Source organism: Novosphingobium sp., from assembly GCF_027489515.1.
Classification (GTDB): domain Bacteria; phylum Pseudomonadota; class Alphaproteobacteria; order Sphingomonadales; family Sphingomonadaceae; genus Novosphingobium.
This window is the reverse complement of record NZ_JAIXZS010000101.1, coordinates 1-106,245: the sequence shown is the minus strand read 5'-3', so window position 1 is coordinate 106,245 and position 106,245 is coordinate 1. Positions and strand designations below refer to the sequence as shown.

At 64.9% G+C, this 106,245-nt stretch carries 100 protein-coding genes and 1 riboswitch; of the genes, 56 read left to right on the top strand and 44 right to left on the bottom strand.

The annotated features are described in order from the left end of the window. Positions 1-24 precede the first annotated feature (24 nt). The 5 genes from sdhC to Q0082_RS18045 all read left to right on the top strand — a co-directional run bounded on the left by sdhC (position 25) and on the right by Q0082_RS18045 (position 3,653). Positions 25-450 (top strand): succinate dehydrogenase, cytochrome b556 subunit, encoded by a 426-nt coding sequence (sdhC, locus tag Q0082_RS18065; RefSeq protein WP_298195002.1) that lies wholly within the window; start codon positions 25-27, stop codon positions 448-450. A 46-nt stretch (positions 451-496) separates the two neighbouring features. After that, positions 497-880: a succinate dehydrogenase, hydrophobic membrane anchor protein gene (gene sdhD / locus Q0082_RS18060; protein WP_298195001.1), complete on the top strand. Its 384-nt coding sequence runs from the start codon at positions 497-499 to the stop codon at positions 878-880. Positions 881-883: 3 nt separating this feature from the next. Beyond that, entirely contained in the window at positions 884-2,710 is a 1,827-nt protein-coding gene (gene sdhA / locus Q0082_RS18055; RefSeq protein ID WP_298195000.1) for a succinate dehydrogenase flavoprotein subunit, read from the top strand. 32 nt (positions 2,711-2,742) lie between these two features. After that, the gene (locus tag Q0082_RS18050) at positions 2,743-3,111 is read left to right on the top strand and encodes a cupin domain-containing protein (protein ID WP_298194999.1); all 369 of its coding nucleotides are present in this window, start codon (positions 2,743-2,745) and stop codon (positions 3,109-3,111) included. Positions 3,112-3,233: 122 nt separating this feature from the next. Continuing rightward, the gene (locus Q0082_RS18045; protein WP_298194998.1) at positions 3,234-3,653 is read left to right on the top strand and encodes a hypothetical protein; all 420 of its coding nucleotides are present in this window, start codon (positions 3,234-3,236) and stop codon (positions 3,651-3,653) included. 4 nt (positions 3,654-3,657) lie between these two features. Here Q0082_RS18045 and Q0082_RS18040 read toward each other — a convergent pair whose 3' ends face one another. Continuing rightward, positions 3,658-4,281 (bottom strand): hypothetical protein, encoded by a 624-nt coding sequence (locus Q0082_RS18040; RefSeq protein ID WP_298194997.1) that lies wholly within the window; start codon positions 4,279-4,281, stop codon positions 3,658-3,660. A gap of 37 nt (positions 4,282-4,318) precedes the next feature. After that, positions 4,319-5,197 carry a neutral zinc metallopeptidase gene (locus Q0082_RS18035; protein ID WP_298194996.1) on the bottom strand — a complete coding sequence of 293 codons (879 nt, stop codon included), beginning with the start codon at positions 5,195-5,197 and terminating at the stop codon, positions 4,319-4,321. A 179-nt stretch (positions 5,198-5,376) separates the two neighbouring features. On the opposite strand from Q0082_RS18035, the gene Q0082_RS18030 reads away from it, so the two are divergent. From Q0082_RS18030 to Q0082_RS18015, 4 genes are all read left to right on the top strand, one after another. After that, positions 5,377-6,957: a M28 family peptidase gene (locus Q0082_RS18030; protein ID WP_298194995.1), complete on the top strand. Its 1,581-nt coding sequence runs from the start codon at positions 5,377-5,379 to the stop codon at positions 6,955-6,957. Between the two features lie 79 nt (positions 6,958-7,036). Continuing rightward, on the top strand, positions 7,037-8,494 hold the full coding sequence (guaB, locus tag Q0082_RS18025; RefSeq protein WP_298194994.1) for an IMP dehydrogenase: 1,458 nt from the start codon (positions 7,037-7,039) through the stop codon (positions 8,492-8,494). Between the two features lie 9 nt (positions 8,495-8,503). After that, positions 8,504-9,685, top strand: coding sequence for an RsmB/NOP family class I SAM-dependent RNA methyltransferase (locus tag Q0082_RS18020; protein WP_298194993.1), 1,182 nt, complete (start codon positions 8,504-8,506; stop codon positions 9,683-9,685). Positions 9,686-9,789: 104 nt separating this feature from the next. After that, the gene (locus tag Q0082_RS18015; protein WP_366522580.1) at positions 9,790-10,257 is read left to right on the top strand and encodes a tetratricopeptide repeat protein; all 468 of its coding nucleotides are present in this window, start codon (positions 9,790-9,792) and stop codon (positions 10,255-10,257) included. A gap of 71 nt (positions 10,258-10,328) precedes the next feature. Here Q0082_RS18015 and Q0082_RS18010 read toward each other — a convergent pair whose 3' ends face one another. Further along, positions 10,329-10,814, bottom strand: coding sequence for an RNA pyrophosphohydrolase (locus tag Q0082_RS18010; RefSeq protein WP_298194991.1), 486 nt, complete (start codon positions 10,812-10,814; stop codon positions 10,329-10,331). Then, positions 10,814-11,767 carry an alpha/beta hydrolase gene (locus Q0082_RS18005; RefSeq protein WP_298194990.1) on the bottom strand — a complete coding sequence of 318 codons (954 nt, stop codon included), beginning with the start codon at positions 11,765-11,767 and terminating at the stop codon, positions 10,814-10,816. The genes Q0082_RS18010 and Q0082_RS18005 overlap by 1 nt, the downstream gene beginning before the upstream one ends. A 247-nt stretch (positions 11,768-12,014) precedes the next feature. Here Q0082_RS18005 and Q0082_RS18000 point away from each other — a divergent pair, with 247 nt between their 5' ends. The 4 genes from Q0082_RS18000 (at position 12,015) to Q0082_RS17985 (ending at position 17,693) form a co-directional block, all read left to right on the top strand. Then, the gene (locus Q0082_RS18000) at positions 12,015-13,904 is read left to right on the top strand and encodes a 2-oxoacid:acceptor oxidoreductase subunit alpha (protein WP_298194989.1); all 1,890 of its coding nucleotides are present in this window, start codon (positions 12,015-12,017) and stop codon (positions 13,902-13,904) included. Positions 13,905-13,917: 13 nt separating this feature from the next. Then, the gene (locus tag Q0082_RS17995) at positions 13,918-14,937 is read left to right on the top strand and encodes a 2-oxoacid:ferredoxin oxidoreductase subunit beta (RefSeq protein WP_298194988.1); all 1,020 of its coding nucleotides are present in this window, start codon (positions 13,918-13,920) and stop codon (positions 14,935-14,937) included. A 56-nt stretch (positions 14,938-14,993) separates the two neighbouring features. Further along, entirely contained in the window at positions 14,994-16,361 is a 1,368-nt protein-coding gene (locus tag Q0082_RS17990; protein ID WP_298194987.1) for a deoxyribodipyrimidine photo-lyase, read from the top strand. Positions 16,362-16,493: 132 nt separating this feature from the next. Continuing rightward, positions 16,494-17,693: a cyclopropane-fatty-acyl-phospholipid synthase family protein gene (locus tag Q0082_RS17985; protein WP_366522579.1), complete on the top strand. Its 1,200-nt coding sequence runs from the start codon at positions 16,494-16,496 to the stop codon at positions 17,691-17,693. A 52-nt stretch (positions 17,694-17,745) separates the two neighbouring features. Here Q0082_RS17985 and Q0082_RS17980 read toward each other — a convergent pair whose 3' ends face one another. The 3 genes from Q0082_RS17980 to purF form a co-directional block, all read right to left on the bottom strand. After that, positions 17,746-18,108 carry a PilZ domain-containing protein gene (locus Q0082_RS17980; RefSeq protein WP_298194985.1) on the bottom strand — a complete coding sequence of 121 codons (363 nt, stop codon included), beginning with the start codon at positions 18,106-18,108 and terminating at the stop codon, positions 17,746-17,748. Between the two features lie 68 nt (positions 18,109-18,176). Further along, on the bottom strand, positions 18,177-18,923 hold the full coding sequence (locus tag Q0082_RS17975; protein ID WP_298194984.1) for an SDR family NAD(P)-dependent oxidoreductase: 747 nt from the start codon (positions 18,921-18,923) through the stop codon (positions 18,177-18,179). Further along, the gene (gene purF / locus Q0082_RS17970; protein WP_298194983.1) at positions 18,920-20,410 is read right to left on the bottom strand and encodes an amidophosphoribosyltransferase; all 1,491 of its coding nucleotides are present in this window, start codon (positions 20,408-20,410) and stop codon (positions 18,920-18,922) included. The genes Q0082_RS17975 and purF overlap by 4 nt, the downstream gene beginning before the upstream one ends. Before the next feature lie 174 nt (positions 20,411-20,584). Between purF and Q0082_RS17965 the strand changes: the two genes are divergently transcribed. The 9 genes from Q0082_RS17965 (at position 20,585) to Q0082_RS17925 (ending at position 30,007) form a co-directional block, all read left to right on the top strand. Further along, on the top strand, positions 20,585-21,826 hold the full coding sequence (locus Q0082_RS17965; protein WP_298195005.1) for a lipoprotein-releasing ABC transporter permease subunit: 1,242 nt from the start codon (positions 20,585-20,587) through the stop codon (positions 21,824-21,826). Further along, positions 21,819-22,493: an ABC transporter ATP-binding protein gene (locus tag Q0082_RS17960; RefSeq protein WP_298194982.1), complete on the top strand. Its 675-nt coding sequence runs from the start codon at positions 21,819-21,821 to the stop codon at positions 22,491-22,493. Before Q0082_RS17965 ends, Q0082_RS17960 begins: the two co-directional genes overlap by 8 nt. Positions 22,494-22,563: 70 nt before the next feature. Further along, complete coding sequence (locus tag Q0082_RS17955; protein ID WP_298194981.1) at positions 22,564-23,052, top strand: glutathione peroxidase; 489 nt, start codon at positions 22,564-22,566, stop codon at positions 23,050-23,052. An 83-nt stretch (positions 23,053-23,135) separates the two neighbouring features. Continuing rightward, on the top strand, positions 23,136-23,582 hold the full coding sequence (locus tag Q0082_RS17950; RefSeq protein WP_298194980.1) for a hypothetical protein: 447 nt from the start codon (positions 23,136-23,138) through the stop codon (positions 23,580-23,582). Between the two features lie 137 nt (positions 23,583-23,719). Then, on the top strand, positions 23,720-27,313 hold the full coding sequence (gene dnaE, locus Q0082_RS17945) for a DNA polymerase III subunit alpha (RefSeq protein WP_298194979.1): 3,594 nt from the start codon (positions 23,720-23,722) through the stop codon (positions 27,311-27,313). A gap of 23 nt (positions 27,314-27,336) precedes the next feature. Beyond that, complete coding sequence (locus Q0082_RS17940; RefSeq protein WP_298194978.1) at positions 27,337-28,941, top strand: long-chain fatty acid--CoA ligase; 1,605 nt, start codon at positions 27,337-27,339, stop codon at positions 28,939-28,941. Between the two features lies 1 nt (position 28,942). Next, positions 28,943-29,368, top strand: a complete 426-nt coding sequence (locus Q0082_RS17935) for a DUF1330 domain-containing protein (RefSeq protein ID WP_298194977.1) — start codon at positions 28,943-28,945, stop codon at positions 29,366-29,368. Continuing rightward, complete coding sequence (locus Q0082_RS17930; protein WP_298194976.1) at positions 29,368-29,691, top strand: YbjQ family protein; 324 nt, start codon at positions 29,368-29,370, stop codon at positions 29,689-29,691. Before Q0082_RS17935 ends, Q0082_RS17930 begins: the two co-directional genes overlap by 1 nt. A gap of 4 nt (positions 29,692-29,695) precedes the next feature. Continuing rightward, positions 29,696-30,007, top strand: a complete 312-nt coding sequence (locus Q0082_RS17925) for a hypothetical protein (RefSeq protein WP_298194975.1) — start codon at positions 29,696-29,698, stop codon at positions 30,005-30,007. On the opposite strand, the gene Q0082_RS17920 is transcribed toward Q0082_RS17925, so the two are convergent. From Q0082_RS17920 to Q0082_RS17900, 5 genes are all read right to left on the bottom strand, one after another. Beyond that, complete coding sequence (locus tag Q0082_RS17920; RefSeq protein ID WP_298194974.1) at positions 30,004-31,086, bottom strand: PA0069 family radical SAM protein; 1,083 nt, start codon at positions 31,084-31,086, stop codon at positions 30,004-30,006. The two genes, Q0082_RS17925 and Q0082_RS17920, sit on opposite strands and share 4 nt — an antisense overlap. 94 nt (positions 31,087-31,180) lie before the next feature. Beyond that, positions 31,181-33,523, bottom strand: coding sequence for a hypothetical protein (locus Q0082_RS17915; RefSeq protein ID WP_298194973.1), 2,343 nt, complete (start codon positions 33,521-33,523; stop codon positions 31,181-31,183). Positions 33,524-33,626: 103 nt separating this feature from the next. Further along, a complete protein-coding gene (gene moaB, locus Q0082_RS17910; protein WP_298194972.1) occupies positions 33,627-34,154 on the bottom strand; it encodes a molybdenum cofactor biosynthesis protein B in 528 nt (175 codons plus the stop codon). Next, positions 34,144-35,883 carry a lytic transglycosylase domain-containing protein gene (locus Q0082_RS17905; RefSeq protein ID WP_298194971.1) on the bottom strand — a complete coding sequence of 580 codons (1,740 nt, stop codon included), beginning with the start codon at positions 35,881-35,883 and terminating at the stop codon, positions 34,144-34,146. The genes moaB and Q0082_RS17905 overlap by 11 nt, the downstream gene beginning before the upstream one ends. A gap of 98 nt (positions 35,884-35,981) precedes the next feature. Then, positions 35,982-36,611, bottom strand: coding sequence for a hypothetical protein (locus Q0082_RS17900; RefSeq protein WP_298194970.1), 630 nt, complete (start codon positions 36,609-36,611; stop codon positions 35,982-35,984). 267 nt (positions 36,612-36,878) lie between these two features. Here Q0082_RS17900 and Q0082_RS17895 point away from each other — a divergent pair, with 267 nt between their 5' ends. From Q0082_RS17895 to Q0082_RS17870, 6 genes are all read left to right on the top strand, one after another. Then, entirely contained in the window at positions 36,879-38,525 is a 1,647-nt protein-coding gene (locus tag Q0082_RS17895) for an electron transfer flavoprotein-ubiquinone oxidoreductase (RefSeq protein WP_298194969.1), read from the top strand. Next, a complete protein-coding gene (locus Q0082_RS17890; protein ID WP_298194968.1) occupies positions 38,525-39,358 on the top strand; it encodes a 4-(cytidine 5'-diphospho)-2-C-methyl-D-erythritol kinase in 834 nt (277 codons plus the stop codon). The genes Q0082_RS17895 and Q0082_RS17890 overlap by 1 nt, the downstream gene beginning before the upstream one ends. Next, positions 39,355-40,083: an N-formylglutamate amidohydrolase gene (locus Q0082_RS17885; protein ID WP_298194967.1), complete on the top strand. Its 729-nt coding sequence runs from the start codon at positions 39,355-39,357 to the stop codon at positions 40,081-40,083. The genes Q0082_RS17890 and Q0082_RS17885 overlap by 4 nt, the downstream gene beginning before the upstream one ends. A gap of 115 nt (positions 40,084-40,198) precedes the next feature. Further along, positions 40,199-42,067, top strand: a complete 1,869-nt coding sequence (ilvD, locus tag Q0082_RS17880) for a dihydroxy-acid dehydratase (RefSeq protein ID WP_298194966.1) — start codon at positions 40,199-40,201, stop codon at positions 42,065-42,067. Next, on the top strand, positions 42,057-43,454 hold the full coding sequence (locus Q0082_RS17875) for an NAD(P)H-hydrate dehydratase (protein WP_298194965.1): 1,398 nt from the start codon (positions 42,057-42,059) through the stop codon (positions 43,452-43,454). Before ilvD ends, Q0082_RS17875 begins: the two co-directional genes overlap by 11 nt. Next, positions 43,451-44,656 carry a class I SAM-dependent RNA methyltransferase gene (locus Q0082_RS17870; RefSeq protein ID WP_298194964.1) on the top strand — a complete coding sequence of 402 codons (1,206 nt, stop codon included), beginning with the start codon at positions 43,451-43,453 and terminating at the stop codon, positions 44,654-44,656. The genes Q0082_RS17875 and Q0082_RS17870 overlap by 4 nt, the downstream gene beginning before the upstream one ends. Here Q0082_RS17870 and Q0082_RS17865 read toward each other — a convergent pair. Then, positions 44,646-45,086 (bottom strand): MAPEG family protein, encoded by a 441-nt coding sequence (locus Q0082_RS17865; protein ID WP_298194963.1) that lies wholly within the window; start codon positions 45,084-45,086, stop codon positions 44,646-44,648. The two genes, Q0082_RS17870 and Q0082_RS17865, sit on opposite strands and share 11 nt — an antisense overlap. Before the next feature lie 68 nt (positions 45,087-45,154). Then, positions 45,155-46,153 carry a threonine/serine dehydratase gene (locus Q0082_RS17860; protein ID WP_298194962.1) on the bottom strand — a complete coding sequence of 333 codons (999 nt, stop codon included), beginning with the start codon at positions 46,151-46,153 and terminating at the stop codon, positions 45,155-45,157. A 73-nt stretch (positions 46,154-46,226) separates the two neighbouring features. Between Q0082_RS17860 and Q0082_RS17855 the strand changes: the two genes are divergently transcribed. From Q0082_RS17855 to Q0082_RS17830, 6 genes are all read left to right on the top strand, one after another. Further along, positions 46,227-47,432 (top strand): saccharopine dehydrogenase family protein, encoded by a 1,206-nt coding sequence (locus tag Q0082_RS17855; RefSeq protein ID WP_298194961.1) that lies wholly within the window; start codon positions 46,227-46,229, stop codon positions 47,430-47,432. Then, positions 47,410-47,787 (top strand): DMT family protein, encoded by a 378-nt coding sequence (locus tag Q0082_RS17850; protein ID WP_298194960.1) that lies wholly within the window; start codon positions 47,410-47,412, stop codon positions 47,785-47,787. The genes Q0082_RS17855 and Q0082_RS17850 overlap by 23 nt, the downstream gene beginning before the upstream one ends. A 13-nt stretch (positions 47,788-47,800) precedes the next feature. Continuing rightward, positions 47,801-48,997 (top strand): carboxynorspermidine decarboxylase, encoded by a 1,197-nt coding sequence (locus tag Q0082_RS17845; protein ID WP_298194959.1) that lies wholly within the window; start codon positions 47,801-47,803, stop codon positions 48,995-48,997. 41 nt (positions 48,998-49,038) lie between these two features. Continuing rightward, positions 49,039-50,265: a serine hydrolase gene (locus Q0082_RS17840; RefSeq protein WP_298194958.1), complete on the top strand. Its 1,227-nt coding sequence runs from the start codon at positions 49,039-49,041 to the stop codon at positions 50,263-50,265. Positions 50,266-50,448: 183 nt separating this feature from the next. After that, positions 50,449-51,672, top strand: coding sequence for a type III PLP-dependent enzyme (locus tag Q0082_RS17835; RefSeq protein WP_298194957.1), 1,224 nt, complete (start codon positions 50,449-50,451; stop codon positions 51,670-51,672). A 234-nt stretch (positions 51,673-51,906) separates the two neighbouring features. Further along, on the top strand, positions 51,907-54,969 hold the full coding sequence (locus Q0082_RS17830) for a TonB-dependent receptor (RefSeq protein WP_298194956.1): 3,063 nt from the start codon (positions 51,907-51,909) through the stop codon (positions 54,967-54,969). Positions 54,970-55,036: 67 nt separating this feature from the next. Here Q0082_RS17830 and hemA read toward each other — a convergent pair whose 3' ends face one another. From hemA to murI, 3 genes are all read right to left on the bottom strand, one after another. Further along, positions 55,037-56,257 (bottom strand): 5-aminolevulinate synthase, encoded by a 1,221-nt coding sequence (hemA, locus tag Q0082_RS17825; protein ID WP_298194955.1) that lies wholly within the window; start codon positions 56,255-56,257, stop codon positions 55,037-55,039. Positions 56,258-56,436: 179 nt separating this feature from the next. Next, on the bottom strand, positions 56,437-57,378 hold the full coding sequence (locus Q0082_RS17820; RefSeq protein ID WP_298194954.1) for a hypothetical protein: 942 nt from the start codon (positions 57,376-57,378) through the stop codon (positions 56,437-56,439). Between the two features lie 26 nt (positions 57,379-57,404). Then, positions 57,405-58,223, bottom strand: coding sequence for a glutamate racemase (gene murI, locus Q0082_RS17815; protein WP_298194953.1), 819 nt, complete (start codon positions 58,221-58,223; stop codon positions 57,405-57,407). Between the two features lie 83 nt (positions 58,224-58,306). On the opposite strand from murI, the gene plsY reads away from it, so the two are divergent. The 4 genes from plsY (at position 58,307) to topA (ending at position 63,858) form a co-directional block, all read left to right on the top strand. Continuing rightward, complete coding sequence (gene plsY / locus Q0082_RS17810; RefSeq protein WP_298194952.1) at positions 58,307-58,903, top strand: glycerol-3-phosphate 1-O-acyltransferase PlsY; 597 nt, start codon at positions 58,307-58,309, stop codon at positions 58,901-58,903. A gap of 2 nt (positions 58,904-58,905) precedes the next feature. Continuing rightward, positions 58,906-60,039 (top strand): DNA-processing protein DprA, encoded by a 1,134-nt coding sequence (gene dprA, locus Q0082_RS17805; RefSeq protein ID WP_298194951.1) that lies wholly within the window; start codon positions 58,906-58,908, stop codon positions 60,037-60,039. Positions 60,040-60,155: 116 nt separating this feature from the next. Continuing rightward, positions 60,156-61,157: a hypothetical protein gene (locus Q0082_RS17800; RefSeq protein WP_298194950.1), complete on the top strand. Its 1,002-nt coding sequence runs from the start codon at positions 60,156-60,158 to the stop codon at positions 61,155-61,157. Positions 61,158-61,278: 121 nt separating this feature from the next. Further along, complete coding sequence (topA, locus tag Q0082_RS17795) at positions 61,279-63,858, top strand: type I DNA topoisomerase (RefSeq protein WP_298194949.1); 2,580 nt, start codon at positions 61,279-61,281, stop codon at positions 63,856-63,858. 76 nt (positions 63,859-63,934) lie between these two features. Here the strand turns inward: topA and Q0082_RS17790 are convergent, their stop codons facing one another. Genes Q0082_RS17790 through lepB form a run of 5 tightly spaced genes read right to left on the bottom strand, consistent with a single transcriptional unit; the run spans position 63,935 to position 67,861 of the window. Continuing rightward, complete coding sequence (locus tag Q0082_RS17790) at positions 63,935-64,606, bottom strand: spermidine synthase (RefSeq protein ID WP_298194948.1); 672 nt, start codon at positions 64,604-64,606, stop codon at positions 63,935-63,937. 22 nt (positions 64,607-64,628) lie between these two features. Continuing rightward, positions 64,629-65,387, bottom strand: a complete 759-nt coding sequence (locus Q0082_RS17785) for a hypothetical protein (protein ID WP_298194947.1) — start codon at positions 65,385-65,387, stop codon at positions 64,629-64,631. An 11-nt stretch (positions 65,388-65,398) separates the two neighbouring features. Then, positions 65,399-66,307 (bottom strand): GTPase Era, encoded by a 909-nt coding sequence (gene era / locus Q0082_RS17780; protein WP_298194946.1) that lies wholly within the window; start codon positions 66,305-66,307, stop codon positions 65,399-65,401. Positions 66,308-66,314: 7 nt separating this feature from the next. Further along, entirely contained in the window at positions 66,315-67,034 is a 720-nt protein-coding gene (rnc, locus tag Q0082_RS17775; RefSeq protein ID WP_298194945.1) for a ribonuclease III, read from the bottom strand. Further along, on the bottom strand, positions 66,989-67,861 hold the full coding sequence (gene lepB, locus Q0082_RS17770) for a signal peptidase I (protein WP_298194944.1): 873 nt from the start codon (positions 67,859-67,861) through the stop codon (positions 66,989-66,991). The genes rnc and lepB overlap by 46 nt, the downstream gene beginning before the upstream one ends. 166 nt (positions 67,862-68,027) lie before the next feature. On the opposite strand from lepB, the gene pgi reads away from it, so the two are divergent. Beyond that, positions 68,028-69,551 (top strand): glucose-6-phosphate isomerase, encoded by a 1,524-nt coding sequence (gene pgi, locus Q0082_RS17765; protein ID WP_298194943.1) that lies wholly within the window; start codon positions 68,028-68,030, stop codon positions 69,549-69,551. Next, on the top strand, positions 69,548-70,375 hold the full coding sequence (locus Q0082_RS17760; protein WP_298194942.1) for a retropepsin-like aspartic protease: 828 nt from the start codon (positions 69,548-69,550) through the stop codon (positions 70,373-70,375). The genes pgi and Q0082_RS17760 overlap by 4 nt, the downstream gene beginning before the upstream one ends. Positions 70,376-70,383: 8 nt before the next feature. Here Q0082_RS17760 and Q0082_RS17755 read toward each other — a convergent pair whose 3' ends face one another. Then, a complete protein-coding gene (locus tag Q0082_RS17755; protein WP_298194941.1) occupies positions 70,384-70,578 on the bottom strand; it encodes a hypothetical protein in 195 nt (64 codons plus the stop codon). A gap of 165 nt (positions 70,579-70,743) precedes the next feature. Here Q0082_RS17755 and gorA point away from each other — a divergent pair, with 165 nt between their 5' ends. The 3 genes from gorA to Q0082_RS17740 are packed head-to-tail and all read left to right on the top strand — an operon-like array spanning position 70,744 to position 73,908. Continuing rightward, positions 70,744-72,099 carry a glutathione-disulfide reductase gene (gene gorA, locus Q0082_RS17750; protein ID WP_298194940.1) on the top strand — a complete coding sequence of 452 codons (1,356 nt, stop codon included), beginning with the start codon at positions 70,744-70,746 and terminating at the stop codon, positions 72,097-72,099. A gap of 58 nt (positions 72,100-72,157) precedes the next feature. After that, positions 72,158-72,880, top strand: a complete 723-nt coding sequence (locus Q0082_RS17745; protein WP_298194939.1) for an SDR family NAD(P)-dependent oxidoreductase — start codon at positions 72,158-72,160, stop codon at positions 72,878-72,880. An 11-nt stretch (positions 72,881-72,891) separates the two neighbouring features. After that, positions 72,892-73,908, top strand: a complete 1,017-nt coding sequence (locus Q0082_RS17740; protein ID WP_298194938.1) for an aldehyde reductase — start codon at positions 72,892-72,894, stop codon at positions 73,906-73,908. A 21-nt stretch (positions 73,909-73,929) separates the two neighbouring features. Here the strand turns inward: Q0082_RS17740 and Q0082_RS17735 are convergent, their stop codons facing one another. The 4 genes from Q0082_RS17735 to Q0082_RS17720 all read right to left on the bottom strand — a co-directional run bounded on the left by Q0082_RS17735 (position 73,930) and on the right by Q0082_RS17720 (position 78,235). Continuing rightward, entirely contained in the window at positions 73,930-74,727 is a 798-nt protein-coding gene (locus Q0082_RS17735) for a molybdopterin-binding protein (RefSeq protein ID WP_298194937.1), read from the bottom strand. Further along, complete coding sequence (locus Q0082_RS17730) at positions 74,724-75,587, bottom strand: cytochrome b/b6 domain-containing protein (RefSeq protein ID WP_298194936.1); 864 nt, start codon at positions 75,585-75,587, stop codon at positions 74,724-74,726. The genes Q0082_RS17735 and Q0082_RS17730 overlap by 4 nt, the downstream gene beginning before the upstream one ends. A 124-nt stretch (positions 75,588-75,711) precedes the next feature. Next, complete coding sequence (locus Q0082_RS17725) at positions 75,712-76,842, bottom strand: ATP-grasp domain-containing protein (protein ID WP_298194935.1); 1,131 nt, start codon at positions 76,840-76,842, stop codon at positions 75,712-75,714. 4 nt (positions 76,843-76,846) lie between these two features. After that, positions 76,847-78,235: a cytochrome P450 gene (locus Q0082_RS17720; RefSeq protein ID WP_298194934.1), complete on the bottom strand. Its 1,389-nt coding sequence runs from the start codon at positions 78,233-78,235 to the stop codon at positions 76,847-76,849. Between the two features lie 91 nt (positions 78,236-78,326). Between Q0082_RS17720 and Q0082_RS17715 the strand changes: the two genes are divergently transcribed. Both Q0082_RS17715 and crtD read left to right on the top strand, forming a co-directional pair. Next, complete coding sequence (locus tag Q0082_RS17715) at positions 78,327-79,085, top strand: hypothetical protein (protein WP_298194933.1); 759 nt, start codon at positions 78,327-78,329, stop codon at positions 79,083-79,085. 1 nt (position 79,086) lies between these two features. Next, the gene (gene crtD / locus Q0082_RS17710; protein WP_298194932.1) at positions 79,087-80,601 is read left to right on the top strand and encodes a 1-hydroxycarotenoid 3,4-desaturase CrtD; all 1,515 of its coding nucleotides are present in this window, start codon (positions 79,087-79,089) and stop codon (positions 80,599-80,601) included. On the opposite strand, the gene Q0082_RS17705 is transcribed toward crtD, so the two are convergent. The 4 genes from Q0082_RS17705 to crtY are packed head-to-tail and all read right to left on the bottom strand — an operon-like array spanning position 80,567 to position 84,848. Beyond that, positions 80,567-81,565, bottom strand: coding sequence for a phytoene/squalene synthase family protein (locus tag Q0082_RS17705; RefSeq protein WP_298194931.1), 999 nt, complete (start codon positions 81,563-81,565; stop codon positions 80,567-80,569). The two genes, crtD and Q0082_RS17705, sit on opposite strands and share 35 nt — an antisense overlap. A gap of 6 nt (positions 81,566-81,571) precedes the next feature. Then, entirely contained in the window at positions 81,572-82,153 is a 582-nt protein-coding gene (locus Q0082_RS17700) for a TIGR00730 family Rossman fold protein (RefSeq protein ID WP_298194930.1), read from the bottom strand. Positions 82,154-82,160: 7 nt separating this feature from the next. Continuing rightward, a complete protein-coding gene (locus Q0082_RS17695; RefSeq protein ID WP_298194929.1) occupies positions 82,161-83,645 on the bottom strand; it encodes a phytoene desaturase in 1,485 nt (494 codons plus the stop codon). 9 nt (positions 83,646-83,654) lie between these two features. Further along, the gene (gene crtY / locus Q0082_RS17690) at positions 83,655-84,848 is read right to left on the bottom strand and encodes a lycopene beta-cyclase CrtY (protein WP_366522578.1); all 1,194 of its coding nucleotides are present in this window, start codon (positions 84,846-84,848) and stop codon (positions 83,655-83,657) included. 482 nt (positions 84,849-85,330) lie between these two features. On the opposite strand from crtY, the gene Q0082_RS17685 reads away from it, so the two are divergent. After that, positions 85,331-86,842 (top strand): NAD(P)/FAD-dependent oxidoreductase, encoded by a 1,512-nt coding sequence (locus Q0082_RS17685; RefSeq protein WP_298194928.1) that lies wholly within the window; start codon positions 85,331-85,333, stop codon positions 86,840-86,842. A 61-nt stretch (positions 86,843-86,903) separates the two neighbouring features. Here Q0082_RS17685 and Q0082_RS17680 read toward each other — a convergent pair whose 3' ends face one another. Next, entirely contained in the window at positions 86,904-88,229 is a 1,326-nt protein-coding gene (locus Q0082_RS17680) for an NAD(P)-binding domain-containing protein (RefSeq protein WP_298194927.1), read from the bottom strand. Further along, a complete protein-coding gene (locus tag Q0082_RS17675; RefSeq protein WP_298194926.1) occupies positions 88,230-89,465 on the bottom strand; it encodes a cytochrome P450 in 1,236 nt (411 codons plus the stop codon). A gap of 122 nt (positions 89,466-89,587) precedes the next feature. After that, positions 89,588-89,729, top strand: a riboswitch (TPP riboswitch). A 36-nt stretch (positions 89,730-89,765) separates the two neighbouring features. Between Q0082_RS17675 and thiC the strand changes: the two genes are divergently transcribed. Together thiC and Q0082_RS17665 are read left to right on the top strand one after the other, a co-directional pair. After that, positions 89,766-91,655, top strand: coding sequence for a phosphomethylpyrimidine synthase ThiC (thiC, locus tag Q0082_RS17670; RefSeq protein ID WP_298194925.1), 1,890 nt, complete (start codon positions 89,766-89,768; stop codon positions 91,653-91,655). 148 nt (positions 91,656-91,803) lie between these two features. Beyond that, positions 91,804-92,058: a DUF5654 family protein gene (locus Q0082_RS17665; RefSeq protein WP_298194924.1), complete on the top strand. Its 255-nt coding sequence runs from the start codon at positions 91,804-91,806 to the stop codon at positions 92,056-92,058. A gap of 10 nt (positions 92,059-92,068) precedes the next feature. Here the strand turns inward: Q0082_RS17665 and Q0082_RS17660 are convergent, their stop codons facing one another. The 3 genes from Q0082_RS17660 to Q0082_RS17650 all read right to left on the bottom strand — a co-directional run bounded on the left by Q0082_RS17660 (position 92,069) and on the right by Q0082_RS17650 (position 93,188). Continuing rightward, positions 92,069-92,536: a YaiI/YqxD family protein gene (locus Q0082_RS17660; protein ID WP_298194923.1), complete on the bottom strand. Its 468-nt coding sequence runs from the start codon at positions 92,534-92,536 to the stop codon at positions 92,069-92,071. 47 nt (positions 92,537-92,583) lie between these two features. Next, positions 92,584-92,721 carry a hypothetical protein gene (locus Q0082_RS17655; RefSeq protein WP_298194922.1) on the bottom strand — a complete coding sequence of 46 codons (138 nt, stop codon included), beginning with the start codon at positions 92,719-92,721 and terminating at the stop codon, positions 92,584-92,586. A 176-nt stretch (positions 92,722-92,897) separates the two neighbouring features. After that, positions 92,898-93,188 (bottom strand): hypothetical protein, encoded by a 291-nt coding sequence (locus Q0082_RS17650; protein WP_298194921.1) that lies wholly within the window; start codon positions 93,186-93,188, stop codon positions 92,898-92,900. A 190-nt stretch (positions 93,189-93,378) separates the two neighbouring features. Here Q0082_RS17650 and Q0082_RS17645 point away from each other — a divergent pair, with 190 nt between their 5' ends. Next, on the top strand, positions 93,379-93,642 hold the full coding sequence (locus Q0082_RS17645) for a hypothetical protein (protein WP_298194920.1): 264 nt from the start codon (positions 93,379-93,381) through the stop codon (positions 93,640-93,642). Between the two features lie 3 nt (positions 93,643-93,645). Here the strand turns inward: Q0082_RS17645 and Q0082_RS17640 are convergent, their stop codons facing one another. From Q0082_RS17640 to Q0082_RS17620, 5 genes are read right to left on the bottom strand one after another with little or no spacing between them, the layout of a single operon-like run. Then, positions 93,646-93,948, bottom strand: coding sequence for an alkylphosphonate utilization protein (locus Q0082_RS17640; RefSeq protein WP_298194919.1), 303 nt, complete (start codon positions 93,946-93,948; stop codon positions 93,646-93,648). Further along, positions 93,945-94,346, bottom strand: coding sequence for a DoxX family protein (locus tag Q0082_RS17635; protein WP_298195003.1), 402 nt, complete (start codon positions 94,344-94,346; stop codon positions 93,945-93,947). Before Q0082_RS17635 ends, Q0082_RS17640 begins: the two co-directional genes overlap by 4 nt. A gap of 2 nt (positions 94,347-94,348) precedes the next feature. Beyond that, positions 94,349-95,185 carry a 2,3,4,5-tetrahydropyridine-2,6-dicarboxylate N-succinyltransferase gene (gene dapD / locus Q0082_RS17630; protein ID WP_298194918.1) on the bottom strand — a complete coding sequence of 279 codons (837 nt, stop codon included), beginning with the start codon at positions 95,183-95,185 and terminating at the stop codon, positions 94,349-94,351. 31 nt (positions 95,186-95,216) lie between these two features. Next, on the bottom strand, positions 95,217-95,906 hold the full coding sequence (locus tag Q0082_RS17625) for a pyrimidine 5'-nucleotidase (protein ID WP_298194917.1): 690 nt from the start codon (positions 95,904-95,906) through the stop codon (positions 95,217-95,219). 1 nt (position 95,907) lies between these two features. Beyond that, entirely contained in the window at positions 95,908-97,071 is a 1,164-nt protein-coding gene (locus Q0082_RS17620; protein ID WP_298194916.1) for a PQQ-dependent sugar dehydrogenase, read from the bottom strand. Here Q0082_RS17620 and Q0082_RS17615 point away from each other — a divergent pair. The 3 genes from Q0082_RS17615 (at position 97,070) to folP (ending at position 100,346) form a co-directional block, all read left to right on the top strand. Then, positions 97,070-97,762: a ribonuclease HII gene (locus Q0082_RS17615; RefSeq protein WP_298194915.1), complete on the top strand. Its 693-nt coding sequence runs from the start codon at positions 97,070-97,072 to the stop codon at positions 97,760-97,762. The two genes, Q0082_RS17620 and Q0082_RS17615, sit on opposite strands and share 2 nt — an antisense overlap. A 186-nt stretch (positions 97,763-97,948) precedes the next feature. Continuing rightward, positions 97,949-99,103 carry a site-specific DNA-methyltransferase gene (locus Q0082_RS17610; RefSeq protein ID WP_298194914.1) on the top strand — a complete coding sequence of 385 codons (1,155 nt, stop codon included), beginning with the start codon at positions 97,949-97,951 and terminating at the stop codon, positions 99,101-99,103. Between the two features lie 130 nt (positions 99,104-99,233). Then, the gene (gene folP, locus Q0082_RS17605) at positions 99,234-100,346 is read left to right on the top strand and encodes a dihydropteroate synthase (RefSeq protein ID WP_298194913.1); all 1,113 of its coding nucleotides are present in this window, start codon (positions 99,234-99,236) and stop codon (positions 100,344-100,346) included. Here folP and Q0082_RS17600 read toward each other — a convergent pair. Genes Q0082_RS17600 through Q0082_RS17590 form a run of 3 tightly spaced genes read right to left on the bottom strand, consistent with a single transcriptional unit; the run spans position 100,327 to position 103,787 of the window. Beyond that, positions 100,327-101,493: a CoA transferase gene (locus Q0082_RS17600; protein ID WP_298194912.1), complete on the bottom strand. Its 1,167-nt coding sequence runs from the start codon at positions 101,491-101,493 to the stop codon at positions 100,327-100,329. The two genes, folP and Q0082_RS17600, sit on opposite strands and share 20 nt — an antisense overlap. A 60-nt stretch (positions 101,494-101,553) precedes the next feature. Then, the gene (locus Q0082_RS17595; RefSeq protein WP_298194911.1) at positions 101,554-102,336 is read right to left on the bottom strand and encodes an SDR family oxidoreductase; all 783 of its coding nucleotides are present in this window, start codon (positions 102,334-102,336) and stop codon (positions 101,554-101,556) included. A gap of 32 nt (positions 102,337-102,368) precedes the next feature. After that, positions 102,369-103,787, bottom strand: a complete 1,419-nt coding sequence (locus Q0082_RS17590) for a sigma-54 dependent transcriptional regulator (RefSeq protein WP_298194910.1) — start codon at positions 103,785-103,787, stop codon at positions 102,369-102,371. A gap of 157 nt (positions 103,788-103,944) precedes the next feature. Here Q0082_RS17590 and Q0082_RS17585 point away from each other — a divergent pair, with 157 nt between their 5' ends. From Q0082_RS17585 to Q0082_RS17570, 4 genes are all read left to right on the top strand, one after another. Continuing rightward, positions 103,945-104,079 carry an aa3-type cytochrome c oxidase subunit IV gene (locus Q0082_RS17585; RefSeq protein ID WP_298194909.1) on the top strand — a complete coding sequence of 45 codons (135 nt, stop codon included), beginning with the start codon at positions 103,945-103,947 and terminating at the stop codon, positions 104,077-104,079. A gap of 7 nt (positions 104,080-104,086) precedes the next feature. Beyond that, positions 104,087-105,217 (top strand): NAD(P) transhydrogenase subunit alpha, encoded by a 1,131-nt coding sequence (locus tag Q0082_RS17580; protein WP_298194908.1) that lies wholly within the window; start codon positions 104,087-104,089, stop codon positions 105,215-105,217. Positions 105,218-105,231: 14 nt separating this feature from the next. Next, positions 105,232-105,516: an NAD(P) transhydrogenase subunit alpha gene (locus Q0082_RS17575; protein ID WP_292941976.1), complete on the top strand. Its 285-nt coding sequence runs from the start codon at positions 105,232-105,234 to the stop codon at positions 105,514-105,516. Continuing rightward, the coding region (locus tag Q0082_RS17570; protein ID WP_298194907.1) for an NAD(P)(+) transhydrogenase (Re/Si-specific) subunit beta at positions 105,516-106,245 on the top strand (730 nt) is incomplete at its 3' end. The genes Q0082_RS17575 and Q0082_RS17570, both read left to right, overlap by 1 nt.

The following is a 106,245-nucleotide window of genomic DNA, read 5'->3' as shown; positions in this document are numbered from 1 at the left end:
TGACCAATTATTTTAGGGGGTTCTATGGCGCAGGCGCCCGGCAAGAGGCCACTATCGCCGCATCTCGAAATCTGGCGCTGGGGTCCGGCCATGCTGGTCTCGATCCTGCACCGCATCACCGGCAATGGCCTTGCTTTCGCCGGCCTCGGCCTGCTGCTGTGGTGGGTCGGCGCGCTGGCTGGCGGCCCGGAGAGCTATCAGACGTTCCTCGACTGGGTCTGGCTTGCTCCGGCGGGCGGTTTCCAGAGTGCGACGGCGCTGCTCGGCAAGGTCTTGCTGGTTGGCCTCACCTGGGCGTTCTTCCAGCACATGGCTACCGGCATCCGCCACTTTGTGCTCGATATCGGCGCGGGCTATGAACTCGAAGCGAATGCGCGCTGGTCTTCGCTGACCATCCTGTTTTCGGTTGCCGCCACCAGCGTCTTCTGGGCCTTCGTGCTGCTGCACTGATCCTTCCCACCCGATCCTGCGATCCATACCCTTTCAAGGACATCTCATGGGTAACGGTACATCCATCGGCCGCGTGCGCGGCCTCGGCTCCAGCCACCACGGCACGCACCACTTCCTGTCGTCGCGGCTGACGGCGGTCGGCAATCTGGTGCTGATCCCGTTCCTGATGGTCAGCCTCGCTCTCATGCCCTCGCATGACTACGCGACTGTCCATGCCTGGGCGGCCAAGCCGCTGCCAGCGACTGCGCTGATCCTGATCATGATCAACACCTTCCAGCACGCGCGCCTCGGCGTGCAGGTCATGCTGGAAGACTACATCCACGAAGAGGGCGGCAAGATCGCGGCCTGGCTTCTCGTCAACATCGTGCCGTTCGCGGGCGCTGCCTTCGGTATCGTCTCGGTCGTCCGCATCGCTCTCGGGGGCGCTTGAGCCATGGCTTCCAATCCTGCCTACAAAATCATCGACCACACCTACGACACTGTCGTCGTCGGTGCCGGCGGTTCGGGCCTGCGCGCCACGATGGGTTCGGCCCAGGCCGGTCTGCGCACCGCCTGCATCACCAAGGTCTTCCCGACGCGCTCGCACACCGTAGCGGCGCAGGGCGGCATTGCCGCGAGCCTCGGCAACAATAGCCCGGACCACTGGACCTGGCACATGTACGATACCGTCAAGGGATCTGACTGGCTCGGCGATCAGGACGCAATCGAGTACATGGTTCGTGAGGCGCCGGCTGCGGTCTACGAACTGGAGCACGCTGGCGTGCCGTTCAGCCGCAATGCCGAAGGCACGATCTACCAGCGCCCATTCGGCGGCCACATGCAGAACATGGGCGAAGGCCCGCCCGTCCAGCGCACTTGCGCGGCGGCAGACCGCACCGGTCATGCCATGCTCCACGCGCTCTATCAGCAGAGCCTGAAGTACGATGCGGACTTCTTCATCGAATACTTCGCGATCGACCTCATCATGGAGCCCGGCGCAAACGGCGTGCCCGAATGCCGCGGCGTCATCGCCATGTGCATGGACGATGGCTCGATCCACCGCTTCCGCAGCCATGCCGTGGTGCTGGCTACGGGCGGCTACGGTCGCTGCTATTTCACAGCGACTTCGGCGCACACCTGCACCGGTGACGGCGGCGGCATGGTGCTGCGCGCAGGGCTCCCGCTGCAGGACATGGAGTTCGTCCAGTTCCACCCGACCGGCATCTACGGCGCGGGCGTGCTCATCACTGAGGGCGCGCGCGGCGAGGGCGGTTACCTCACGAACTCCGAAGGCGAGCGCTTCATGGAGCGCTATGCACCGTCCGCCAAGGACCTTGCCAGCCGCGACGTTGTCAGCCGATCGATGGCGCTGGAGATCCGCGAAGGCCGCGGCGTCGGCCCGCACAAGGACCACATCTACCTTCACCTCGATCACATTGATGCAAAGGTGCTGGCCGAACGCCTGCCTGGCATCACCGAGAGCGGCAAGATCTTCGCGGGCGTTGATCTCACCCGCCAGCCGCTCCCGGTTGTGCCGACGGTGCACTACAACATGGGCGGCATCCCCTGTAACTACCACGGCGAAGTCGTGACGATCGGACCGGACGGCAATCCGGAAACCGTCGTCCCCGGTCTCTTCGCGGTGGGTGAGGCGGCCTGCGTTTCGGTCCACGGTGCGAACCGCCTTGGCTCGAACTCACTGATCGACCTTGTCGTGTTCGGCCGCGCCACTGGTCTCCGCCTCAAGCAAATCATCAAGCCCGGCTCGGCGCACAAGGCCCTGCCGAAGGACAGCGCCGACATGGCGCTCACCCGCATCGACACGTTCCGCCACGCCAATGGCGGCTCGCCCACGGCACAGGTGCGCATCGAGATGCAGCGCACGATGTCGGCGCATGCCGCGGTGTTCCGCACCGACGAGCTGATGTCCGAAGGCAAGACCAAGCTCGCCGCGACGTACGAGCGCATGGCGGACGTCAAGGTTTCGGACCGCTCGCTGATCTGGAACTCCGATCTCATCGAGACGCTCGAGCTCGACAACCTGATCGCGCAGGCTTCGGTGACCATGCATTCGGCCTCGAACCGCAAGGAAAGCCGCGGCGCCCATGCGCACGAGGACTTCCCCGATCGCAACGATGGTGAATGGATGAAGCACACCGTCAGCTGGTTCGATGGCTGGGGTGGCAAGGGCGGCGGCGTGAAGCTCGATTACCGCCCGGTGCACGAATATACGCTCACCGACGACGTCGAGTACATCAAGCCGAAGAAGCGCGTGTACTGAGCGTGCCCGCTTTTCGCGGACTGGGGCTTTTGATGGCCGGGTTTGCCTTCATGGCAGGCCCGGCCATTGCCATTCCGCCGCCACAGGCCACCGCCTATCCCGATCCCTTGCAAGCGGGCTGGAAGGGCAGGAAGGTCTGCGCGGTGCTCAAGGACAATGAGCGCATGCGCGTCTTGCGCTGCACATTTCCGCCGGGATGGGGGCATGAGCGCCACCGCCATGCGCCGCATTGGGGATATATCCTCAGGGGCTCGACGATGCGTATCACCACCGCCAGCGGCACTGTCGTGCGCAAGCTCAAGGCGGGTGACAGCTGGTGGAGCGACGGGTTCGATTGGCACGAGGGGCTGAATATTGGCAAGACCACCGGAGTCTATCTGATCGTCGAGCCCAAACCCTGACGGGATGAAACCCGCTGTTCGTCAGGTTCCTGTCAGTCGTTTGACGAAGCGCAGCGGACGCGGATGCATGGGCAGGGCAGAGCTGGGGTAGTGATCAAAAAAATCCCGGAAGGATCTGCCCGATGCCTTTTCGCAAATGGACCGCGCTGACAGCAGGCGCTGCGCTGCTGATGATAGGCGGCATGGCCGCCGCACAAGCCTCGGCAGAGAGCAACGTCAGCCCGCCGCAACCGCCTGCGCCCCCCGCGCCTCCTGCTCCCCCTGCGCCTCCCGCTCCCCCCGCAGCACCGACGCCGCCGGACGCTCCCTTTGTGGACCGCGCTGAGATCGACCGCGAGGTTGCCGAAGGTATGGCGGAAGCGCGTGCGGGCATGGCCGAGGCCCGCGAAAGCATCGCGGAGGCGCGCATGGAAATCGCTGAAGCGCGCAAAGAGATCCTGCGCGAGAGGAACATGCCTCCCGCTGCCCGTGCGCAGGCGCTCGCCGCGCTGGACAAGGCAGAGCGGGACGTGGCCAACGCGTTGCCGCGCGAGCGCGACTGACAGCTTAGCGGTGCCGGCGCGCCTTGGTGCGCTTGCGTGGGCTTGCCTTCGTCTCTGGCGGGGGAGGTGCACTGCTGCTTGCCCCGGCCGCCTCGATTGCAGCCGCCTGAATCGCAGCTGCCTGCGCCGCGGTCGCCGCGCGGGCCGGATAACGGCATCCCCGTGCCTGACCATAGCCCTTGAGGAAGGCGCGCCGGCTTGCACCGGCGTAGAGCGCCACCTGCCATTGCCGCTCCCGGCCAGCCGCGCCTGTCACTTCGCGGATCACGCCGCCAAAGGGGATGAACGAGCCGATCACCGATTTGGCCACCTGGCCCATGGTATTGCCGCGCTTCTCGTCGCGCGTCTTGTCGATCGCGACATCGATATCGGGCCCGAGGACCTGATCGAGCTGGACCACCTCGGCGCCGATCGCTCGGCAGGTGCGCAGCCCGGCAAGATTGTAGGTATCCTCGCGCGCGGCGATCAGGATCGGCGGAATATCCTCCTTGCGGAGGTTGAGATTGTCTAGCGGCGTCGCCACGACGTCGCCGGCCGTCACATTCTGAGGCGCGACGACGGTTTGCGCCGCGGCCGGCGTTGCAGCCGCCCCGCACAGGAGAGCGATGGCAAGTTGGCAATGCTTCATGGATTTTCCCCGGTTCGCCATGATAATGGCTGAGCCGCTATTGGGTTCCCGGCGATGTCCCTGTGCTGAACGTGTCGCAGGCGTCCTCGTTGCCAGTTTCCAGGCCCTTGCGCAGCCACGCCATGCGCTGAGCGCTGCTGCCGTGGGTGAAGGCGGCTTCTACTGGCGTTCGTCCGGCCGAAGCCATGAGCGCATCATCGCCGATCTGGTGCGCGGCGGTGAGCCCTTCCTCGATATCGCCCGGCTCGATCTTGTCCTTGTTGCGCGCGGCCCAGACGCCTGCATAGCAATCGGCCTGCAGCTCGAGCTTGACCGAGAGCCGGTTGGCCATCGGCGGATTGCGACGCTGCGCTTCGTTGACCTGATCCGAGGTACCGACAAGGTTCTGCACGTGGTGGCCATATTCGTGCGCCATCACGTAAGCCCGCGCAAAATCGCCGCCGGCCTGCATCTGCCGCTCCATCTCGTTGTAGAAATCGGTGTCGATGTAGATGCCCTGGTCCGCCGGACAGTAGAACGGGCCCATCGCGCTCTGCGCCGCACCGCAGCCCGATTGCCCATCGCGCGAATAGAACACCAGCTTGGGCGCGGTGAAGGCGATGCCGGCCTTCTGGAACAGCGGCTCCCACGTCTTGTTGAGTGAGGCAAGTGCATTGCAGCTCTCGCGGCTGAAGGCGTTGACTGTGCAACTTTCTGCAAGGCTGCCCGGCTTTCCGGGCAGGGCCTGAGGGGGTGCCGAGCCTTGCATGTTCTGCAGTGCGCCCAGCGTTTGCAACGGATTGATCCCGAACACCAGCGCGCCGACAAGCGCGATGATCAGGCTGCCGCAGCCGATCTTGCCGCCCGGCCCGCGGAACCCGCCGCCGCCGCGCTGGTCCTCGACATTGATCGAACTGTCGAAATCATCGAGCCGCATCGCCTAGTCTCCTGTTCCTCACACCCGATTGCCCGCAAGGTGGGCTGATCCGCAAGCGGGAAACCGCAGCAGGGCCGGTTGCAGAGGAAACTTGCGCAGGTCCCGCGGTTTTGCCAGCAAGAGCGTGACGTTAGGCCGTTCGGGGATAGCGATGAGTCGTTGTGGGTGAGCCGATTGCCATGATCAACTCTACCCATGTCCACATCCGGCATTGGCGGCTCAGGCGATTGGCCGCGCTAGGCCTCGCGGCGCTTGCGCTCTGGCCGCTTTCCACCCACGCTGCCGCCCCCACCAAGCGCCAGCTGCAGCAGATCGAGGCGCAGCTGCGCCAGCACGTGACCACGCTTGCGAGCGAGGAGTATGGTGGCCGCGAGCCCGGTACGCCGGGCGAGACGCTCACCTTGCGCTATCTCGCGCGGCAGTGGTTCGATATCGGGCTGGAATCAGGAACCAATGATCCCGGCAATTCGTGGTTTGCGCCCGTCGAGCTGGTCGAGCGCGAGCCGCAGGGATCGCGCGCGCAGTTCTTTCATGGCAAGCGCCGAGTGCCGGTGGCGGAGGGCGGCGCGTTCGTCGTCACCTCAGGCCTGCGCAGCCTGATCGAGAATGCGCCGCTCGTCTATGTCGGCGGGAACCTTGGCGGGGAAGGCGCCCGCATCGAATTGGCGGGGCGCGTTGCAGTGATCCTCGACAGCGAAGCCCCGCCGCCCGAGCCGGCGAAGCCGGGCGTGATCGGCGCTGCTCCGCGTCCGGTCGACCGCGCTGGCAAACTCCTCGAAAGCGGCGCTGCTGCTGTGCTGACGGTGCTTGATGGCGAACGCTCGCTTGAAGACGTCATGGCTCGCCGCCGCCGTGCAGGATATGCGCTTTCGGGCGAACGCCTTGGCGGCGATATCGAGGTGTTCCTCTCGGCCGAAACCGCGCGGCAGGTGCTGGCTGCCTCGGGAGCGCCTGATCTGGCCAGCCTTCATGCGGCGGGTGCCGCGCCCGGCTTCAGCGCAAAGGCACTCGGCATTGCGGGATCGTTCGAAGCGACCAACCGCGAGACGCGGATCAAGACGCACAACCTGATCGGCAAGCTCGAAGGGCGCAGGCCGGGCACAGGCGCGGTCGTACTGATGGCGCACTGGGACCACTTCGGCAAATGCGCGGCGCCGCCCGCCGAGAAGCAGATCTGCCCCGGCGCGGTGGATAATGCCTCAGGTCTTGCCGTGATCACCGAAGTCGCGCGGCAGCTTTCCGCCGGCAAGCCGCTGGACCGCGATGTCTATCTCGTTGCGACCACGGGCGAGGAACTCGGCCTGCTGGGCGCGCAGGCCTTCGCCGAGAACCCGCCGCTGCCGCTGGGGAGTGTGGTCGCAGCGTTCAACGTGGACAGCACCGGGCTTGTCCCGGCCGGTCTGCCGGTCAGCGTGGTGGGGCAGGGGATGACGCCGCTCGATGCCGGGATCGCCAAGGTGCTCAAGACGATGAAGCGCAAGCTCGCGTCCGGCGATGGCGCCAATGCCTTTGCGAGGCGGCAGGACAGTTGGGCGCTGATACAGCACGATGTCCCCTCGGTCATGGTCAGCACCAGCTATTCGGACCCAGTGCGGCTCGAGGCCTTCATGGACAATGTCTATCACCGCCCAGCCGACGAAGCGGCGCGTGTGGTCTATGGCGGGATGGTCGACGACGTGCTCATCCAGGCTGAACTGGTGCGCTTTTTCGCCGATACCAAGGCTTGGCCGGGCGGCGGGTCGGCCGCCGGTGCAAAGTAGGGTGCAGGGCTAGCCTAAACCGCCCGGCTTGATTACATGGGCCGCCACGAATCTCCCCTAACGGCAAGTGGCGCACCCCATGGATATCCCTCTCGGCCTTACCTTCGACGACGTCCTTTTGCGCCCCGGTGCATCGGACATGGTGCCGACGCAGGCCGATACCCGCACGCGCCTCACTAGCTCGATCACGCTCAACATCCCGGTGATTTCCGCCGCGATGGATACCGTGACCGAAGCGGACATGGCGATTGTTATGGCGCAGCTCGGCGGGATCGGCGTGCTTCACCGCAACCTCACGGTCGAGCAGCAGGCTGCCGCCGTCCGCGCGGTCAAGCGCTTCGAAAGCGGCATGGTGGTGAACCCTATCACGGTCACCCCGGATGCGACGCTGGGCGATGCGCAGGCGATCATGCGCGCCAACAAGATCAGCGGCATTCCGGTGGTCGAAGCGAGCGGCAAGCTCGTCGGCATTCTGACCAACCGCGATGTGCGCTTTGCTGACAATCCTGCGCAGCCGGTGCACGAACTGATGACGCACGAGAATCTCGCCACGGTGAAGCTCGGCACCACCGGCGACGAGGCGCGCCGCCTGCTGCACCAGCGCCGGATCGAGAAGCTGCTGGTTGTCGACGATGCCTTCCGCTGCATCGGTCTCATAACCGTCAAGGATATCGAAAAGGCCGTCACCTATCCCGACGCCACCAAGGACGCTGCCGGGCGCCTGCGCGTCGCCGCTGCCACCACGGTCGGCGAAAAGGGCCTCGAGCGCACCCGCGCCCTGGTCGAGGCCGAATGCGATGTCATCATCATCGATACCGCGCACGGCCACAATCGCGATGTGGCCCGTGCGGTCGAAGCGGTGAAGGCAATGTCGAACACGGTGCAGGTCATTGCCGGCAACGTGGCGACAGCAGAGGCGACCCGCGCGCTGATCGATGCGGGTGCGGACGGCGTGAAGATCGGCATCGGGCCGGGCTCGATCTGCACCACGCGCATTGTCGCTGGTGTCGGCGTGCCGCAGCTTACGGCCGTGATGGAATGCGCTGCCGAGGCGGCCAAGTCTGGCGTGCCGGTGATTGCCGATGGCGGCCTGCGCACCTCGGGCGATGCGGCCAAGGCGCTGGCGGCGGGCGCGAGCACGATCATGGTCGGCTCGATGCTGGCGGGCACGGAAGAGGCTCCCGGCGAGACGTTTCTCTATCAGGGCCGTGCCTACAAGTCGTATCGCGGCATGGGCTCGGTCGGCGCGATGGCGCGCGGTTCGGCCGACCGCTATTTCCAGCAGGATATCAAGGATTCGATGAAGCTGGTGCCCGAAGGCATCGAAGGCCAGGTGCCCTACAAGGGCCCGGCCAAGGACGTCGTTCACCAGCTCGTCGGCGGCATCAAGGCGGCGATGGGCTATACCGGCAGCCCGACGCTCGATGCGCTGCGCGAGAACGCGAGGTTCGTGCGCATCACCAATGCGGGCCTGCGTGAAAGCCATGTCCACGACGTGGCGATCACCCGCGAGGCGCCGAATTATCCCTCGCGCTGAGGTCAAGCCATGACCCCCGCAGCGCGGGTGCAATCGGCGATCGAAGTGCTCGACGCGGTGATCGCTGCCGTGCGGCGCGAAGGTGCTTCGGCTGAGCGTGTAGCGTCGGAATGGCTGAGAGCGCGGCGCTTCATCGGCTCCAAGGACCGCCGCGCGATCCGCGATCTGGCGTGGAATGCGATCCGCCGGTGCGGTGAAGTGCCAGAGACCGGCCGCGCCGCCATGCTCGCGCTGGCGAAGGACGATCCGGTGCTTACCGCGCTGTTTGATGGCTCTCATTATGGCCCCGCCGCAATCCGTGCGGACGAGCCGGTTGCGGCAGCGGGGCTCGCCCCCGCATGGCTCGAAGAGCGGCTCGCCGCGTCCGGCGTCACGTGTGAACAAGGTGCAGCCCTGCTGGACCGCGCCCCGCTCGATCTGCGCGCCAACCGGCTCAAGACGACACGCGACCGGTTGATGGCCGGACTTCCCGTGCCCGCAACCACGACACAGGCACCCGACGCGCTTCGCCTGCCCGGTGGCACCCCGGTGGAGACCTGGCCGGCCTTCGCCGAGGGGCTGTTCGAGGTGCAGGATACCGGCAGCCAACTGACCTGCAGCGCGCTTGACGTTTCTCCGGGCGAGGCTGTTGTCGATCTCTGCGCCGGAGCCGGGGGCAAAACGCTCGCGCTGGCCGCCGCGCTGCAAGGGGAAGGTCATCTCCTCGCCTGCGACATCGACCGCACCCGTCTTTCGCGCCTTGGCCCGCGCGCTCACCGGGCGGGCGCCGAGGTGGAGACGCGGCTGCTCGATCCCGGTCGGGAGGCGGTGGCACTTGCTGACTGGCAGGGCCGTGCTGACGCCGTCATGGTCGATGCGCCGTGCTCGGGCACCGGCACCTGGCGTCGCGGCCCAGAGGCGCGCTGGCGGCTTACTCCGCAGAGCCTTGTCCGCTACGCCCGGATGCAGGCCGAAGTGCTGCGGATCGGGGCGGAACTGGTGCGCCCCGGCGGGCGGCTGACTTACGTTGTCTGCTCGCTGCTCGATGAAGAGGGGCCGGATGTGGTGACAGCGTTCCTCGGACGCAACGCCGGATGGCAGGCGGCCGAACAGCAGGTCGGTGCCGGAACTCCGCGCGGGGCGGGCCTGAGGCTTACCCCTTGGGACGATTCGACGGACGGGTTTTTCTTCGCAACACTTCACCGGCTATGATAGGCAATGAGATCATGGACGCCGGGGGACCACGCGCGCCGCATGGCCGGCTCTGGGAGTTGTTGATGCGTTACATGCCTTTGGGGCTTGCCTTGTCTCTTCTCGTGGCTGTCACGGGAAGCGCCGGAACTGCCGGTGTCTCGCTGCCTTCAGACCCCCGCGCGAAGGCACTTATCGAAACCGGACGCGAACTTCTGGGCCGCGGCGAGGTTGAAGCCGCGACGGACAGCTTTGAAGCCGCGCTTGCGGTCGATCCGGGCAATCCGGCGACATTCCTCGCCCTCGGCGATGCGGCCCGCGCCGCCGGCATGCAGGGCAAGGCGATCCACTATTATCGCGAGGCGCTTGAGCGCGATCCCAACAACCTCGCCGCGCTTTCGGGCGAAGGCGGGGCGATGGCCGAGAAGGGTGCGCTCGAAAAAGCCAAGGGCAACCTCGCGCGGCTGGAAGGCTTGTGCGGGCGCAACTGCCCCGAAGCGCAGAGCCTTGCCTCTGTCATTGCAAAGGGTCCGATCGCGCGGGTTGTATCCGCCGATGCGGTGAAACCCGACCCGCAGGTTGAGGACAACTGAGGCGGAGAGCCTGACGTTCGCCTGCGCGGGACTGACAAGAGATATTTGCGATCCGCGCAGCGCTCTCCGGATCAGATCAGCGCGCGGAATTCCTCGACGACCTGCCGATAAACCCGTTTCTTGAAGGGGACGATGAGGTCCGGCAGATGCTCGGGCTCGACCCAGCGCCAGGCGAGGAATTCGGGGTGCGAATGCGCATCGAGCCGAATCTGCTCGTCCTCGCCATTGAAGCGCACCAGCAGCCAGCGTTGCCGCTGGCCCCGGTAGCGCCCGCCCCACAGCTTGCCGATCAGGTTGTCCGGCAGGTCGTAGAGATACTCTTCCCGGCTTTCGGCCAGGATCGTGACGAGGTCTCCCGTCACCCCCGTCTCTTCCTCCAGTTCGCGAAGTGCGGCAGGGTGAAAATCCTCGCCATCGTCGATCCCGCCTTGCGGCATCTGCCAGGCATCCCCTTCCTTGCTGTCGATACGCTGGCCGACAAAGACCCGGCCTTCCGCATTGACGAGCATGACCCCCACGCAGGGGCGGTAGGGGAGCCCGGCAGGATCCTTGCTCATCAGGCGCGGCCCAGCAGCAGACGGACCGCGGCAAAGATGCGCTGCATGTCTCCGTTGGCGCTTGGGAAGGCCTTGCGCAGCTGCGCGAAGGCGTGGGTCGTGCCCTTCATCTCCAGGAAGACAACTTCGGCGCCCGCACGGATCAGCTCGGCGCCGTAGACCCGCCCGCTGTCGCGGATCGGATCGAGGCTGGCGGTCACAAGCACGGTCGGCGGCGTATCGGCATGGTTGCCATAGATCGGATAGGCGCGCGGGTGGCCCAGTTCGGCCTTATAGGCCTCGGAGAACCAGGCCATAGTCTCGGCGGTCAGCACGAAACCGTCGGCAAACTGCTGGAAGGAGGCGTGATCGGGCTTGTCGTCGCTCAGCGGATAGATCGGCACTTGCAGGACGATCGGCACAGCGGCGGGCTCTGCCGCCAGCGCCTGCGTGACCACGATGGTCAAGTTGCCGCCGGCGGAGTCGCCCATCGGGATGAGGCCGGTGATCGAACGGCCCAGCGCCTCGGGGCTCGTCGCCACCCAGCGCGAAGCGGCCTCGCAATCATCGGGCGCGGCGGGGAAGGGGTGTTCGGGCGCAAGGCGGTAGTGCACAGCGATCACCGGCAGATCGAGTTCGGCCGCGATTTCGGTGCACAGCGAATGGTGGCTGTCGAGATCGCCGATCACGAAGCCGCCACCGTGGAAGAACATGACAGCCGGCCCAGGCTCGCGCGATTCGCGTGCATCATAGAAGCGCAGCGGAATCTCGCCCGCAGGCCCCGGGCACGAGAGGTCCTTGATCACCGCCAGCTCGCGCGGCTCGGCCTCGGCCAGCACACCCATCTGCACATAGCTCGCCCGTGCACCTTCCGGGCCCATTTCCGCCATCGTGGGGCCGGGGACCGATGCCATGAAATCGAGGAAGGCCCGGACATCGGGCCGGACGTAAGGCGAAATGGCGGTATCTGACATAGGTTTCCTCTTCCTCGCGCGGCGCTGGCTTGCCGGAGTCGGTGGGCCGCGTTGTTGACAGTACTGTTATTTGCGAGCTTGACGGCCATGGGCAACCGGATTCATGAGCGAGTGCAAGATTTGCGGTGCATCAGTTTTTCTTCTTTGCGCACCGCTAGATGAGAGCATAGGCGCCGCAGGACGAAGCAAGGCGCGCAAGAGGACGTGAGGGCCAGATCTGGGCCCATTGCGGATAGCAGAGGATCATATGGCGACAGTTCTTGAGAGCGAACCCGAAGGCCACACCGGCGGGAGCGATCTTGCTCCTGCGCCCGAAGCGGTCGTGGTGCGTTTCGCGGGCGACTCGGGCGATGGCATGCAGCTCACCGGCGGCCAGTTCACGCTCTCGACCGCACTGGCAGGCAACGACCTCGCCACGTTCCCCGACTTCCCTGCCGAAATCCGCGCGCCGCAGGGCACGTTGTTCGGCGTCTCGGCATTCCAGATCAACTTCGGCTCGACCGAGATCGACACCGCGGGCGATGCGCCCGATGTGCTGGTGGCGATGAACCCGGCAGCGCTCAAGACCAATGTCGGCGCCCTGAAGCCGGGTGGCTTGATCATCGCCGACACCGGCGAGTTCAACAAGCGCAACCTCGAGAAGGCGAAGTACGATGTCAGCCCGCTCGAGGATGGCAGCCTCGAGAAGTGGCAGGTGCTCGCCTTCGACATCTCGGCGCTGACGCTGGAAGCGGTGAAGCCGTTTGGCCTCGGCAACAAGGAGGCGCTGCGCTGCAAGAACATGTGGACGCTGGGCCTTGCGTTGTGGATGTTCGACCGGGACCGACAGCCGCTCATCGATTGGCTCAAGGGCAAGTTCGCGAAGGCGCCTGTGCTGGCCGATGCCAACATCGCCGCGCTCAACGCTGGCCACGCTTACGGTGAGACGGCGGAGCTTTCCGGCCCGCTCAAGCAGTACCACCTGGCTCCTGCCGCCAGCGAGCCGGGCCTCTATCGCACGGTGACGGGCGCCGAGGCAGTCTCCTATGGTCTGGTTGCGGGTGCGCAGCTGGCGGGTCTCGACCTGTTCTTCGGCGGCTATCCGATTACCCCGGCCTCCGCGATCCTCCACAATCTCGCCCGCCTAAAAGAATTCGGCGTCACCACGTTCCAGGCTGAGGACGAGATCGCCGCGATCGCCGCCGCGATCGGCGCCTCGTTCGGCGGTCAGCTCGGCGTGACGTCGTCCTCCGGCCCCGGCATCGCGCTGAAGGGCGAGGCGATGGGCCTTGCGATCATGACCGAGCTGCCGCTCGTCATCGTCAACTCGCAGCGCGGCGGGCCTTCGACGGGTTTGCCGACCAAGACCGAGCAGTCCGACCTCTATCAGGCGGTCTATGGCCGCAATGGTGACGCGCCGATGCCGGTCGTTGCCGCGCGCAGCCCTTCGGATGCCTTTGAGTGCGCCATCGAGGCTTGCCGCCTTGCGGTGCAGTACATGACCCCGGTGATGCTGCTGACCGATGGCTATATCGCCAATGCCGCCGAGCCGTGGAAAGTGCCGGATCCCGCCAGCTTCGCGCCGTTCCCGGTGACGTTCCTAGAAGAGCCCAATGGCCCCGATGGCAAGGTGCTGCCCTATGCGCGCGATGCCAAGGGCGCGCGGCCCTGGATCAAGCCCGGCACGCCCGGCTTGATGCACCGCATCGGCGGGATCGAGAAGAACCCAGGCACGGGCAATATCGACTATGCGCCCGCCAGCCATCAGGCGATGACCAACGCGCGCAAGGACAAGATCGACGGCATCGCCGCAGGCATCCCGGTGCAGGACGTCACATTGGGCGAAGCGGGCGGCAAGCTCGCGCTCGTCGGCTGGGGCTCGACCTATGGTCCGATCCATCAGGCCGTGCGCCGTGCGCGCCGCAAGGGTCTTGATGTCAGCCACATCCACGTGCGCCACGTCTGGCCGCTGCCGGAGAACCTCGGCGAGCTGCTCAAGAGCTATGAGAAGGTACTGGTGCCGGAGATGAACACCGGCCAGTTCAAGACGGTGCTGCGCGACCAGTATCTGGTCGATGCCAAGCCGCTCAACAAGACGAGCGGGCAGCCGTTCACCATTGCCGAAATCGAAGCGGCGATTGCCGCGGCGCTGGCCTGAGGGAAGCGGAACCATGAACGAGATGACCAAGATCGCTGTCCAGACCAGCCTCAAGGACTGGGAAACCGATCAGGAAGTCCGCTGGTGCCCGGGCTGCGGAGACTATGCAATCCTGAAAGCGGTGCAGCGCACACTGCCGGAGATCGGCGCCGATCCGGCCAAGACCGTGTTCGTCTCGGGCATTGGCTGCTCGAGCCGGTTCCCCTATTACGTCGAAAGCTACGGCTTTCACACGATCCACGGCCGCGCCCCGGCCTTTGTGACCGGCCTCAAGCTCGCCAATCCCGAGCTCGACGTCTGGCTGGTGACGGGTGACGGGGACGGCATGTCGATCGGCGGCAACCATACGATGCACGTGCTGCGCCGCAATCTGAACACGCAGATCCTGTTGTTCAACAACGAGATCTACGGCCTTACCAAGGGCCAGTATTCGCCCACCAGCCGCCTCGGCACCGTCTCGCCCACCACGCCGCTTGGTTCGGTGGATCGTCCGGCAAGCCCTTGCGCCTTTGCGCTCGGCGCAGGTGGGCGCTTCATTGCGCGGGCCTATGATGTGTCCAAGGAACTGCCTTCGGTGCTCAAGGCGGCTCACGCGCATCAGGGTGCGGCCTTCGTCGAGATCTTTCAGAACTGCATCGTCTACAACAAGGACGTTTTTGCCGACTTTACCGAGAAGGCGAACGCCGCGACGGGCCAGCTCTGGCTGACCGACGGCGAGCCGATGCTGTTCAACAAGGGCACCCAGGGCATCGCGCTCGATGTCGAGACGCTCAGCCTCAAGGTCGTCGCTGTTGTGGATGGCGATTGGCAGGCCGCCGGCGTGCGCGTCCACGACGTGAAGAACCGCGCCATGGCGCACCTCCTCGTCGAGATGCCCTTCGGCCCGTTCCCGATGGCGCTGGGCGTTATCTACGATGATCCCCGCCCGACGTTCGAGGCCGCCGTCATCGAGGAGCGCACCCGCGCCGCGGCCGGCAAGACCGCGAACCTCGCCAAGCTGCTGAGCAAGGGGCAGACCTGGACCGTGGAGTGAACGCTGCCCTTCGGGGGCAGTGGCAATCAGGCGGCGCGGTGCGTTAGGGGGGTGGGATGACTGCTGCTCCCTCCATTGTCTGGCTGCGCCGCGACCTTCGCCTAACCGATCAGGCCGCCTTTGCTGCCGCTGGTGCGGCGGGGCCGGTTATACCGGTTTACGTGCTCGATGACGAGACGCCGAAGCATCGCCGCATGGGCGCTGCTTCGCGCTGGTGGCTGCATCACAGCCTTGCCAGCCTTGACGCTGATTTGCGGTTGAGAGGCTCGCGGCTGATCCTGCGGCGCGGACGCTGTGACCTGGTGTTGGCCGACATCGCGCGCGAGACAGGGGCGAGCACCGTTCACTGCCTGCGCCATTACGAGCCGTGGTGGCGCAATGCCGAGCGGGCGGTGGGCGAGGTGCTCACGCTCCAGCGCCATGACGGCAACTATCTCGCGCCGCCGGGCTCGGTGACAACGGGGAGCGGCCAGCCCTACAAGATCTACACGCCGTTTTGGCGGGCGCTCGAGGCCCGGATGCCGCCCGCATCGCCGCAAGCGGCGCCGAGCCGCATTCCGGCGCCGGACGTCTGGCCAAGCTCGGATACGCTCGCCGACATGAACCTGCTGCCCACCAAGCCCGACTGGGCAGGCGGCATGCGCGCCGAGTGGACTCCGGGCGAGGCAGGGGCGACCGCACGGCTCGAAGCGTTCCAGCCGCGCGCCCGCGCCTATGCCGAGCGGCGCAACTTGCCGTCCGTCCCGGGTACCTCGCGCCTGTCTCCGCATCTCCATTTCGGCGAGATCTCGCCGGCAACGGTATGGCATGCGGCCATGGATCGCGGCGGCTCGGTCGGCACGTTCCTTGGCGAACTGGGCTGGCGCGATTATGCGCAGAACGTCATCTTCCAGTTGCCCGACTACGCCGGGAAGCCCGCGCGTGAGCCGTTCGGGAGCTTCCCCTGGCGCGAGGACCCGGAAGGCCTCAAGGCCTGGCAGCAGGGTCGCACCGGCTATCCCATCGTCGATGCCGGCATGCGCGAGCTCTGGGCGACGGGATGGATGCATAACCGCGTGCGGATGATCGCGGCGAGCTTCCTGATCAAGCACCTCCTCATCGACTGGCGCGAGGGTGAGCGCTGGTTCTGGGATACCCTCGTCGATGCGGACTACGGCTCGAACGCGGTGAACTGGCAATGGAGCGCGGGCACGGGCGTGGATTCCAACATGTTCGTGCGGATCATGGCCCCGCTCACCCAGAGCCCCAAGTTCGATGCGGCGAATTATATCCGCCAGTGGGTGCCCGAACTTGCGCATCTGGATGACACCCGTATCCACGATCCTGATGTCCGCCCGCGGGCCTATCCGCCGCGCATTGTCGGCCATGCCGAAGCGCGGGCGCGGGCGCTGGCGGCCTATGCCGAGTGGAACGACCGCAGCTGAATTGGGACAAGTGACGTCATCCCGTTGCCCTTGGGCGCGGTTGGCTTCATACCGCCCCACATGAATGCGCATATGCCCGGACGGGGCGGGCATCTTCTTGAGGGCGGCAAGCCCCTTGCCGGGGGCGGAGGCATGCTCACGCGCCTCTTTGCGGGGCCGATCGATCGCATCCTGGAAAGGATCGATGCAGGCCTTCGTGAAGGCTCGCTTCTCGCGCATTTCCCTGGCGGGATGACCCGGCTGCTTGGCGGGCGGTGTGAGGGGCCAGCCGCCGAAGTCACCGTTTACGATTGGCGCGCGGTGCTACGGCTCGTCACCGGCGGTTCGGTCGGCTGCTATCAGGGCTATGAGGCGCAGGAGTGGGATAGCCCCGATCCGGTGCAGCTCTTCACACTTTTCGTGCGCAACGCCGCCGCGCTCGGCGATACGGCGCGCGCCAAGGGCCTGTGGCGGCTCGCCGCACGCCTGCTCCATGCTTTGCGCCGAAACAGCCGCAGCCGCGCCGCGAGCAACATCGCCGCACACTATGATCTCGGCAACGATTTCTATGCGCTGTGGCTCGATCCGACGATGAACTACTCATCGGCGCTGTGGGATGGCATTTCCTCTGCCGCCAGCCTCGAGGAAGCGCAGCGCAACAAGATCGATCGCATGGCTGATCGTCTGGAGCTGCCGCCGGGCGGCCATGTGCTCGAGATCGGTTGTGGCTGGGGCTTTGCCGCCCGCCGCATCGCCGAGCGCCATGGCGCAAAGGTCACGGCAATCAGCTTGTCCGAACCGCAATTGGCCTGGGCCCGCGCGCAGGTGGCGACCGATCCGCTGCCCGGCCTCGAGTACCGCCGGCAGGACTACCGCGACGTCACTGGTGAATTCGATGCGGTGATCAGCACCGAAATGGTTGAGGCGGTCGGCCGCGAATGGTGGCCTGTCTATCTCGATCGCATCGCGCAGGTGCTGAAGCCGGGCGGCCGGGCGGCGCTTCAGTGCATCGCCATTCACGACGACTTGTTCCCCGCCTATGCTCGCAGTGCGGACTTCATCCAGACCTACATCTTCCCCGGCGGCATGCTGCTCAGCGTCAGCGAGTTTCGGCGTCTCGCCGAGGGGCGCGGTCTCGTCTGGAAAGATCAAGTGGACTTCGGCTTAGACTACGCGCGCACCCTGAGCATATGGCGCGAGGCGTTCGATGCGGCGGTGGAAACTGGGCGCCTTCCGGCCGGCTTTGATGCCCGTTTCGTGCGGCTGTGGCGCTTCTATCTGATGTATTGCGAGGCGGGATTTGCCGGGGGTGGCATCACGGTCAGTCAGGTCACTCTCCTCAAGCAAGCTTGAGGTTTGTTGAAAAACTTTAAGAAAAATTTTACCATTTGACGACGTCAGGACGTCAGGCAACCGGGCGGTAGACGCCGTCGCCGCGATAGCGCAGCAGGATGTTGTCGTAGACAATTGGGCTCAGAAGATTGGCGAAGGCGCAGCCAACCTGGCCGCGCAGCCACCAGACGACCTCGGCCTGCTGCGATTCCAGACCTGGCAGCGTGAGCCAGCAGATCGTGCCGACATGCATGCGGTTGAGCGCGGTGGCGGAGAAGCCGCCGAGCGACAGATCATGCACCACTGTGTGGAAACTTTTTGATCCCGAAGCGCGCAAGCTGGCCGGAATGTTGACCTTGCTGCGCGGCGCGCAACGGTCTTCCTGGGTCGCCTGAAAATAGGCCTCGTTCGCATAAGGATCCCAGTCCTTGTCCATGGCGATTGTCCTGAGCCGAGTCGCGCTTCCCCGCTGGGAAGTCATGAGCGGACTATCGCCAGACGCGCTTAACCGTTTGTTAGGACCTGTGGTTCCCGGGGCTGGTTAACCGAAACGCGGCTGGGGCTGGCAAACGATTCACCAACAAGGCGCACGATGAAATCACCCACGACTTCGGGCGCCTTCACGCTGGCCGGATCTTCACCTGGATAGGCCTTGGCGCGCATCGCGGTGCGGGTCGCGCCTGGATCGAGGATTGCAACTCGGATCGCCGAGAGCTTGCGCACTTCTTGCGCATAGGCATCAAGCAGGTTCTCGAACGCCGCCTTGGTCGCGCCATAGGCGCCCCAGTAAGCGCGCGGTGCGGAGCCGACGCTGGAGGTCACGCCGATCACGCGGGCATCGTGGCTCTTCTTGAGCATCGGATCGAAGCCCGCGATCAGCGACTGTGTGGCAAGCACGTTGAGCGTCATCGCGCGGCTGAGATCCTTGGGCTCGATCTGCCAGACCGGGGTAAGCGTCGGTAGCACCGCCGCGTTGATCACCAGAATGTCGAGCGCTTCCCAGCGCCGGCCGATCGCGGCGGCAAGGCGGGCAATGCCATCTGGTTCTGCCAGATCGACCGGTGCAATGGTCGCACTGCCGCCGGTTTCGTAGATCGCCTGCTCGACGGCTTCGAGGTCTTTGCCGGCCCGGGCAGTGAGGATGACATGCGCGCCAGCGGCGGCAAGCGCCTTGGCCGTCGCGGCACCAATCCCACGGCTTGCGCCTGTGACGAGCGCGAGCTGCCCCGAAAGCGGTCCCTCGATGCTCATGCCACCTTCCCCACGGGAAGCGGCAACTGATCTGCTCCATCACGCCCGACAAGGTCGGTCAGCCGCGTCGGATACTCGCCGCTGAAGCAGGCATCGCAATACTGCGGGCAGGCCTTGTTGCGCGAAGCTTCGCCGACGGCGCGGTAGAGCCCGTCGATCGAGACGAAGGCGAGGCTGTCGGCGTGGATGAACTTCGCCATGGCTTCAACGTCCATGCGCGCGGCCAGCAACTTCGAGCGTTCGGGCGTATCGACGCCGTAGAAGCACGAATGCTCGGTCGGCGGGCTCGCCACGCGGAAATGCACTTCGCTGGCGCCGGCATCGCGCATCATCTGCACGATCTTCATCGAGGTGGTTCCGCGCACGATCGAATCGTCGATCAGCACGATGCGCTTGCCCGCCACCAGCGCGCGGTTGGCGTTGTGCTTGCGCTTCACATCGGCATGGCGCGCGCCATCCGAAGGCTGGATGAAGGTGCGGCCGACATAGTGAGAGCGGATGATGCCGAGCTCGAAAGGAATGCCGGACTGGTTCGCAAAACCGAGCGCGGCAGGAACGCCGCTATCCGGAACCGGAATCACGAGATCGGCATCGACCGCCGATTCCCGCGCTAGCTCCGCGCCGATGGCCTTGCGCACTTCATAGACCGAGCGGCCGCCCATCAGCGAATCCGGGCGGCTGAAATAGACGTGTTCGAAAATGCAGGGGCGGGGGCTCGGATGACCGAAGGGACGATGGCAGCGCACCGCGCCATCGTGGTCAACCTGGATCATCTCGCCCGGCTCGACTTCGCGCACGAAGTCCGCGCCGATCACGTCAAGCGCCACGGTCTCGCTCGCGAAGACCACCGCATCGCCCAGCTTGCCCATGACCAGCGGGCGGATGCCGAGCGGATCACGGCAGGCGATCATGCCTTCGTTGGTGAGGCAGATCAGCGAATAGGCGCCCTCGACCAACCGCAGCGCATCGATGAACCGGTCAAGCAGCGTGGGATAGCGGCTCGTTGCGACGAGGTGAATGATCACCTCGGTGTCCGAGGTCGACTGGAAGATCGCGCCCTTGGCGACGAGGTCGCGCTTTAGCGTCATCGCGTTGGAGATGTTGCCATTGTGAGCGATCGCGAAGCCGCCGGTGGCGAGATCGGCAAAGAGCGGTTGCACATTGCGCAGTCCCGAGCCGCCGGTCGTCGAATAGCGCACATGGCCCGCCGCCATCGTGCCGGGCAGTTCAGCAATCGCCTGACCGCTGGAAAAGTTCTGCGCGACGTGGCCAAGCCCGCGGCGCGAGTAGAACTCCTGCCCGTCGAAGCTGGTGATGCCGACAGCTTCCTGTCCGCGGTGCTGCAAGGCATGGAGACCAAGCGCGGCAATGGCTGCCGCGTCACGCGCACCCAACACGCCGAAAATGCCGCATTCCTCGCGGAGTTTGTCGCCGTTCTCGTCGAAAAAAGGATGGGCCGCGCCGCAAAGGGGATCGGTGTGGTTCATGGGCGTTCCGGATTCTGCGCTGCGGCGCCCGTACCGACGCCTTCCGCGGGCCATGTGGCGAGCTTTGGGGCGTAACGCAAGTGTCTCCAAACCGCTATTGCGCCCTGTGCACACGGTTGCCACGCCGTGCGCTTGCGCCTAGATGGCCGCACTCATGCTGAAGCGAGCCCGCACTTGATCCTCTCGCCCTTTGAATGGACGATCGCCAAGCGCTACATGCTGCCGGGCCGGGGCGAAGCGTTCATTGCCATGGTGGCTGGCATCAGCCTCGTTGCGGTTATGCTCGGCGTCGCCGCGCTGGTCATCGTCATGAGCGTGATGAACGGCTTCCGCGCCGAGCTTCTCGACAAGATTGTCGGCCTCAACGGTCATGCGATCATCCAGGCCTATGGCGGGCGGCTCGATGACTGGCAGGATATCCTGAAGCGCGTGGAAGCAACGCCGGGCGTCACGCGCGCGAGCCCACTGATCGAGCAGCCGCTGCTTGCCACGTTCAACGGCCGGGTTGAGGCGATCCTCGTGCGCGGCAATACCGGGGCCGATCTCAAGCGCCTCTCTGCCAAGCGCCTCGTCGGCAATTTTGCCGATTTGCGCCCCGGCTCGACCAATGTCGCAATCGGCTCGCGCCTTGCCGAAAGCCTGGGTGCACAGCTTGGCGACACGATCACGATCATCAATCCGCAAGGCCGCTCCACCCCCTTCGGCACCGTGCCGCGCCAGATCGGCTACCGCGTCGCCGCGATCTTCGAGATCGGGGTTTACGATTACGACAACGCCTACGTTGTCATGCCGATCGCGGATGCGCAGACGCTGCTGCTGACGGGCAACACCATCGGCATGATCGAGGTGACCACCACCAACGCCGATACCGCCGCGCAGACCCTCGCGCCGATCAAGCAGGCGCTCCTCGGCCGCGCGCAAGTGACCGACTGGAAGACGATCAACGCCAGCCTGTTCGAGGCGCTGGCGGTCGAGCGGGTCGCGATGTTCGTCGTGCTCTCGATCATCGTGTTGGTGGCGGTGTTCAATATTCTCTCTTCACTGATCATGCTGGTGCGCGCCAAGACGCGCGATATCGCGATCCTGAGGACAATGGGCGCGACGCGGCAAAGCCTGCTGAAGGTGTTCGTGACGATCGGCTTCATTATCGGCGCGCTGGGGACGGCGGTGGGCCTCGGGCTTGGCCTCGTGTTCCTCTACTTCCGCCAGAGCGTGGTGAACGGCGTCCAGTACCTGACTGGCCAGCCGCTCTGGGACCCGCAGATCCGCTTCCTCACCGAACTGCCCAGCCGCAGCGATCCGGTCGAGATCGCTGTCATCTGTGTCATGGCGCTTGTGCTCAGCTTCCTTGCGACGCTCTATCCGGCGCTGACAGCAGCGAGCACTGATCCTGTGCAGGTGCTGCGGTATGAGTGAGCCCTTCGTGCGCCTTGCCAATCTGCGCCGCAGCTTCAGCCAGGGCGACGAGACAATCGAGGTCCTGCGCGGTATCGATCTCGCCATCCGGCCCGGTGAGATCGTCGCGCTGCTCGGCCCATCAGGTTCGGGCAAATCGACCATGTTGCAGGCTGTCGGCCTCCTTGAGGGTGGCTTTACCGGAAAGATCGAGATCGCCGGCATCGAAGCCAGCGCGCTTTCGGCCGATGCGCGGACCGCGCTGCGCCGCGATCACTTGGGCTTCGTCTACCAGTTCCACCATCTGCTGCCCGATTTCAACGCGACCGAGAACGTCGTCCTGCCCCAGCTGATCGCGGGCAAGGGCGCTGGCGAGGCGAAGATCCGGGCCGAGGAGCTGCTCACCGCGCTCGGCCTCGGCCACCGCCTTACGCACCGGCCGAGCCAGCTTTCGGGCGGCGAGCAACAGCGCGTCGCCGTGGCCCGCGCGCTCGCCAATCGCCCCGGCCTCGTGCTGGCGGACGAGCCCACCGGCAACCTCGACGAGGCGACCGCCGACAAGGTGCTTGCGGAATTCCTCAAGCTGGTACGCGGGGAGGGCAGCTCCGCGCTCGTCGCCACGCACAACGAGCGGCTTGCGCTGCGCATGGACCGCGTGGTCCGCCTGCACGAAGGGCTGCTGGCCTAACGCTCCCCGCTTGATCCGCGCGCGGCCCCGTGCCAGCCTGCGGCCAAAGCACATGAGGGGAGCCCATCGCATGACCAGCCCGCAGACCATTGCCGATTTCACCGTGAAGATGCCCGGCGGCAAGGATCTCAGCCTCGCCGACAAGGCCGGCAAGGTCCTCCTCGTCGTCAACACGGCGTCCAAGTGCGGCTTCACACCGCAATACGACGGCCTTGAAGCGCTGTGGAAGAAGTATGGCGAGCGCGGTTTCGAAGTGCTGGCGTTTCCCTGCAACCAGTTCGGCGGGCAGGAACCGGGCACGGCGGACGAAATCGAGAGCTTCTGCAAGGTCAACTTCGGGGTGAGCTTTCCGCTCATGGCTAAGATCGAAGTCAACGGCGACGGCGCCGATCCGCTCTACTCCTGGCTCAAGGCCGAAGCGCCGGGCGTGCTGGGCACCAAGGGCATCAAGTGGAACTTCACCAAGTTCCTGATCGGCCGGGATGGCAAGGTGGTGCGCCGCTATGCGCCCACGGACAAGCCGGAGAAGCTGGCGGCGGATATTGAAGCCTTGCTTTGATGGAGCGAGGGCTGATTTGCCTGCCAGGTAGCCTTGGGCTTCGGCGCCCGGTTTCTCTCACACTTGCTCGGTTAGCTTCAGGGATGGCGGCGATCCTATCGCTGTCTCTGTCGTATCCGGCTTTTGCTTGCGCTGTGTATATCCCGCTTGACGGTCAGGCTGCTAAAAGCGTTGACGTCATTGCGCTCGCTCGTGTCGAAAGGTTTCGACTTGTCCGCGGGGAATACAGTGCGCGCCTCGACCTGAAGGTCGAGAGGCTGATGAAGGGGCAAGTCCCCGAGAAGTTGTCGGTGAAATGGTTTCCCTCTCTGTCCGGGCTACCCGCGCGCGTGCCTTCAGGACGTTATCTGATAGGTCTTCAGCGGGCCAGCACCATGCCTCCCCCACGCCGCGGCCCCAACGGCACTGTCCTGCTGGTGCTGGGTGTTGCTTACCTTAACGTCCTCCAGCACCCTTGTTCGAATGCGTTTCTGTTCAAGGAGGACAGTGCGGATTTCAGGTATATGTGGAAATTACTGGGCTTCAAATAGGGCGGGCGTTTGCGCGGAAAGCAATTCCAGAGACCGCGCGGGCAAAAGATCGGAGAATTGTGGTGCAGGCCAATCCCAGGTGGATAATGCCCTCCCGAACTCTCGCAGAATCGCCCCCCACACCCTAGCTTCCCCCCATGCCCCATGCCCCCTTCATCCCGCTGCGCATCTTCTCCTCCTACACGATGCTCGACGGCGCGATCGATCCCAAGGCGATTGCCAAGACGGCCGCCGAACGCGGCTTTCCGGCGGCGGCGATCACCGATCGCAACGGGCTTTACGGCAGCGTCGCCTTTGCCAAGGCCTGCCTCGACATGGGCGTGCAGCCGGTCATCGGCACCATGCTCGCGGTCGCCCGTCCCGCGCGGGAGGGGGCGGCGAACACCGGGTTCGGCGCCAGCGCACCAACCATCGACTGGCTCGCGCTCTATGCGCAGGATGCGAAGGGGTATGACAATCTCTGCCACCTCGTCAGCCAGGCGCACCTCGCGCGCCCGCTGGAACTCGCGCCGCATGTACCGCTGGCCGAACTCGCGGGTCATACTGACGGCTTGCTGTGCCTGACGGCGGCGGGGGAGGGGGCGCTCACTCGCCTTCTTGCTGATGGCCAGCACACAGCCGCCGAGGCTTACCTCACTGAGATCGAAGCGCTCTTCCCGCAGCGCCTCTACATCGAGATCGCCCGCCGCAATGATCCGGTGGAAATGGCCGCCGAAGACGCGCTGATCGATCTCGCCTACGCCCGCGATCTCCCGCTCGTCGCCACCAATCCTGCCTGCTTTGCCGAGCGCGCGTTCTACGATGCGCACGATGCCATGCTGTGCATCGCCAGCTCCACTCACGTCGATTCCGCCGATCGCCCGCGTTCCTCGAAGGAATGGTGGATCAAGCCAGCGCCGATGATGGAGGAGATTTTCGCTGATCTCCCCGAAGCGCTCGCCAACACGCTCGTCGTGGCGCAGCGCACCGCGTTCAAGCCGCCCAAGCGCAATCCCATTCTTCCCAGCCTCGCCGGTGACAAGGAAGGCGAGGCGCGGATGATGGCCGAGGATTCGCGGCATGGCCTCGTCGCGCGGATGAAGCCCTATTACGCCGAAGCGCTGTGGGACGAGCTCGTCGAAGCGCTCACCGCGCCCGTCGAGGAGATCGACGGCAGGCCCTTCACGCTGCTCAAGGCCGAGGGCCACTGGGACGAAGTGCGCGCCTACCGCGAACGCCTTGAGTTCGAGATCGGCATCATCAACCGCATGGGCTTCGGCGGCTACTTCCTGATCGTGGCCGACTTCATCAAGTGGGCCAAGGAACAGGGCATTCCGGTGGGGCCGGGGCGCGGGTCCGGCGCGGGCAGCCTTGTGGCGTGGGCGCTCACCATCACCGATCTTGATCCGATCAAACTTGGGCTCCTGTTTGAGCGCTTCCTCAATCCGGAACGCGTCTCGATGCCCGACTTCGATATCGACTTTTGCGAAACCCGCCGCGGCGAGGTGATCCGCTACGTCCAGCGCAAGTATGGCGACGATCACGTCGCGCAGATCATCACTTTCGGCAAGCTCAAGGCCCGCGCCGTGCTGCGCGATACGGGTCGCATCCTCCAGATGAGCTACGGGCAGGTCGACCGCCTGTGCAAGATGGTGCCCAACCACCCGACCGACCCCTGGCCGCTGCCCCGCGCGCTCAACGGCATTGCCGACCTCAAGCGCGAATACGACCGCGATCCGGAAGTGCGCCGCCTGATCGACCTTGCGATGCAGCTGGAAGGCCTGCCGCGCAACAGCTCGACCCACGCGGCGGGCGTGGTGATCGGCGACCGCCCGCTTGCGCAGCTCGTCCCGCTCTACCGCGATCCGCGTTCGGACATGCCGGTTACGCAGTTCGACATGAAGTTCGTCGAGGAAGCGGGCCTCGTGAAGTTCGACTTCCTCGGCCTCAAGACGCTCTCGGTCTTGCGCAAGGCCGTCGATCTGATGGCAAAGCGAGGCATCCAGATCGATCTCGACCGGCTCGCCTGGGACGATGCCCAAGTCTACAAGCTTCTGCAGTCGGGCGATACCGTCGGCGTGTTCCAGCTGGAATCGGAGGGCATGCGCCGCACCCTCGCGGCGGTGAAGCCCACCAATTTCGGCGACATCATCGCGCTCGTCTCGCTCTACCGGCCGGGCCCGATGGATAACATTCCGCTCTTCGGCCGCCGCAAGAACGGGCTGGAGGAGATCGAATACCCGCACGAGAAGCTCTCGGTGATCCTCGCCGAGACCTACGGGATCTTCGTCTATCAGGAACAGGTCATGCAGGCCGCGCAGATCCTAGCGGGCTATTCGCTGGGCGATGCCGACCTGCTCCGCCGCGCGATGGGCAAGAAGGTTCAGGCCGAAATGGACGCGCAGCGCCAACGCTTTGTCGATGGCTGCAAGGAAGTTTCCGGGATCGATGCCAAGAAGGCCAACGAGCTGTTCGACTTGATCGACAAGTTTGCGGGCTACGGCTTCAACAAGTCCCACGCCGCCGCCTACGCACTGCTGGCCTACCAGACCGCTTGGCTCAAGACGCATTACCCGCACGAATTCTACGCCGCCTCGATGTGCTTCGACATGCACCAGTCGGAAAAGCTGGCAGTCTTCGTCGACGACATGCGCCGCTCCGGCATTGCGCTCCACGGGCCGGACATCAACCGCTCCGAGGCCGAGTTCACCGTCGAGCGCACCGAGGACGGCTATGCCGTGCGTTACGCGCTCGCGGGCCTGCGCAATGTCGGTGAGAAGGCCATGGATGCCATTGTCGCCGAACGCGAGGCGAACGGGCCCTACACAAGCCTCGACGACCTGTTCCGCCGCTTGCCCGCCGGCGCAATGAACCGGCGCGGACTGGAAGCACTTGCGGCGGGCGGTGCGTTCGATGCGCTTGAGCCCAACCGCGCACAGATCGTTGCCAATGCCGAACTGCTGATGGCCGTCGCTGACGAGGCTGCCCGCTCGCGCACCTCAGGGCAAGCAGGGCTGTTCGGTGCGGAGGATCACGCTGTCCCCGCAACGCGCCTATCCGAAACCGCGCCATGGTCGCGGGCTGACCAGATGGCAGCCGAGCGCGACACCTTCGGGTTCTACTTCGCCGCGCATCCCGTCACCGAATATCGCGCAGTTGCCTCGGCCAATGGCGCGCGGACCTATGGCAGCTTGATGAGCGGAGACGGCGATGCGAGCAGCGGACGCAGCGGCGCAGTGATGGCGGCGCTGGTCGAGAACGTGAACCGGCGCAAGACGAAGAAGGGCAACGACTTCATCGCCGCCGATTTTTCCGACAGCAGCGGGCAGTTTTCCGCCTCCTGCTTCGAGGAAAGCCTCGTCGAGCCTTTCCAGCAATGGGCGCGTGAGGGCACTTGCGTGCTGCTTAACGTGGAACTCGACCGGCCCAATCCGGACGAGCCGCCGCGCATCACAGTGCGCGGGGCACGTCCGCTCGCCTCGGTTAGCAGTGCCGCGCGAATGCTGCTGAAGCTTGACGTGACGAAGCCCGAGGCCATGTCCGAACTCGCGCTGCTCCTCCCGCGTGCGCAAGGGGCACGCGGTGAAGTGATTGCCCGCCTGCGCACGGGGTCTGGCCGCGAACCGGTCATGCGGCTCGGCAATGATTTCTCACTTGATTCGGATGTCATCGAGCGATTGATTCCGGTGGAAGGGCTTGCCAATGTGGCCCTCACCGCGCGGGCCGACCGGCACTTGCGGCTCGTCGAATAGAACAACGAACAGGGGAGTAGGGGATGCAGCTGGGCGCCATGCAGGATTGGTCCCTGCGCGTGACGCGTTTCATCGATCATGCTGCGCGTGAGCACGGCGGTCGCGAGATCGTTTCGCGCTGGGCCGATGGCAGCGAGACACGCACGACCTGGGCCGGCATCCGCCACGATGCGATGCGCATGGCGCAGAAGCTTGCGAAGCTTGGCGTCAAGCCGGGCGACCGCGTTGCTACCCTTGCCATGAACCACCACCGCCACCTCGTCACCTGGTATGGTGCAGTCGGCGTTGGCGGCGTGCTGCACACGATCAACCCGCGCCTATTCGATGATCAGCTCGATTACATCGCCAACCACGCAGAAGACCGCGTCATGCTGTTCGATGCCGCCTTTGCGCCGATTGTCGAGCGGATGAAGCCGCGCTGGAAGACCATCGAGCACTACATCTGCTTCGACAGCAGTGGTCCGGCCGAGCATTTCGAGGACTGGATTGCGAGCGAGGACGGCGCAGGCGAATGGGTGGACGGCGACGAGCGTGACCCTTGCATGCTCTGCTACACCAGCGGCACCACCGGCAATCCCAAGGGCGTGCTCTACGAACACCGCTCCACCGTGCTCCACGCGATGACCGCTATGACGCCGCAAGTCTTCGGCATGGATTGCCGCACGGTCGCGCTTCCCATCGTGCCGATGTTCCATGCCGCGAGCTGGGGCCTCCCCTGGGCCGGCGCGGCGGCGGGCGCCAAGTTCGTCTACAGCGCGGTGAACGAAGCGGCGGTGCTCTGCGAGCTGATGGAGCGGGAGAAGGTGACAACCTCGGCGGGTGTGCCGACCGTCTGGCTCAGCCTGCTCCAGTATATCGATGCGCACGGCAAGGACATTCCCGCGCACCTCGGCACCGTGGTCTGCGGCGGCTCGGCCATGCCGCGTGCGATGATCGAGCGCTTCATGAAGAAAGGTCTGCGCGTCGCCCACGCCTGGGGGATGACTGAAACCTCGCCGATCGGCACTACCGGCACCGAGACCTCGAACTGGGACGACCTCTCGTTTGACGAGCAGGTCACGATCAAGGCGATGCAGGGCCGGGTTCCGTTCGGGGTCGAGCTGCGCTGCGTCGATCTGGGCGACTACAACAAGGTCCTGCCGCGCGATGGCAAGACCTCGGGCGCGCTGCAAGTGCGAGGGCCCTGGGTCGTTGGGCGCTACTTCAAGGCCGAGCAGCCCGCGACCGATGCCGAGAACTGGTTCGATACTGGCGACGTCGCGGTGATCCACCCCGATGGCACCTTGCAGCTGACCGACCGCACCAAGGACGTGATCAAGTCTGGCGGCGAATGGATCAGCTCGGTCGAGCTAGAGAACGCCGCGATCGGTTATCCCGGCGTAGCTGAGGCTGCCGCCATCGGCGTCTATCATCCGCGCTGGGACGAGCGCCCGCTGCTTGTCGTGGTCAAGAAGCCGAACGCCGATGTCTGCCCCGATGGCCTGCGCGACTATCTTGGCACTCATGTCGCCAAGTGGTGGCTGCCCGATGCCGTGGTCTTCGTCGACGAGATTCCGCACACCGGCACCGGCAAGATCAGCAAGAAAGACCTGCGGGATCAGTTCCGCGACTGGCAATGGAGCGCCTGAGATGGCCGAAGCCTATATCGATCCAAGCCGGGAAAACTTTGACAGGTTCAAGGCGCTGCCGCGCGATACGCCCATCCACATGCTCAATCTGGTGCGCTTCCGCGAAAAAGCCGCTTATCCCGAAGGCCATCCCCTCGCGGATAAGGGTCTGACCGGTGCAGACGCTTACCACGAGTACATGCGAACCATCCAGCCGGTGCTGGAACGAGCTGGCGGCCATATCGTCTGGGCCGGGGCGTTTGAGGCGATGGTGACCGGGCCCGCGGAATGGGAATGGGACGAAACCTTCGTCATGGCCTATCCGGATGCCGCAAGTTTCATGGGCATGGTCAAGGATCCGGACTATGCTCCGGTGGTCGTCCACCGGCATGCTGCCGTCGCCACATCGCGGCTCGTGCGGTTTGCCCCAAGGGAAAGCCTCGCCTGATGATCATCGCCACCACCGAGAATGTCGCAGGCCGTGAAGTGACCGAATGCCTTGGGCAGGTTTTCGGCGTGGTGGTGCGCAGCCGCGGGCTGGGGGGCAATATCGTTGCCGGACTGCGTTCGATCGTCGGCGGCGAGATCAAGGAATACTCGGCGCTGGTCGAAGACACGCGGCGCCACGCTATCGATCGGCTGGTGATGAACGCCACGCTGATGGGGGCCGACGCGGTTGTCATGATGCGCTTCGATTCCGGCTCGATCGGCCAGACGATGAACGAGGTCGTTGCATATGGCACGGCGGTCAAGCTGAAGCCCCAAGGGTGAAGCCGTGACATCCAACGGCCGGATCGCCGCGTTGGGCCTGGCCGCCGCGCTCGCAATCGGCAGTGTGGTCGTGTTCGGCCTCGACCGAGGCAGCGGCAGTCCGGTTCCCTTTTTCATCGGTTTGCAAGCCTTGCTGATCGTGATCGGTACTGTGTTCGAAGCGCGCTATCGCGGGCGGAAATCCTCTGTAGGGGCCCGTTGGCAGCGAACTGGCGAGCGTGAAATCGATCACGAAACAAGCACAGTCCTCGAGGTCTGGTACGATCCGGTCACCGGCGAGCGCCGCTATGTGCCAGCGGGACAATTGCCGGGTTAGAACAGGGCTAACTGCCCGTCGCGGCTTGGCGGGCGGAACTGGCTGCTATCCAGCAGCGGCTTGCTCTGCGGGATGCCAGCCCGCTTCAGCCCTAGCCGGAAGCGGCTGCGCACGAGATCAGCCCAAACCCCACTCGGCTTCATCCGACTGAAGAACTGCGCGTCGTTGTCCTTGCCGCCGCGCACCGATTGCACGATGGCCATGACCTTCGACGCGCGATCCGGGAAATGCACCGCCAGCCATTCCCGAAAAAGCGGCGCCACCTCGTGCGGCAGGCGTAGCATGATCCAACTGGCCGATTGAGCACCGCGCACACCGGCTTCGGCGAGGATCTGCTCAATAAAACTGTCGGTGATGGCCGGTATGATCGGCGAGACCGAGACATTGGCATGAATGCCAGCCTTGGCCAGCGCCTCGATCGCCGCAAGCCGCTTCGCCGGTGCCGAAGCGCGCGGTTCGAGCCGGCCGGAGAGGCGGGGATCGAGGCTCGTGACCGAGATCGAGACTGCCGTCAGCCCCCGCTGCGCAAGCTCGGCAAGCAGGTAGAGATCATCCAGAACCCGCGCCGACTTGGTGGTGATCGTGACCGGATGGCCCGTTTCGAGGCAGAGCTCCAGCACGGCGCGGGTGATGCGGTAGCGCCCCTCGATCGGCTGATAGGGATCGGTGTTGGTGCCCAACGCCAGCGGCTTGGGCGTATAGCCTCGCGCTGCAAAGGTCTTGCGCAGGATTTCCGCAGCGCCGGGCTTGGCGAACAGCTTTGTTTCAAAGTCGAGCCCGGGTGAAAGGTCGTGCCAGGCGTGCGTGGGCCGCGCGTAGCAATAGACGCAGCCATGTTCGCAGCCGCGATAGGGATTGAGCGAACGATCAAACGGAATATCGGGCGAGGTGTTGAATGAGAGCACCGATTTCGGGAACTCTTCAATCACCGTGGTGCGCAGCTTGGGGCCGGGTCCGTCGATCAGGTTCGCTTCATCAAGCCAGTCGCCATCCGCCTCGCGCAACGCGAGGCCGAAGCGCGTCGGCACCCGCGCCGATTGCGCGCCGCGTCCGTGAACTCGGGAATCGGGTGCTGGCATGATAGGAACATAATGCGAACAGAAATGGGATGCCAGCCCCATTGCGCGATCACCACGCACGAGGCAACAGGCCTCGTGCGTGGCACCGATGGTCTCAGCGCAGCATGGTCTTGTCGAGCGTGCCGAGGTCGAATCGCTGGTTCCCGTTCTCCAGCACCATCGGCGCGCCTTGCTGGAGGGCAGCAAACGCCGCTGGCGTGAGGATGAACCGGGCTGCCTTCATCCCCTGCGTCGGCACCGAAACCGCCTGGCCAAGCCGGAATCTTTCGTCGCCGATCCGCAGCGTCAGCAGCGCGCCGCCGATCACGAGGGGCTGCGGGACATTGATTGCCACGGTGATCACCTCGCGCGGCGAAGGCCAAACGGGGGGGGCAGCCATCTTCGCGCTGCTGATCGCCTGGCTGGCGGTGACCACGGCGCGCCGTTCGCGCAGGATCCGCGTGACCTGCCCGCCGCTGAGCAGTTTGGGCGCCGCCATGCGCGCGACAGGGGCTGTCCTCTGTTGCTGTGGCGGCGAAGCCGAAGTTTCAGGAGCGAGGAACGGACCCGGGATCGGACCGCCGCCATCATCGTTTGCCGCAAACGCCCGGGTGAAGCGGACATTGCCGAGATAGATCGTACCGATTGCCGCCCGGTTGAACGTCAGCCGGGCTCCGCGCACGCGGCTGCCGCGAGGCAGACCGAAATCCGCGAGCGGAATGCGCACCGTCTCCAGCACCGGGTGGCCATTGCCTTGCGGAAAGTCGACCGGATTGCTGTCACCGGGCAGAATCGAGCCGGCCACCCGCTTCGTGCCGATGATGATCGGGCCGTAGCCGAGGCCTACGGGCGCGAGCGGACGAGCATAGCGCGAGAGCCGCACTGGTTGGCTGAAAAAGCCGTCCGGCGAGGCAATCGCAATGCTGAAATCAGTGGTGCCTGAGGGGTTGAGCGCCGGGTCCGCTTCGCATCCGAAGCCACCGTTTTCCGCGAAGTTCTTGCAGGCGAGTCCGATGCGGAACTCGAGCGTGTCATATCCATCGATCGACAGGCCTGTGCCCGGCGCCGTGGCATTGGCCTGATAGAACGGCATAGCGCCCTTGAGCACGGTCGTATCCCAGCCCACGACACCGAACTGCGCAGTTGGCTCATGCTCGGGAATCGCGCTCTGCGCGAAGTACTTGAGCGCGCCGCTCTCGTTGCCGCGGCCGGTTTCGCCGCTGCCGAGCGGACGGTTGAAGTCGTCGAGCACGATGCTCCCTGCCCGGGCGACATTGTCCGTATAGGTCCGGCGGAAACGCGTAACCCGTGCCAGTTTGCCGGGCATGCGGTAGGCGGGGTTGAACAGGTTTCCGAACACGGCCGCCGGACTGCCACCCAAGTGCGCGCGGAAGAACGCGGTCACCGGATAGAGCGCGGTCACCCGCTGCGGTTCGGAGCCGGCGGCATTGGGGTCGAACACCACTGGCTGATCGGGATCGGTGCTGTAGCAATCCTGAGAATCCGATTGCTGCCATTCGGTGTTGTAGAAATTGTGATTGGTGCCCTCGACCGTAAACATCGACTTGGGCGCCGGCGCCTTTTCGGTGCGGGCCGTGATCATGCGGTCGAATACGCGCTGCCCCTGCAGGTCTGAGACATCGCCGTCGCAGGTCGGCAGCAGCACATTCCACGCGACGCCTTCGGCATCGAGCACGCGGTTCGTCTGCCCATCAACCGGTGCGAGCTCGAACAAGGCGCGGAACCGGGGCTTGTTGCGGAACTGGCTCGGCCAGATGCTGCCGAGGTCGCGGTACTGGTTTAGCGCTGCGCGTATCCCTTCGCCGCCGCGCGAATGGCCGAACAGCCCGATCTGGCTGAAATCGAGCTTGCCGCGCAAGTTGAAGCCGAGGATCTTTTCGCTGCTGTTCGAGGTGTTCCAGCGGTCGAGCTGGACCAGATGGCGCAGGATGAGCCGCCCGCGCCTGAGGTTCAGGCCGAAGTCCTCGTCATCGCCCCAAGCCGCGTTGACGCCGCGATTGGCGTTGATCGAGACGACGAAATAGCCCCACGAGGCGAGCCGTTCGGCGAGGTAGGCATACCCTTCGTGGTTGGGCACAACGATGTAGCCCTCCGGGCAGCGGCCGGTATCGGTATAGGTCGAATCGTCGTCAATCCGCCCGGGCACCGCCGGGTCGATCCGCCCGCAGGTAGAATGATTGCCATGGAGCATGACGATGATCGGGCGTGTGCCCGCTGCATCGGCCGGGCGCCAGATCCGTGCCCAGAGTTCGGTCACCGTGAACGGCGCCACCAGCACGTCGCGCCGGGCGGGCAGCTTGTATTCGGCGGTGGCCACAACATAGGGGCCGCGGCCGGTGGGATCTGGTGCAACTTGTGCCAATGCCGGCGCGCTCGTCAGGCCAAGGCTGATAATGATGATAAAAAGGCGCACAAGGCGCTGCGTCGTCCGCTGCATCGGTCCCCCCGAATGGAATGCACCGGAATCAGCCGGTCGCAGCCAAGGAACATCCCGTCTGCACATGAACGGTGAATGTACGGTGGCGCTGCGGGGCGAAAAGCTACTTCTCGAGCAGGCGGGGCATCAGTTCCACGAAATTGCAGGGGCGGTTGCGGCTGTCGAGCTGTTCGGCAAGGATACCATCCCAGCCGTCTTTCACCGCGCCGTTCGAGCCGGGCAGGGCAAAAATGTAGGTGCCCCGCGCCACCACAGCGCAGGCGCGCGACTGGATCGTGCTGGTACCGATGGTTTTGAAGCTGATCAAGCGGAACAGCTCGCCAAAGCCCGGAATGTCGCGCGTCTTGACCCGGTCGAGCGCTTCGGGCGTCACGTCGCGACCGGTGAGGCCGGTGCCGCCGGTGATCACCACGGCATCGACGTTGCGGTCGTCGATCCAGTTGTTGAGCCGACTGGCGATGCGCCCCGCATCGTCCTTCTCGATCGCGCGGGCGGCGAGATGATGACCCGCGCCCTTGACTCGTTCTGCCAGAATATCGCCCGAGGTATCATCTTCCGGTCCGCGCGTGTCCGAAACGGTGAGTAGCGCGATGTTGATCGGCTTGAAGGTGCGCGCGGTATCAATTGCCACGGGATGCCATCCTCACGCTTTCCGCGCCGGTCAGGCCCGGGAACTTCGGCCACATGCCCTGCGCAAGGCCGATACGGCTTTCCGACGGGCCGCCAGCCTGGCGCTCGTACATCCAGTAATTCCGCATGACGATCGAAACGTAGCCGCGCGTTTCCCAATAGGGGATCGATTCCATCCAAAGCAGCGGATCGCCGTTGTCGCGGATCTCGCTGTTCCAGCGCGCGATCGGCATGGGTCCGGCGTTATAGGCGGCGATCACCTTCGGCAGCAGGCCGCCGGTCGCGCCCGAATCCTTGAGTTGGACGAGATAGCCCTGACCGAACGCCATGTTGACGTCCGGCAGATCGAGCTGCTTCTCGCGGCCCGCCATCGCCGGCTCGTTGCGCGTCAGGCCGCGCGCGGTGCCGGGGAGGACCTGCATCAGTCCACGAGCGCCCGCCGGGCTGACGACTGCGGTGCGGAAGTTTGATTCCTGCAGCGAATGGGCAAACAGCAGCGCCGGATCGACCTTCCAGCCGGTTGCCGGCACCCAGCGCGGCGCCGGGAAGCGTGCGGCGGCATCGGGCCGGGCACCTGAAGGCGCATTGTAGGCCATCCACAGCTGCGTCGCAGGCAGGCCGAGATCGCGCGCAAGCCGCGAGAGGGGGGCATAGAGCGAGGGATCGCCGATCCGTGCCTGATGGCGCAGAAGTTCGTCGGCAAGGCCGTCCTCGCCGATCTCGGCCAGTTCCACCGCCAGGCGGACGTTGCTCACCTGCCGAAGCTGCTGCCAGTCGTCAGAGGTGAAGTCGGGCGCCGAGACGACGCTGGTTTCCTTGAGCCCGAGCGCTTCGCTCGCGATCATGCCATAGAGCGTGTCGCGCAGGCGGGCCGCGCTGCGGAGCGCGCCTGCAACCTTTTCCGGCGCACGGCAGCGCATCCAGGCACGGCCGGCCCAGTAGCTGGCGGCTGCATTCAACTCATCGTTCTGCGCGGCGCTGGCAGCCTGCTCGAAGCTTGCCGCTGCGTTCTGGCAATCGCCCAGGCGCCAGGCGGCAAGCCCGGCCGTCCATAGCGCTTCGGCGACCCACGGGCCATTCGCGCCTTGCAGCGCGCCGAGCGATACGTTGCGCGCGTTGGCGTCGTCATTCTCGATGTAAAAGGCCCAGCCCACGCGCTGGTGCCATTCGGCGCGCGCTTCGGCTGAAAGGCTTGCCTCGATCCCATCGAGGAGCACACGCGCGCCCAGCGGATCGTCGTTCTTGATGCGGTCCTGAATCGCCAGCGCCACGCTGTCGGGCATCGTGCCGTCGGCCACCGGGCGCGGCTTGATGCGCTTGGGCAGGCCAGGCAGTGAAACCATCGGCTGCGCGCTGGGGAGGGCAGGCAGTTCGGTCGCGCCGCGCTTCAGCGCCAGACGGCCAAGCTGTTCGGCCCACGGCAGTTCGGGCGCGGCCGCGATCACCTGCGTCAGCGGTGCAAGTTCGGCTCGGGGGGAACTGGCCGCAAGAAAATACTGCGCGCGGGCAACCGCGTGGAGCGGCCCATCGGCGCGTTGGGCAAGCAAGGTCTGCACCGTGGTCCAGTCCTCGCGCTCGATCGCGCCGAACATCTGCTTGTAATAGGTGCGGTCTTCCTGGCTGAGCAGCGAAGGCACCGCAGTGCGATCGGCACGGGAGCGGAAATACTCGGCAGCGGCGCTATTGGCAGCCGCTGGCGCGGCAGTGCCGAGGCCAAGCACAGCGGCCATACCAAGCAGAGCGGCGCGGCTGATTTTCACGAACGATTGGCCCCGCACGTACATCCCACTTTGGTTCTCATCCCGTTTCTGCCTGTCAGTCGTTTTGGTCATTCGGAGCCAACCGTTGCGGCCGCCCCATCCAACCAGCGCTGCCAGACCCCTGCTTTCCAGCCCGGTTTTGTCAGCAGGGTTTCGAGGTCGTACTCGAAACCTGCAGGAACACTGCCATTCTCATGGTTAAGTGTGCGTAAATGGTGAGCATTATGCGCCAAGTCGTGCCCCAATAGCGCCGAGATGTCGCTTCGCCCGAACACCAGCATCCGCTGGGGCCGGACGAGCGAAACATGTCGTTTGAGCACCGCGCCGAGCCCGGCAGTGCCGAGGCCGGCCCAATCGGGCAGGGCGATTCGCGCCGGCAAGGCGGACGCACGGTAGACCGTTGCCGGATCAAGCCCCATCGCACACAGCATGGCATCAAGGAGCTTGCCTGTGCGCCCCGAGAGCAGGACCTCGCCATCGTCCTCGCCCGGCATCGGCACCAGAACCATCAACGGCGCACTTTGCGGACCATGGGGTAGCAGGCGCTTCGCCCCGCGCGGTGCGAGTGATGGCTCGGAGAGCCACCAGGGTGAGAAATCATCCAATTTTTCGGGCCATGCACTGCGATCTTCAGCAATTGCTGGAATGGCGGTCGGCTGCACGGTGACGCGCAGTGGCTTCGGTTCGACGGGCGGCAATGCGGGCGCCGCCTTGCCAGCGGGGGCGGGGGGCCCGGCGGCAAGCCAGTCCTGCGGTGCGTCGACAAAGGCTATGTCGACTCCCGCCTCAGCCCACCAGCCAAGTGCGGCTTCGAGCGCTCCACCCAGAGAGTGGCCCAGCGACCTGTCATTTGTGTCTAGCGGTCCCATTACCAAGCGGTCTTGACCTTGCTTGCCGCAGCTTTCAAGGCAAGCACGTGGAATATGGGGCATGACGTGCCCGAACCGGGGTCGGAGCGAGAGAGAATGAGCGAACGGGAATCGATGCCGTATGACGTCGTGATTGTCGGCGGCGGGCCAGCGGGCTTGGCTGCAGCGATCCGCCTCAAGCAGGTCAATTCCGAGATATCGGTCTGTATCCTCGAAAAAGGCTCGGAAATCGGCGCGCACATCCTCTCGGGCGCGGTCGTCGATCCCAAGGCGCTCGACGAACTCCTGCCCGAATGGCGAGATCAGGGGTGCCCAATGGCCGAGACCCCGGTCACCGACAACTGGCACTGGGTGCTGACCCGCAGCGGCAAGACCGCGCTCCCGCACCTCATGATGCCGCCGTTCCTGTCGAACCATGGCAACTACACGGGAAGCCTCGGCAACCTCTGTCGCTGGCTCGCCGAACAGGCGGCCGAGCTTGGCGTCGAGATTTTTCCGGGCTTCCCTGCTGCCGAAATCCTTTACGACGACAAGGGCGCCGTTCGGGGCGTCGCGACTGGCGACATGGGCATCGCCAAGGATGGCAGCAAGAAGCCCGACTATCAGCCTGGCATGGAGCTTCTTGCGAAATACACACTGTTTGCAGAGGGTGCGCGCGGACACCTCACAAAGCAGTTGAAGGCCAAATACGACCTTGAGCGCGACTGCCAGCCGCAGGTCTACGGCATCGGCATCAAGGAACTTTGGGACATCGATCCTGAAAAGCACGTGCCTGGCCGTGTCATTCATACGCAGGGCTGGCCGCTTTCGGAAAGCAACACCTGGGGTGGCGGCTTCCTCTACCACCAGGCGAACAATCAAGTCGCACTCGGTTTCGTGACCGCGCTCGATTACGCGAACCCCTACGTCTATCCTTACGAGGAATTCCAGCGCTGGAAGCAGCATCCCGCCATCCGGGAAATCCTCGAGGGTGGCCGCCGCGTCTCTTACGGCGCGCGAGCGATCAACGAAGGTGGCTGGCAGTCTGTGCCGCGCCTGGCCTTCCCCGGCGGCGCACTGATCGGCTGCTCGGCGGGCTTCGTCAACGTACCGCGCATCAAGGGCAGCCACACCGCGATGAAGAGCGGGATGCTCGCCGCCGAAGCGATTGCCGCCGCCATGGCGAACGGTCGGGAGCAGGATGAACTCGGCGAATACGACAGCGCCGTGCGCGAAAGCTGGATCGCGAAGGAACTCAAGCTCGTCCAGAACGCCCAGCCGCTGGTCGCCAAGTTCGGCGGCTCGCTCGGTACGGCACTTGCAGGGGCGGACATGTGGGCGCGCGTGCTCAAGATCAATCCGATCGGCGCGATGAAGCACCACAAGGACAGCGAACACACGATGCGTGCCGATCTGTTCAAGCCGATCGAATATCCCAAGCCCGATGGCGTGATCAGCTTCGACCGCCTGACCTCGGTTTCGTTCTCCTACACCAACCATGAGGAGGACCAGCCGTGCCACCTCGTGCTCAAGGACCCGACCGTTCCGACGCGGATCAACCTGCCGCTCTATGCCGGTCCCGAAGCGCGTTTCTGCCCGGCAGGCGTCTATGAGTTCCTGACCGGCGAAGACGGCAACCCGCGCCTCCAGATCAACGCCCAGAACTGCGTCCACTGCAAGACCTGCGATATCAAGGACACGACGCAGAACATCGAATGGGTGACGCCCGAAGGCGGCGGCGGCCCGAACTACCCGAACATGTGATGGATCAGCCCGCCCTGACCGGGCGGGCGGCCACGATGCGCGAAACCGCCTACGCCAAGATCAACCTTGCGCTGCACATCCGGCGGCAGCGCGAGGATGGCTATCATGAGCTTGAGACGCTGTTCGCCTTCATCGATGCGGGTGACGAGATGGCTGCGGAACCGGCGGACGCGGACTGCCTCCATGTCATGGGTGAATTCGCAACCGGACTTTCCGATCCCTTTGGAAATATCGTCGCCAAAGCTTTGAATTCATTGCCTCATGGCAAGGACTGGGCGGTGACGCTCGAGAAGCGACTCCCCGTTGCGGCAGGCCTTGGCGGCGGTTCGGCGGATGCTGGCGCGGTGTTCCGCATGGTCGAGCGCGCGCATGGTCTGCCGGATGATTGGCATGAACGCGCCGCCAAGCTCGGTGCCGATGTTCCCGCCTGCGTCCTCAGCGAGGCCTGTATCGGACGGGGGACAGGAACCGAACTGGAACCTGTCGTCAACGATCTCGCCGGAACAGCTGTCCTTCTCGTCAATCCGCGCATCCCGCTTGCCACTGGCCCGGTGTTCAAGGGCTGGGATGGGATTGATAGAGGCCCCATGCCGTCAGGCGATTTGCGCACCATTGCGCGCGAGGGCCGCAACGATCTTGAGCCAAGTGCCATCCAGCTTGTTCCTCAGATTGCTGACGTCATCGCCGCTTTGCAGGCCAGCGGTGCTTGGCTTGCCCGCATGTCTGGTTCCGGTGCGACCTGCTTTGCGCTGTACGACACTGGCGAGGCCCGCGATGCTGCCGCCGACGCTTTGCCGCCCGCATGGTGGCGCCTTGCGGGAAATCTCAGATGAGCGAAGCCTCCCAGATCCTCGGCACCCCGCGCTTCGGCGGCATTCTCGTCGTATCCGATCATGCCTCCAATCGTGTACCCGAAGATATCGACCTCGGGATCGATCCTGCATTGCTGGAACAGCACATCGCCGTCGATATCGGCGTCGCCGGTGTCGCCGCCCAGATGGCGCAGCGCCCCGGCATCGCTGCGTTCCTTGGCGGTGTCAGCCGCCTTGTCTGCGATTTCAACCGCGACGAGCACGGCCCCACGGTCTGCCCGATCGCCAGCGACGGCCGTGCCATTCCCGGCAATGCGCTGGACCACGCCGGCCACGAAGCCCGCCTCGCGCGCTTCTACCGGCCCTACCACGAAGCCCTCGCGCGGTTGCTCGATGCAGCGCCGCCAGCGCTGATCCTCTCGCTCCACAGCTTCACGCCGCAACTCACCAGCGATCCATCGCAGCAGCGCCCGTGGCAGGTCGGCGTGCTCTACAACGAGGATGATCGCGCCGCGCGCCTCGCGATCCCGCTGCTCGAGGCCGAGGGCCTCGTCGTCGGCGATCAGGAACCCTATTCCGGCCGCCTGCTCAACGCGACGATGAACCGGCATGCCGAGGCAGAAGGCCGGCCGTACTTCGGCGTTGAAGTGCGACAGGACCAGATCGCGGATCCGGAGAACCATGCGCTCTGGGCCGAACGCCTGTCCCGCATTGCTAACCAGGTGGCCATCGCGTTCAGCGCCTGAGGGCCGTGGGTGGGATGGTTGCGGAGATTACTTTCGACCCGAAAGCGCACTTGCGCTAGGTGCGCAGCATTATCGCCGCTTGGGCGAGCGCCAGACTTTGCAAGAGAGAATGCCAATGCCGGTCTATCGTTCCAGAACCACCACCCATGGTCGCAACATGGCGGGCGCGCGCGGCCTGTGGCGCGCAACGGGCATGAAGGACAGCGATTTCGGCAAGCCGATCATCGCCGTCGTCAACAGCTTCACCCAGTTTGTGCCCGGCCACGTCCATCTCAAGGACCTCGGCCAACTCGTGGCGCGCGAGATCGAGGCGGCAGGTGGTGTCGCCAAGGAATTCAATACGATCGCGGTCGACGACGGCATCGCCATGGGCCACGACGGGATGCTCTATTCGCTCCCCAGCCGCGATCTCATCGCCGACAGCGTGGAATACATGGTCAACGCGCACTGCGCCGATGCGATGGTCTGCATCTCGAATTGCGACAAGATCACGCCGGGCATGCTCATGGCCGCGATGCGCATCAACATCCCTGCGGTGTTCGTCTCGGGCGGGCCGATGGAAGCGGGCAAGGTGCTGCTGAAGGGCAAGGAAGTCGCGCTCGACCTCGTTGATGCGATGGTTGCGGCTGCGGACGAGAAGTACACCGACGAGGAAGTCGAGACGATCGAGCGTTCCGCATGCCCGACCTGCGGCTCGTGCTCGGGCATGTTCACCGCGAACTCGATGAACTGTCTCACCGAAGCGCTGGGCCTCTCGCTCCCTGGCAACGGCTCGGTACTCGCCACTCACGCCGACCGCGAGCGCTTGTTCCGCGAGGCCGGCCGCCGCGCCGTCGCGCTGTGCCACCGCTATTACGAGGAGAACGACGAGAGCGTCCTTCCGCGCCAGATTGCCAGCTTCCGCGCCTTCGAGAACGCGATGAGCCTCGATATCGCGATGGGCGGCTCGACCAATACCGTGCTGCATCTTCTCGCCGCCGCCCATGAAGCGGGTGTCGATTTTACAATGGCGGATATCGACCGCCTGTCGCGCCGCGTACCCTGCCTTTCCAAGGTCGCGCCCGCCAAGTCCGACGTCCACATGGAAGATGTCCACCGTGCCGGCGGAATCATGGCAATTCTCGGCCAGCTTGAGCGTGCCGGCCTCCTCCACACCGATCTGCCCACCGTGCACAGTGCGACCATGGGCGAGGCCATTGCCAAGTGGGATATCTCGCGCAGCAACGACCCTGAAGTCCACGAATTCTTCAAGGCGGCGCCCGGCGGCGTGCCCACGCAAATCGCCTTCAGCCAGTCGCGCCGCTGGAAGGAGCTCGATCTCGACCGCGAGACCGGCGTGATCCGCTCGGCCGAACACGCCTTCAGCCAGGACGGCGGGCTTGCTGTGCTGTTCGGCAATCTCGCCAGAGACGGCTGCATCGTAAAGACCGCCGGGGTTGACGAGAAGATTCTGAAGTTCAGTGGCCCGGCCAAGGTCTATGAAAGCCAGGACGCTGCCGTCACCGCAATCCTCACCGGGCAAGTCGAGGCGGGCGACGTTGTCCTCATCCGCTACGAAGGTCCGCGCGGCGGGCCGGGCATGCAGGAAATGCTCTATCCAACCAGCTACCTCAAATCGAAGGGCCTCGGCGCGGCCTGTGCGCTGGTCACCGACGGACGCTTCTCGGGCGGTACTTCGGGCCTCTCGATTGGTCACTGCTCACCCGAGGCGGCAGAGGGCGGCACGATCGGCCTCGTCGAGACCGGCGATCGCATCGAAATCGACATTCCTGCCCGCTCGATCAATCTCATGGTCGATGACGCCACGCTCGCCGAGCGCCGCAAGGCCGCCGAGGCACGCGGATGGCAGCCGGTGAAGCCGCGCCCACGCAAGGTCAGCCTTGCGCTGCAGGCTTATGCGCTGATGACGACCAGTGCTGCGCGCGGCGGTGTTCGCGATCTTTCCGGCATTGTCCGCACAAGCGGCACGCAGGATGCCGGCTGACTTAGCCCAAGTCCTCGATGTTGCCGCGATGCGCGGTGCCGAAGCGGCGCTCATCGACGGCGGCACCCCTGCGCAGGCCCTGATGGAAGTGGCCGGCCGCGCGCTCGGCGAATGGGCGCGGCGGCTTGGGTGCGGGCGATCGGTCACCGTGCTCTGCGGTCCCGGCAATAATGGCGGGGACGGTTACGTTGCGGCGCGGCACCTGATGGAGCACGGTGTCTCCGTGAACGTGATCGCCGCGCGCGCGCCGACTACACCCGAGGCCATGACGGCATGTTCGCTCTACAAGGGCGAAGTACACGGCCCGGGCTTCTTGCCGCGCGGGGATGTGCTGCTGGATTGCCTGTTCGGCAGCGGCCTTTCACGGCCCTTGCCGGACGACCTGTTCGCGCTGCTGACAGGCCTTGCCGAAAGCCATTCCTTGCGCATCGCTGCAGATCTTCCCAGCGGGATCGAGGCCGATAGCGGCGCAGTGCTCAATCCCGGCCTTCCAGCGTTTGACGTCACCGTTGCACTGGGTGCGTGGAAGCACGCGCATTTTGCGATGCCCGCTGCGCCGCTGATGGGCGCGCTGCGGCTTGTCGATATCGGCGTGGCAGCGGTGCCGGGCGCGGCGAGAGTGCTCGGCAAGCCATCTATCACGCCGCCCGCGGCTGATGCTCACAAATATCGACGGGGCCTGCTGGCCGTGGTCGCCGGGGCCATGCCCGGCGCGGCCTTGCTTTGCGCCGAAGCCGCGCAGCGCTCCGGTGCGGGCTATGTGAAGCTGCTGGCCCCCACGCGGCCTGAGGGCGTCCCGCCATCGCTGGTCTGTGACGTCACAGGACTTGGCGCTCTTGGCGATCCGAGGCTTGCGGCAATCCTCGTTGGCCCCGGGCTGGGCCGGGACGCCGAGGCTGCTGCGCGCCTCACCGCCGCGCTGGCCGCGGATCGCCCGGTCGTGATTGACGCCGATGCGCTCGTGCTGTTGCGTCCGGACAGCCCAGGCACCGCCCCGCGCGTCCTGACGCCGCATGAGGGCGAAATGGCAGCGCTGGAAACCGCCTTCGGCCTGCCCGGCAAGGGCACCCGCCGCGCCCGTGCGGCGGCTCTGGCGCAAGCTGCGCAGGCCATTGTCCTCCTCAAGGGTGCCGACAGTCTGATCGCCAGCCCCGGCGGTGCGGTAACGGTTTCGCCACGCCCTTCGGCCTGGCTATCTGTTGCCGGCAGCGGCGACGTGCTTGCCGGGATCATCGCCAGCCGCCTTGCCGTCCATGGCGACGCGTTCCTTGCCGCGCAGGAAGGCCTCTGGATCCATGGCGAGGCCGCGCGGCACTGCGGACCTGCATTTACCGCCGGAGACCTTGCGGCTGCTACGGGTTATGCCCTAAGCGCCGCGCTCTCATGACGAACCCCGGCCTTATCATCCGCGTTGCCGCCAAAGGCGAAGGCCAGACCGTCGATGGACGTTACGTTGCGCTCGCTGCGCCGGGTGACGTTCTGGAGGCAGACGGCAGGCTGACCCACGGGCCGGACCATGCCGCGCCGTCATGCCGCCACTTTCCGGCTTGCGGCGGCTGCCAGCTCCAGCATCTCTCGGAAGCCGCGCTGGCAGCCTATGTCGGCGGCCGGGTCGAAGGCGCTGCACGAGGGCAGGGGCTTGATCCGGGCGAGGTCGCGCCGGCACACCTTTCACCACCCGCCACGCGCCGCCGTGCCACGCTGCACGCCCAGGCCATCGGCAAGCGGGTCGTCATCGGCTTTCGCGAGGCTGGCTCGCACAAGATCGTGGATCTTAGGGAATGCCCGGTCCTTGCGCCCGAACTGGCCGCGCTTGTCGGGCCTCTGCGGCGCCTGCTCGAGGCGCGCAGCGAACGTAGCCTCGCCGCCGATGTCGCTCTGACACTGGCCGACCAGGGACCGACTGTCGATATGGCCGGAATCAGGATGGAAGGCCTGGCCCAGACCGAGGCTCTACTCGATTTCGCGCGCGACAACGGCATTGCCCGGCTGACGCTAAACCAGGGTGATGGGCCGGAAGCGGTGTGGGAACCCGATCCGGTTACGGTAACGCTTGGCGGTGTGCCGGTTGGCCTGCCGCCGGGGGCGTTTCTGCAAGCGACACGCGATGGCGAGAACGCCCTCGTCGCCGCGGCGCAAGGCTGGCTAGAAGGCGCCGCCACGGTTGCCGATCTCTTCTCCGGTCTCGGAACGTTTGCCTTTGCATTGGCAGGGCCGGGGACCAAGGTCCTTGCGGTCGAGGCTGCGCGTGATGCGCATATGGCCTGCCAATCCGCTGCCCGGATGCACGGCAGGCCGGTCCACGCGCTCCACCGCGACCTGTTCCGCAATCCGCTGCAAAAGGCCGAGCTTGATCGCTTTGCCGCAGTCCTGCTCGATCCACCCCGCGCCGGCGCGCGCGAACAGGTCCTGCAACTCGCCACCTCGGTCGTCCCGCGGATCGTCTATGTCAGCTGCAATCCAGCAAGCTGGGCCAAAGATGCCGTGACGTTGATCGAAGGCGGCTACCGGCTCGCCGGGCTCGTGCCGGTGGGCCAGTTCCGCTGGTCCACCCACGTCGAACTGGCGAGCCTGTTCGTCAGGCCGTGAATACCGCCATCGCGGCGTGCAGGATCAGGGCCATCAGCGCGACGCTGGAAAGCGTAAAGAGGGCAAAGCGCGGCGCGACCTTGTTCACGGTTGACTGGAAGATCGAGTGCACCACGCGCAGGGCAACATAGGCCCACGCGATCATCAGATTCACACCGTCGCCCTGACCGATCAGCGCGAGGACCAGCGCCACAGCATAGAAAACCGTAGGAGCTTCATGCAGGTGGTTGTAATTATGGGCTTTCCACTGGATGTTCGGCGCAAGCAATGCTTCCAGTTTGGCGCCAGTCCAGCCTATATCGGCATTCGGATCATCCGACTTGGGCAGCGCCGTTATCGCAGGAATGCGGGTGGCATACATCCACACCCACATCATCATCGTCCACGCCGCCAGCGCTACCACCGGCTTCAGGATTTCCATTCCCGTCATCGCTAACACCCCCGATTATTGTTAAGATCAAGGTGAACAGCGACAATTCGATTGTCAAATGCAACCGATCAATTGTCCGCGATCACCCGCGCAAAGGCCGCTGGATCAACGTTCCCGCCCGATAGGATGACTGCCGTGCGCCCGTCCGCCGGCACCTTGCCCGCCAGAACGGCTGCCAGCGCTGCCGCACCGCCCGGCTCGACCACCAGACGCAGCTTGGCAAAGGCATAGGCCTGCGCCGCGCGCACCTCGGCCTCGCTCACGGCCTGCCCTTGCATGCCGTGTGACGTCATGACGGCAAAGTTGATCGGGAACGTTGTCAGCGCCTGCAGCGCATCACATGCCGTTGTTGGCGGATTGGCGCCGACGGTCACAATCGCGCCGCCTGCCAGGCTGCGCCGAACATCGTCCCAACCCTCCGGTTCAACCGGTACGACCTCCGCCTCCGGGCAGGCAAGCGCCAGGCCTGAAGCAAGGCCGCCGCCAGCGCAGGGCGTCACGATCCGCGTTGGCCCGCCGCCCGCGAAGCATTCCATCTGGCTGGCCAGTTCGATCCCGGCGCTGCCCTGTCCCTCGATCACCCAAGGATCGCCATAGGCATGGACGAGGACTGACCCGCGCTCGGCGCAGATCTCTGCCGCTATGGCGTCGCGCGACTGGGTCATCCGCTCATAAGGCACCACTTCGGCGCCAAGCCGCCGCGTCTCGTTCAGCTTCACCGCTGGCGCGTCGGACGGCATCACGATGGTGGCGGCAATGCCCAGCCGCCGTGCGGCCCAGGCGACGCCTTGCGCATGGTTGCCGCTCGAGACCGCTACTACGCCGCGTGTACGCTCGTCCTCGCTCAGATCGGTCAGACGGTGCCACGCGCCGCGGATCTTGAACGCGCCCACCGGCTGCAGGCATTCCGCCTTGCACCAGACCGTTGCGCCGTCCGGCAATTCCAGCGGCAGCAGCGGGGTTCGCGGCACCAGCGCGGCGATCTTGTCGGCAGCGCGGAGCACGCCCTCGCGGGTTGGTAGACGGGCCTCGGGGGCAGGGGTGATTTCGGGACTTGGGTTTGTCATGCCCATACCCTAAAGGCGCTGCTTTCGATGCGCCAGCGCGGGAGCGCGCGCAGACTGGTTTTGGAGTGTCCTGATGGCCAAAGTCCTCGTTATCGGCGCAGGCGGCGTCGGCTCGGTTGCCGTTCACAAGATGGCGATGAACCCCGACATCTTCTCTGAGGTCGCGCTTGCCAGCCGCACGCTTGCAAAGTGCGACGCCATTGCTGCCTCGGTGAAGGAGCGCACGGGCCGCAATGTCGCGACCTATCAGCTCGATGCCGATGATGTTGCCGCGACGACCGCGCTGCTGAACGAGCTGCGCCCCGCGCTCGTCGTCAATCTTGCGCTGCCCTATCAGGACCTCAACATCATGGAGGCCTGCCTCGCCGCCGGGGTCAACTATATGGACACCGCGAACTACGAGCCGATCGACGAGGCCAAGTTCGAATACAAGTGGCAGTGGGCCTATCAGGAGCGCTTCAAGGCCGCCGGCCTTACCGCGCTGCTCGGCTCGGGCTTCGATCCGGGCGTGACCAGCGTCTTTGCGACTTGGCTCAAGAAGCACAAGCTCGATACGATCCGCACGCTCGACATCCTCGATTGCAATGGCGGCGATCACGGCCAGCCCTTCGCCACCAACTTCAACCCGGAAATCAACATCCGAGAAGTGACCGCCCCTGCGCGGCGCTGGGAGAAGGGCGAATGGGTCGAAACGCCAGCGCTCACCATCCGCCAGACCTTCGACTTCGAAGGCGTCGGCCCCAAGAACATGTACCTCATGTACCATGAGGAGCTCGAAAGCCTCGCGCATCACCTGCCCGAGATCGAGCGCATCCGCTTCTGGATGACCTTCGGCGATGCCTATATTACGCACCTCACCGTGCTTCAGAACGTCGGCATGACGCGGATCGATCCGGTTATGTACGAGGGCAAGGAGATTGTCCCCCTTCAGTTCCTCAAGGCCGTGCTGCCCGAGCCAGCCAGCCTCGGTGCGCTGACCAAGGGCAAGACCAACATCGGCGATATCGCAACCGGCCTCAAGGACGGTGTGCAGAAGACCTTCTACATCTACAACATCTGCGATCACGAAGAGGCCTATGCCGAAACTGGCAATCAGGCGATCAGCTACACCACCGGCGTCCCTGCCATGATCGGCGCGGCGATGCTTGTCACCGGCACCTGGGGCGGTGCGGGCGTGTTCAACATCGAACAGTTCGATCCCGATCCCTACATGGACATGCTGAACAAGCACGGCCTGCCCTGGCAGGTGAAGGAGCTTGAAGGGCCGCTGGAGTTCTAATTTGCTGCCCACATCGTTTTGGCTGCCGCCGCTGCTGCTGGTTGGCTCCAACATCGTGATGAACATTGCCTGGTACGCGCACCTCAAGGCGCCGCACCGGGCGCTGTGGATCGCGGTTCTATCGAGTTGGGCGCTGGCGCTGTTCGAATACATGCTAGCAGTTCCAGCCAACCGGATCGGCGCGGAGCGCTATTCGCTGGCGCAGTTGAAGACGATGCAGGAGGCGATCACCCTCGTCACCTTCATTGGTGTTGCCTATGTCCTGTTCGGTGTGCGGCCCAATTGGTCGCAGGCTGCAGGCTTCGTGTTGATAGTAGCCGGCGCGGCGCTCGTATTTCGCTCGCCGCTCGGGTGAAGGAACAGGACCGATGGAAACCAGAGCCGGCGATCCGGGCGCTTTTGCCCATTTCGACCTCAGCCGCGTGGATAGCCCTGCTTTCGTGGTCGATGCCGCGCGCCTCAGGCAAAACCTGAGCATCCTTGCGGATGTGCGTGATCGGGCAGGGATCAAGGTCCTTGCTGCGCTCAAGGCGTTTTCGATGTGGCGGGTTGCGCCGCTGATCGGCGAATACCTCGACGGCGTCTGCACCTCCGGTCTGTGGGAAGCCCGCCTCGCCGCCGATTACTTCGCGGGCGAGATCGCGACCTACTGTGCGGCCTACAAGGCGGAGGACCTGCCCGAAATCCTCCAGCATTCGGACCACGTGATCTTCAATTCGCCCGGTCAGCACGCACGTTTTGCCGGTGAGATCGCTGCTGCGCGCGCGGCGGGTGAACCCTTCGATATCGGTTTGCGGATCAATCCTTTGCACGCCGAAGGTGAAGTTCCGCGCTATGATCCCTGTGCGCCGCATTCGCGCCTCGGCTTCCCGGTCGACCAGCTGCGCCCCGAGCATCTTGAAGGCGTCTCCGGCCTCCACTTCCACACGCTGTGCGAGCAGGACTTCGAGCCGCTGCAGCGCACCTGGGCTGCGTTGAAGCCCCGACTTGAACCGTACTTCGGCCAGCTCACCTGGCTCAACTTCGGCGGCGGCCACCACATCACTCGCGCCGATTATCAGCGCGACGAGCTTATCGCATTCCTTCAAGGGGTTAAGGCCGAAACCGGCTGCGAGATCTATCTTGAACCGGGCGAAGCCGTCGCGCTTGACGCCGGCATTCTCGTCGGCACCGTGCTCGATACGCACTGGAACGGGATGCAGCTTGGCATCACGGACATTTCGGCGACCTGCCACATGCCCGATGTGATCGAGGCGCCCTATCGGCCAGCTATGCTCGGCGAATTGCCGATCGATGAGTATGAGGACGGGGAAGGGGATGCTCCTGTCCGCCTCGGCGGCCCCTCCTGCCTCGCCGGTGACGTCATCGGCGATTACCGCAAGCCCGGCCTTGTTGAGCCGGGCGCACGCTTCGCTTTTCTTGATCAGGCGCATTACTCGATGGTCAAGACCACGACGTTCAACGGCGTGCCGCTCCCCTCGATCTGGCTGTGGGACAGCGAGACCGATGCGCTCGAATGCGTGAAGCGTTTTTCGTGGGAGGACTTCCGCACCCGCCTTTCCTGAGGCATCGTCTACGCCACGATAACAGAAGGCGGAGTACGAGGATGGCGGGCGAAGTGCTTGATGGCGTGACGAGCGACCCGGTGCGCATGGGCTGGATGGTCGGCGCACCCCCGCCGCCGGAAAAGCGCATCCTCGCTGCCCGCGCGGACCACATGCGCTTTCCGATGATCCGCTGGTCCTATTCCAACATGCGCAGCTTTTGCCCGACTGCGCGTGTCGCTGCGAGCGGAGAGGGTACGCCGTTTCCCCGCGCGCTGCGTGACGATCTGGGCGCGGTGCGCTTCACGCCGCTCGGTGCCGATACCGAAACCACGTTTGACGAGTCGTTGCTTGCCGCCTTCACCGATGGAATCCTCGTGCTCCATAAGGGCCAAATGGTGTTTGAACGCTGGTTCGGCGTCACCGACCCCGAGACCCGCCACATCGCCTTCTCTGTCACCAAGAGCTTCGTCGGCACACTGGTGCAGATGCTGGTCGGGGAAGGGCGCATCGACCTTGCCGCACGGGTGGACAGTGTGATCCCAGAGCTTGCTGCGAGCGGCTTCGGCAGCGCGACGATCGGTCAGGTCCTCCACATGACCACAGCGCTCGATTTCTCCGAGGAATACGGCAATCCGAACTCTGGCATCGGGGCTTACAGCGCCGCGCTCGGCCTCACTCCGCGCCCCGCGAGCTACACCGGGCCGCACAATCTGTGGGACTATCTCACCACCGTCCGCGGCAAAGGCTCGCATGGCGAAGGGTTCGTTTATCGGACCCCCAACACCGATGTGCTCGCCTGGATCATCACGCGCGTTACCGGAAAACCGTTCACCGAAGTCCTGTCCGAGTGCCTGTGGCAGCCGCTCGGCATGCTCGGCGATGCGGACCTCATCGTCGACGAGGCCGGCGCGCCTTTCGCGGGCGGCGGGCTCAACCTGCGCCTGGAGGACCTCGCCCGGTTCGGCGAAGCGCTGCGCCTCGGCGGTCTCGGTGTGATCCCTTCGGCAGATGTCGAGCGCATTCGGGAGGGCGGCGATCCAGAGCGCTTCCATAAGGAAGGCTATCCACTGCTCTCAGGGTGGAGCTATGGCAGCCAGTGGTGGCATGCCCATGACAATCACGGCTGCTTCAGTGCGCGCGGTATTCATGGACAGACGCTGTGGATCGATCCCGTGGCCGAAATGGTTGTCGCGCGATTCGCCTCGCATCCTACGGCTGCCAACGGCGCGAACGATCCGCACTCGCTCCCCGCATGGCGCGCATTGGCGCAAGCCTTGATGTTGTAAGGATTTCTGCGCCCAAGCGCGGCTCTGGTGAAAATTGTTTCATGTTTGTGACATCAACGTGAGGTGCCCATTTTTTCACTTGATGTTCAGGGCCGGGGGGCTATTTACCCCTTCGCTGCCCCATGGGGACTTCCAAACCGCAAGGCAGCTTTGTCTCAATTTTCCGTTTGGGGGTCCCTTGAGTTGCACATCCATCCTGACGCATTGGCTGTAGCGGGCGCCTTCGCGCCTGACCAACCCGCCATTCTCAATCGTCCGCACGCTGCGGCGCGCGCGGCCCGTTTCTTCGTCGAGAAGTTTCCGGGGCGCTCGCTCTATGCGGTGAAAGCCAACCCGTCGCCGGAGCTCCTCCGCGTGTTGTGGGATGCCGGGATCACGCATTATGACGTGGCCTCGATCGCTGAAGTGCGCATGGCGCGCGCGGCAGTGCCCGATGCCACGCTTTGCTTCATGCACCCGGTCAAGACGCCCAGCGCGATCGTGGAAGGCTACCGCGATCACGGCGTGCGCGTGTTCAGTCTCGATTCGCTCGAGGAACTGGAAAAGGTTCGCATTGCCACGACCGAGGCCAACGGCGGCGTGCTGCCCGAGGACCTGACGCTTTGTGTGCGTCTTCGCGTCTCGTCGGAGGGGTCCGAGCTCAGCCTTGCATCGAAGTTCGGCTGCGATCTCACAGGCGCGGCGGAACTTTTGCAGGCGACGCGCCAGGTCGCCGATTCGCTCGGCGTCTGCTTCCATGTCGGCAGTCAGTCGATGAGCCCGCACGCCTATGTTCAGGCGCTTGAGCGCGTCCGCGCGGCGATCGTCGATGCGTCGGTCACGGTCGACATCATTGATGTCGGCGGCGGCTTCCCGTCGATCTATCCGGGCATGGAACCGCCCCCGCTGGAGGATTACTTCGGCGTGATCGACCGCACCTATGAATCGCTGCCGGTGTCCTACTCGGCCGAACTGTGGTGCGAGCCGGGCCGTGCGCTCTGCGCCGAATACAACTCGATGATCGTGCGCGTCGAACGTCGCCGCGGAACCGAGCTTTTCATCAATGACGGCGCCTATGGTGCGCTGTTCGATGCCGCGCATGTGGGCTGGCGCTTCCCCGTCCGGTTGCTGCGCGAAAGCGCGGCGAACGAGGACGGTGAGACCGAGCAGGCGGACTTCAGCTTCTGGGGCCCGACCTGCGACGACATGGACCACATGGAAGGGCCGTTCGCACTTCCGGCGGACATCAAGGCGGGCGATTTCATAGAAATCGGCATGCTCGGGGCCTATGGCGCGGCGATGAAGACCGCGTTCAACGGTTTTGGCGCGACCGAAGTCTACGAGGTCGCGGACGAGCCGATGGCCAGCCAGTACCGTGGTGACCGCCGCGATCCGCGCGTTTCGGACAACGTGGTCTCGCTGCGCTGAGATAAAAGCACCGGCGTGAAGTCCGGGTCGCACGAGAAAGGCCTCGCAAGGAATTGCGGGGCCTTTCCTTTTGCCCTGAGACCTCGCGGATGAAAGTTAGGACTTGAATGCTAACCTGTTGCCAAAAAACGACATAACTTAACGATTTTGGCACCTTGCCCACTTTGGCAGGAACAAGAATGGGCGGTTTCGCGTAAGTTCCGGCAACAATTTCTTACGATCGGAGTCCTCACCATGTTTGCCAGACGCTTGCTCGGTTCAACCTGCGTTGCCGCGATCCTCTGCGGTGCTGCATTCGGCGGCTCAGTTGCCCATGCGCAGGACGTGCAGGCCACTCCGGCGCCGGCCGCTGATGCGCCGGCGGCCGCAGGTGCCGACGATATCGTCGTTACCGGTTCGCGCATCCGCCGCCCGTCCACGGACAACGCCCAGCCGACCGCCGTGATCGACGAACGTCTGATCGAGAACCGCGGTTACACGAGCGTAAGCGATGCCATCAACCAACTCCCCGGCTTCGGCATTGCCGACAGTTCGGCGATTGGCGATCAGGGCAATGGCTTCGGTGTCGGCCAGGCCTTCGTCAACCTCTACGATCTCGGTTCGCAGCGCACGCTGACCCTCGTGAACGGTCGCCGTTTCGTCGGTGCCAATCCGGCCTCGATCTTCTCGCAGGCCGGTGGTGGTTCGCAGGTCGATCTCAACACGATCCCGACCAAGCTGATCCAGCGCGTCGACGTCGTTTCGATCGGCGGCGCGCCGATCTATGGCGCCGATGCCATCGCCGGCACGGTCAACATCGTGCTGAAGCGCAATTTCGAAGGCATCGACCTCGATGCGCAGGCCGGTATCAGCCAGCAGGGCGACCTTGCCAACCAGCGCGTCCGCGGGCTGTTCGGTAAGAACTTCGCCGACGGGCGCGGCAATATCACCCTCAACGTCGAATATGCCCACGACGACGGCCTGCTGGGCAATCAGCGCGACGTGATCCGCCAGCAGTATGGCTTCATTTCGCCGCTCGACCCGGATTCGCCGTATCAGCAAGTCCTCATCCGCGATCAGCGCACTTTCCTCGGTGTGCCGGGCGGAAATCCCTACTTCATCGATCGCGGAACGATCGGCCCGTCGCGCAGTGTCGTCGATGCAGCGGGGAATTACCTGCGCTTCGGCCGCGATGGCAATCTCGTGCCGTTCAACACCGGTACGCCGACGACCGATCCCACAACCTTCCTCGGCGGCGATTCGCTCAACTTCGCGAACATCACCAACCTTCGGGTCCGCAGTGACCGGTTCAATGCGACGGGTCTGTTCAACTATGAACTGACCGACGGGATCCGTGCCTTTGCGGAAGGCTGGTACTCGCGCAACACCGCGACGAACCTTGCCGGCCAGCCGGTTTACAACACCGCGTTCTTCCGCTCGGCGGCGCCAGGTGCCTTCGACGTCAACGGCAACTTCATCATCAAGTTGAACAACCCGTTTCTGACCTCGCAGGCGCGCGAGATCATCCGCCAGAACCTGATCGATAACGGCCGGCCGGCAACCGACAACGACGTGTTCTATCTGGGTCGCGCCAATACCGATCTGGTCAGCGGCGTTGCCAGCCTCAAGCAGGATCTCTTCCGTGTGGTCGGCGGCCTGACGGGCGATTTCAACGCGTTCGGGAATAAGTTTACCTGGGAAGTCTCGGGCAACTACGGCCGCACCACCAGCGTGTCGTCGACCCCGACATTGGTCGAGCCCAACTTGCGCCGCGCGCTGAATGTCGGGCGCGACGCGAGCGGCAATATTGTCTGCCTGCCGTTCAATCCCGATCCGGCCGATCCCACCGCGCCGCCCAACACGCCTGCCTACGCCGGCACGATCTCGCAGACCTGCGCGCCGCTCAACCTGTTCGGCGAAGGCGCACCGAGCCAGGCCGCACGCGACTACGTCACCACGATTGCCAAGACCCGCGCGATCACGACACAGCGCGATTTCCTGGCCACTGTGACCGGCTCGCTGTTCGACCTCCCCGGCGGCAAGCTCGGTGTCTCGCTCGGTTACGAAAACCGCCGCGAGTATTCGAAGTTTGATCCTGACGCGTTCTATCGGCAGGCGCTCGGCCGTTCGATCCCGATCCTCGGGCTTTCGGGCAGCTACACCACCAACGAAGTCTTCGGCGAAATCCGCGCTCCGCTGGTGGGGCCGAGCCAGGATATCCCGCTGGTGAACGAACTCGAGGTGAATGCAGCCGGGCGCTACGTCCACAACTCGATCAACGGCGGTGCCTTCACCTGGACGGCAGGCGGGCGGTGGTCGGTGATTCCAGGCTTCGCGGTGCGCGGCAACTACACCCGTGCGATCCGGGCGCCTGCGGTCACCGAGCTGTTCGTCGCCAACCAGCCAGCGTTCGACGGTGGCTACGATCCCTGCGACCAGCAGAACCTGACCAGCGGCCCGAACCCGGCCGTGCGGCAGAAGAACTGCGCGGCCGCCGGCCTGCCAGCTGATTTCAGCTCGCTGATCAACTCGGTCACTGTGCCGATCAACGTCATCGGCAACCGCGGCCTGCGCAACGAAACCGCCAAGTCGTGGACCATCGGTGCTGTCGTCGAGCCGCGCTTCCTGCGTGGGTTCTCGCTCGCAGCCGATTATGTCAGCGTCGATCTTGCTGATACGATCGTGTCGTCTTCGGCGCAGGACGTGCTTCAGGGTTGTTACGATGCCGCCAACTATCCCAACAACTACTACTGCGGCCTGATCAAGCGCGACACCACCCCGGGTGAGAACTTCGGCCAGGTGCTGACGCTCGACGAGCCCTACATCAACCAGGGCGGCCGCACCTTCCGCGCGGTCGAAGCGACGCTCGGCTACCGCACCCAGCTCGGCAAGCTCGGCCGGCTTTCGATCGATGCCACCTACCAGCACATCATCAAGGCCTACACGGTGATCAGCGCCGAGGTCGGCCCTTCGCAGAACCGCGGCGGGATCGGCAACAACGTGGACCGGGCCAATGTCAGCGCCACGCTCGAAAGCGGACCGATCACGTGGTTCAACCAGGTGCTCTATATCGGTCCGGCCGTGTTCGACCCGTCAGAAGCGCCGGGTACCCGCGATGTGATGGGGATCGGCAGCTATATCACCTGGAACACCGGCGTCGTGTTCCGGGTGAAGGAGAACTTCGATTTCCGGATCAACGTCAACAACGTGACGAACCGGGGCATTCCCTATCCGGCTTCGGGCAATGGCTCGCAGAACCTTTACAACGATGGCCTGATCGGGCGGTCGTTCCTGGTGGGCGCCGGCGTCCACTTCTGACGGCCATGAAAAAGGCGGCGTTCCCTGCGTAGGGAGCGCCGCCTTTTTGCTGTCTGGTGCAGCGCCCTCAGGCGGCCTTGCGCATATCCAGTTCGAGCCGCTGCCAGATTTCGACCAGCGCGTTCGTGAGCTCGATCATCATCGGTTCGGTGTGGGCCGGGCCGGGGGTGAAGCGCAGGCGTTCGGTGCCGCGCGGCACGGTCGGATAATTGATTGGCTGCACGTAGACGCCGTACTCGGCCAGCAGGATATCGCTGACCTTCTTGGCGCGCACCGGATCGCCCACCATCAGCGGCACGATGTGGGTGGTCGAAGGCATCACCGGAAGGCCCGCATCGGCAAACGCCTTCTTGAGGAAAGCCGCCGCCGCCTGCTGGCCTTCGCGCTCGACGCTCGAGGCCTTGAGGTGCCGCACCGCCGCCAGCACGCCAGCGGCGAGCACAGGCGAGAGCGAGGTGGTGAAGATGAAGCCGGGTGCATAGCTCCGGATCACGTCGATGATCCGCGAGTCCGCTGCGATGTAGCCGCCCATCACCCCGAACGCCTTGCCTAGCGTGCCTTCGATGATGTCGATGCGGTGCGCCGCCTCGTCGCGTTCCGAAATTCCCCCGCCACGCGCGCCGTACATGCCCACGGCATGGACTTCATCGATGTAGGTGAGGGCGTTGTACTTTTCGGCCAGGTCGCAGATCGCGTGGATCGGGGCAACGTCGCCGTCCATCGAATAAACGCTCTCGAACGCGATCAGCTTGGGCAGTGCCGGATCGCATTCAGCGAGCAGTTCTTCGAGGTGGTCCACGTCGTTGTGCCGGAACACACGCTTTTCCGCGCCTGAATTGCGGATGCCGGCAATCATGCTCGCATGGTTGAGCTCGTCCGAGAAGATTACGCAGCCGGGTAGGATCTTGGCGAGCGTCGATAGAGTCGCATCGTTCGAGACATAGCCACTGGTGAACAAGAGCGCGCCTTCCTTGCCGTGGAGATCGGCGAGTTCGGCCTCGAGGTCGACGTGATAGTGCGTATTGCCGCCGATATTGCGGGTGCCGCCGGAGCCTGCGCCGACATCGTGCAGAGCATCCTCCATGGCACCGATGACCTTGGGGTGCTGGCCCATCGCAAGATAGTCGTTCGAGCACCAGACGGTGATCGGTTTGGGGCCATTGTGCCCGGCAAAACACCGCGCGTTGGGATAGGCGCCCTTGTTGCGGAGAATATCGATAAAGACGCGGTAACGGCCTTCGGTATGCAGACGCTCGATCGCGGAATCGAAAACCTGATCGTAATTCACCCGCGGCTCCCTATGAACCAGTTGTCACGCACATGGACGCACCGCACGCCCAGCCTGTATCGACGGGGCACTAGGCCCCCTTCCGGTGCGGCAACCTCCGGAAGGCGAGCGGCGCTTTACGCCGCTTGTACCGCCATTGCCAGCGGCTTTTGGGTCATATCCTGTTCCGCGGGGCCGCCCTATCGGGCGAGCTTGCCTTCCGGCGGCACCAGTTCGCTGGCGGGCGCAGAGGTAAAGCGCGGTCCCATTACCGGGTCCGATAACCAGCTATAGTCGTGGCCGTAGATGATCTTGAGGCCGGGCTGGCTTTTCTGGAGGCGGACAAGTCCCTTGATCCAGCCCAGCGTAGCGGTGCGATCCTCGTTGCCTTGCCATTCGGCGGAATAACGCGATCGGGGGCGTTGCCATTCCACGTTGCGCCGCATCGGCGCGGTATCCCCGGCCCAGAGGAACTCGCGGCCATCCTGCAGCCGCACATAGATCATCTGGCTTCCGCCAAGATGCCCCGGGGTGCGCACGGCGGCGATGCCGGGGGCAATCGCGGCATAGCCGTCGGGGGGTATCAGCGCGCGCGGCACCGAACTGAGCGATTTCGTGAGCACCGGGGCAAGTGCTCTCACTGCATCGACCTGCTGCGGATTGCCAATCACCTTTTCGGCAATGTCGGGGCTGGTCGGAAGCATGGCAATCAGCCCGCCAACGTGATCGATCTCCTCGCTTGTGAAGATGATCCGCCGTGCCGCCTGGAGCCAGCTGTCGGCCGTCGCCTGGATGGCCGGGTGGAAGTCGCCAAACCCGCTCGCCGTGGCTTGATCCCGCGTCAGGCCCGAATTGATGATCGTGTCGCCGCCCGGTGTGATCAGGCGCCAGACGAAAACGCCGGTCCGTTCGCTCCGCAATCCGCCCCCGGCGACAAGGATCGTACCGGGCACAGTGTCGGTCGCCACGGCGGCAAATTCAATGGCGACGGGCAGGGCACCAGCTTCGCTCGATGCCAGTGCGCGCAGGCGGGCAATGTCGATGTCGCGGGGGGAAACCGAGGTAGGACCCGGATCCATGAGGAACCAGTAATAAGGCACCGCAAAGATCGCGATGAGCAGCAAGGCAATCCGGGTGAACATGGCTCAGTGCGATACCTTCGATCCGGTCAGAACACCAGCCGCCGGGAGATGCCAAAGCGCGAGAGCGCGGGCATTAACCTCTCGTCGTCCGGATCATCGCGCGTGAAGAGAGCAACATCGCCCTCCGCACCGTGTGCCCAAGCCTGTCCTTCGGTGAGGAACGCGATCCGGCGCGCGATCCCGTCCGAGCCATCGACAAAGCGCACGCCCGGGCCGAATGCTTCGGCCAGTTCCGCTTCCAGCAGCGGGAAATGCGTACAGGCGAGCACCACGGTATCGATGCGTTCACCGTCCGGCATCGCTCTCAGCGCCGCTGCTGCACGCGCGAATGCCCCCGTGTCGACCGGTTCGCCGCGTAGCTTGGCTTCGGCCGCGGCGACCAGTTCCGGGGCGCCGTGGCGCAGCAGGCGCTTGTCGGCGGCGAACTCGGCCTCGAGCCGGTCTACATAGCCCTGCCGGATCGTCGCTTCGGTGCCGAGCAGGCCGATCACCCCGGTGCGTGTCATCGCCGCAGCGGGCTTGATCGCGGGGACGGTGCCGACAATCGGCACTTCGAGCACTTCTCGCACCGAGGCGAGCGCGATCGTGCTGGCGGTATTGCAGGCAATGCAGACAAGCCGTGGGCGATAGCGCTCGGTCAGTCGGCCCAGCAGGCCTGAAACCCGCGCTGCGATCTGCGCCTCGGTTTTGGTGCCATAGGGCAGGCCGGCATTGTCGGAAACGTACATGACCGGCGCCTCGGGCAGGACATGCCGCACCTTTCCGAGCACGGAAAGCCCCCCGACCCCCGAATCGAACAAGAGCAGCGGGGCGGCCGGATCGATCGAAGAAGAGTGCGCCGTCATCGGAAGCCCTTCTATCGGGAACGGCGGCAAAAAGGAAAGCCAAGCCTCTCCCCTTTGTGCGCGGCCGAGGTTAAGACCATGCCATGAGTGCAGCCACCCTCTCCGTTACTGCCGTGGTCATTGCGGCCTACCTGCTTGGCTCGGTTCCCTTCGGCCTCGTGCTCACTCGCCTGTCCGGCGCAGGTGATCTGCGCAGCATCGGCTCCGGCAATATCGGTGCCACAAATGTCCTGCGCACCGGGCGCAAAGGGCTTGCTGCGGCGACCTTGCTGCTTGATCTCGCCAAAGGCGCTGCCGCCGTTCTCCTCGCCCGCGCCTTTGCCCCCGGTACGGAGGCTCTGGCTGCCTTCATGGCTGTCATCGGCCACTGCTTTCCGGTATGGCTGCGCTTCAACGGCGGCAAGGGCGTTGCGACCACAATGGGCGTCGCGCTCGCGCTCGCGTGGCCGATTGGCATTGCGTATGCGGTGGTCTGGCTTGGCGTCCTTGTAGCCACGCGGATATCCTCGCTCGGCGGACTCAGTGCCGTGCTCGCTGCGCCCATCGCCGCGCTGCTCACCGGAAACGCCGCCTATGCGCCGGTGCTTGCGGCGCTCGCGCTGCTCGTCATCTGGCTCCACCGGGCCAACATCGCCCGCCTGCGCGCAGGAACCGAGCCCCGGATCGGCGGGAAGGGGTGAATGTGGCCGCGCCCGGACTGACAGACGGCGCCATCTTCGCGCGCATCCGCCTGCTGCGCTCGCCAGGTATAGGCCCGGTCAGCTATTTCCAGCTCCTGCGCCGCTTCGGTGATGCCGCTGCTGCGCTTGAAGCGTTGCCGGATCTCGCGGCAAGGGGCGGGGCGCGCTATCGACCCGTTCCGCTGGAGCGCGTGGAGGCGGAGATCGCCCGCCTCCACGCAGCCGGCGGCCAGTACCTGTTCCACGATTCCCCAGCCTATCCCCGCCTCCTCGCCGCGCTCGATACGCCGCCGCCGGTGCTCACCTGGCGCGGCGATCTGGCGCTGCTGGAGCAGGGCGCCGTCTCGCTTGTCGGCGCGCGCAACGCCTCTGCAGGGGCGTGCCGCCTGGCGCGCGACTATGGTGCTGCCCTCGCCGCGCGGGGTTACGCCGTCGTATCGGGCCTTGCGCGGGGGATCGATGCGGCTGCCCACCGCGGCGCGCTGGCTGCGATGGACCGCGGCGGCGGCACCATCGGCGTCATCGCCAGCGGGATTGACGTCACGTATCCGCCCGAACACGCCGAGCTGCAGGAAGCGGTCGCGCAGCGCGGCCTGCTCCTCGCGGAGATGCCCCCGGGCACTGAACCGCTCGCTCGCCACTTCCCCTTCCGCAACCGCATCATCGCTGGGCTGGCTGCTGGCACCGTTGTAGTCGAGGCTGCGCCGCGCTCGGGTTCGCTGATCACCGCGCGCCTTGCAGCCGAGGCGGGACGCGAGGTCATGGCCGTCCCCGGTTCCCCGCTCGACAGCCGCTCGCGCGGGTGCAACGAACTGATCCGCGACGGCGCCATCCTCGTCCAGTCGGCCGATGATATCTCCGAATTGCTCGAACGCTTCGATGGGCCGCAGCGCTTGAAGCTGCGTGAACCGGTATGGACCGGGATGGACTCCGACGGGCCTGATTGTGCGCCGCTCGCCGCAACCGATGAAGGCTCGGTGGACATCGCCCATCTGCTGTCTGCGGCGCCTGTCGCAACCGACGAACTGATCCGCCAGAGCGGTGCCAGTGCCGGCGCGGTACAAATGGCGCTCATTGAGCTCGAACTCGCCGGGCGCCTCATGCGCCATGCTGGTGGCCGCGTCTCGCTGGCTTGAACCGCAATCCGGCGCTCCGCCCGGGAGCAATCGTTTGGCAACAATTGACGCTACCGATTTTTACCTATTATGATCCGTTCCGGACCTCACCGGGGGGTGAGGCAAAGGGGGACAGGATGATGAAAAGCCGCAATTCCATTGCCTTGGCGCTTACGCTCACGGCGCTGACGCTGCCCGGTCTTGCCTTTGCAGGTGACGCCGCTCCGGTTAAAGTTTCCGGCAAGGAGGCCGTCAAGGGTGCCACGCGCGTTGCCGTTGCAGCTTTCAACGTCGGTTTCATTTTCGAATCGACCGACCAGACCAAGGCCACCGGCGGCCTGATGGGCGCGTTTGGGGGCACCACCAAGGCCAAGTCCTCGCTTGTCGGCGTCACCCCCGAGATGATGCAGAAGATCGCCGATGCCGCTTATGCGGATTTCATTGCCAAGCTGGCCGCAGCAGGCCTTTCGGTCAGCGATCCGGCCGCCGTCTTCGCCGCGCCCGAGATGGCGAAGCCCCACGGGCAGGCTTCGCCGCTCGACATTTCGATCGCGCTCGAAAAGAAGAGCAAGGGCAAGGCGACCTACGTGAAGCCCGCGGTGCTGCCCACGCTGATCATGGTTGCGGGTGATTTCCAGGGTAGCGGCCTTTCGAGCATGGGCCTATCAATGGATGCAGGCCAGGCAGGTTATGCGCTGTCGCAGTATGCCAAGGCTGCCGGTGCTCCGGTAATCGACGTCACCTACCTGATCGATTTCTCCGACCAGAAGCGCCCCGGCGCCTTCAGCTTCGGCGGATTAGAGGTCAATGCCAATCTCTCGGTCGTGCCGGGCTACAGCCGAATGACCGTGTTCGGTGCCAACGGCAAGACGACGACGGTAACGTTGAACCAGCCCGTTTCGGTTGATGGCGATTTCATCGACAAGCACGATGCCTCAAGCGCCACTGCCAAGACCACGCAGGCGGCCGCCAATGTCGCCGGCGGGCTCATGGCAGCGATGGGCCATGGCGGCATGATGTTCGGCAAGACCCGCAAGTTCGAGTTCGATGCAAAGCCCGGGAACTACGAGGACGGCGCCGCCAAGGCTGCAGGCCTCGCCAACGATGTGCTGATCGGGCAGATTAACGCCTTGAAGTGAAAGCTGCCGTTCCGGACTGGACTTTCCTGAAAAGCTGCCCAGAAGGCAGCGCTTGACGCGGGGGGCGAACGGTCTCCACCCTCGCGCGTACGTGAACACGCAGGAAAGCCCGTTCGAACCCATGCAGCTTGTCATCGTCGAATCCCCGGCCAAGGCCAAGACCATCGAGAAGTATCTCGGTCCCGGCTTCAAGGTCCTCGCGTCCTACGGCCACGTCCGCGATCTCCCCGTGAAGGACGGTTCGGTGCGCCCGGACGAGGACTTCGCGATGGACTGGGAGCTCTATGGCGACAAGGCGGCGCGGGTGAAGGCGATCGTCGATTCGGCCAAGGCGGCCGATCGCCTGATCCTCGCGACCGACCCTGACCGCGAGGGCGAGGCAATCTCGTGGCACGTGCGCGAGCTGCTCGCCAAGCGCAAGGCGCTGCCCAAGGAGGTTGAGCGCGTTACGTTCAACGCGATCACCAAGGCCACTGTCACCGAGGCGATGAAGCACCCGCGCGAGCTCGATCAGGATCTGATCGACGCCTATCTCGCCCGCCGCGCGCTCGACTACCTGTTCGGCTTTACCCTTTCGCCCGTTCTGTGGCGGAAGCTTCCTGGCGCCAAGTCCGCTGGCCGCGTCCAGTCGGTCGCGCTCCGCCTCATCGTCGAGCGCGAGCGTGAGATCGAGACCTTCAAGGCGCAGGAGTACTGGTCGGTCGTCGCCATGCTGGAGCAGGGCGGCACGACGTTCAAGGCGCGTCTGGTCCGGTTCGAGGGCGAGAAGCTGGAGCGTCTCTCGTTAGGTAACGAAGGGATCGCCCAGCGCGCGAAAGCCACGGTCGAGGCGGCCACCTTCCGCGTCGAGGACGTCGACACCCGGCCCACCCGCCGCAATCCTTATCCGCCGTTCACTACCTCCACGCTCCAGCAGGAAGCCGCGCGCAAGCTCGGTTTCTCGGCCAGCCACACCATGCGCGTTGCGCAGACGCTCTACGAGGCTGGCGCGATCACCTACATGCGCACCGATGGCGTGCAGATGGACCCCAGCGCGATACAGGCGGCGCGCGCCGCGATCAGTTCGCGCTATTCGGGGCACTACCTCCCCGAAAAGCCGCGCATCTACGAAACCAAGGCCAAGAACGCGCAGGAAGCGCACGAGGCGATCCGCCCGACCGATTTCAGCCATGATCGATACGGTAACGGCGACGAGGCGCGGCTCTACGACCTGATCTACAAGCGTGCGATGGCGAGCCAGATGGCTTCGGCCCTGATCGAGCGCACCACGGTCACCTTGCGCGAAGGCACGGGCAAGCACGAACTGCGCGCCACCGGGCAAGTCGTGAAGTTCCCCGGCTTCCTTGCAGTCTACGAGGAAGGGCGTGATCAGAAAGCGGACGGGCCCGACGATGGTGAGGACGAAAGCAGCCTGCTCCCGGTGATGAATGCCGGCGACATGCCCGCCAAGCGCGGTGTGGAGGCCAGCCAGCATTTTACCCAGCCGCCGCCGCGGTATTCGGAAGCGAGCCTCGTCAAGCGGCTCGAGGAACTCGGAATCGGCCGTCCGTCAACCTATGCGGCGACGCTGCAGGTGCTCAAGGACCGCAATTACGTCCGCACCGAGAAGAACCGTTTCTTCGCCGAGGAAAGCGGCCGCTTGCTGACTGCCTTCCTCGAACGCTTTTTCGAGCGTTACGTTGCGTACCAGTTCACGGCCGGCATGGAAGATGAGCTCGATGACGTCTCGGGCGGTCGCGCTGCGTGGAAGGCCGTGCTCGAAGCCTTCTGGCGTGATTTCAAGCCCAAGTCCGACGAGGTCATGGAGAAGAAGCCGAGCGAAGTGACCGCCGAGCTCGACACCTTCCTCGAGGACTATCTCTTCCCCAAACGCGAAGACGGCTCAGATCCGCGCCTCTGCCCCAAGTGCCAGGCCGGACGCCTTTCACTACGCGGTGGGCGCTACGGCGCATTCGTGGCCTGCTCGAACTACCCCGAGTGCAAGTTCACCCGCAAGTTTGCCCAGGGCGGCGGCGAGGGTGAGGGCGGTGAGGGCGAAGATGCCGGGCTCGGCAAGGACCCCGTTACCGGCCTGGATGTCACCCGGCGCACGGGCCGTTTCGGCCCCTACATTCAGCTTGGCGACGGCAAGGATGCCAAGCGCGCATCGATCCCCAAGGATATTCCCGAGCTCGATCTGGAATGGGCGCTGAAGCTCCTCTCACTCCCGCGCGAGATTGGCGCACACCCGGAAACGGGCAAGATGATCACTGCAAGTATAGGGCGTTACGGCCCATACCTCGCACATGATGGCAAATATGGTCGGCTTAAGTCGACGTCTGAAGTGTTCGAGACGGGCATGAACGCGGCGGTCGTCAAGCTTGCCGAAGCGGCCGCCGGTGCAGGTGCGCGCGGAAGCCGCGCGCCGGTCGAGCCAATCAACACGTTCGGTGCGCATCCGACCTCTGGCGGCGAGATGAAACTGCTGGCCGGGCGCTACGGCGCCTATGTCACCGACGGCACGACAAACGCCACGCTGCCAACGGACGTGAAGCCCGAGGACCTCACCCTCGAGCAGGCAATCGCCCTCATCGACGCGCGCGCCGCTGCCGCGCCGGCCAAGGGCAAGAAGAAGAAGGCAGCGCCCAAGAAGGCCGCAGCCAAAGCTCCGGCAAAGAAGCCCGCCGCGAAGAAGGCCCCCGCCAAGAAGGCTGCGAAGTAGGCTCTTAGGCCCTCTCCCCTTGGGGGAGAGGGCTTGGGGGGAAGGGGCTACCCGACCTATCGTCTCGTAACGCCCCTCAATTCGGCGTGGCGAACCAGATCGTGTGCTTCGGCCCCTTGCCGCCCACGCGCGCGGCCACGCGCATTTGGTCGACGGTAAAGCCGTTCTTTTCCAGCCGCCGGGTGAAGGCCGGGTCTGGCCCTGCCGACCAGACCGCCAGCACGCCGCCAGGTGTCAGCGCTCGCCGTGCGGCGCGCAGGCCCGAGGAACTGTAGAGCGCGCCGTTGCCTTCGCGCACCACCCCATCCGGCCCGTTGTCAACATCGAGCAGGATCGCATCGTAATCGCCCTGCGCGCCGTCGATCACGCTGCCGACATCGCCCATGATCAGGCGCACGCGGCGGTCGTCAAGGCATCCGGCGGCCAAGTCCGCCATTGGCCCGCGCGCCCAGTCGATAATCTCGGGCACCAGTTCCGCCACTACCAGTTCCGCTTTCGGCCCCAGCACCTCCAGCGCAGCGCGCAGGGTGAAGCCCATGCCATATCCACCAATCAGCAGGGTTGGGGCAGGGCGGCCCTTCAGGCGCTTGATCGTCTCCGTGGCGAGCGCGATCTCCGATCCGCTCATCCGGCTGCTCATCAGCTCATTGTGGCCCATCACGATCATGAAATCGCGGTCATGGCGGTAGAGCCTGAGTTCGGTGCCACCCGGCACTTGTGCCGTGCCGAGCAGTTCGCGCTGTATCATTGCAGTGTCCTTCCAGGGCGCCTCAGCGCAGGCTTTGCGCCACGGTATCCAGCTCTTCCTGCGGCACGATGATCGCGCCGCTCCTCGGGCTGTCGAGATCGAGGATCGTTACGTACGCCGCCGCGAGCAGCGCAAAGAACAAGACCGAGCTGATCCCACTGCGCCAATCCGCGCGGCCAGTCGTAAAGCCCAGCAGCGCGGTGCAGGCGCAGCAGTAGAGCGCCAGCAGTGCCAGAACCTCGGTCGGCAGGCGGGCCGAGCGGGCAGCATGGCGCTCGGTCGTGATGTCGCACATCGCGTTATAGGCCGAGACCAGCACTGGTCCGCGCGTATCCGGCGGCATCGAGCGCAGTGCAGCAAACAGGGCATCACCAAAGGTCCCGCATTCGCGTGCGCTCGCCGCGTGTGCCGCTTGCCACGCATCGTCGAGGGCATTGCGGCCCACCGCTGCGCGCGTCTTTGCGTAATGCGCCAACTCACTCGCCAGGGGCGCGCGTTGGCGGTCTTCCAGCAGCGCCAGCCGCGTCGCCATGGTTCCGATGGCATTGGCTTCCTCGATCACCAGCAGGCGCCGTGTCTCGTAACGGCCGATAGCGAGGCTGAAGGCAAAGGCCATGAGCAGCGCGAGCAGCCCGAACGCGCCTGAGAGCACGTAGCTTTCACCGGCTGTCTCGGTTCCGGTTCCCGCCCGTCTGTGCAGCGCCACACCCAGCCGCCAAAGCGCGGTCATGGCCAGAAGCAGGCCCAGCCCGGGCAGTACAAGTGCAAACGAAGCCCCCATCGCCGCCTCCCCTACTTCACCCAGTCAAGCCCGATTTCCTCATAGATTTCCTTGGCCTCGGCCCAGCCTTCCTCAACCTTCACGTGGAGGAACAAGTGAACCTTGGTACCGAGGAGGTCAGCCAGCTCCTTGCGCGCTGCCTCGCCGATGGCCTTCAGCTTCGATCCGCCCTTGCCGAGTACGATCGCCTTCTGGCTGTCGCGCGCAATTACGATCTGCTGGTGTATCTCGATCGAGCCGTCGCGCCGCGTCGCGTAGCTCTCGGGCCGCACTGCGCTGTCATAGGGCAGTTCGTCATGTAGCTGGCGGTAGAGCTGTTCGCGGGTAATCTCGGTGGCAAGCAGGCGTTCGCTGGCATCCGAAACCTGATCCTCGGGATAGTGCCAAGCGCCTTCCGGCATGCGCTCTGCCAGCTTCAGCTTGAGCTCGGCCACGCCGTCACCGGTCAGCGCCGATACGAAGAAAACTTCGTCAAACCCGCCCTGCGGCGCGAGGTCCGCCGCCATCTCGAGCAGCGGCTCCTTGGCAATCGCATCGACCTTGTTGAGGACGAGGATCTTTCGCTCGGTCCGGTCTTTCAGGCTTTCGAGGATCGGCTCCAGATAGTCACGCTTCTTCTTGCGTCCGTCGACCACCAGCAGGATCGCATCCGCGCCTTCCGCGCCTTCCCACGCGGCATGGACCATCGCGCGATCAAGCCGGCGCTTGGGCTCGAACAGGCCCGGCGTATCGGCAAGAATGATCTGCACCCGTTCGCCGTCCGGCAGATCCTGCAGCGCGATCCCCATCAGCCGCGCGCGCGTCGTCTGCGCTTTGGCCGAAACGATCGCGACCTTCTGCCCGACGAGCGCATTGACCAGCGTCGATTTGCCCGCGTTCGGCGCGCCGATCACTGCCACCAGTCCACAATGTTCTGTCATTTGCTCATTACCCATAGCGCGCCATGAAGGCCGCAGCCGCGCCGCGCTCGGCTTCCTGCTTGCTTGATCCTGTCGCTTGCTCGGCGCCCACGCCAGGCACTTCGACTTGCACGGTGAATACCGCCGCATGGTCCGGCCCGGTACGCTCCAGCAGCGTGTACACCGGAGGCTTACGGCGATTGCCGGCCGCCCATTCCTGCAATGCCGCCTTCGGGTGCTTTCGCTGCCCCGCGCCGCCCGCCATGGCTGGCTCCCAGGCGCGGCGGACGAACTGCTTCGCAGCCTCGAACCCGCGTTCGACGAACAGCGCGCCGATGAGTGCTTCCATCACGTCGCCCAGCACATTGTCGCTCTGCCCCGCGCCATCGCCGCGCGCCTGCTTGCCGAGCCGGATATAGGGCACGACGCCCAGCTTGCGCGCCACCTCGGCGCACGTCTCGCGGCTGACCAGCACGTTCAAACGCTGCGAGAGCTTGCCTTCCGCCGCCTCGCTCTGCTCGTGCAGCCATTCCGCGATGGCGAGGCCGAGCACGCGGTCCCCCAGAAACTCGAGCCGCTGATAATCGCGCGCCTCGCCCATCGAGCCGTGGGTCAGCGCCTCGTGCCACAAGTCCGGCCGGCCAGGGGCCGACCCCGTCAGCGCGGCTATAAAGCCGGCGGTCTCGTCCGTCAGGGCCGCGCTCAGAACGTACCCCCAATCCGGTTCGCCCGAAGCGCGGTGAACCATGTCCAGGGCAGGAACCAGTTGGCGCTGCCGTCGGTCGACCACATCACGATCGTGGCACGGCCGATCAGGTTGTCCTGCGGCACGAGCCCGATCCCGCCGCCCTCGACCGCCGGGAAGCGGCTGTCCATCGAGTTGTCGCGGTTGTCACCCATCAGGAAGACGTGGCCCGCCGGCACAATCACCGGCGGCGTATCGTCCTGCGGGCGGTAGCCCAGGTCGAGCACGTTGTACTGCTTGCCACCCGGCAGCGTCTCGCGGAACTGAGGATAGTGGCAGCTCGGGCTGCCGTCCTTCTCCACCGCTTCGAACTCGGGCGCGATGCAGCTGGTATTGGCCGAAACCTTGATCACGAAATCGGCGACCTTGGCCTTTGGCACTGCCACGCCGTTGAGGTGGAGCTGCCCGCCGATCATCTGCACGGTATCGCCCGGAAGCCCGATCACGCGCTTGATGTAGTCGACGTCATTGCCCGGCGGCGCCTTGAAGATCACCACATCGCCGCGCGCGGGCTGGCCAGCCATGATCCGGTTCGGCAGCAGGGGCAGGCTGAACGGTAGCGAATACGACGAGAAGCCATAGGGCCACTTTGCCGCGAGCAGGTAATCGCCGTTCTCCAGCCGGGGCAGCATCGATTCCGACGGGATGTTGAACGGCGAGAAGACGAAGCTGCGGAAGAACGCGACGATCAGCACCAGCTTGATCACGAAGACCGGGAAGCTGTCTTCCTTGCGGTCCTTCTTTGTCTTTGCGGGTGCGGCGGGCGCGTCTTGCGCCACCGGCGCCTCGGTCGCCGTGCTCTGGGGAGCGTTTTCGGAGGGTTCTGTCATCGCAGCGGTCATGTGGAGGGGCCTCGCATCCGTCAAGCGCAGACTGCACCGATAGGGCCATGCAGACGAATTTTGCAGCCGCACCGGTCGGCCATCCCTTGCGCTTGGTCGAATGGCCGGGGTACTTCCGCCCACGACCGAGTGCACAGCCCGAGGAGACGACACGATGGCCGCCACCGAAACCGCCCCGCTGTGGACTGAGCTTGAAGCCCTGCCGCGCCCCACACTGACCGAGCTCTTTGCCGATCCCGCGCGTCTCGATCGTTACGCAACGGTGCTTGATCTCCCCGGCGGTCCGATTCGCTTCGATTGGTCGAAGACGCACCTTTCACCCGAGGTCGACGCCGTGCTCGGCGGGATCGCCGATATGGTCGATCTGACCAGTAGCCGCGCGGCGCTGTTTGCCGGCGCACTGATCAACAACACTGAAGGCCGGGCAGCCACCCACATGGCCGAGCGCGGTGTCGGCAATCCCGCCGCGGCCGAGGAAGCCGAACGCTTCCACGACCGGATGCAGGCGCTTGTCGAGGCGATCCACGAAGGCCTGCTGGGCGAGGTGAAGAGCCTCATCCACATCGGCATCGGTGGCTCCGCACTTGGCCCCGCGCTCGCCATCGATGCGCTTGCGCGCGAGGATGCCAAGGTCGCCGTGCATGTCGTCTCCAACGTCGATGGAGCCGCGCTCGCCGCAGCCACCGCGCAGTGCGACCCTGCCACCACACTGATCGCGGTCGCCTCCAAGACCTTCACCACCACCGAAACGCTGATGAACGCCGTCAGCGCGCTCGACTGGCTCCGCGAGGGCGGGGTGGAAGACCCCTATGGCCGCGTCGTGGCGCTCACCGCCGCGCCGGACAAGGCGGTGGCGTGGGGAGTCGATGAAACGCGCGTGCTCCCCTTCGCAGAGACCGTAGGCGGGCGTTATTCGTTGTGGTCTTCGATCGGTTTTCCCATTGCGCTCGCGCTGGGCTGGGAGGGCTTTGCCGCTTTCCTCGCCGGTGCCGCCGCGATCGACCGTCACTTCCTCGAAGCGCCCGCAACCGAGAACGTGGTGATCCGTGCCGCCTTTGCGGATCTCTATTATACGCAGGCGCGCCAATGCAGCAGCCGCGCGGTCTTTGCCTATGATGAACGCCTGCGCCTGCTGCCGAGCTACCTCCAGCAGCTCGAGATGGAATCGAACGGCAAGCGCGTTACGGCACAGGGCGAACCGCTCACCCGTCCCAGCGCCCCCGTCACGTGGGGCGGGGTCGGCACCGACGCCCAGCACGCTGTGTTCCAGCTGCTCCATCAGGGCACGCACCTGATCCCTGTTGATTTCCTCGCGGTCGGCGTCCCCGGCCACGATTTCGACCCGGTCCACCATCGCACCCTGCTTGCCAACTGCTTCGCGCAGGGCGCAGCGCTGATGGCCGGCAAAGCAGGCGCAGACGACCTGGCGCGCGACTATCCGGGCGACCGCCCCTCGGCCACGATCCTGTGCGACGAACTGGGCGCCGCCACATTGGGCAGCCTGATCGCCTTCCACGAGCACCGCACCTTCGTCTCGGCAATGATGCTCGGGATCAACCCGTTCGACCAGTTTGGCGTTGAACTCGGCAAGGCCATCGCCAAGTCGATCGAGGCAGGCGATGCCACCTTCGATGCATCGACCACGGCGCTGCTCGCAGCGGCGGGTATCGATCAATGAGCCGCCCTGCGCTGGCTCTCCTGCTGGCGCTTGTACCGGTTGCGGCTTTCGCCGATCCGCTCGTGGTGCGCGGTGACCGGCTCTATGTGGCCGCCAGTATCGAGGGCCATCCGGTCGAGGCTCTGCTCGATTCCGCCGCTGAACTCTCGTTCGCCGACCGCGCCCGCGTGGCCGAGTGGAAGCTGGGCGCTGCCGATGCCGTCACCGCCCGCGGCTCGGGCGGCGAGCAGGATGCCGGCCTTATCCGTAACGTTACGGTGAGCGCGTTTGGTGTCACTCTCTCCGGGACGACGATCGGGGTCACTGACTTGTCGGAAGTCGGCGCGCGGCTGCTCGGCCGCCGTCTGGATGCGATCATCGGCCACGATGTCTTTGGCGAGGCGCGCCTTGCCATCGATATCGAGGGCGGCACGATCACCCGGCAGTCGCGCAGCGAGCCGGTTGCGGGCGCAGAATTGCCGGTCAGCAGCCACGACGGGATCGATTCCATCCCGGTGCAAATCGCGGGTCGGACTGTGCAGGCCGATTTCGACCTAGGCAATGGCAGCGGCCCGCTGATCAGCAAGGCACTGGTTGCCTCGCTCGGGCTTCACCCTGTCGGTGTGGAGCCCGGCGGCGGCATCGGCGGCGCAATCGCGGCCGAAGTCTACTTCCTGCCTGAACTCGAGATCGCCGGCGTGCGCTTTCCCCGTCTGCGCGCGCGGCTCGATCCGCACGACAACGCCGGGCCGCTAAACATCGGCGTGGGGGTGCTGCGCCGCTTCGTGATCGTCACCGATCTCGGCGAGCGCAAGGTCTGGCTTGCGCCGCGCCCCCGGTCCTGACGGCGCGATCAGGGGTTCGCTGTCGCATCCGCGGTGGGTGTGGTCGTTTGATTGAAACGAACCGCGCCGGTGATCCAGACCATCGACAGCAGCCCAATGGCCAGCAAGGTGCCGATCACCACCATCTTGACGAGGCTCCGGTCCTTGTCGCCGCCGCTGACTTCCTGGGTGTCGATATGCACCTCTTCGCCTTCGTGCTGCATGGCTGAACTTCCCGGCGCGACCGGAATGGCCGCATGGCGCAATAACGCGCCGGGGACTGTGGTAGTTCCGCGTCCATGCGCCGCAGGCAGCAAAATGATGGCAGATGAGCATTGTCGCTCAGCCCCCCGATACCCCATATGGGCGCACGCAGCAGGAGCCAGCGCATGACCGACACGCAGTACGATTATGATCTCTTTGTCATCGGTGCCGGCTCCGGCGGCGTCCGCGCCAGCCGCGTGGCCGCGAGCCACGGCGCCCGCGTTGCGGTGGCCGAGGAGTATCGCGTCGGCGGCACCTGCGTGATCCGCGGCTGCGTCCCGAAGAAGCTGCTCGTCTACGGATCGCACTTTGCCGAGGAACTGCAGGACGCGGCCAACTATGGCTGGACGGTCGAGAAGACAACGTTCGACTGGCCGACCCTGCGCGATGCCGTGTTGCGGGACGTCGACCGGCTCAATGCGGCCTACACCTCCACGCTCGAAACCCATAAGGTCGAGCGCTTCCTTGAGCGCGCGGTCATCACTGGGCCGCATTCGGTGCGGCTCGCTTCAGGGCGCGAGATCACGGCGAAGCACATTCTCGTGGCTACCGGCGCCTGGCCGGTCATGCCAGAGTTCGAGGGTTCCGAGCATTGCATCACCTCGAACGAGGTGTTCCATCTCGAAAAGTTTCCCCGCCGCGTCGTGATATCGGGTGCTGGCTACATTGCGATGGAATTTGCCGGCATTTTCAACGCGCTTGGGAGTAACGTAACGGTGGTCAACCGTTCCGAGGCGATCCTGCGCACTTACGACGAGGCGCTGCGCGACCGGTTGCTGCAGATCACCATGGCGCGCGGCATCCAGTACCGCTTCAATTGCCCGTTCGAGAAGGTGGTCAAGCGCGAGGATGGCCTGCTCGAAGTCTGGCTCAAGGGGCAGATCGACCCGATCCTAGCCGATCAGGTCCTCGTCGCCACAGGCCGTCGCCCCAAGACGGACGGCCTCGGACTTGAAACCGCTGGCGTCAAACTGGGTGAAAACGGCGAAATCCTCGTCGACGAGCGGGCGCAGACCAGCTGCCCCAGTATCTACGCGGTGGGTGACGTAACGGACCGTGTCCAGCTCACCCCCGTTGCCATCCGTGAGGGCCAGGCCTTTGCCGACCGCGTGTTCGGCGGCAAGGACGTTACGATCGATTACAGCTGCATCCCGAGCGCCGTGTTTTCGCAGCCGCCGCTGGCCGGTGTCGGGCCGACCGAGGGGCAGGCGCGCAACAAGTACGGTTCGATCAAGGTCTATTCGTCGGACTTCCGCCCGATGAAGAACATCTTCGCCCACCGACCCGAGCGCGGGCTCTACAAGATGATCGTCGATGCGGCGACCGACCGGGTGCTCGCGATCCACATGATAGGTCCTGAAGCACCGGAGATCCTGCAAGCCGCGGCCATCGCGGTGAAAGCAGGGCTGACCAAGGCCGATTTCGACGCGACAGTAGCGCTGCATCCTTCGATGGCCGAGGAACTCGTGCTGATGAAGTAAAGGTTGCAACTTGCAACCTTGTGGTTAGTCTCCCTCGAAACAGTCCGGGGAGCAACGCGTGAACCTTCAAGGCAAGACCATTCTGCTGACCGGCGGGACCGATGGCATCGGTCTGCGTCTTGCGAGACAGCTGCGCGACAAAGGTGCCATCCTCATCGTTACGGGACGGACCCCCGCGCGCATTGCCGCGGCGCAGGCGGAAGGCTTTGAAGTGATTGCTGCCGATCTTGCCGGGCCGGCAGGTGTGGACGTGGTCATCGCCGGTCTCGCCGGCCGTCCGATCGACGTGCTCGTCAACAATGCCGGCATGAGCGCCGCGCACGACTTCCGCGAGGCTCCGCCGGTCGAAGTGGATGACGAGCGCACGCTCTGGCTCAACATTCATGCCCCGATCCGCCTGATCGGGCGCCTGATGGATACCTTGCGCGCCCGTCCCGAGGCGATGATCGTCAACGTCACGTCCGGTCTCGCCATCGCGCCCAACGCTGGTTCCCCGCTCTACTGCGCCACCAAGGCCGCGCTGCGCAGCTACACCATGGCGCTGCGCGCACAGCTCAAGGGCACCGGGGTCCACGTGCTCGAGGCGATGCCCCCGCTGGTCGATACCGCGATGACCGCCGGGCGCGGCAACAACAAGCTCAGCCCGGAGGAATGCGCCCGCCAGATCATCGCCGCGATGGAAAGCGGCAAGGATGAAGCCAATGTCGGCATGGTGAAGGTGCTCCGCGCGGTCTACTCGCTTTCGCCGGCGCTGGCCCGATCCATCATGCTCCGCTTCTGAAGGAAACAGCCATGAGCAAGACAGTCCTCGTCTCCGGCGGCAGCGGCTACATCGCCGGCTTCATCATCAAGCAGTTGTTGGCCGAAGGCTGGACCGTCCACACCACGGTGCGGAGCTTGAAACGCGAGCCGGAGCTGCGCCCGCTGCTGGGCGGAACGCCCGAAAATCTGACGTTTTTCGCAGCCGATCTTACCGCCGATGCAGGCTGGGCTGAGGCCATGGCTGGTTGCACCCACGTGCTCCACGTCGCCTCGCCCTTCAGCAGCAAGCCGCCGCGCAATCCCGACGATCTCATCATCCCGGCGCGCGAGGGCACTGTGCGCACGCTGCGCATCGCCAAGGCGGCGGGCGTACAGCGCTTCGTCCAGACCTCTTCGGTTGCGGCCATTGCCTATGGCCACGGCAAGGGCCACCACCACTTTACCGAGGCGGACTGGACCAACATCCACAGCCGCGATGCCTATGCCTACGTCAAATCCAAGACCGTTGCCGAGCGCGCCGCGCGCGAGTGGATGGCGAAAGAGGGCGCCGGCATGGAATTCCTCTCGATCAACCCCGCCGCCGTGCTTGGTCCCGTCTGGAGCCACGATTTCTCCGCCTCGATCGAGATGGTCAATCAGCTCCTTTCAGGCGCGCTACCCGGCTGCCCCGATCTCGGCTTCGGTATCGTTGATGTGCGTGACCTCGCCGATCTCCACGTCCGCGTACTGACTGAGCCGGGCCTCGACGGCGAACGCTTCATCGCGTCCGGTCCGTTCCTCAAGATGATCGAGGTCGCGCAGATTCTCCGCGCCGGCATGCCGCTCGAAGCGCGCAGGGTTCCCTCCCGGCGCCTTCCCGATTGGCTCGTCCGCTTTGCCGCAACGTTCAATCCGCTCATCCGCCAAGTCGTTGGCGAACTTGGCAATGTGCGCGACGCCAGCGCTGCCCACGCCTTCGAACGGCTTGGCTGGAAGACCCGGCCGGCGGAGGAATCCATCATCGACTGCGCGAAAAGCCTGATCGAACGCGGTATCGTTAAAGTCTGAGGATGTGAGGGGGCTGGCCCCTCAGATCCCCGCAAACCACTGATAGCCGCGGTGATCTTCCCAGTAGCCGCCCTTGCCGCCGTGAATGCCATCGAGCGAGGCGACCGCTTCCACGCGCATGACGTACTTCGCCTGCTTGTAGCCCAGCTGCCGTTCGACCCTCAGGCGCAGGGGCGCGCCGTGGCCAACCGTCAGCGGTGCGCCGTTCATATGCGTTGCCAGGATCGTCTGTGGGTGGAAGCCATCGATCATGTCGATGCTCTCGTAATAGGGAATGCCGCCGGTGCTGTCGGCGCAGTGGAACACCACATACTTCGCGTTACCCGACATGCCCGCGCGCTTCAGGATCAGGCCGAGCGGCACGCCCGACCATTCGCCGATCGCGCTCCAGCCTTCCACACAGTCATGCCGTGTGATCTGCGTGCGTCGGGGCGCTGCCATCATCTGCGTCAGGCTTATCCGCAACGGGTGCGCGACCATCCCGTCCACTGTCAGCCCCCAGTCGGCGAAGTTGTTCGCCGCAAGGGCGTTGTATTCCGCTGTCCCCGGGTTCTGGTTGCCGTTCTGGCGGAACACAGGTGACATCTCGGCCCGGCTGAACTCCTGCGCCAGTGCGTTGCGGTCCGTTACGAGACGCTGCGCACCATGCGTCGTCTTCTCACCGAGGCTTAGCAGCGATTTCGCCGTGGGCGAGGCGTTGATCTGATCGCAGCCTGCCAGCAGGAGCCCGGCGCCGCCCAGCAGGGCATTGCGCCGTGTGACCAGTGAGGAAGGGGCAGGGGCGGGCATGATCAGCCCAGATGTGGATTGCTTGTTCATTTCGAACGTTCCTTCGCCAGGCGTTCTTGGGGCAGACGGTACCAGCCCGTGATGATCGAGCGCAGCTCGTTGAACGGTCCTGCCAGCACCACCGCCAGCAGATGAACCACGATGAACAGCGCGAACCCTGCCGCGCAGAGGAAGTGGATCGAGCGCGCCGAAGGCCGCCCGCCAAACAGTTCTGCCAGCCACGGAAAAGCCGCATTGAGGGTAGGCGACATAGTGCAGCCGGTCAGGATCACCACCGGGATCAACACGAAAAGCACACCCAGATAGGCGATCTTCTGCAGTGGATTGTAGGCCCGCGCCGCCTCGCCAGTGGGGAAGCGCAGCCGCGCGTGTTCCTTGATGTCGTGCCACAAGTGCGTAAGGCTGCGTTCTTCAGGTTTTAGCGCAAGATCGCGCCGCAAATGTCCGGAAACAATGTTGTATGCCATGAACAGCGTGGCGCTGATCAGTAGCACCCAGGCAAATGCGAAGTGCCATTGGCGCGCATCGGCAAGGCTGTAGGTCGAGGGTATCGTGACCAGCGGCGGGAAGGCATAGGGCACCCCTTGCGCATAGCCGAGGAATCCCGTCGTCGCGATTTCGAACCCGCCGATCTGCACGAACCCGCTCGTGCCGCGGTGGCTGATCACCAACCAGGGATGATCGAGGTTCGCACCGTAGACGCCCCAATAGAGCCGGGGGTGGGCATTGAAGATCATCATTCCGCTCATCAGCATCACGAAGATGCTGAGCGCATTGATCCAGTGCCATAGCCGCACCGGCAGTTTCGTTCGGTAGATCAGCGGCGACGCGTCTGCGTCCGCTTGTCCTCCCGCGCCAGCAACCTCGTTGTCAGCAAATTGTGTTGCCATGTTTCCGCTCCCGCCAAGCCGCGCGCACGTCATGAGCGTGCCCTCCCGGAGTGGGAGAGCAGGCGCCGCACAGACCGGTTCGCGCCAGCTTTGCAAAACGTTACAGCACGCGGAAAAAATCGCGTCAGGCTTCGTACCACCCGACGTCCTGGGTTGCTACCTCGCCAAATCGGGCACCTTTGGTGATCGCTTGCCAGATGATTGGCCACGACGTGCCGATCATGCTCACGAACGGCCAGGGATCGCGCCAATCCCAGCTGACATCGCGTGTGGTAACGAGGCTCCTGAGCGCCGGGATAAACCCTCTACGCCGCAGCATGGCAGCCTGCGTCTCGGTCAGGCAGGCGTAGAATTGCTGCAAAGTCCGGTAGGGCCGCACCCGGACCGGCCCGACCCAGCCCGGTTCGAGTACCGCCCGGGCGATGTCGTTCGGCTCCCAGAAGTGCACGCCGCTCGTTGCGCGCGGATTGCATTCGATGGCATGGGGCACGCCCGCCGCATCGACTATGAAGTCGAACGAGATGAAACCGCTCCAGCCCGTCTCCGCGACAAACCGTTCTACCCACGCCGCGATCGTCGGCACCTCCACTCGCTCGAACGCCACCGCAACCGAGCCTGACATCACCGCTCCGCGATAGACCATCGTCGCCACCACGCGGCCGCACTGCGCAACCGTGCAAGTGCTGTGCTCCGCTCCCTCGACAAAGCGCTGCACCACCGCCGGCGCCGCCGCATCGGCCACTGGCAGTGGTTCGCCGCCAAGCAAGATGCTGACCCCGTTGCCCGAACAGGAATGGACCGGTTTGACCACCACCGGGCCGGAGCGTGCGAGCGCCTCGCCCTCCGCGCTTCCGAGCGGTGCGCTCTCCGGCACCGCCAGCCCAAGCTCTGCCGCCTTGCGCACGAAGCTCGCCTTGTCATGCAGCGCGAGCACCTCGTTCGGCGGCATGGTGAACAGCCCGACGCCTTCTGGCAGCATGCCTGCGAGATGCGCCACGTGCATCGTCTCTTCCGAGACAGGCACCACCAGATCCACACCCTCGTGCACCACGATTTCGCGCAGCGCAGCGAGATAGGCTGCCTTGCCCTTGATGGGCGCAGGCACCTTGAACTCGCGCGCCACGTGCCGCGATGCCCCCGCCAGCGTCCAGCCGTAAGGCTCTGCCACCAGCACGCGGCACCCCGCCTTTGCAAACCCCCGCGCCAGATCGAGCGCCTTGGGCAACCGGCCTAGCGTCAGCAGCACTGTCGTCATGACGTCACGCTTTTGTTACCCGCACCATGATCTGCTTGCCCGGCCGTGTGGTCAGCCGCGCCGCTGGACGCACCGCCGCTGCCTGTTCGATGTGGAAATCGAACCGGCGGAAGAGCCGCGCAATCAGCAGCACCGCTTCGGTGAGCGCAAACGCCGCTCCCGCACAAACGCGCGGTCCCTGGCCGAAGGGAATATAGGCCCCCGCCGTCAGTTCGCCTTCCCGCGCGGGCAAGAAGCGATCGGGATCGAACACGTCGGGCTCCTTCCAGAACCGCCTGTGCCGATGCAGCACCCAAGGCGCGACCATCACCAGCGCCCCGCGTTTGACGCGGCGCCCGGCAATCGTCGTCGCCTCGTTCGCCACGCGCGGCAGGAAGGTGATCGGCGGATAGAGCCGCAGCGTTTCGCGAAACACGTTGCGGACGGTGGGGAGGTGCTTGGTCTCCTCGAATCCGATCGGCCCGTCCTCACCCGCCACCTCGCGAATCTCCTGGCGCACGCGAGCGACAAGCTCCGGCTGCATTGCCAGCAGGTAGAACGCCCAGGTCAGCGCGCTTGCGCTCGTCTCATGCCCCGCAAGGAACAGCACGCCCAGCTGGTCGATCAACTCCTCGCGGGTGAAAGCCGTACGGGTGAAATCGTCACGCGCTGCAATGACGGCCGCCGCGATGTCGTCGAAATGTTCGCCATTGGGCCCGAGATGCGTATCGAGCAGATCGCCAAGGTGCTTCCTGATGCGCTGGCAGGCCTCCAGCACGAAGTCCTTTTGCGGAACCGCAGTCCACGCCGGGTCCATGATCAGGCGCCGGATTTCGACTTGCGCCACGCTGTGTTCGAACACGGTAAAGGCATCGAACACATCATGCGCCGCTCCGGTTTCCAGCCCCGTGCTGAACACGGTTCGGCAGATGATGTCCGCTGTCAGGTGGCTCATCGTCAGGTCGAGCGAAAACGCCGCGCTGTCCGCCGCGCGCGCCGCAAGCAACTCTTCGCAGGCCTCGGCGCCCTCCTGCATGGCGGGAAAGGCGCGGTTCACGCGCATCATCGTGAAGGCGGGATCGATCATCCGGCGCTGGCGCTGCCAGACCTCGCCCGAGGAGACGAAGATCGAATCGCCGATCAGCGGGGCGAGCGCGTCGACCATGAGGTCGCTCTTGGGAAAGATGCCCTCGGGATCGGAGAGCACCCGTCGAACTTCATCAGGCCGGTTGACGATCAGAATCGAGCGCCGCGAATAGCCGAGCGGCCCAACATCGCAGCGATAGGCGCTTGCCGGGAGCAGGCTGAGCAGATCGCCGTCGCCCCGCAGCGCCACGCGCAGCAGCGCGGGAATCGCGCCCAGCGAACTCGGGCGCGGCGGGCGATAGCGGACAGGGCTGACAGTCTGGCTCACGAGGCTCCCCACATGGTCTCCATGTGTCATCTTATGTTTACACCGGCCCTGTCCAGTGGAATAGTCGCAGGAACGAGAGCCGGGGGATGCGATGGAACTGCTGTTGTTCCGGTGCCTGATTGCCGCGCATATCGCCGCCGGGGCGACCGGCGCCATTGCGTTCTGGATTCCGGTCGTCGGCCGCAAGGGCGATGTGAACCACCGCAAGTGGGGCCGAGTGTTCACCAAGGCGATCCTCATCACCGGCTGCCTTGCCCTGGCGATGAGCCTCTTGACGCTCTACGATCCGATGACGGTCCATCCGCACCTTGTCGGCCGGTTCGATGCCGATTTCGTGCGCGGGATCTTCGGCGTGATGATGCTCCACAACGCGATCCTCACGCTCAACCTCGCGTGGTATGGCTGGCTCTGCGTCAAGAACCGCCGCAATGTCGCGGCGAACCGCACCCCGCTCAACGTGGCACTGCAGGTTCTGGTGATGATCGCCGCCGTAATCTGCGCTTGGGACGGGGCGCGCATCAATCAGCCTCTGATGATGCTCATTTCGGTCGTTGGCATGGCGACAGGGATCACAAATCTCGTGTTCCTCTACGCGCGCAATCCTTCGCCGGTGATGTGGCTCAAGGAACATGTGAAGGCGCTCGTGGGCGCGGGCATCTCGGTTTACACCGCCTTCCTTGCATTCGGTTCGGTGCGGCTGTTCCCGGCGCTCGCGCTGCATCCCGCGATGTGGTCGGTACCTCTCGTCACCGGTCTCATCATCCTCATCTATCACCGTATCCGCATCGATCAGAAGGCGGGGATCAGCATCGTTCCGCAACTGCGCCGCCGCGCCGCGGCGGCGGACTGACGTGGCGCGCAAGGTTGTCGTTGTCGGCGCTGGCATGGGCGGCCTTGCTGCCGCAGCAGACCTCGCGCGGCAGGGGCTCGATGTCACTGTGGTCGAGCGCGCCGGCAGGGTCGGTGGCAAGATGCGCCGGGTCGAGAGCGGCGGCCTCCACATCGATGCGGGCCCGACCGTCTTCACCATGCGCTGGATCTTTGATGGCCTGTTCGGCGATGCGGGTGAGCGGCTCGAGGATCACCTCGGCCTGATCACGGCGGAGACGCTTGCGCGGCATGCATGGCAGCAGGGCGGAAATCTCGACCTCTTCGCCGATGTGAACCGTTCGGTGGATGCGATCGGCGATTTCGCCGGAGCCGCCGAAGCCCGGGCCTACCGCGATTTCTGCGCCCGAAGCGCCGATATCTATAAGACGCTGGCGGCCTCGTTCATCGCCGCCGAGCGCCCCTCTATCACAGGCCTTGTCGCCCGGCTCGGCCCTTTCGGCATCCCTGCGCTGATGCGCACGGTGCCGATGCGCACCTTGTGGGGTGCGCTGGGAGATCACTTCAAGGACCCGCGCCTGCGCCAGTTGTTCGGGCGCTATTCCACCTATGTCGGCTCCTCGCCCTGGGCCGCGCCCGCCACCTTGATGCTGATTGCCCATGTCGAGCAGCAGGGCGTCTGGCTGGTGCGTGGCGGCATCCACGAAGTGGCCCGCGCCATCGCCGACCTTGCCGAGCGCCACGGCGCCGCTTTCCGCTTTGGCGCCCATATGGAGCGCATCGTGATCGAGCAGGGCCGCGTGGCCGGAGTGGAACTTGCTGGTGGCGAACGGCTGCCTGCCGATGCCGTCGTTTTCAACGGCGATGTGTCTGCGCTCACCGACGAAGTCCGCCCGGTGCCCGCCACGGCGCCGCTCAAGCGCTCGCTCTCCGCCGTGACCTGGTGCCTCGCCGCGCGCACCTCGGGCTTCGCTCTTGCGCACCACAACGTGTTCTTTGCACCCGACTATGCCAGTGAGTTCGAGGCGATCTTTTGCGACCGCCGGATCACGGGGACGCCAACCGTATATCTCTGCGCGCAGGATCGGGGGGAGGGGAATGACCACCCTGCGGGTGCGCCCGAGCGCCTGCTTGCACTGATCAACGCGCCGGCTGACGGCGACAAGGGGCCGCTCCCCGATGCCGAGCTTGCCGATCTCGCGCGCCGCAGCGTCGGCCTCATGCGCGATTGCGGCCTTGATATCGAGGGGGTGGACGAGCCCGTCGTAACCGATCCTTCCGGCTTCAACGCGCTATTTCCCGCCAGCGGCGGTGCGCTCTATGGGCGCGCCAATCATGGCATGATGGGCAGCTTCGCGCGTGCCGGTGCGCGCGGGAAAGTTCCGGGGCTCTATCTCGCCGGTGGCAGCGTCCATCCCGGCCCCGGCATTCCGATGGCCACGATGTCTGGCCGCATCGCGGCCGCGCGCCTTGTTGCCGATCTCGCCGGCGACAAGCGCACCGTCATGCTTCCTGCTGACATGCCCCCGTTTGGTTGACCAAGGCTTTGAGCCTTGTGCGCGACCACTCGGGACGCGGTCCAGTATCGGGCCGCCAAATGGCCTGAAGCCCAGCGCGCAGGACGTGCGCGATCTTTTCCCCGCGCGAGGTGAACACGCGCGCATCCCACACGCGCGGGCCGCCCGCCGCCACCTTGCGCGCGATTGCGCCATAGATGCCAGCCGCCGAAAGGATCGCCCAGCGCTGGCGATAGCCGAGCTTTGCTGCGCCCACCCGGGCCGAAGCCTCGTAATCCGCGGCCAGCGTTGCCAACCGCTGCGCCACATTGACCAGCGCCTTGCGGTAGCACGGGCGCAATTGCTCGCCGGGCGGAATGTCCGCCTCCGCAAGCCATTCGGCCGGTAGATAGCAGCGCCCGCCGCGGTCGTCCTCCGCCACATCGCGCGCAATATTGCCGAGTTGGAAGGCAAGGCCTAGATCGCAGGCGCGGTCTAGCGTGTCGTCATCATCGGGCGCCACGCCCATGACCACGGCCATCATCACGCCCACCGCACCGGCGACATGAAAGCAGTAGCGCAGCAGGTCCGCTTCGCAGCGCGGCGTCCAGTCCTGCGCATCCAGTGCAAAGCCATCGATCACGTCCTCGGCCATTGCCCGCGTCAGCCCGCATTCACGCGCGACGACACCCAGAGCGTCGAAGTTGGGGTTTGCGGTGGGAAGCCCCGCCATCGCAAGGTCGGTCAGCCGCCGGATCGTCGCGAGCCGCTCTGCGGCGTTGCCCCCCGGCGTCGTGCCAAGTTCGCCGCCGAGTTCCTGCTCGTCGGCAATGTCGTCGCAGGCGCGGCACCAGGCATAAAGCAACCAGACCCGCTCACGCGTCGTCCGGTCAAACAGCATCGAGGCTGCCGCAAAGCTCTTCGATCCCCGCGCAATCGTTTCGCGGGCATGGGCAACAAGGGCAGCGCGGTCCGGTGTCGGCGGCGCTGCGTCTGGATCAGTCACGCCGCCTCACAGATCCTTGGCGGACATCTGGATGATCGGTTTGTGCGGCACATGCGCCGCCATCCGCGCCAACAGGACATCGAGCGCATGTTCGGCCAGAATGATCCCGCCATGCACTGGCCGGATGAAGCCGACCTCGATCATGTGTGTCTGGAAAGCGAGCAGCTTGTCGTAGAACCCGAAGGCGTTGAGCAGGCCCACCGGCTTGCTGTGATAGCCCAGCTGAGCCCAACTCACCGCTTCCCACAGCTCGTCCATCGTGCCGACCCCGCCGGGCAGCGTTAGGAAACCGTCGGACAGGTCGGTGAAGGCCTGTTTGCGTTCGTGCATGGTCTCGACGATCGTCAGGCTCGTGCAATCGGGATTGGCGACTTCGGCTTCGGCCAGCGCGCGCGGAATCACCCCGATCACTTCGCCGCCCGCCTCGAGAGCGCCCGCCGCGACCGCGCCCATGAGGCCCAGCCGCCCGCCGCCATAGACCAAACCGATCCCGCGTTTGGCAAGCTCCGCGCCGACCTCGCGCGCGAGCGCGACATAGCGCGGGTCTGCCGGCGATGCCGAACCGCAATAGACTGCCAGACGTTTCACTGCACTCTCACGCTTTCAGCAGATCCTCGATCATCAGTCCCGCCGTCGCCTTCGCGCTGCCGACCACGCCGGGGATGCCCGCGCCCGGATGGGTGCCAGCACCAACCAGATAGAAGTTCTTGATCGCGTCGTCACGGTTGTGCGCACGGAAATACGCAGATTGCGTGAGCAGCGGCTCGAGGCTGAACGCGCTGCCCTGGTGCGCGGAAAGATCGATCGAGAAGTCCTTGGGCGTGTAGGAGAATTTCGTCACGATCCGGCTGTGGATGTCCGGAATCAGGCGGCGACCAACCTCGTCGAGCACGCGCTTCTCAAATTGTGGCCCGATTTCGTCCCAGTCGATCGGCAGCTTGCCCATGTTGGCCACCGGCACCAACGCATAGAACGTGCTCATTCCCGGGGGCGCCATGCTCGGATCGGTGACCGAGGGGTGGTGCAGATAAATCGAGAAGTCTTCGGGCAGCACACCGTGCTTGTAGATGTCGTCGAGCAGGCCCTTGTAGCGCGGCCCGAACAGGATCATGTGGTGCGCGATGCCCGGCCAAGTGCCTTCGACGCCGAAGTGGACGACGAAGAGGCTGGGTGAAAACTTCTTCTTCTTCAGCGACTTTGCCCGTCGCTGCGCATGGCCGTTGTCCGGCATGAGGTCTGCGTAGGAATGGACGATATCGCCGTTGGAGGCGACCGCGTCCACGCTCTCGCGCCAGCCGCTCTTGGTCTCGACCGCTGTCACCCGATCGCCCAGCGAATGGATGTGCACCACAGGGTCGCCCAGCCGCACTACGCCGCCGAGGCGTTCGAAGTGCTTGACCATCCCCGCGATCAGCTTGTTGGTGCCGCCCTTGGCCCACCACACGCCGCCATCCTTCTCCAGCTTGTGAATGAGGGCATACATCGCGCTCGCCGTCATCGGATTGCCGCCCACCAGCAGCGAGTGGAAGCTGAACGCCTCGCGCAGCTTCTCGTTCTCGATATAGCTCGAAACGATCGAATAGACCGACCGCCACGCCTGATAGCGGATCAGCGGCGGCGCCGACTTGATCATCGAGGCGAAATCGAGGAACGGCACCGAGCCGAGCTTGACGTAACCTTCCTCGAACACACCGGCCGAGAACTTCAGGAAGTCCGCATAGCCGGCCACGTCGCGCGGATTGAGCTTGGCGATCTCCGCATTCAGCACCGCCTCGTCGTTGGTGTAGTCGAAGTTGGTCCCGTCGGCCCAGTTCAGCCGGTAGAACGGCTTGACCGGCACGAGTTCGACGTCCTCGGCAATGTCATGGCCCGAAAGCGCCCAGAGTTCCTTGAGGCAGGGCGGATCGGTGACCACCGTCGGCCCCGCATCAAAGGTAAAACCGTCGCGCTCCCAGTAGTAGGCACGCCCACCCGGCTTGTCGCGTGCCTCGATCACGGTAGTCTGGATCCCTGCCGACTGCAGGCGAATTGCCAGCGCCAGTCCGCCGAAACCGGCCCCGATGACGGCTACTTTCTTCATGATGAAACTCTAAACTCCTGAAAACTTGAGCGGGGCCGGCTGTCTGCCGAGGCCCGTGATGGTGCCGAGCGCCCGAGGGATCGGAATGGGCGGAATGCCCGCCAGAATGCGAAACTTGTCGTACGAGGTTGATCGCCCCGAGTAGAACCGTTCGATGAGCTCAGGCTTCATCGTGTAGAAACGCTCCAGAATACGAAGGCGTTCCTGCGGATAGGCTCCACCGAAAAGCAACGCAGAAAGCATGCGGTAATAGCTCTGGTTTTCCCAGTGCCCTTTAGCCCACTTGGCGGAGAACGCCTTAAGAGCAGCACCATCGAGCGCATCATGATGCGCTAGCGCGAGTGCAAAGCGCACCGCATCGGGAACCGAATAGCTGGTCAACGAATGGAAAAGCCCCGCGCGCGATCCGGCTCGCGCAGTATCCTCGCCGCCATCGCGCCAGAATCCCGCAAAATCGCCGCCTGCCACCACGGGGAGCACGCCATGCTCCTCGCTGATCAGCGCCTCGACCTCCCAGCCGTGCGCGGCGACATAGGCGTCGATCCGCTGTTCCAGCAGCGGCCGGTCGAGCACGCTGCTGTCGGAATAATACGTGTCCTCGAGGAAGATCACGTCGGGCGCGAAGGGCAGGGTGTACATGAAGCGATAGCCGTCGATCTGTTCGACCGTCGCATCCATCACGATCGGCCGTTCAAGGCCGTGCGGCGCCTTCAGCCTGAACTTGCGGCCGACGAACTTCTGCCAGCCGCCGGTGAAGTGCGATGCATCGCGCAGGCCGCGCGTGTCGATCACACCGCCGGCCTCGACCAGTGTCCCGTCACCCAGCATGACTTCGGTTTCGCTGCAGCTCTTGACCGCCTGCGCCGTCAGGATCGCGTCCGCAGGCAGCGCAGCGCGCAGGGCTGCATCGAACTTGCTGGAGGTCATCGCGCTGTAGCGCGTCTTGAGGTGGCGGCTGTGGCGCGGGAAATGGACATTGTAGTCGGGCCAGCTCGCCTCGATCATCGGCGCGAGCAGTTCGGTGGCCTCGTGATCTGTGTCGGTGGCAAAGAACGACCAGACATGATTGCCGCCAAGGCAATCACCCTGCTCCACGATGAGGAGCGACAGATCGGGGCGGTACCGGGCCAGCGCAAGCGCAATCAGCCCGCCTGCCAGCCCGCCGCCAAGGATCGCGATATCGCAGCGCCGTGCATTCATCATCCACGGGGATAGGCGTTGGACCCGGTGCGCGCAACCTACGCCGGGCCTGCCCGTTCGTGAACATGGGGGAAAGCCGCAGCGCCGACTCCTGGCAATTGCAGGAAGTTGGGGAGGGGGCTCCGGGGATGGCCGTGAAGGATGCCATCCCCGGAGGTTTTCGCAAAGGGCTGCGGGGGGAAGCCCTTCTCCCAGGGATTGTCCCGGCGGCCCGTCTGAACATGTTGCGTTCGGGACGGCCGTGGCAACGAACAAGTCATGCCATGCGGTGTCTGGCGCGCGGCAGTCCAAGGCATGAACTTTTTGCAATGTTTTGATTTCGCGGCGCGAAGCACTGCAAGAATCCTGTTGCCTTTTGACGCGGATCAAGGCCTCCTTGCACATACAAGGTGAACACCACCACGGTGGTCCAGCCGTCTTCCACATGGCCCGCGCGTGCCGCGCAGGCGCGGGGCTGGTGAAGGACCTGTTGAGAGGAGAGCGAGATGGCAGATGAGGCCAAGCAGCACGTTGATGTCCTGATCGTCGGCGCAGGCATTTCCGGCATCGGTTCGGCCAAGCATCTTCAGGACCAGTGCCCGGGCAAGACCTATGTCATCCTCGAGAGCAAGGCCACGTTCGGCGGCACCTGGGAAACGCACAAGTATCCCGGCATCCGCTCCGATTCAGACCTCTACACCTTCGGCTACCGTTTCAAGCCGTGGGTCGGCGCACCGATTGCCACGGCGGACGAAATCCTGCGCTACATGGGCGAAGTGATCGCCGACAACCAGATCGACCGCCACATTCGCTATGGCCACACGATTACGTCGTGCAGCTGGTCGAACGCGGACAACCTGTGGACCGTCAATGCCCGCCGCAACGATGGCACCGAGCTCGTTTTCACCGCAGGCTTCCTGTGGATGTGCCAGGGCTACTACGACCACAAGACGCCCTATATCCCCGATTGGGCGGGCATGGCCGATTACAAGGGCCACTTTGTCCACGCCCAGCTGTGGGACCCCAAGACCGACGTTGCAGGCAAGCGCGTGCTCGTAATCGGCTCGGGCGCCACCGCTGCCACCATCGTGCCTGCGCTTTGCGATGCCGGTGCCAAGGTGACCATGCTGCAACGCTCGCCGACGTGGTTCTATTGCGCGCCCAACGTCAGCGAACTCGCTGACCGCCTGCGCACCATCGGCATCGACGAGGAGACCGTCCACCGCGTCGTGCGGCAGGACTATATCTACAATTTCTACGAGATGGACCGCCGCAGCCGCGAGGAGCCCGAGGCCATGGCCGAGGACTTGCGCGCACTGATCCGCGGCTATGTGGGTGAGGACTTCAACTTCGAGCCGCACTTTACGCCGCGGTACCGCCCCTGGCAGCAGCGCCTCGCCCAGCTTCCCGATGGCGACATGTTCAAGCACGTCGTCGCTGGCAATGCGGAAGTGATCACCGACACGATCGAGACGTTCACGGCAACGGGTGTGCGCACCGCGTCGGGGCAGGAGATCGAGGCCGATATCGTGGTTGCCTGCACCGGCTTCCGGCTCTCGGTTCTGGGCGAGATTCCCTTCAGCGTCGATGGCAAGGCGGTCGATTGGGCCGATACCATCAATTACCGCGGCATGATGTTCACCGGCGTGCCCAATCTTGTCTGGGTCTTCGGCTACTTCCGCGCCTCGTGGACCCTGCGGGTCGACATCGTCGGAGATTTCGTCTGCAAGCTCCTGAATCACATGGATTCGGAAGGGCGAAGCAAGGTCGAGGTCGCGCTACGGCCAGAGGATGCCGACATGAAGATCCTGCCGTGGATCGATGCCGACAATTTCAACCCGACCTACCTGATGCGCGATCTGGACCGGATGCCGAAGCGTGGCGACAAGCCCGAATGGCAGCACAATCAGGACTATTGGAGCGAAAAGGACCAGATCCCCTTCATCGATCCTGCCGGCAGCGAGTTCGTCTACGACGGCCAGCGCGTGGAAGCAGCGGCACTCGAAGCCGCCGAATAAGGCTGCCTTGATGCCCCCTCCTCTTCAGAGGAGGGGGGTCGGGGTGGTGGGACCAGTACCCTTATGCGGCCTTCCTGCGCCCCATCCCCTGTGCAATCTCCTTCTTGAGATCGCGCACATAGGCATCGAAATCGAGTTGAATCGTGTGGCGGCGCGCGGCGTAGTAGTGCCCGGTGTGGTACTCTTCGTCGGCCTTGATGATCCGGTGCATCTCGCCGAGCGGGGGAGGGGTGTACTCTCCGGCCAGATAGGCCCCGATCAGTTTCGATTGCTGCTCGGCAAAGTTCACCAGGGTTGGCAGCGGCTGACCGAGCCCGGCATAGAACAGGTCCGGCACTTCGGGCTTCATGATCCGCTTGAACAGTGGCGGAGGCCGGTTGTCGGCATCGGCACAAAGCGCGGGATCGTCGAAGAAGGGGAAGCGGATGTCGTAGCCCGTCGCCCAGACGATCACGTCGATCTGCTCTCGGCTGCCATCCTTGAACACCACCCCATCGCCATCAAGCCGCTCGATGGCGCCCTTCATCGACACGTCGCCCGAGCCCGCGCGCAGCAGGAACTCACCCGAGACCGTGGCGTGCGAGTCGAACGGGCCGATTTCGGGCTCGGGCAGGCCGTAGTCGCTCATCTTGCCGACCAGGCTCTTGATCATGCGCGTGCCGAGCGCAGTGCGCACCTTGCGCGGCATCCAGGCAGGGGCCGGGTTCTTGTCGATCGGCTGGCCCTTGTAATACTTCGGCAGCACCCAGACCCCGCGCCGTGTCGAAACAAACAGCTTCTGCGCGATCGGGCGCTGCGAGAGCTCCGAAGCAATATCCATCGCCGAATTGCCCATGCCGACCACCAGCACGCGCTTGCCCACGCAGTTCACCGGTTCGAACGCGCTGCGGAACGAATGGCTGTGGAGCTGCTCGCCATCGAAGTGGCCGGGATATTCGGGAATGCGCGCTGCCCAGTGATGCCCGTTCGCCACCACCAGCGCTTCATATTCGCGCGTCTCGCCGCTCGAGAGACGCACAGCCCAGCCGCCGCCCGCCTTCCTCGTCGCCTTCTCGACTTTCGTGTTGAACGTGATGTTCTCGCGCAGGCCGAAGTGCGCGGCATAGTCGCGGAAGTATTGGAGGAGCTGCGAATGGTGGGGGAAGTCCGGCCAGTCCGCCGGCACCGGATAGTCCTCGAAGGCCAGCCGCCATTTCGAGGTATCGATATGCAGGCTCTGATAACAGGCCGATAAGCCGTTGGGATTGTTGTAGTACCAATTCCCGCCGATATCGTCTGAGGCGTCGAACTCCTCGTAGCTGATCCCGTAATCCTTCAGCCGCTTGGCGACGGTGATCCCCGAGCAGCCCGCTCCGATGATGCAGACGCGTGCGCTGTTGGTGGGCATTCAGTCCTGCTCCAGCTGCACGGGCATGGCATTGAAGCCATGAAGGAACGGGCTCGCCAGCCGCTCCGGTGCCCCGACCGGCACCACGCGCAAGCGCCGCGTCACGATCTCGTCGATCACCGCCGCAATTTGTACCTCGGCCAGCCGCGCGCCCACGCAGCGGTGGATGCCGTGGCCAAAGCCGATGTGTCGCCGCGCATTCTCACGCGTCACATCGAAGCGCTCGGCATTCGGGAACACGCTCTCGTCGCGGTTCCCCGAGATATACCACATCACGATCTTCTCACCCTCGCGGATCAGTTGCCCGCCCACTTCCACGTCGCGCGTTGCGGTGCGGCGCATGTGGGTCACTGGCGTCTGCCAGCGGATAATTTCCTGCGCGGCATTGGCTGAAAGCGTTGGATCGGCGCGCAGCTTTGCGAGTTCTTCCGGATAGAGATTTAGCGCCTCGACCAACCCGGCGATCGAATTGCGCGTGGTGTCGTTCCCCGCCACAATCAGCAGCGCGATGTTGGCAAGCCGTTCCAGCGCGGGCAGGTTCCCCATCGCCTCGGAATGGACCATGCGGCTCAGCAGATCATCCGTGGGCGGCATACCCTTGCGCGCATCGAGTTCGCGATCGAAGCGCGCGAGCATCTCGCCCATCTGTTTCATCCATTCGGCGCGGTATTCCGGCGTCAGATTGTCCGCCGAAACCCCGCTGCCATAGTCCGACCAGCGCTTCAGATCGCGCCATTCCTCGAAGGGAAAGTCGAACAGGCTGCACAACATGCCCAGCGTCTGCGGGATAGCCAACTGCTCGACCCAGTCAAACGTCTCGCCCACCGGCAGCGCGTCGAACAGCATCTTCGCCCGTTCGCGCACTTGCGCTTCGAGCTTGATCATCTGCCCCGGGCTGAACGCGGGCGCGATGACCTTGCGCTGCGCGGTGTGGATGGGCGGATCCTGCGCAATGAAATTCGGAAATTCGCTCTCGTTGATCGATTCCGCGATCGTGATGTTGCCCCGCTTCCACGAGGAGGAGAATACCTCCGGCATCAGCTCGATTTCCTGGATCGTCTCGTGCGTCACCGCCGACCAGTACGGCCCGAATGGACTTTCGGGACGCCAGCTCACCGGCATCTCGCGCCGCAGGAATGCAAATGGCTCGCGCCACGTATCCTCGGTGTAGAGCGCATCGGCGCTCACGTCATAAGGGTTGATTGCCCGTTCGCGGGTGAGGGTCTGGCTCGCCATGTCCTGCTCCGATGCGCCCGCTCGGCTTTCGGCGGGCCTTTCTCGCCGAGTATGTTTAAGCGCCCGCTTAAAGTCCAGCCCCAATGGTGGGTGGACGGCGCCGATCCGGCGCACTAGAACATCGTCATTCCCCGGGGAGCCGCGGGGCCGGAGCGATGGTTCGCGAAGGCTTGCAACAAGGGCTGAGAGGTGGGCTTCGCACCCCACGACCCGTCGAACCTGAACCCGTTAGCACGGGCGGAGGGAGCGGTCTGTGCGAACCCAGCACCCGCTATCCATCCGCCTCAAGGAGCGCATGAGATGGCCGATATCAACTCCCGCCTCGAAAATGGCCCGCAGGCCACGCCGATCGGCGTCACCACCGGACCGATCCGCGGCAGCCGCAAGATCCATGTCGAAAGCCCGCGCTTCCCTGGGCTGACCGTCGCCATGCGCGAGATTTCGCTCGAGCCAAGCGCAGGCGAGCCCCCCTTGCGCGTTTACGACACCTCCGGCCCCTACACCGATAGCAATGCAAGCATCGACATCGCCAACGGTCTGCCCCAGCTGCGCCGCGAGTGGATCATGGGCCGCGGCGATGTCGAGGAATACACCGCCCGCGAAGTGAAGCCCGAAGACAACGGCCAGCTCGGCCCGGACCGCTCAGGCGGCGTCCCCGGCTTCCCCAATGTCGTGCAGAAGCCGCTGCGCGCCAAGGCGGGCGCCAATGTCACCCAAATGCACTATGCCCGCCAGGGCATCATCACGCAGGAAATGGAATACGTCGCGGTCCGCGAGAACCTCGGCCGCCGGCAGCTGAAGGAAGCTCTCGCGCGCGATGGGCAGGATTGGGGCGCGAGCATCCCCGATTACGTCACCGCCGAATTCGTGCGCGACGAAGTTGCCCGGGGCCGCGCGATCATCCCCAGCAACATCAACCACCCTGAATCCGAGCCGATGGCCATCGGCCGCAACTTCCTCGTCAAGATCAACGCGAACATCGGCAACTCCGCCGTAGCGTCGGACGTCGCGCAGGAAGTCGAAAAGATGGTCTGGTCGGTCCGCTGGGGCGCCGATACCGTGATGGACCTCTCCACGGGCCGCAACATCCATGACACCCGCGAATGGATTCTGCGCAACAGCCCGGTTCCGATCGGCACTGTGCCGATCTACCAGGCGCTCGAAAAGGTCGGCGGCATTGCCGAGGACCTCACCTGGGAGATCTTCCGCGATACCTTGATCGAGCAGGCCGAGCAGGGCGTCGACTACTTCACGATCCACGCCGGCGTGCGCCTGCCTTTTATCCCGCTTACCGCCAAGCGCGTGACCGGCATCGTCAGCCGCGGCGGTTCGATCATGGCCAAGTGGTGCCTCGCGCATCACAAGGAATCGTTCCTTTACGAGCACTTTGACGAGATCACCGAGATCATGAAGGCCTACGACATCGCCTATTCGCTGGGCGATGGCCTGCGTCCCGGCTCGGTCGCGGACGCGAATGACGAAGCCCAGTTTGCCGAACTCTACACCCTTGGCGAGCTGACCAAGCGTGCGTGGGAGCAGGATGTCCAGGTGATGATCGAAGGCCCCGGTCACGTGCCGATGCACAAGATCAAGGAGAACATGGACAAGCAGCTCGCCGCCTGCGGCGAAGCGCCGTTCTATACACTCGGGCCCCTCGTGACCGACATCGCGCCCGGCTATGATCACATCACCAGCGGCATCGGTGCCGCGATGATCGGGTGGTTCGGCACCGCGATGCTCTGCTACGTCACGCCCAAGGAGCACCTCGGCCTGCCCGACCGCGATGACGTCAAGGTCGGCGTCGTCACTTACAAGCTCGCCGCCCACGCTGCCGATCTCGCCAAGGGCCACCCCGCGGCGAAGCTGCGCGACGATGCCCTGAGCCGTGCCCGCTTCGAATTCCGCTGGCGCGACCAGTTCAACCTGTCGCTCGATCCGGACACCGCCGAGCAGTACCACGACCAGACGCTCCCGGCGGAAGGCGCCAAGACGGCACACTTCTGTTCGATGTGCGGCCCCAAGTTCTGCTCGATGAAGATCACGCAGGAAGTGCGTGATTTCGCCGCCAAGCAGAATGCCGAGATCGCAACGTTTGTGGCGAACGAGGCCGATGCGGAGGCCGGGATGGCTGAAATGAGCGAGAAGTACCGCGAGGCGGGCAGCGAACTCTACCTGCCTGCTGCGGAGTAAGACCCGGACCCTCCCCATTTTGGCATTGCGAAGATGGGGAGGGTGACCGCCTGCGCAGCGGGTGGTGGAGAGGGTAATCCCAAGTCTTGCAATCGCGATTCCGGCGCGTCACCCATTGGCTCACCACAACCAAGGGGAACAATCGGAAATGACCGACGCGAAAGCCATGATCCAGACGATGATCGCACTTGCCTCCGCCTCGCTCGGCCTTGTCGCCGCGCTGGCCTGGAACGAGGCGATCAAGGCAACGCTCTCGCTTCTGGGCATGGGTGACAGCCTTGCCGGGCTCTACAGCTATGCCATCGTCGCCACGGTACTTGCGGTCACTGTCCTCACGATCCTCGGCCGGATCAGTTCCCGCATCGGTGCAGAGGCCGTAATCCAGCGCGAGGCTGAGGGGTGAGCTGGCGGGGCTAGCTTCGCTTCAGCCGAACAAGCGCTGCATCCAGCGCAGACAGAAACCGCGAGCGATCGGCTTTCGAGAATGGAGCCGGTCCGCCGACTACATCGCCGCTCGCGCGCAGGTCCGCCATGATCGCGCGGGTGGCGATCTGGCTGCCAATGGAATTGCCGGTGAAGGGCTTGCCGGTGGGGGCAAGCACTTGCGCCCCGGCTTTCAGGCAGCGGTCCGCCAACAGGATATCAGCGGTCACCACCACACAGCTGGCGCTGGCTTCCCCCGCGATCCAGTCGTCTGCGGCATCGAAGCCGTCGCTCACCACCACGCGCCGCACCAACGGATGCACGGGCACGCGGAAGGGCGAATTGCTTACAACGACAACGGCGAGTTCGTGCCGCCACGCGACCTTGTAGATCTCGTCCTTGACCGGGCATGCATCGCCATCGACCAGGATCCTGATGGGAGGAGGGACTTCGCTCATCGCGGCCCCCTTGCCACAGCAGGACTACCGGCGACAGGGTCGAGTTTTCAGGTGCTGCGCTTGATGTTGTCGAGCCCGGCGACAACACCCGGCTTCTGGCTGGGGTTTGAAGCGTTCTGCTTCTTGGGGCCTTCCGCCTTGGGCTTGCGCACTTCGCGGTTCGACTTCTTCTGGCTTTTGGCCATGCTTGCTCTCCGTCCGGACGGGATGGCCGGTGAGCAGCCCTAGGCCCTTGGCGAGCCGAAGGCCAGCAATCCTCGTCCGGCGTCGCAAGCAGGTACGAATAAGCCCCCGCCGAACGCCGCACAAGCGCTCTTCGGGGGCTCTGTCGTTCAGGGCTGCGGGCCGCGGCCCGAAGGGATCAGTTCGAGGCGACCTGGATACCCAGCGCGCGGGCTTCGGCCTGCGTGAACTCGACCGGCTGGCTGTTGAAGGTGCCGGTAACATAGCGGCCGCGTACGTGAAGTTCGAACGGGGCCTTGCCGTTGAAGGCGGTGCCACGGATCACGCGTTCGCCACCGACGACTTGCGCGGTGTAGGTGTAGGTGACACCTTCGTGCGTGAACTTGGCAGCGGTCTCGTCCGCATGGGCAAGCGCCGGAGCAGCGATCAGGGCAGCAGCGGCAGCGATCTGGAAAGACTTGAGAAACATGGCAATATCTCCTTTGAATCCGGAAGAAATTGCCTTCGAGCACCCCATTTTTCTTGTTGAGCTCGATATGGTGCAGCGCACAACGACCCGCAAATGTAATGAACGCCGCTCAAGTTGCAAAACGCGCAACTGGCTGGTGCTCGCTGGCTTTGGCGCTCTAGCGGCCTGCGCGCCCAAGGCGGTTGCACCCGTGCCTGCGCCCGTTGTCGTCGGGGGCTGGCAGGCCGCCGATCCGCAAGGCGAGGATATCCAGGCGGCCGCGCGCTATGCTGCCGGACTGGTGCGCGCTGGCTATGGCGGCACAGCCGAAGTCACCTCGGCCGAGACCCAGGTAGTTGCCGGCACAAACGTCCGAATGGTGCTGCGGCTCGCCGATGGTTCGCACTGGAAGGCGACTGTCTGGCACCGGCTCGATGGCAGCTTTGCCCTGACCGAAGCCGAGCCGCTGCCCTGAGTGTCAGCGCTTCCTGACGAATTCGGCGCGCAGGACGAGGCCCTTGATCCCGTCGAAACGGCAGTCGATCTCTTGGGCGTCGCCGGTGAGGCGGATCGACTTGATCAGGGTCCCGCGCTTAAGCGTCTGCCCTGCGCCCTTGACCTCGAGGTCCTTGATCAGGGTAACCTGGTCACCATCGGCAAGGAGGTTTCCCACAGCATCGCGCACCTCGACCGTGCCCTCCGCCGCGCGCTTGGCGGCGAGTTCGGAAGCCGGCAGCCACTCCCCGCTGTCCTCGTCGTAGACGTAGTCTTCATCGCTCATGGCTTGCCCCTTGCCCGAAAGGGCAGGACCTGTCCAACCCATAGGGCCAGCCAGACCAGCACCGGTTGCAGGAACATGCGCGGGACATGATACCCAAGCCCCAGCCCATGATCGGGCCGCGCCATGTCGCGGATGAAGTGAACGATGTTCGCCGGGAACACGCAGACCGCATAGGCGGCAAGGCCCCAGCCAGCCACCCGGCGCAGCGCGGGGGACCATGGCTGCAGCAAGCCCGCCGCGCCCGCCAGTTCGGCCACGCCGGTCAGTGCGATCACAAGCTCGGGCTGCGGCACCCAGTCCGGCATGATGCCGAGGAACGGCCTGGGGACAAGCAGGTGCAGCACTCCGGCCAGCGCATAGAGTAGCGCCAGAACCCAGCGCGTCAGGGTGCGAGCGATGCTCAGTCCCTCAGCAGTTCGTTGATCCCGGTCTTGCTCCGGGTCTGCGCATCGACCGTCTTCACGATCACGGCGCAGTAGAGCGAAGGACCGGGCGTGCCATCGGGCAGCGGCTTGCCCGGCATCGCGCCGGGGACGACCACTGCGTAGGGCGGGACGCGGCCCATGTGGACTTCACCGGTGGCGCGATCGACGATCTTGGTCGAGGCGCCGAGATACACGCCCATCGACAGCACCGCGCCTTCGCCGACGATCACGCCTTCGGCCACTTCGGAGCGCGCGCCGATGAAGGCGCCGTCCTCGATGATGACCGGGCCGGCCTGCAGCGGCTCGAGCACGCCGCCGATCCCGGCGCCGCCCGAAATATGCACGTTCTTGCCGATCTGCGCGCAGGAGCCGACCGTAGCCCAGGTATCGACCATCGTCCCTTCATCAACATGGGCGCCAATGTTCACGAAGCTCGGCATCAGCACCACGCCCTTAGCGATGTGCGCACCGCGCCGCGCAACCGCACCGGGAACCACGCGAAAACCTGCCTCGCGAAAGCGGTTCTCACCCCAGCCGGCAAACTTTGATGGCACCTTGTCATAAGCTGGCGCACCGCCAGCACCTTGTTCGATCACCGCGTTGTCATTGATGCGGAAGGACAGCAGCACGGCCTTCTTGAGCCACTGGTTGACGGTCCATTCGCCGTCCACTTTCTCAGCTACGCGAACCTTGCCCGCATCGAGCAGTTCGAGCGCGGCTTCGACCACTTCGCGCACAGCCGTGCTTGCCGGCGTGACACTGGCGCGGTCTTCCCACGCGGCTTCGATGGCGGCCTGCAGGTCTGCGGTCATGGTGAGGGCTCCCGGAAAAACTGCGCGGGGCCTAACGGAGCGCGGCGCTGCCTGCAAGCTCTGCGCAAACCAATTCGAGCCACTGCGGCAGATCGTCGATCGCGAGATCGATGGCGGCATCATCCTTCGCGCGGTCGCCCCATTCGCTGGCGCAGTCGAGCCAGACCGTCTGCATGCCCAGCGCCTTGGCCGGCGGGAGGTTGCGCGCCGAATCCTCGACGAACACCGCGCGGTCGGGATCGAAGCCGAACGCCTCGATCAGACCGTGGTAGGCCGATGGCTCGGGCTTGGGCTTGTAGTCCATCGCGATCACGTCCCACATGCCCTCGAAGCAACCCTCAAGGCCGAGTGCGGCCAGCACACGTTCGGCATAAGGGCGGTCGCCATTGGTGAAGATCAATCGCCGGCCCGGCAGCGCGTTGATCAGATCCGCCAGGCGCGGCGCCTCGGCCAGCACGGACATGTCGACATCGTGCACGAAGTCGAGGAACTCGCGCGGCTCGATGGCGTGGTAGTGCATCAGGCCCGCGAGCGTCGTGCCGTGATCGTGGAAATACATCTTTTGAACCCGCCTTGCTTCGGTGGCATCGCAGCCGAGCAGGTTGGCGATGAAGAGGCCCATGCGCTGATCGATCTGGCCGAACAGCCCGCAAGCCGGAGGATAAAGCGTGTAATCGAGATCGAAGATCCAGCAATCAACGCGGGTTGGGTCAAACGACACTTCAGCTCCCAGTTGGTGCGGGCACAAGCTTGCGCAGGCGGCCGCCTCGGCCATCCTCCAGCACATAGAGCGCACCGTCCGGTCCTTCTTCCACCTCGCGGATGCGATTGCCAAGCCCAATGCGCTCGATCTCTTCGCCGCGTTCGCCGCTGGTGGCAACCCGCACCAATCCCCCGCTGACCATTCCGGCGCAGATTGCATGGCCTTTCCAGCCCGGGAAGAGAGTGCCCTTGTAGAAAATGAGATCGCCGGGTGCGATTACCGGGTTCCAGCTGATCGCAGGCGCCTCCAGATCGGGCCGCGTCACATGGCGCGGGATGGGTGTGCCATCATAGTTGTCACCATTGGAAACCAGCGGCCAGCCATAGTTCTTGCCCGGTTTCACGAAATTGAGCTCGTCGCCGCCCTTTGGCCCATGCTCCAGATCCCAGAGTTGGCCGCTGGCATCAAACGTGAGCCCCAGTACATTGCGATGGCCATAGGACCAGATCTGCGGTCCGGCGCCCGGCTTGTCGGCAAAGGGATTGCCTTGAGCGGGTGTGCCGTCGAGGTTGAGGCGGACGATCTTGCCGAGGCTGACCTTGAGGCTTTGCGCCGGGGTGAAGCGCTGGCGCTCGCCCGAACTGACGAACAGGTACTGCCCATCGGGCGAGAAGGCGATGCGGTGCGAGAAATGGCCCTGGCCTTCGACCTTGGGGGCCTGCCGCCAGATGATCCTCAGGCCCCTGAGCCGCGGCGGAGCGCCGGACGGAAACTCCAGCTTTGCCCGCCCGACAACCGCTCCGCTCGTGCCATTGCGTCCGGCCTCGACCCAGCTGAGATAGATGATCTTGCTTGTCCGGTAATCGGGTGCCGGTACGACATCGCCGAAGCCGCCCTGTCCGCCATAGACGACGGGTGGCACACCCGACACTTCGCGGATTCTGGCACCGTGCCGCCAGACCTTGAGCTTGCCCGCCTTTTCGGTGATGAGAGCGGTTGCACTGCCGGGCAGAAAGGCCATCGCCCAAGGTTCGTCGAAGGCGGCTTCATCGGTCACCGTGACCAGCGTCAGTTGCGGCTTCGGGCTCGTGACAATGACGTTGTCGCCAGCACTGGCAGGGCTCGAACAGCCGGCCATGCCGAGCGCGGCGAGAGCTAATGCGGAAAGGACAGGTCTCTTCATGGTAGGCAGAATGCCAGCGAACGGTTCCGCTGTCAGCGGCGGTTCGGCGCCTGCCGGAAACGCTCTGGCCCGGCTGCCGGGCCTTGTCGTCGGGGTGGACGAGGCGGGCCGTGGCCCGCTTGCCGGACCGGTGGTGGCGGCGGCCGTCGTGTTGGGCGCTCAGGTGCCTGAGGGCCTTGCTGATTCCAAGGTACTGAGTGCAGCACGCCGTGCGCGTCTGGAGCCGTCCATCCGGCAGAGCTGCAACTGGGCGCTCGGGATCGCCGACGTGGCGGAGATCGACCAGCTCAACATCTTTGCCGCCACGATGCTCGCGATGACCCGCGCCGTCGCTGCACTCGCCTTGCAGATCGACGAGGTCGGGATTGGCACGGTGCTGGTCGATGGCAACATGACGCCGGCCGGTCGCTGCGCCGACTGGATCTGGCCCGCGCGCGCCATCGTCAGGGGGGATGCCAGCGAGCCTTGCATTTCCGCGGCCTCGATCCTCGCCAAGGAGCACCGGGATCGGCTGATGCGCGCAGCAGCGGCGGAGTTCCCGCACTATGGCTGGGAGCGCAATGCCGGCTATGGCACAGCAGAGCATCTCGCGGCGCTGCGCCGCCATGGCGCATGCCCGCATCATCGGCGAAGCTTTGCCCCGGTCGCCGCGGTCATCGGCTTAGGAGCGGTAGAAACTTTTTTACGGTGAATCCCTGCTGTCACACCTACCAGATATGGCGTGCACCGGAATCGCCGGACTCCACATATAGACACGGACTCGTTCCGTTCTCCCTCCCCAAGGAGGTGCGACTCGCCGAAATTTGGCGAGTCGCGGCTTGACGGCGAGTCTCTGATGATTCACCAGTCCCGACGCAGCAGCAGGGGACAAGCGGCAATGGTGGCTCTGGCAAAGGAACTTCTGGCGAAGGGGACGGCGCGCGCGCTGCGCAGCAATGCGGCTGCAGCAGTGACGAAACTGGCGCTCCCGCTCGGCCAGATCCTGCGGGGCGATTGCATCGAGCGGATGCGTGAGCTGCCTTCCGGCTCGATCGATCTGATCTTCGCCGATCCGCCCTACAACCTGCAATTGGGCGGCGATCTCGCGCGGCCCGATGGCAGCCATGTCGATGCGGTGACCGACGACTGGGACAAATTCGACAGTTTCGAGCGCTACGACACCTTCACCCGTGAATGGCTGACCGAAGCGCGCCGTCTTCTGAAGCCCGATGGGGCGATCTGGGTGATCGGCTCGTATCACAACATCTTCCGCGTCGGCGCGCTGCTGCAGGATCTCGGCTTCTGGATCCTCAACGACATCGTCTGGCGCAAGGCCAACCCGATGCCCAATTTCAAGGGCACGCGCTTCACCAACGCGCATGAAACGCTGATCTGGGCCTCGCGCAGCGAGAAGGCGAAGTACACCTTCAACTACCGCGCAATGAAGACGCTGAATGACGAACTCCAGATGCGCTCCGACTGGGTCCTGCCGATTTGTGGCGGCCCCGAGCGCATTCGCAAGGGGGGCGTGAAGGCGCACCCGACGCAGAAGCCCGAAGCGCTGCTTTACCGCGTTATGCTCGCGACCACCAATCCGGGCGATGTCGTGCTTGATCCCTTCTTCGGCACTGGCACAACTGGCGCGGTGGCGCGCCGTCTCGGCCGCGAATGGATCGGCTGCGAGCGCGAGGAAGCCTACATCGCCGTCGCCGAGGAGCGCATTGCCGCCGCGCTTCCGCTCGATGAAAGCGCGCTCACCACGATGATGAGCAAACGCAGTGCGCCGCGCGTCGCATTTGGCCAGCTGGTCGAAAGCGGCATGATCGCACCGGGTGCAGAGATTTTCGATCGCAAGCGCCGCTGGAGTGCGAGCGTGCGTGCAGATGGCTCCATCCTGTCGGGCACCGCTTCGGGCTCGATTCACGGTGTGGGCTCGGCAGTGCAGGGTGCGCCGGCCTGCAACGGCTGGACATTCTGGCACATCGAGCACGAAGGCGAGGTGAAGCCGCTCGATGCGCTGCGTCAGCTCTATCTGCTGGCGGTGGAAGACTGAGATGCTCCCGCTGCTGGGCCTGATGCCTGATCCGCTCGTGCTGCGCTGCCATATGCGCTGGACCAAGGTCATGGTGCTGCGCGCAGCAATGCGGCTCGCCGCGCGCCGTCTAGGGCGCTAGAACCCGCTCATGGCGCAGAAGCTCTACATCCGTCCGATTGCCCTTGCCGAAAGCCCGCAGAGCGAGGAGGGCGGCACGATCCGCCTTGGTGGCGGGCTGGTCCATGCCTCCCGCTTCGCAATCATTGTCCGGGATGGCGACAAGGTTGTATCCCGCCGCCGCTTTGGTGCCGAGGCGGCAAGCGACGCTTTTGCCGCACTTCCCGATGCGTTGGCCGCCGAGGCCCACGCCCAGTGGAGCAACCTCAAGGCCCAGCACGGACCGCTAGCCTGCGGTGCCCGTATAATCCGGCTCGACCAGCCGCAGGTCATGGGCATTCTCAATGTCACGCCGGACAGTTTCTCCGATGGCGGCAAATTCCTCGACAAGCCTGAAGCCGCACTCGAACATGCTGCCGCCATGCTGGAAGCGGGCGCGGCGATCATCGACGTCGGCGGGGAATCCACCCGGCCTGGCGCACCCGCCGTCTGGGAAGGCGATGAGGTCAAGCGCGTCGTCCCCGTCATAGCCAAGCTGTCCGCCAGCGGCGCGGCCATTTCCATCGACAGCCGCCGCTCGACGGTGATTTCTGAAGCGCTCGCAGCGGGCGCGCATATCGTCAACGATGTTTCCGGACTCCGCCATGATCCGCGCTCGATGGAAGTCGTTGCGGCAAGCGGCGCGCCGGTTGTCCTCATGCATGCGCCCGGAGGGGAGAAGGACCTCCACGCCGACGGCCACTATGCCGATGTAGTCCTCGATGTCTTCGATGCCCTGCGCGAACGTCGCGATGCGGCTGTGGCCGGCGGGATCGCGCGCGAGAAGATCTTGCTTGATCCGGGTATCGGCTTTGGCAAGTCGCTTGCCGAGAATCTGGCGCTGATCAATGCGTTGCCGCTGTTCCATGCACTCGGACAGCCGCTACTCCTCGGCGCGAGCCGCAAGCGGATGATCGGTGCGCTTTCTGGCGAAGCACCCGCACACCAGCGGCTCGGCGGCTCGCTGCTACTGGCGGCAAAAGGCTTCGAGGCGGGCGCGCAGATGGTGCGCGTCCACGATGTGGCGGAAACGGTGCAAGCGCTGCGCGTCTGGCGCGGCCTGCGCGATGCGGCCTTGACCGACTTCAGCCAGCTCGAGGCTTGAGAGACGGGGCTCCCAGCTCTTCGTTATGCTCTCCGATGCGCGGCGTCGGCTTCACTTCAAAACTTCCGACCGAGAACGACACCGGACTGCGCATCTTGAGATACGTCCCTTCGGTGGGGTGTGTGCGCTGCTGAAAGAAATCCACCGCCTTGAGGTGCGGGTCTTCGGTGATGTCATCGAGATCGCGCACCGGCATGCAAGGAATCTGGTGCTCGGCCATCCTTGCTGCCCATTCCGCCATAGTGAGCTTGGGCGTGCGTTTGGCCATCTCCTCATAAAACGCACCGATGTTGCGCATGCGTGAGGGAAAGTCGATGAAGCGCGGGTCTTCGGCCAGTTCCGGCGCTTCCAGCAGCGCAATCACCGTATCGATGGCATCGAGTGTATAGGGCACGATCACCACATAGCCGTCTTTGGCCGGGAAGGGCTGACGGAACGGATCGAGCTGGCGGGGATAACCTGCCGGTTCCTTTGGCGGGACAAGCGCCAGCCCGTAGAGATGCTCCTGCATCATGAAATGGGTGAAGCTCTCGAACATCGGTACTTCGACGAACTGACCCTCGCCGAAGCGCAGCTTGTGAATGATCGCGGCCATGACCGCCCAGGTTCCATGCAATCCGGAAACCTTGTCGGCGACCAGCGAGGGCAGGAAGCGCGGGACCGGATTGCCGTCGACCCGGCTGAGCAAGTTGGTCGTGCCGGTCGCCGCCTGGATCACGTCGTCATAGGCCTGCAGATCGCCATAAGGCCCGCCCGAGCCAAAGCCAGTGCAGTGCACATAGATGATGTCGGGCTTGATCGCCCTGACCGCTTCGTAGCCGAAGCCCAACCGCTCGATCGCCTTGCCGCGCACGTTGTGGATGAAGACGTCCGCCTCTGCCAACTGCGCGTTGAGGGCGGCCTTGCCTTCCGCGCTTTTGAGGTCGATCGCCAGGCTGCGCTTGCCCTTGTTGAGGTTGAGTGTGCAAGGCCCCATTCCGGGTGTTGCGGCGGGTTTTCCGGCATGGCGGAACATGTCGCCTGCGGGCACCTCGACCTTGATCACATCGGCGCCAAGGTCGGCCAGCGTTTCGGTGGCGTAGGGCCCGAACACCACGCTGGTCAGATCGACGATGCGAATGCCTTCGAGCAGCTTCTGCCCTGCCATTGTGTGCTCTCCTCGCGGCGGCCCGGTCGATGCCGGGCTTTGGTTGGTGCGCCTCGCTCCTCAGAGCGAGAATCCCCCATCGCTTACCAGTACTGCGCCCGTCGTGGAGGCTGCCATATTGGAGAGGAGGAAGCCGATCTGGCTCGCGATTTCATCGGCGGTGGCAAACCGGCCGAGCGGCGAACCCTGCTTGGCCAGCGCCGCGAGCGCCGCTTCGCGGCTGCCGAGCCGCTCGATCTCCTGGCGGATGAAGTCGACCTTGTCCCAGATCGGCGTGTCCACTCCGCCCGGTGCGATGGCGTTGACGCGAATGCCATGGGGCGCGCCTTCATTGGCGGCGATGCGCGCCATCTGCGCAATCGCTGCCTTGGAGGCACCGTAGTCGATCGGGGCTTTCCCGCTGATGCCGGAGACCGACCCCGTCAGCACGATCGAACCTGCGCGCGGGCCTTCGCCCAAGGGCCGCATCATGTTGCGCATGGCGCAGCGCAGAGCGAGGAACGCGCCGTCGAGATTGACCGACATGGTGTTGCGCCACTCAGTGATATCGATATCGACGATGGGTTTGCCGGGGCCGGGAATGCCGGCATTGATCACGGCATGATCGAGGCGCCCGATCTCGCGCGAGAGAAGGTTCCACAGTGCCGGATCGGCGACACTGCCGCCGAAGGGGCGTACCTTGCAGGAAACGCCCAAGGCATCGAGGCCGGGCCGGTCGATATCGACGAGTACAAGCTCGGCCGCGCCGTGCGCATCTAGCCACCGCGCTGTGGCCGCGCCGATGCCCGACGCGGCGCCGGTGATGAGGATGGTTCTGCCCGAAAAGTCGAAATCGCCTGCCATGCGGGCAGGCTAACCCCCAAGGCGCGTCCGCATCAAGCGACGTTGTCGATCCCGAGCTCTGAAAGTTTGCGATAAAGCGTCGAGCGTCCGATCCCGAGCCGCCGCGCGACTTCGGTCATGCGGCCGCGGTAGTGCCCGATCGCAAGGCGGATGACATCGGCCTCGATCTCTTCGAGCGGGCGCAGATTGCCGTCCGGCGAATAGAGCATCACGCCTGCGCCTTCGGTGCCCGAAGTGGCCGCACGCGGCGCTTCGCCGACCATGCTCGAGAGGTTGGGGAAATCCTGCGCGGTCAGCGCCTCGCCGTCGCAAAACACCGCGGCGCGGAAGAGCGTTGCCTGGAGCTGGCGCACGTTGCCGGGCCAGTCATAAGCTGCAAGCAGCGCGAGTGCGCCGTCGGTGATGCCAAGCGGGCGCAAGCCCGGCTGTTCGCCGATGCGCGTGAGGAAGTGGCGGGCAAGTGCGGGAATGTCGCCGGCGCGTTCGCGCAGCGCGGGGAGGTGTACGTGAACCCCGCTCAGCGCCTCGAGCAGGCTGGGATCGAACAGCTGCGCCTCGACCAGATCATCAAGCGCGGCATTGCTGCAGACGATGACCCGCACATCGAGCCGGAAACTGTGCCGCGCGCCGATGGGCTGGATATCGCCGCGCTGGAGGAACTGGGCGAGGCGGGCCTGCGCGGCGAGGCACAGGCGATCGATCTCGTCGATCACGAGCGTGCCGCCATCGGCATGCTGGAGCGCGCCAACATGGCGCTCGAAGGCGCCGGGGAAGGCGCCCTTTTCATGGCCGAACAGTACGGATTCGATCTGGTTGGCGGGGATGCCGCCGGCGTTGACGATGCGCAATGGCGCCTTGGCGCGGGGGCTGGCGGCATGCATCGCGCGCACCAGCATCTCCTTGCCGGTGCCACTTTCACCTTCGATCAGCACAGTGTTCTGCGTGCGCGCGGCCTTCGCCGCCACGGCAAGCGCCGCGCGGAAACCGGGGGCGGCACCGATCATCGAATCGAAATCGAGTGTGCCGGTGAACTTCTCGGTGAGCGGCTGCAGCTCGTCGGGCGATTCTTCGCGCCGCGTCGCCGTGCGCAGCGCCTGAAGCAGCCGATCGGGCGCGACGGGCTTGATGAGGTAGTCCGAAGCGCCTGCGCGCATCGCCTCCACGGCGAGTAGCGGCGAGGCGCTGGTAGTGATCATCAGGATGGGAAGCGCGGGCCGGCGGGCCTTCAGTTCGGCAATCAGCGCGCAAGCGCTGTCACCCGGAACCCATTGATCCAGAATGATTGCATCGAGCTGCATGCCTTGGCGCGTGCCGAGCGTGGCAATCGCCGTCTCGGAATCGCGGGCAAAGATCGTGCGCCAACCCTCACGCGCGGCAAGCGCCGAGATAAGGCGGCACTGCGCTGGTTCGTCGTCAATCAGCATGAGCAGGCGATCAGTGGGCTCTGCCATGGCTTCCCCGGTCCTTTTGCATAGTGCCGGGGTCTAGCCCATTTGGGTAAAGACCAGATTAAGTGCGATCACACCGGTTCCGCTTGAGCCGGAAGAACGCCGCCGCTAGAGGATGCGGTCAATCGATCGTTTAAGACGCAATGAGGAAGGGTTTGTCATGGGCGCCAGCAACAATGCCGGGAACAACATGAAGGCAGCGACGGCCACGTACGAGGGCTTCGTCGGGATGATCAAGGTCGCCACCCCGGTGATCGCGGTTATCGTGCTTTTCGTCATGTATCTCATCGCCTGATCCGCGGATGGGGGCGACAACAACGATCGCGGTCCTGCGTGAGCGGGCCAGCGGAGAGCACCGCGTTGCAGCAACGCCAGAGACGGTGAAGAAGTTCATCGGCCTCGGCGCGGCTGTGCGCGTGGAGTCTGGGGCAGGGGCCACCGCCTCGATCAGCGACGAGGCCTTTGCGGCTGCCGGCGCAGAAATCGTGGGTGAAGGCGCGGCAGCGGGTGCGGATATCGTGCTCGGCGTGCAGGGTCCTGAGGCTGATCTGCTTGCCGGGGCCAAGCCCGGCGCGTGGATCGTCGCCTCGCTCGATCCGTTCGGCCAGCGTGCCCGGGTCGATGCCTATGCGGCAGGCGGCTTTGAAGCGCTGGCGATGGAGTTCATGCCGCGCATCACGCGCGCGCAATCGATGGACATCCTCTCCTCGCAATCTAACCTCGCCGGTTACAAGGCGGTGATCGTTGCTGCGGATCTTTACGGCCGCGCCTTCCCGATGATGATGACCGCAGCCGGTACCGTCTCGGCTGCGAAGGTTTTCGTCATGGGCGTTGGCGTCGCCGGCCTTCAGGCGATCGCCACCGCGCGCCGCCTCGGCGGTCAGGTCTCGGCGACCGACGTGCGCTCGGCTACCAAGGAACAGATCCAGTCGCTCGGCGCCAAGCCCATCTTCGTCGAGAACGTGGCCGGGATCGAGGGCGAGGGCGCAGGCGGCTATGCCACCGAGATGAGCCCGGAATACCAGGCTGCGCAGGCCGAACTGGTTTCCAGCCACATCGCCAAGCAGGACATCGTGATCACCACCGCGCTGATCCCGGGCCGTCCCGCACCACGCCTCATCACCGATGCGCAGATCGCGACGATGAAGCCCGGCTCGGTGATCTTCGATCTCGCGGTTTCGGCAGGCGGCAACGTGGAAGGTTCGGTTGCGGATCAGGTCGTGGAGAAGCACGGCGTGAAGATCGTCGGCTATTCGAACACGGCCACGCATCTTGCGGCCGACGCCTCGGCGTTGTTCAGCCGCAACCTGTTCAATTTCCTGTCTGCGTTCTGGGACAAGGAGCAGGGCAAACCGGTCCTTGATGAGGAGATCGGCAACGCCATCCGCCTCACGCAGGGCGGCAAGGTCGTCAACGAACGACTGCTCGGGTGAGGGGGCTTTAGAACATGGACTTCATTTCAATCCTGAGCATTTTCGTCATGGCCTGCTTCGTGGGCTATTACGTCGTATGGTCGGTCACGCCTGCGCTGCACACGCCGCTAATGGCGGTGACCAACGCGATTTCCTCGGTCATCGTCGTGGGCGCGCTGGTTGCTGGTGCGGCTGAGGGTTCGGTCATCTCGAAATGGCTGGGCCTTGGCGCGGTAGTGCTGGCATCGGTCAACATCTTCGGCGGCTTCGCGGTTACCGAGCGCATGCTGGCGATGTACAAGAAGAAGGAGAAGAAGTGATGGAGCACATCACCACTCCTCCCTGGGCGATGCTCGCCTATCTCGCGGCAGGCGTCCTCTTCATCATGGCGCTGCGCGGGCTCTCCAGCCCTGCCACCAGCCGCGCGGGCAACCGCTACGGCATCGTCGGCATGACCATCGCGATGGTTACCACGCTGGCGACGCATGGCCTTGCCAGCCTGCCTGAGATCGCTGGCGCAATTGCGGTCGGTGGCGGCCTAGGCTTCGTCACGGCGCGGCGGATCAAGATGACCGACATGCCGCAGCTCGTGGCGGCCTTCCACTCTCTGGTCGGTCTCGCGGCGGTGCTCGTCGGCCTTGCCGCTTACCTCAACCCGATCGCGTTCGGCATTGCCGGGCCGGACGGCGTGATCGAGGTGCAGAGCCGGATCGAGATGGGTCTCGGCATCGCCATCGGTGCGATCACCTTCTCGGGCTCGGTCATTGCGTTCCTCAAGCTCAATGGCAACATGAGCGGTGCGCCGATCATGCTGCCCGCGCGCCACGCGATCAACCTCGGCACGCTGCTCGCGATCCTCGGTCTGGTCGGCTATTTCACGCAGGATCAGGCCCCGTGGGTGATCTTCGTGATCACGGCGCTCAGCTTCGCCATCGGCTTCCTGCTGATCATCCCGATCGGCGGCGCGGACATGCCGGTGGTCGTCTCGATGCTCAACTCGTACTCGGGCTGGGCCGCGGCGGCGATGGGCTTCACGCTCCACAACACCG

Bases quoted from the DNA above. Each gene is read 5' to 3' on its own strand.
- Q0082_RS17715 (WP_298194933.1), top strand. From the start codon at position 78,327: ATGGAACTGCTGTTGTTCCGGTGCCTGATTGCCGCGCATATCGCCGCC.
- Q0082_RS17840 (WP_298194958.1), top strand. From the start codon at position 49,039: ATGGCGGGCGAAGTGCTTGATGGCGTGACGAGCGACCCGGTGCGCATG.
- Q0082_RS17905 (WP_298194971.1), bottom strand. From the start codon at position 35,883: ATGGCCGCTGTGCTTGGCCTCGGCACTGCCGCGCCAGCGGCTGCCAAT.
- Q0082_RS18050 (WP_298194999.1), top strand. From the start codon at position 2,743: ATGGCCGGGTTTGCCTTCATGGCAGGCCCGGCCATTGCCATTCCGCCG.
- Q0082_RS17590 (WP_298194910.1), bottom strand. From the start codon at position 103,787: ATGGCAGAGCCCACTGATCGCCTGCTCATGCTGATTGACGACGAACCA.
- Q0082_RS17735 (WP_298194937.1), bottom strand. From the start codon at position 74,727: ATGAACAAGCAATCCACATCTGGGCTGATCATGCCCGCCCCTGCCCCT.
- era (WP_298194946.1), bottom strand. From the start codon at position 66,307: ATGACAGAACATTGTGGACTGGTGGCAGTGATCGGCGCGCCGAACGCG.
- Q0082_RS18010 (WP_298194991.1), bottom strand. From the start codon at position 10,814: ATGAGCAAGGATCCTGCCGGGCTCCCCTACCGCCCCTGCGTGGGGGTC.
- dnaE (WP_298194979.1), top strand. From the start codon at position 23,720: ATGCCCCATGCCCCCTTCATCCCGCTGCGCATCTTCTCCTCCTACACG.
- murI (WP_298194953.1), bottom strand. From the start codon at position 58,223: ATGACGGCGCACTCTTCTTCGATCGATCCGGCCGCCCCGCTGCTCTTG.
- Q0082_RS17755 (WP_298194941.1), bottom strand. From the start codon at position 70,578: ATGCAGCACGAAGGCGAAGAGGTGCATATCGACACCCAGGAAGTCAGC.
- Q0082_RS17725 (WP_298194935.1), bottom strand. From the start codon at position 76,842: ATGACGACAGTGCTGCTGACGCTAGGCCGGTTGCCCAAGGCGCTCGAT.
- folP (WP_298194913.1), top strand. From the start codon at position 99,234: ATGGCGCAGAAGCTCTACATCCGTCCGATTGCCCTTGCCGAAAGCCCG.
- Q0082_RS17740 (WP_298194938.1), top strand. From the start codon at position 72,892: ATGAGCAAGACAGTCCTCGTCTCCGGCGGCAGCGGCTACATCGCCGGC.
- gorA (WP_298194940.1), top strand. From the start codon at position 70,744: ATGACCGACACGCAGTACGATTATGATCTCTTTGTCATCGGTGCCGGC.
- Q0082_RS17940 (WP_298194978.1), top strand. From the start codon at position 27,337: ATGCAGCTGGGCGCCATGCAGGATTGGTCCCTGCGCGTGACGCGTTTC.
- Q0082_RS17885 (WP_298194967.1), top strand. From the start codon at position 39,355: ATGAGCGAAGCCTCCCAGATCCTCGGCACCCCGCGCTTCGGCGGCATT.
- crtY (WP_366522578.1), bottom strand. From the start codon at position 84,848: ATGATGAATGCACGGCGCTGCGATATCGCGATCCTTGGCGGCGGGCTG.
- Q0082_RS17580 (WP_298194908.1), top strand. From the start codon at position 104,087: ATGGGGGCGACAACAACGATCGCGGTCCTGCGTGAGCGGGCCAGCGGA.
- Q0082_RS17790 (WP_298194948.1), bottom strand. From the start codon at position 64,606: ATGATACAGCGCGAACTGCTCGGCACGGCACAAGTGCCGGGTGGCACC.
- Q0082_RS18035 (WP_298194996.1), bottom strand. From the start codon at position 5,197: ATGCGGCTCGATGATTTCGACAGTTCGATCAATGTCGAGGACCAGCGC.
- Q0082_RS18045 (WP_298194998.1), top strand. From the start codon at position 3,234: ATGCCTTTTCGCAAATGGACCGCGCTGACAGCAGGCGCTGCGCTGCTG.
- Q0082_RS17760 (WP_298194942.1), top strand. From the start codon at position 69,548: ATGAGCCGCCCTGCGCTGGCTCTCCTGCTGGCGCTTGTACCGGTTGCG.
- Q0082_RS17930 (WP_298194976.1), top strand. From the start codon at position 29,368: ATGATCATCGCCACCACCGAGAATGTCGCAGGCCGTGAAGTGACCGAA.
- Q0082_RS17665 (WP_298194924.1), top strand. From the start codon at position 91,804: ATGACCGACGCGAAAGCCATGATCCAGACGATGATCGCACTTGCCTCC.
- sdhA (WP_298195000.1), top strand. From the start codon at position 884: ATGGCTTCCAATCCTGCCTACAAAATCATCGACCACACCTACGACACT.
- Q0082_RS17830 (WP_298194956.1), top strand. From the start codon at position 51,907: ATGTTTGCCAGACGCTTGCTCGGTTCAACCTGCGTTGCCGCGATCCTC.
- Q0082_RS18030 (WP_298194995.1), top strand. From the start codon at position 5,377: ATGATCAACTCTACCCATGTCCACATCCGGCATTGGCGGCTCAGGCGA.
- Q0082_RS17585 (WP_298194909.1), top strand. From the start codon at position 103,945: ATGGGCGCCAGCAACAATGCCGGGAACAACATGAAGGCAGCGACGGCC.
- sdhD (WP_298195001.1), top strand. From the start codon at position 497: ATGGGTAACGGTACATCCATCGGCCGCGTGCGCGGCCTCGGCTCCAGC.
- lepB (WP_298194944.1), bottom strand. From the start codon at position 67,861: ATGACAGAACCCTCCGAAAACGCTCCCCAGAGCACGGCGACCGAGGCG.
- Q0082_RS17875 (WP_298194965.1), top strand. From the start codon at position 42,057: ATGCCGGCTGACTTAGCCCAAGTCCTCGATGTTGCCGCGATGCGCGGT.
- Q0082_RS17650 (WP_298194921.1), bottom strand. From the start codon at position 93,188: ATGTTTCTCAAGTCTTTCCAGATCGCTGCCGCTGCTGCCCTGATCGCT.
- Q0082_RS18040 (WP_298194997.1), bottom strand. From the start codon at position 4,281: ATGAAGCATTGCCAACTTGCCATCGCTCTCCTGTGCGGGGCGGCTGCA.
- rnc (WP_298194945.1), bottom strand. From the start codon at position 67,034: ATGGTTCACCGCGCTTCGGGCGAACCGGATTGGGGGTACGTTCTGAGC.
- Q0082_RS17845 (WP_298194959.1), top strand. From the start codon at position 47,801: ATGGAAACCAGAGCCGGCGATCCGGGCGCTTTTGCCCATTTCGACCTC.
- Q0082_RS17695 (WP_298194929.1), bottom strand. From the start codon at position 83,645: ATGAAGAAAGTAGCCGTCATCGGGGCCGGTTTCGGCGGACTGGCGCTG.
- Q0082_RS17655 (WP_298194922.1), bottom strand. From the start codon at position 92,721: ATGGCCAAAAGCCAGAAGAAGTCGAACCGCGAAGTGCGCAAGCCCAAG.
- purF (WP_298194983.1), bottom strand. From the start codon at position 20,410: ATGAACCACACCGATCCCCTTTGCGGCGCGGCCCATCCTTTTTTCGAC.
- Q0082_RS17895 (WP_298194969.1), top strand. From the start codon at position 36,879: ATGAGCGAACGGGAATCGATGCCGTATGACGTCGTGATTGTCGGCGGC.
- sdhC (WP_298195002.1), top strand. From the start codon at position 25: ATGGCGCAGGCGCCCGGCAAGAGGCCACTATCGCCGCATCTCGAAATC.
- Q0082_RS17615 (WP_298194915.1), top strand. From the start codon at position 97,070: ATGGTAGGCAGAATGCCAGCGAACGGTTCCGCTGTCAGCGGCGGTTCG.
- Q0082_RS17935 (WP_298194977.1), top strand. From the start codon at position 28,943: ATGGCCGAAGCCTATATCGATCCAAGCCGGGAAAACTTTGACAGGTTC.
- Q0082_RS18020 (WP_298194993.1), top strand. From the start codon at position 8,504: ATGACCCCCGCAGCGCGGGTGCAATCGGCGATCGAAGTGCTCGACGCG.
- Q0082_RS17995 (WP_298194988.1), top strand. From the start codon at position 13,918: ATGAACGAGATGACCAAGATCGCTGTCCAGACCAGCCTCAAGGACTGG.
- Q0082_RS17915 (WP_298194973.1), bottom strand. From the start codon at position 33,523: ATGCAGCGGACGACGCAGCGCCTTGTGCGCCTTTTTATCATCATTATC.
- Q0082_RS17610 (WP_298194914.1), top strand. From the start codon at position 97,949: ATGGTGGCTCTGGCAAAGGAACTTCTGGCGAAGGGGACGGCGCGCGCG.
- Q0082_RS17680 (WP_298194927.1), bottom strand. From the start codon at position 88,229: ATGCCCACCAACAGCGCACGCGTCTGCATCATCGGAGCGGGCTGCTCG.
- dapD (WP_298194918.1), bottom strand. From the start codon at position 95,185: ATGACCGCAGACCTGCAGGCCGCCATCGAAGCCGCGTGGGAAGACCGC.
- Q0082_RS17785 (WP_298194947.1), bottom strand. From the start codon at position 65,387: ATGGGGGCTTCGTTTGCACTTGTACTGCCCGGGCTGGGCCTGCTTCTG.
- Q0082_RS17980 (WP_298194985.1), bottom strand. From the start codon at position 18,108: ATGGACAAGGACTGGGATCCTTATGCGAACGAGGCCTATTTTCAGGCG.
- Q0082_RS17890 (WP_298194968.1), top strand. From the start codon at position 38,525: ATGGATCAGCCCGCCCTGACCGGGCGGGCGGCCACGATGCGCGAAACC.
- Q0082_RS17820 (WP_298194954.1), bottom strand. From the start codon at position 57,378: ATGTTCACCCGGATTGCCTTGCTGCTCATCGCGATCTTTGCGGTGCCT.
- Q0082_RS18005 (WP_298194990.1), bottom strand. From the start codon at position 11,767: ATGTCAGATACCGCCATTTCGCCTTACGTCCGGCCCGATGTCCGGGCC.
- Q0082_RS17975 (WP_298194984.1), bottom strand. From the start codon at position 18,923: ATGAGCATCGAGGGACCGCTTTCGGGGCAGCTCGCGCTCGTCACAGGC.
- Q0082_RS17865 (WP_298194963.1), bottom strand. From the start codon at position 45,086: ATGACGGGAATGGAAATCCTGAAGCCGGTGGTAGCGCTGGCGGCGTGG.
- Q0082_RS17660 (WP_298194923.1), bottom strand. From the start codon at position 92,536: ATGAGCGAAGTCCCTCCTCCCATCAGGATCCTGGTCGATGGCGATGCA.
- Q0082_RS17575 (WP_292941976.1), top strand. From the start codon at position 105,232: ATGGACTTCATTTCAATCCTGAGCATTTTCGTCATGGCCTGCTTCGTG.
- Q0082_RS17620 (WP_298194916.1), bottom strand. From the start codon at position 97,071: ATGAAGAGACCTGTCCTTTCCGCATTAGCTCTCGCCGCGCTCGGCATG.
- Q0082_RS17985 (WP_366522579.1), top strand. From the start codon at position 16,494: ATGCTCACGCGCCTCTTTGCGGGGCCGATCGATCGCATCCTGGAAAGG.
- Q0082_RS17675 (WP_298194926.1), bottom strand. From the start codon at position 89,465: ATGGCGAGCCAGACCCTCACCCGCGAACGGGCAATCAACCCTTATGAC.
- Q0082_RS17870 (WP_298194964.1), top strand. From the start codon at position 43,451: ATGACGAACCCCGGCCTTATCATCCGCGTTGCCGCCAAAGGCGAAGGC.
- Q0082_RS17800 (WP_298194950.1), top strand. From the start codon at position 60,156: ATGATGAAAAGCCGCAATTCCATTGCCTTGGCGCTTACGCTCACGGCG.
- Q0082_RS17990 (WP_298194987.1), top strand. From the start codon at position 14,994: ATGACTGCTGCTCCCTCCATTGTCTGGCTGCGCCGCGACCTTCGCCTA.
- Q0082_RS17960 (WP_298194982.1), top strand. From the start codon at position 21,819: ATGAGTGAGCCCTTCGTGCGCCTTGCCAATCTGCGCCGCAGCTTCAGC.
- pgi (WP_298194943.1), top strand. From the start codon at position 68,028: ATGGCCGCCACCGAAACCGCCCCGCTGTGGACTGAGCTTGAAGCCCTG.
- guaB (WP_298194994.1), top strand. From the start codon at position 7,037: ATGGATATCCCTCTCGGCCTTACCTTCGACGACGTCCTTTTGCGCCCC.
- Q0082_RS17730 (WP_298194936.1), bottom strand. From the start codon at position 75,587: ATGGCAACACAATTTGCTGACAACGAGGTTGCTGGCGCGGGAGGACAA.
- ilvD (WP_298194966.1), top strand. From the start codon at position 40,199: ATGCCGGTCTATCGTTCCAGAACCACCACCCATGGTCGCAACATGGCG.
- Q0082_RS17950 (WP_298194980.1), top strand. From the start codon at position 23,136: ATGGCGGCGATCCTATCGCTGTCTCTGTCGTATCCGGCTTTTGCTTGC.
- Q0082_RS18000 (WP_298194989.1), top strand. From the start codon at position 12,015: ATGGCGACAGTTCTTGAGAGCGAACCCGAAGGCCACACCGGCGGGAGC.
- Q0082_RS17640 (WP_298194919.1), bottom strand. From the start codon at position 93,948: ATGAGCGATGAAGACTACGTCTACGACGAGGACAGCGGGGAGTGGCTG.
- Q0082_RS17600 (WP_298194912.1), bottom strand. From the start codon at position 101,493: ATGGCAGGGCAGAAGCTGCTCGAAGGCATTCGCATCGTCGATCTGACC.
- Q0082_RS17860 (WP_298194962.1), bottom strand. From the start codon at position 46,153: ATGACAAACCCAAGTCCCGAAATCACCCCTGCCCCCGAGGCCCGTCTA.
- thiC (WP_298194925.1), top strand. From the start codon at position 89,766: ATGGCCGATATCAACTCCCGCCTCGAAAATGGCCCGCAGGCCACGCCG.
- Q0082_RS17855 (WP_298194961.1), top strand. From the start codon at position 46,227: ATGGCCAAAGTCCTCGTTATCGGCGCAGGCGGCGTCGGCTCGGTTGCC.
- Q0082_RS17595 (WP_298194911.1), bottom strand. From the start codon at position 102,336: ATGGCAGGCGATTTCGACTTTTCGGGCAGAACCATCCTCATCACCGGC.
- Q0082_RS17685 (WP_298194928.1), top strand. From the start codon at position 85,331: ATGGCAGATGAGGCCAAGCAGCACGTTGATGTCCTGATCGTCGGCGCA.
- topA (WP_298194949.1), top strand. From the start codon at position 61,279: ATGCAGCTTGTCATCGTCGAATCCCCGGCCAAGGCCAAGACCATCGAG.
- Q0082_RS17920 (WP_298194974.1), bottom strand. From the start codon at position 31,086: ATGCCAGCACCCGATTCCCGAGTTCACGGACGCGGCGCGCAATCGGCG.
- plsY (WP_298194952.1), top strand. From the start codon at position 58,307: ATGAGTGCAGCCACCCTCTCCGTTACTGCCGTGGTCATTGCGGCCTAC.
- Q0082_RS17955 (WP_298194981.1), top strand. From the start codon at position 22,564: ATGACCAGCCCGCAGACCATTGCCGATTTCACCGTGAAGATGCCCGGC.